The organism is Leptospira wolffii serovar Khorat str. Khorat-H2 (genome assembly GCF_000306115.2).
GTDB lineage: Bacteria > Spirochaetota > Leptospiria > Leptospirales > Leptospiraceae > Leptospira_B > Leptospira_B wolffii.
The window spans coordinates 1-115,343 of record NZ_AKWX02000004.1 but is presented as its reverse complement, the minus strand read 5'-3'; the positions used below and the strand labels follow the sequence as shown (position 1 = coordinate 115,343).

The 115,343-nt window shown below is 46.7% G+C and carries 99 protein-coding genes, 1 rRNA gene and 3 pseudogenes; 37 read left to right on the top strand and 66 right to left on the bottom strand.

What is annotated here, in order from left to right; all coding sequences use genetic code 11:
* Positions 1 to 210 precede the first annotated feature (210 nt).
* From LEP1GSC061_RS00565 to LEP1GSC061_RS00550, 4 genes are all read left to right on the top strand, one after another.
* Positions 211 to 891, top strand: coding sequence for a biliverdin-producing heme oxygenase (locus tag LEP1GSC061_RS00565; protein ID WP_016544153.1), 681 nt, complete (start codon positions 211 to 213; stop codon positions 889 to 891).
* 3 nt (positions 892 to 894) lie between these two features.
* Positions 895 to 2,142, top strand: coding sequence for an MFS transporter (locus LEP1GSC061_RS00560; protein WP_016543840.1), 1,248 nt, complete (start codon positions 895 to 897; stop codon positions 2,140 to 2,142).
* A 154-nt stretch (positions 2,143 to 2,296) separates the two neighbouring features.
* Positions 2,297 to 3,508: an EAL domain-containing protein gene (locus LEP1GSC061_RS00555; protein ID WP_016543900.1), complete on the top strand. Its 1,212-nt coding sequence runs from the start codon at positions 2,297 to 2,299 to the stop codon at positions 3,506 to 3,508.
* Positions 3,509 to 3,520: 12 nt separating this feature from the next.
* Positions 3,521 to 3,739: a hypothetical protein gene (locus LEP1GSC061_RS00550; protein ID WP_016543687.1), complete on the top strand. Its 219-nt coding sequence runs from the start codon at positions 3,521 to 3,523 to the stop codon at positions 3,737 to 3,739.
* On the opposite strand, the gene LEP1GSC061_RS00545 is transcribed toward LEP1GSC061_RS00550, so the two are convergent.
* From LEP1GSC061_RS00545 to LEP1GSC061_RS00510, 8 genes are all read right to left on the bottom strand, one after another.
* Positions 3,736 to 4,659, bottom strand: a complete 924-nt coding sequence (locus LEP1GSC061_RS00545) for a DMT family transporter (protein ID WP_084680445.1) — start codon at positions 4,657 to 4,659, stop codon at positions 3,736 to 3,738. The two genes, LEP1GSC061_RS00550 and LEP1GSC061_RS00545, sit on opposite strands and share 4 nt — an antisense overlap.
* A 203-nt stretch (positions 4,660 to 4,862) precedes the next feature.
* Entirely contained in the window at positions 4,863 to 5,075 is a 213-nt protein-coding gene (locus LEP1GSC061_RS00540) for a hypothetical protein (RefSeq protein WP_016543439.1), read from the bottom strand.
* Between the two features lie 113 nt (positions 5,076 to 5,188).
* A complete protein-coding gene (locus LEP1GSC061_RS00535; RefSeq protein WP_016543683.1) occupies positions 5,189 to 6,238 on the bottom strand; it encodes a bile acid:sodium symporter family protein in 1,050 nt (349 codons plus the stop codon).
* 39 nt (positions 6,239 to 6,277) lie between these two features.
* Positions 6,278 to 6,964: a hypothetical protein gene (locus tag LEP1GSC061_RS00530; protein WP_016544151.1), complete on the bottom strand. Its 687-nt coding sequence runs from the start codon at positions 6,962 to 6,964 to the stop codon at positions 6,278 to 6,280.
* Between the two features lie 102 nt (positions 6,965 to 7,066).
* Positions 7,067 to 7,696, bottom strand: a complete 630-nt coding sequence (gene plsY / locus LEP1GSC061_RS00525) for a glycerol-3-phosphate 1-O-acyltransferase PlsY (protein ID WP_016543311.1) — start codon at positions 7,694 to 7,696, stop codon at positions 7,067 to 7,069.
* Complete coding sequence (gene der, locus LEP1GSC061_RS00520; protein WP_016544124.1) at positions 7,693 to 9,066, bottom strand: ribosome biogenesis GTPase Der; 1,374 nt, start codon at positions 9,064 to 9,066, stop codon at positions 7,693 to 7,695. Before der ends, plsY begins: the two co-directional genes overlap by 4 nt.
* Entirely contained in the window at positions 9,066 to 9,551 is a 486-nt protein-coding gene (gene smpB, locus LEP1GSC061_RS00515; RefSeq protein WP_016544044.1) for an SsrA-binding protein, read from the bottom strand. Before smpB ends, der begins: the two co-directional genes overlap by 1 nt.
* A 35-nt stretch (positions 9,552 to 9,586) precedes the next feature.
* The gene (locus LEP1GSC061_RS00510) at positions 9,587 to 12,619 is read right to left on the bottom strand and encodes an AAA family ATPase (RefSeq protein ID WP_016543930.1); all 3,033 of its coding nucleotides are present in this window, start codon (positions 12,617 to 12,619) and stop codon (positions 9,587 to 9,589) included.
* A gap of 200 nt (positions 12,620 to 12,819) precedes the next feature.
* On the opposite strand from LEP1GSC061_RS00510, the gene LEP1GSC061_RS00505 reads away from it, so the two are divergent.
* Genes LEP1GSC061_RS00505 through pdxH form a run of 3 tightly spaced genes read left to right on the top strand, consistent with a single transcriptional unit; the run spans position 12,820 to position 15,439 of the window.
* On the top strand, positions 12,820 to 13,932 hold the full coding sequence (locus LEP1GSC061_RS00505; RefSeq protein ID WP_016543760.1) for a pyridoxal phosphate-dependent aminotransferase: 1,113 nt from the start codon (positions 12,820 to 12,822) through the stop codon (positions 13,930 to 13,932).
* 15 nt (positions 13,933 to 13,947) lie between these two features.
* Positions 13,948 to 14,793, top strand: a complete 846-nt coding sequence (locus LEP1GSC061_RS00500) for a prepilin peptidase (protein ID WP_016543789.1) — start codon at positions 13,948 to 13,950, stop codon at positions 14,791 to 14,793.
* A 4-nt stretch (positions 14,794 to 14,797) separates the two neighbouring features.
* Positions 14,798 to 15,439, top strand: coding sequence for a pyridoxamine 5'-phosphate oxidase (gene pdxH / locus LEP1GSC061_RS00495; protein ID WP_016543590.1), 642 nt, complete (start codon positions 14,798 to 14,800; stop codon positions 15,437 to 15,439).
* On the opposite strand, the gene LEP1GSC061_RS00490 is transcribed toward pdxH, so the two are convergent.
* From LEP1GSC061_RS00490 to LEP1GSC061_RS22190, 14 genes and pseudogenes are all read right to left on the bottom strand, one after another.
* Positions 15,436 to 16,641 carry a bifunctional 3,4-dihydroxy-2-butanone-4-phosphate synthase/GTP cyclohydrolase II gene (locus LEP1GSC061_RS00490; RefSeq protein WP_040507499.1) on the bottom strand — a complete coding sequence of 402 codons (1,206 nt, stop codon included), beginning with the start codon at positions 16,639 to 16,641 and terminating at the stop codon, positions 15,436 to 15,438. The two genes, pdxH and LEP1GSC061_RS00490, sit on opposite strands and share 4 nt — an antisense overlap.
* A 135-nt stretch (positions 16,642 to 16,776) precedes the next feature.
* Positions 16,777 to 17,382 (bottom strand): riboflavin synthase, encoded by a 606-nt coding sequence (locus LEP1GSC061_RS00485; protein ID WP_016543502.1) that lies wholly within the window; start codon positions 17,380 to 17,382, stop codon positions 16,777 to 16,779.
* Positions 17,364 to 18,626, bottom strand: coding sequence for a bifunctional diaminohydroxyphosphoribosylaminopyrimidine deaminase/5-amino-6-(5-phosphoribosylamino)uracil reductase RibD (locus tag LEP1GSC061_RS00480; protein ID WP_016543546.1), 1,263 nt, complete (start codon positions 18,624 to 18,626; stop codon positions 17,364 to 17,366). Before LEP1GSC061_RS00480 ends, LEP1GSC061_RS00485 begins: the two co-directional genes overlap by 19 nt.
* A complete protein-coding gene (gene secF / locus LEP1GSC061_RS00475; RefSeq protein WP_016543639.1) occupies positions 18,623 to 19,561 on the bottom strand; it encodes a protein translocase subunit SecF in 939 nt (312 codons plus the stop codon). Before secF ends, LEP1GSC061_RS00480 begins: the two co-directional genes overlap by 4 nt.
* Positions 19,554 to 21,500 carry a protein translocase subunit SecD gene (secD, locus tag LEP1GSC061_RS00470; RefSeq protein ID WP_016543430.1) on the bottom strand — a complete coding sequence of 649 codons (1,947 nt, stop codon included), beginning with the start codon at positions 21,498 to 21,500 and terminating at the stop codon, positions 19,554 to 19,556. Before secD ends, secF begins: the two co-directional genes overlap by 8 nt.
* Positions 21,501 to 21,510: 10 nt before the next feature.
* Positions 21,511 to 22,227 (bottom strand): SRP-less Sec system protein, encoded by a 717-nt coding sequence (locus LEP1GSC061_RS00465; protein ID WP_016543313.1) that lies wholly within the window; start codon positions 22,225 to 22,227, stop codon positions 21,511 to 21,513.
* A gap of 42 nt (positions 22,228 to 22,269) precedes the next feature.
* Complete coding sequence (yajC, locus tag LEP1GSC061_RS00460) at positions 22,270 to 22,608, bottom strand: preprotein translocase subunit YajC (protein WP_016543424.1); 339 nt, start codon at positions 22,606 to 22,608, stop codon at positions 22,270 to 22,272.
* A gap of 62 nt (positions 22,609 to 22,670) precedes the next feature.
* Positions 22,671 to 23,681, bottom strand: a complete 1,011-nt coding sequence (trpD, locus tag LEP1GSC061_RS00455) for an anthranilate phosphoribosyltransferase (RefSeq protein ID WP_016543955.1) — start codon at positions 23,679 to 23,681, stop codon at positions 22,671 to 22,673.
* The gene (gene pgsA / locus LEP1GSC061_RS00450; protein WP_016544065.1) at positions 23,671 to 24,405 is read right to left on the bottom strand and encodes a CDP-diacylglycerol--glycerol-3-phosphate 3-phosphatidyltransferase; all 735 of its coding nucleotides are present in this window, start codon (positions 24,403 to 24,405) and stop codon (positions 23,671 to 23,673) included. Before pgsA ends, trpD begins: the two co-directional genes overlap by 11 nt.
* Positions 24,402 to 25,727, bottom strand: a complete 1,326-nt coding sequence (gene rimO, locus LEP1GSC061_RS00445) for a 30S ribosomal protein S12 methylthiotransferase RimO (RefSeq protein ID WP_016543826.1) — start codon at positions 25,725 to 25,727, stop codon at positions 24,402 to 24,404. The genes pgsA and rimO overlap by 4 nt, the downstream gene beginning before the upstream one ends.
* Before the next feature lie 11 nt (positions 25,728 to 25,738).
* Positions 25,739 to 26,869, bottom strand: coding sequence for a helix-turn-helix domain-containing protein (locus LEP1GSC061_RS00440; protein WP_016543876.1), 1,131 nt, complete (start codon positions 26,867 to 26,869; stop codon positions 25,739 to 25,741).
* A gap of 29 nt (positions 26,870 to 26,898) precedes the next feature.
* Positions 26,899 to 27,636: a LolA family protein gene (locus LEP1GSC061_RS00435; protein ID WP_016543374.1), complete on the bottom strand. Its 738-nt coding sequence runs from the start codon at positions 27,634 to 27,636 to the stop codon at positions 26,899 to 26,901.
* 100 nt (positions 27,637 to 27,736) lie between these two features.
* Positions 27,737 to 29,650 (bottom strand): annotated as a pseudogene (locus LEP1GSC061_RS00430) (DNA translocase FtsK); the annotation flags it as partial.
* Between the two features lie 453 nt (positions 29,651 to 30,103).
* A pseudogene (locus tag LEP1GSC061_RS22190) lies at positions 30,104 to 30,556 on the bottom strand (DNA translocase FtsK 4TM domain-containing protein); the annotation flags it as partial.
* A gap of 199 nt (positions 30,557 to 30,755) precedes the next feature.
* Between LEP1GSC061_RS22190 and LEP1GSC061_RS00425 the strand changes: the two are divergent.
* Positions 30,756 to 31,007 (top strand): type II toxin-antitoxin system Phd/YefM family antitoxin, encoded by a 252-nt coding sequence (locus LEP1GSC061_RS00425; protein WP_016543473.1) that lies wholly within the window; start codon positions 30,756 to 30,758, stop codon positions 31,005 to 31,007.
* Positions 31,001 to 31,435, top strand: coding sequence for a type II toxin-antitoxin system VapC family toxin (locus LEP1GSC061_RS00420; protein ID WP_016543818.1), 435 nt, complete (start codon positions 31,001 to 31,003; stop codon positions 31,433 to 31,435). The genes LEP1GSC061_RS00425 and LEP1GSC061_RS00420 overlap by 7 nt, the downstream gene beginning before the upstream one ends.
* A 47-nt stretch (positions 31,436 to 31,482) precedes the next feature.
* Here the strand turns inward: LEP1GSC061_RS00420 and dut are convergent, their stop codons facing one another.
* The 9 genes from dut to rimP all read right to left on the bottom strand — a co-directional run bounded on the left by dut (position 31,483) and on the right by rimP (position 41,811).
* Positions 31,483 to 31,923 (bottom strand): dUTP diphosphatase, encoded by a 441-nt coding sequence (gene dut, locus LEP1GSC061_RS00415; RefSeq protein WP_016543902.1) that lies wholly within the window; start codon positions 31,921 to 31,923, stop codon positions 31,483 to 31,485.
* A 5-nt stretch (positions 31,924 to 31,928) separates the two neighbouring features.
* The gene (locus LEP1GSC061_RS00410; RefSeq protein WP_016543666.1) at positions 31,929 to 33,224 is read right to left on the bottom strand and encodes a M16 family metallopeptidase; all 1,296 of its coding nucleotides are present in this window, start codon (positions 33,222 to 33,224) and stop codon (positions 31,929 to 31,931) included.
* Positions 33,225 to 33,268: 44 nt separating this feature from the next.
* A complete protein-coding gene (pnp, locus tag LEP1GSC061_RS00405) occupies positions 33,269 to 35,356 on the bottom strand; it encodes a polyribonucleotide nucleotidyltransferase (protein WP_016543325.1) in 2,088 nt (695 codons plus the stop codon).
* 11 nt (positions 35,357 to 35,367) lie between these two features.
* Positions 35,368 to 35,634 carry a 30S ribosomal protein S15 gene (gene rpsO, locus LEP1GSC061_RS00400; protein ID WP_016543419.1) on the bottom strand — a complete coding sequence of 89 codons (267 nt, stop codon included), beginning with the start codon at positions 35,632 to 35,634 and terminating at the stop codon, positions 35,368 to 35,370.
* Positions 35,635 to 35,685: 51 nt separating this feature from the next.
* Positions 35,686 to 36,612 (bottom strand): tRNA pseudouridine(55) synthase TruB, encoded by a 927-nt coding sequence (gene truB / locus LEP1GSC061_RS00395; protein ID WP_040507490.1) that lies wholly within the window; start codon positions 36,610 to 36,612, stop codon positions 35,686 to 35,688.
* A complete protein-coding gene (rbfA, locus tag LEP1GSC061_RS00390) occupies positions 36,569 to 36,922 on the bottom strand; it encodes a 30S ribosome-binding factor RbfA (protein WP_016543979.1) in 354 nt (117 codons plus the stop codon). The genes truB and rbfA overlap by 44 nt, the downstream gene beginning before the upstream one ends.
* Positions 36,923 to 36,934: 12 nt before the next feature.
* On the bottom strand, positions 36,935 to 39,958 hold the full coding sequence (gene infB, locus LEP1GSC061_RS00385; RefSeq protein ID WP_040507488.1) for a translation initiation factor IF-2: 3,024 nt from the start codon (positions 39,956 to 39,958) through the stop codon (positions 36,935 to 36,937).
* Between the two features lie 63 nt (positions 39,959 to 40,021).
* Positions 40,022 to 41,383, bottom strand: coding sequence for a transcription termination factor NusA (nusA, locus tag LEP1GSC061_RS00380; RefSeq protein ID WP_016543392.1), 1,362 nt, complete (start codon positions 41,381 to 41,383; stop codon positions 40,022 to 40,024).
* A gap of 2 nt (positions 41,384 to 41,385) precedes the next feature.
* A complete protein-coding gene (gene rimP, locus LEP1GSC061_RS00375; RefSeq protein ID WP_232218355.1) occupies positions 41,386 to 41,811 on the bottom strand; it encodes a ribosome maturation factor RimP in 426 nt (141 codons plus the stop codon).
* A 357-nt stretch (positions 41,812 to 42,168) separates the two neighbouring features.
* Here rimP and LEP1GSC061_RS00370 point away from each other — a divergent pair, with 357 nt between their 5' ends.
* Positions 42,169 to 43,329 (top strand): LIC_12708 family protein, encoded by a 1,161-nt coding sequence (locus tag LEP1GSC061_RS00370; RefSeq protein WP_016544021.1) that lies wholly within the window; start codon positions 42,169 to 42,171, stop codon positions 43,327 to 43,329.
* A 10-nt stretch (positions 43,330 to 43,339) separates the two neighbouring features.
* Positions 43,340 to 44,791 (top strand): bifunctional ADP-dependent NAD(P)H-hydrate dehydratase/NAD(P)H-hydrate epimerase, encoded by a 1,452-nt coding sequence (locus LEP1GSC061_RS00365; RefSeq protein ID WP_016543600.1) that lies wholly within the window; start codon positions 43,340 to 43,342, stop codon positions 44,789 to 44,791.
* Between the two features lie 71 nt (positions 44,792 to 44,862).
* On the opposite strand, the gene LEP1GSC061_RS00360 is transcribed toward LEP1GSC061_RS00365, so the two are convergent.
* The gene (locus tag LEP1GSC061_RS00360) at positions 44,863 to 46,977 is read right to left on the bottom strand and encodes a sodium-translocating pyrophosphatase (RefSeq protein WP_016543771.1); all 2,115 of its coding nucleotides are present in this window, start codon (positions 46,975 to 46,977) and stop codon (positions 44,863 to 44,865) included.
* 146 nt (positions 46,978 to 47,123) lie between these two features.
* Here LEP1GSC061_RS00360 and LEP1GSC061_RS00355 point away from each other — a divergent pair, with 146 nt between their 5' ends.
* Positions 47,124 to 48,293 carry a tetratricopeptide repeat protein gene (locus LEP1GSC061_RS00355; RefSeq protein ID WP_016543714.1) on the top strand — a complete coding sequence of 390 codons (1,170 nt, stop codon included), beginning with the start codon at positions 47,124 to 47,126 and terminating at the stop codon, positions 48,291 to 48,293.
* Between the two features lie 2 nt (positions 48,294 to 48,295).
* Here the strand turns inward: LEP1GSC061_RS00355 and LEP1GSC061_RS00350 are convergent, their stop codons facing one another.
* From LEP1GSC061_RS00350 to LEP1GSC061_RS00335, 3 genes are all read right to left on the bottom strand, one after another.
* Positions 48,296 to 49,009, bottom strand: a complete 714-nt coding sequence (locus LEP1GSC061_RS00350; RefSeq protein WP_016543652.1) for a hypothetical protein — start codon at positions 49,007 to 49,009, stop codon at positions 48,296 to 48,298.
* Between the two features lie 80 nt (positions 49,010 to 49,089).
* Complete coding sequence (locus tag LEP1GSC061_RS00345) at positions 49,090 to 50,046, bottom strand: outer membrane protein assembly factor BamD (protein ID WP_052006463.1); 957 nt, start codon at positions 50,044 to 50,046, stop codon at positions 49,090 to 49,092.
* Between the two features lie 203 nt (positions 50,047 to 50,249).
* Positions 50,250 to 50,804, bottom strand: coding sequence for a hypothetical protein (locus LEP1GSC061_RS00335; protein ID WP_156844466.1), 555 nt, complete (start codon positions 50,802 to 50,804; stop codon positions 50,250 to 50,252).
* Between the two features lie 407 nt (positions 50,805 to 51,211).
* Here LEP1GSC061_RS00335 and LEP1GSC061_RS00330 point away from each other — a divergent pair, with 407 nt between their 5' ends.
* The 4 genes from LEP1GSC061_RS00330 (at position 51,212) to LEP1GSC061_RS00315 (ending at position 55,149) form a co-directional block, all read left to right on the top strand.
* Positions 51,212 to 51,703, top strand: coding sequence for a DUF3015 family protein (locus LEP1GSC061_RS00330; RefSeq protein WP_016544171.1), 492 nt, complete (start codon positions 51,212 to 51,214; stop codon positions 51,701 to 51,703).
* Positions 51,704 to 51,714: 11 nt separating this feature from the next.
* Entirely contained in the window at positions 51,715 to 52,191 is a 477-nt protein-coding gene (locus LEP1GSC061_RS00325; protein WP_016543799.1) for a DUF3015 family protein, read from the top strand.
* Between the two features lie 101 nt (positions 52,192 to 52,292).
* Positions 52,293 to 54,317: an Lnb N-terminal periplasmic domain-containing protein gene (locus LEP1GSC061_RS00320; RefSeq protein WP_016543851.1), complete on the top strand. Its 2,025-nt coding sequence runs from the start codon at positions 52,293 to 52,295 to the stop codon at positions 54,315 to 54,317.
* Positions 54,283 to 55,149 (top strand): alpha/beta hydrolase, encoded by an 867-nt coding sequence (locus LEP1GSC061_RS00315; protein WP_040507484.1) that lies wholly within the window; start codon positions 54,283 to 54,285, stop codon positions 55,147 to 55,149. Before LEP1GSC061_RS00320 ends, LEP1GSC061_RS00315 begins: the two co-directional genes overlap by 35 nt.
* Here the strand turns inward: LEP1GSC061_RS00315 and LEP1GSC061_RS00310 are convergent.
* Entirely contained in the window at positions 55,136 to 55,591 is a 456-nt protein-coding gene (locus LEP1GSC061_RS00310; protein ID WP_232218337.1) for a hypothetical protein, read from the bottom strand. The genes LEP1GSC061_RS00315 and LEP1GSC061_RS00310 overlap by 14 nt on opposite strands.
* 70 nt (positions 55,592 to 55,661) lie before the next feature.
* On the opposite strand from LEP1GSC061_RS00310, the gene LEP1GSC061_RS00305 reads away from it, so the two are divergent.
* The 6 genes from LEP1GSC061_RS00305 (at position 55,662) to LEP1GSC061_RS00280 (ending at position 62,995) form a co-directional block, all read left to right on the top strand.
* Positions 55,662 to 56,105: a hypothetical protein gene (locus LEP1GSC061_RS00305; protein ID WP_016543493.1), complete on the top strand. Its 444-nt coding sequence runs from the start codon at positions 55,662 to 55,664 to the stop codon at positions 56,103 to 56,105.
* Between the two features lie 14 nt (positions 56,106 to 56,119).
* Positions 56,120 to 57,460: a class I SAM-dependent RNA methyltransferase gene (locus LEP1GSC061_RS00300; RefSeq protein WP_016543503.1), complete on the top strand. Its 1,341-nt coding sequence runs from the start codon at positions 56,120 to 56,122 to the stop codon at positions 57,458 to 57,460.
* A gap of 59 nt (positions 57,461 to 57,519) precedes the next feature.
* Positions 57,520 to 58,641 (top strand): SpoIID/LytB domain-containing protein, encoded by a 1,122-nt coding sequence (locus LEP1GSC061_RS00295; protein ID WP_016543671.1) that lies wholly within the window; start codon positions 57,520 to 57,522, stop codon positions 58,639 to 58,641.
* 155 nt (positions 58,642 to 58,796) lie between these two features.
* Entirely contained in the window at positions 58,797 to 59,504 is a 708-nt protein-coding gene (locus tag LEP1GSC061_RS00290; RefSeq protein WP_016543762.1) for an ABC transporter ATP-binding protein, read from the top strand.
* Positions 59,501 to 62,005, top strand: coding sequence for an ABC transporter permease (locus tag LEP1GSC061_RS00285; protein ID WP_016543367.1), 2,505 nt, complete (start codon positions 59,501 to 59,503; stop codon positions 62,003 to 62,005). The genes LEP1GSC061_RS00290 and LEP1GSC061_RS00285 overlap by 4 nt, the downstream gene beginning before the upstream one ends.
* A gap of 48 nt (positions 62,006 to 62,053) precedes the next feature.
* Positions 62,054 to 62,995 (top strand): hypothetical protein, encoded by a 942-nt coding sequence (locus LEP1GSC061_RS00280; protein ID WP_016543394.1) that lies wholly within the window; start codon positions 62,054 to 62,056, stop codon positions 62,993 to 62,995.
* A gap of 2 nt (positions 62,996 to 62,997) precedes the next feature.
* Here LEP1GSC061_RS00280 and LEP1GSC061_RS00275 read toward each other — a convergent pair whose 3' ends face one another.
* Both LEP1GSC061_RS00275 and pyrE read right to left on the bottom strand, forming a co-directional pair.
* Complete coding sequence (locus LEP1GSC061_RS00275) at positions 62,998 to 63,708, bottom strand: hypothetical protein (RefSeq protein WP_016543433.1); 711 nt, start codon at positions 63,706 to 63,708, stop codon at positions 62,998 to 63,000.
* A gap of 4 nt (positions 63,709 to 63,712) precedes the next feature.
* Entirely contained in the window at positions 63,713 to 64,270 is a 558-nt protein-coding gene (gene pyrE, locus LEP1GSC061_RS00270) for an orotate phosphoribosyltransferase (protein ID WP_040507828.1), read from the bottom strand.
* Positions 64,271 to 64,411: 141 nt separating this feature from the next.
* On the opposite strand from pyrE, the gene LEP1GSC061_RS00265 reads away from it, so the two are divergent.
* Positions 64,412 to 65,497: an acyl-CoA desaturase gene (locus LEP1GSC061_RS00265; protein ID WP_016544073.1), complete on the top strand. Its 1,086-nt coding sequence runs from the start codon at positions 64,412 to 64,414 to the stop codon at positions 65,495 to 65,497.
* A gap of 90 nt (positions 65,498 to 65,587) precedes the next feature.
* On the opposite strand, the gene LEP1GSC061_RS00260 is transcribed toward LEP1GSC061_RS00265, so the two are convergent.
* The 11 genes from LEP1GSC061_RS00260 to LEP1GSC061_RS00210 form a co-directional block, all read right to left on the bottom strand.
* A complete protein-coding gene (locus LEP1GSC061_RS00260) occupies positions 65,588 to 66,496 on the bottom strand; it encodes a transglutaminase family protein (RefSeq protein WP_016543757.1) in 909 nt (302 codons plus the stop codon).
* Positions 66,489 to 69,002 (bottom strand): circularly permuted type 2 ATP-grasp protein, encoded by a 2,514-nt coding sequence (locus LEP1GSC061_RS00255; RefSeq protein ID WP_040507476.1) that lies wholly within the window; start codon positions 69,000 to 69,002, stop codon positions 66,489 to 66,491. The genes LEP1GSC061_RS00260 and LEP1GSC061_RS00255 overlap by 8 nt, the downstream gene beginning before the upstream one ends.
* Before the next feature lie 208 nt (positions 69,003 to 69,210).
* Positions 69,211 to 71,619 (bottom strand): TonB-dependent receptor family protein, encoded by a 2,409-nt coding sequence (locus tag LEP1GSC061_RS00250; RefSeq protein ID WP_016543523.1) that lies wholly within the window; start codon positions 71,617 to 71,619, stop codon positions 69,211 to 69,213.
* Positions 71,619 to 72,854 carry an imelysin family protein gene (locus LEP1GSC061_RS00245; protein ID WP_016543664.1) on the bottom strand — a complete coding sequence of 412 codons (1,236 nt, stop codon included), beginning with the start codon at positions 72,852 to 72,854 and terminating at the stop codon, positions 71,619 to 71,621. The genes LEP1GSC061_RS00250 and LEP1GSC061_RS00245 overlap by 1 nt, the downstream gene beginning before the upstream one ends.
* Positions 72,855 to 73,059: 205 nt before the next feature.
* Positions 73,060 to 76,350 (bottom strand): transglutaminase family protein, encoded by a 3,291-nt coding sequence (locus LEP1GSC061_RS00240; protein WP_016543481.1) that lies wholly within the window; start codon positions 76,348 to 76,350, stop codon positions 73,060 to 73,062.
* Positions 76,351 to 76,375: 25 nt separating this feature from the next.
* On the bottom strand, positions 76,376 to 77,320 hold the full coding sequence (locus tag LEP1GSC061_RS00235) for an alpha-E domain-containing protein (RefSeq protein WP_016543725.1): 945 nt from the start codon (positions 77,318 to 77,320) through the stop codon (positions 76,376 to 76,378).
* Between the two features lie 72 nt (positions 77,321 to 77,392).
* The gene (locus tag LEP1GSC061_RS00230) at positions 77,393 to 78,817 is read right to left on the bottom strand and encodes a circularly permuted type 2 ATP-grasp protein (protein ID WP_016543776.1); all 1,425 of its coding nucleotides are present in this window, start codon (positions 78,815 to 78,817) and stop codon (positions 77,393 to 77,395) included.
* A gap of 312 nt (positions 78,818 to 79,129) precedes the next feature.
* Positions 79,130 to 80,032 (bottom strand): hypothetical protein, encoded by a 903-nt coding sequence (locus LEP1GSC061_RS00225; RefSeq protein ID WP_016543404.1) that lies wholly within the window; start codon positions 80,030 to 80,032, stop codon positions 79,130 to 79,132.
* Positions 80,029 to 80,736, bottom strand: a complete 708-nt coding sequence (locus LEP1GSC061_RS00220; RefSeq protein WP_016543545.1) for a hypothetical protein — start codon at positions 80,734 to 80,736, stop codon at positions 80,029 to 80,031. Before LEP1GSC061_RS00220 ends, LEP1GSC061_RS00225 begins: the two co-directional genes overlap by 4 nt.
* A gap of 51 nt (positions 80,737 to 80,787) precedes the next feature.
* A complete protein-coding gene (locus LEP1GSC061_RS00215; protein WP_016543692.1) occupies positions 80,788 to 81,387 on the bottom strand; it encodes a hypothetical protein in 600 nt (199 codons plus the stop codon).
* Positions 81,388 to 81,438: 51 nt separating this feature from the next.
* Complete coding sequence (locus LEP1GSC061_RS00210) at positions 81,439 to 82,527, bottom strand: saccharopine dehydrogenase family protein (protein ID WP_040507820.1); 1,089 nt, start codon at positions 82,525 to 82,527, stop codon at positions 81,439 to 81,441.
* A 166-nt stretch (positions 82,528 to 82,693) separates the two neighbouring features.
* Here LEP1GSC061_RS00210 and LEP1GSC061_RS00205 point away from each other — a divergent pair, with 166 nt between their 5' ends.
* Both LEP1GSC061_RS00205 and LEP1GSC061_RS00200 read left to right on the top strand, forming a co-directional pair.
* Positions 82,694 to 84,028 (top strand): sterol desaturase family protein, encoded by a 1,335-nt coding sequence (locus LEP1GSC061_RS00205; protein ID WP_016543853.1) that lies wholly within the window; start codon positions 82,694 to 82,696, stop codon positions 84,026 to 84,028.
* Between the two features lie 116 nt (positions 84,029 to 84,144).
* A complete protein-coding gene (locus LEP1GSC061_RS00200) occupies positions 84,145 to 84,891 on the top strand; it encodes a phytanoyl-CoA dioxygenase family protein (protein WP_016544148.1) in 747 nt (248 codons plus the stop codon).
* Here the strand turns inward: LEP1GSC061_RS00200 and LEP1GSC061_RS00195 are convergent.
* From LEP1GSC061_RS00195 to LEP1GSC061_RS00180, 4 genes are all read right to left on the bottom strand, one after another.
* Entirely contained in the window at positions 84,888 to 85,382 is a 495-nt protein-coding gene (locus LEP1GSC061_RS00195; RefSeq protein ID WP_016543984.1) for an SRPBCC family protein, read from the bottom strand. The genes LEP1GSC061_RS00200 and LEP1GSC061_RS00195 overlap by 4 nt on opposite strands.
* On the bottom strand, positions 85,379 to 85,693 hold the full coding sequence (locus tag LEP1GSC061_RS00190) for an ArsR/SmtB family transcription factor (protein WP_016543650.1): 315 nt from the start codon (positions 85,691 to 85,693) through the stop codon (positions 85,379 to 85,381). The genes LEP1GSC061_RS00195 and LEP1GSC061_RS00190 overlap by 4 nt, the downstream gene beginning before the upstream one ends.
* Before the next feature lie 123 nt (positions 85,694 to 85,816).
* Positions 85,817 to 87,049, bottom strand: coding sequence for an LIC_12337 family protein (locus LEP1GSC061_RS00185; RefSeq protein WP_016543622.1), 1,233 nt, complete (start codon positions 87,047 to 87,049; stop codon positions 85,817 to 85,819).
* Positions 87,046 to 87,234 carry a hypothetical protein gene (locus LEP1GSC061_RS00180; protein WP_016543712.1) on the bottom strand — a complete coding sequence of 63 codons (189 nt, stop codon included), beginning with the start codon at positions 87,232 to 87,234 and terminating at the stop codon, positions 87,046 to 87,048. The genes LEP1GSC061_RS00185 and LEP1GSC061_RS00180 overlap by 4 nt, the downstream gene beginning before the upstream one ends.
* A 290-nt stretch (positions 87,235 to 87,524) precedes the next feature.
* On the opposite strand from LEP1GSC061_RS00180, the gene LEP1GSC061_RS00175 reads away from it, so the two are divergent.
* The 5 genes from LEP1GSC061_RS00175 (at position 87,525) to LEP1GSC061_RS00150 (ending at position 93,174) form a co-directional block, all read left to right on the top strand.
* Entirely contained in the window at positions 87,525 to 88,157 is a 633-nt protein-coding gene (locus tag LEP1GSC061_RS00175) for a TIGR04282 family arsenosugar biosynthesis glycosyltransferase (protein WP_016543768.1), read from the top strand.
* Between the two features lie 488 nt (positions 88,158 to 88,645).
* Positions 88,646 to 89,233, top strand: a complete 588-nt coding sequence (locus tag LEP1GSC061_RS00165) for an ABC transporter substrate-binding protein (RefSeq protein WP_016543377.1) — start codon at positions 88,646 to 88,648, stop codon at positions 89,231 to 89,233.
* Positions 89,233 to 92,154 carry an efflux RND transporter permease subunit gene (locus tag LEP1GSC061_RS00160; RefSeq protein ID WP_016543452.1) on the top strand — a complete coding sequence of 974 codons (2,922 nt, stop codon included), beginning with the start codon at positions 89,233 to 89,235 and terminating at the stop codon, positions 92,152 to 92,154. The genes LEP1GSC061_RS00165 and LEP1GSC061_RS00160 overlap by 1 nt, the downstream gene beginning before the upstream one ends.
* Complete coding sequence (locus LEP1GSC061_RS00155) at positions 92,151 to 92,789, top strand: MXAN_6521/LA_1396 family lipoprotein (protein WP_016544046.1); 639 nt, start codon at positions 92,151 to 92,153, stop codon at positions 92,787 to 92,789. Before LEP1GSC061_RS00160 ends, LEP1GSC061_RS00155 begins: the two co-directional genes overlap by 4 nt.
* Positions 92,790 to 92,901: 112 nt before the next feature.
* Entirely contained in the window at positions 92,902 to 93,174 is a 273-nt protein-coding gene (locus LEP1GSC061_RS00150) for a hypothetical protein (RefSeq protein WP_016543571.1), read from the top strand.
* 56 nt (positions 93,175 to 93,230) lie between these two features.
* Here LEP1GSC061_RS00150 and LEP1GSC061_RS00145 read toward each other — a convergent pair whose 3' ends face one another.
* Positions 93,231 to 94,151, bottom strand: coding sequence for an NAD(P)H-dependent flavin oxidoreductase (locus LEP1GSC061_RS00145; RefSeq protein ID WP_100758664.1), 921 nt, complete (start codon positions 94,149 to 94,151; stop codon positions 93,231 to 93,233).
* Between the two features lie 82 nt (positions 94,152 to 94,233).
* On the opposite strand from LEP1GSC061_RS00145, the gene LEP1GSC061_RS00140 reads away from it, so the two are divergent.
* Both LEP1GSC061_RS00140 and LEP1GSC061_RS00135 read left to right on the top strand, forming a co-directional pair.
* Positions 94,234 to 94,545, top strand: a complete 312-nt coding sequence (locus tag LEP1GSC061_RS00140) for a putative quinol monooxygenase (RefSeq protein WP_016543767.1) — start codon at positions 94,234 to 94,236, stop codon at positions 94,543 to 94,545.
* Between the two features lie 210 nt (positions 94,546 to 94,755).
* Positions 94,756 to 95,778 carry a S1C family serine protease gene (locus LEP1GSC061_RS00135; protein ID WP_016543996.1) on the top strand — a complete coding sequence of 341 codons (1,023 nt, stop codon included), beginning with the start codon at positions 94,756 to 94,758 and terminating at the stop codon, positions 95,776 to 95,778.
* Between the two features lie 71 nt (positions 95,779 to 95,849).
* Here LEP1GSC061_RS00135 and LEP1GSC061_RS00130 read toward each other — a convergent pair whose 3' ends face one another.
* The 9 genes from LEP1GSC061_RS00130 to LEP1GSC061_RS00095 form a co-directional block, all read right to left on the bottom strand.
* On the bottom strand, positions 95,850 to 96,563 hold the full coding sequence (locus tag LEP1GSC061_RS00130) for a pirin family protein (protein ID WP_016543618.1): 714 nt from the start codon (positions 96,561 to 96,563) through the stop codon (positions 95,850 to 95,852).
* A gap of 188 nt (positions 96,564 to 96,751) precedes the next feature.
* The gene (locus tag LEP1GSC061_RS00125; RefSeq protein ID WP_016543483.1) at positions 96,752 to 97,363 is read right to left on the bottom strand and encodes a response regulator; all 612 of its coding nucleotides are present in this window, start codon (positions 97,361 to 97,363) and stop codon (positions 96,752 to 96,754) included.
* Complete coding sequence (locus tag LEP1GSC061_RS00120) at positions 97,360 to 98,607, bottom strand: sensor histidine kinase (protein ID WP_016543405.1); 1,248 nt, start codon at positions 98,605 to 98,607, stop codon at positions 97,360 to 97,362. Before LEP1GSC061_RS00120 ends, LEP1GSC061_RS00125 begins: the two co-directional genes overlap by 4 nt.
* Before the next feature lie 235 nt (positions 98,608 to 98,842).
* Positions 98,843 to 99,187: a hypothetical protein gene (locus LEP1GSC061_RS00115; RefSeq protein WP_016543688.1), complete on the bottom strand. Its 345-nt coding sequence runs from the start codon at positions 99,185 to 99,187 to the stop codon at positions 98,843 to 98,845.
* Positions 99,184 to 99,465, bottom strand: coding sequence for a hypothetical protein (locus LEP1GSC061_RS00110; RefSeq protein ID WP_232218335.1), 282 nt, complete (start codon positions 99,463 to 99,465; stop codon positions 99,184 to 99,186). Before LEP1GSC061_RS00110 ends, LEP1GSC061_RS00115 begins: the two co-directional genes overlap by 4 nt.
* Before the next feature lie 75 nt (positions 99,466 to 99,540).
* Positions 99,541 to 100,674 carry a DUF445 domain-containing protein gene (locus LEP1GSC061_RS00105; RefSeq protein WP_016543338.1) on the bottom strand — a complete coding sequence of 378 codons (1,134 nt, stop codon included), beginning with the start codon at positions 100,672 to 100,674 and terminating at the stop codon, positions 99,541 to 99,543.
* Positions 100,671 to 103,193: a hypothetical protein gene (locus LEP1GSC061_RS00100; RefSeq protein ID WP_232218334.1), complete on the bottom strand. Its 2,523-nt coding sequence runs from the start codon at positions 103,191 to 103,193 to the stop codon at positions 100,671 to 100,673. The genes LEP1GSC061_RS00105 and LEP1GSC061_RS00100 overlap by 4 nt, the downstream gene beginning before the upstream one ends.
* A 55-nt stretch (positions 103,194 to 103,248) precedes the next feature.
* Positions 103,249 to 103,383 carry a hypothetical protein gene (locus tag LEP1GSC061_RS21990; protein ID WP_008589440.1) on the bottom strand — a complete coding sequence of 45 codons (135 nt, stop codon included), beginning with the start codon at positions 103,381 to 103,383 and terminating at the stop codon, positions 103,249 to 103,251.
* Positions 103,384 to 103,588: 205 nt separating this feature from the next.
* Positions 103,589 to 105,637 carry a PP2C family protein-serine/threonine phosphatase gene (locus tag LEP1GSC061_RS00095; RefSeq protein WP_052006478.1) on the bottom strand — a complete coding sequence of 683 codons (2,049 nt, stop codon included), beginning with the start codon at positions 105,635 to 105,637 and terminating at the stop codon, positions 103,589 to 103,591.
* Positions 105,638 to 105,933: 296 nt separating this feature from the next.
* Between LEP1GSC061_RS00095 and LEP1GSC061_RS00085 the strand changes: the two genes are divergently transcribed.
* From LEP1GSC061_RS00085 to LEP1GSC061_RS00065, 5 genes are all read left to right on the top strand, one after another.
* Entirely contained in the window at positions 105,934 to 106,983 is a 1,050-nt protein-coding gene (locus LEP1GSC061_RS00085; protein ID WP_040507456.1) for a sulfate ABC transporter substrate-binding protein, read from the top strand.
* A 111-nt stretch (positions 106,984 to 107,094) separates the two neighbouring features.
* A complete protein-coding gene (gene cysT, locus LEP1GSC061_RS00080; protein ID WP_040507809.1) occupies positions 107,095 to 107,922 on the top strand; it encodes a sulfate ABC transporter permease subunit CysT in 828 nt (275 codons plus the stop codon).
* Positions 107,919 to 108,821 (top strand): sulfate ABC transporter permease subunit CysW, encoded by a 903-nt coding sequence (gene cysW, locus LEP1GSC061_RS00075; protein WP_016543532.1) that lies wholly within the window; start codon positions 107,919 to 107,921, stop codon positions 108,819 to 108,821. The genes cysT and cysW overlap by 4 nt, the downstream gene beginning before the upstream one ends.
* A gap of 9 nt (positions 108,822 to 108,830) precedes the next feature.
* Positions 108,831 to 109,895, top strand: a complete 1,065-nt coding sequence (locus LEP1GSC061_RS00070; RefSeq protein ID WP_016544060.1) for a sulfate/molybdate ABC transporter ATP-binding protein — start codon at positions 108,831 to 108,833, stop codon at positions 109,893 to 109,895.
* Between the two features lie 301 nt (positions 109,896 to 110,196).
* Complete coding sequence (locus LEP1GSC061_RS00065) at positions 110,197 to 111,033, top strand: DUF4384 domain-containing protein (RefSeq protein WP_198014224.1); 837 nt, start codon at positions 110,197 to 110,199, stop codon at positions 111,031 to 111,033.
* Between the two features lie 101 nt (positions 111,034 to 111,134).
* Here LEP1GSC061_RS00065 and lfb1 read toward each other — a convergent pair whose 3' ends face one another.
* The 3 genes and pseudogenes from lfb1 to LEP1GSC061_RS00050 form a co-directional block, all read right to left on the bottom strand.
* Positions 111,135 to 111,494, bottom strand: coding sequence for an LIC10280 family protein (lfb1, locus tag LEP1GSC061_RS00060; RefSeq protein WP_016543448.1), 360 nt, complete (start codon positions 111,492 to 111,494; stop codon positions 111,135 to 111,137).
* Positions 111,495 to 111,608: 114 nt separating this feature from the next.
* Positions 111,609 to 114,865 (bottom strand): annotated as a pseudogene (locus LEP1GSC061_RS00055) (acetyl-CoA carboxylase family protein).
* A gap of 393 nt (positions 114,866 to 115,258) precedes the next feature.
* Positions 115,259 to 115,343 (bottom strand): 16S ribosomal RNA (locus tag LEP1GSC061_RS00050); the annotation flags it as partial.

Sequence of the window (115,343 nt, the reverse complement as noted above, 5' to 3'; positions counted from 1 at the left end):
ATTCTTCGCACGAAGATGCAGATAAAGTCTGCCGGACCATCAGTCAAACCCGTTTTACTCTCCTTAAGAAGCCTAGAAGGTACTACACGGAAACCAAAACAAAGCTCGATTCCAGAAAGATCGTTGCCGAATTCCGGCTTTTTTATTTTTTGAGATTGACTCTCAGTCCTAGAATACAAGATTTGTCACAGTATTGTCAGGAGAAACCAGATGAGCCTAGCCCAATTACTGAGAGACGGAACTTCCGGCTCCCATACCGCCGCAGAAAATTCCGCCTTCATTCGATGCTTCATGAAAGGGGTATTGGAACCCAAAAGTTACGCGAAGCATTTAGAGTCCTTTTATTTCGTATATTCCGCTTTGGAAGAAGAACTCGAGAAAAAGAAAAACGATGCCATCCTTGGAAAAATCTATTTCCCGGAACTGAATAGAAAGAAGCAGATCGAGAAGGATCTGGCGCATTTCTTTTCAGCAGGACATGTTCCAGTGCAAAGTCCCGCAGCTAAAGCGTATGCAGATCGAATCCGGAGTATTGCAAATTCGCAAGCTCCTCTTCTCGTCGCTCATAGTTACGTGCGATATCTGGGAGATCTTTCCGGAGGACAAATACTAAAGAGAGTGGCCGCAAAAGCTTTAGGGATAGAAGGCACTGTGGGTCTGGACTTTTACGAATTTCCTGAGATCACAAGCGCCAAGGACTTCAAAGACAAATATAGAAAAGCTCTAGACGAACTTCCTCTTTCCGATTCCGAAAGGAATGCAATCGTAGAAGAAGCCAATACAGTTTTCGAATTGAACCAAAAGGTCTTTGACGAACTGGAAGATGTACTGGTGTCCTCCATAGGAAAGGATAGATTTGACGAAGTATTAGCGAGCCCCGCTAGGAGCTAAGATTTGTCGAAAAGCTTAGAATTAAGTCGGGAGGTCGGCCCTAAGGATTCGACCTCTTTTCCCTGGATCACACTGACCCTGATTTTTTTGGCCATGCTGCCGGTCACAATGATCGTCCCAGTATATAAAGAAATCGTAAAGGATAGATTCGGCGGAAGCGGTTACGGAGTGGCTTGGTTCCAAAGTTCGGCAATGCTCGGATCCTTTTTATTTTCCCCTTTGGCGGGCTGGATCTCGGATAGACTCGGCGTTAGAAGGACATTGATCGCCGCCTTTTCCTTAGTCGATGCGATTCTTCTCGTATTGCTTCCCTTTATGCCCGACCAAGCCTCCCTTTTCTTCCTTCGATTCTTGGAAGGAGGCGCTCATATTTTCGTGATCGGACTCCTACTGGCATCTATCTCCGATCGAGAAAAGGATCCTGAAAATCGATTTTATAATAAGGGAATTCTCTTCGGGCTTGCCGGGACCTTACTCACATTAGGCGGAGGGATCGGTCAGAGTCTGGGATTTTTAGGGAATTCGAATCCTCTCCTTCCTTTTTTTGTCGGAGGGGGAATATTGGTATTACTCGGAATAGTCTCCTTTTTATTTTTGCGGGATTCTCGCATTTACAAGTCGGAAAAAATATACGCGGAGAATGCGAAGGCTCTTCTCAAATTCTCACCGCTACTTCTCGTTCCCATCCTATTCCATTTCGTAGACCGATTCACAGTGGGATATTTCTTAAGCTCCTTGAACCTTCATCTCAGAGAGGATCTGGGTTTTACTCCCGGAAAAGTAGGGAGTCTATTCGGGACAATGTTTCTACTCATGAGTCTGCTCTCCCTACCGGCAGCCGTACTTTCCAAGCGTTGGAATTCCATCGGTCTAGTTTGGATCGGCTCTTTCATTTACGGAATCGCTCAGGCAAGCACAGGTTTCTTGGAAAGCACGAGCGCACTCACTCTTTCCATGGTAGCCTGCGGAATCGGAGCGGGAATCATGTATGTCCCTGCAATGAGACTCGCTTCTTCCTTATCTCCTCCCAGAATGAATGCGACGACTATGACCGTATTTACCGGGCTCGGCTCCTTCGGATTTCTACTCGGCCCCATTCTATCTATCAGCCTGGAAAACGCTTTGGCAGAAAATATCGGTAAGCCTTACTCAATTGCTTGGACAGGGATTGTATTCGGGGGTCTGGAAATTTTACTCGTTCTACTTACCTTTCCGCTCTTTCGGAAGATCCGCTCTGCGGAAAATTCCTAATTTTGCTTTCTGCCTTTACCTTTTAAGGCAGCAAATCTTGAACTCGTTTAATATAATCAAACAAAGAAGAATAAAACCTGCATCCTTCGCGTAAAAACAAAGACCAAGAAGGATACCGCTTGCTATAGCGATACAATCATCCAATATAGCAGAAATGATCCTACAGGCTTCCTACACGGAAATCCAGCCATTCTTCCAACCGATTCTCTCGGTGGAAGACGGAGGCATATTCGCACACGAAGTATTGGCGAGAAAAAGAAACGGAGATGCTTGGGAATCTGCAGGCCATCTATTCTCCTCAGAATCCGGCCTGTCCGACTCCGAATTAGGCGACCTGGAGGAAAGACTTTGGACCATCGCATTAAAGAAACTGAAAGTTCATCCGGACCAATCCAAGATATTCCTAAACGTATCTCCGAATCGCCTTTACCGAGAGTTGGAGAACGAAAGAATCGATTCATTTCGATTACTCCGTTTAGCCAGAGAACATGGAGTGGATCCCGACAGAATCATATTGGAAGTCACCGAGGAGGAATTTTCGGGTAGTCTCGATTCTCTTCGAATCGCCGTGGATTTACTGAGAGCTTACGGATTTAGGATCGCGTTAGACGATTTAGGCTCGGAAGCTTCCGGTATAGAAAGAGTAGGACTGTTACGTCCCGACTTTCTGAAGATGGATCTACGTCTCATACGAGCCTCCGCCAAGTCTCCTTCCGTTCGAAAAGTGATGGAGCATATAAGAGATTTGGCTTTTTCCTTAGGAGCCTCCGTCCTGTACGAGGGTTTGGAAACACAGGAAGAACTCTATTTCGCCCTGGAAGGCGGAGCGAGATTCCTACAGGGCTTCCTTCTTCTTCGTCCCGGTCCGGAACTGGCAAACGGTAAGGAACCTTCTCTTTCCATTAAGAAAATGGTGAATTTCTTTCATGAGAAAAAGACGGAGCAGATGAGAAGGGAACTTTCCTTCGAGAGGAACATTCGACTCACTCTGAAGGAATTATTGGATCCTTTTCCCGTGCTGAGGATCGCGAATCGGTATCTGATAGATGCCTATACCGTATTTCGAACTTCTCCCGAAATCCATCGCGCTTATATTACCGATTCCAAAGGAACCCAACTTTCCCCTTATTATATGAGAACGGGAGAAGAATCCTTCCGAGAGACCAGTCATGGAATCGGAAAGAATTGGTCTTACCTCCCCTATTTCTATAAGCAATTGCAGGATTCTCTGAGAAGGCCGGAGGACTGGGGGATGAGCGACCGCTACTTCGATCGTGATGCGGTGAAAGACCTGATCGTATTCAGCAGGGAGGTGGAACCAGGCGCCTACGTTTTTTTAGACGTGACCGCACCGAGACTGTACTGAAACCTATAAAAGATGAATGTTTCGGATTCCATTCTCCAAGACATCTACCATGCCTGCCAAAAACAGGAATTCGTTACCATGCGCGATCTGGAATTTCGGACATCCTTCGGAGAGCGTAAACTTCGCCCTTATTTGGAGGACCTGAAGGAAGCGGGGATGGTCCTTGAACATCCGGAAGGATTCCAAATAGCGCCTAAGGGCGATATCTATTACAAATCAAACTGGGGTTAAACGGGAGAATCCGCTCCTTCTACTCCATTCTTCTTAGATCCTCCCCGATTCAGTAAAAATACGGAGAATACTGCAAGACTTCCTCCTATCCAAGTACTCGCTCCGGGAATCTCTCCTAAAAAGATCCAACTCCCGAAAAGAGCCGTTACCGGCACGAGAAAGATAAACGAGCTGGCCGTCCTGGAACCCAAACGGCTGGAAGCGTAAAAATAAACCGTAGTTCCGAAAGTAGTAGATATTACGGAAAGATAAAGTATCTGCAACCAGAAGTCGGTTCCGTTATCCAAGGCTCCCGTCACGTCGTATTGTAATGCGGCGACAAAATCGATCGCGGCTCCCACCGAGAACACGTAAAAACTGTAAACCATGGGAGAGATTTTTTGGCCGGTGCTATGACTATTCATGCTTAGAATAGCCCAGCTAAAGGCGCATAGTAGAAAGAATACGTTTCCGGATTGAAAAAGCTGGGACCAATCTCCTTCCCAAATTTTCAGAAGTACGAGTCCTCCTACGAGTCCGATTCCCAATCCCAGAAATTCCTTCAGAGTGGGAATTTTTCTCTGCAAGGAATGCACGAGTACATAAGTCAGAATCGGATTCATGGTGGTCACAAGAACTCCGCCTGCTCCCGCTAACCCTTGGGATAAACCCAAAAGGAAGAAATGATTGTAAATCGTGTAAAGAATTCCTCCCAAAATCACTTGGAAGTATGCCTTGCGATCCGGAAGTTTGAGAGAATCTTTTCTCCACCAGATAACGGGCAAAAGGGAAAGAGCGGTCGCCAAGAACCTCCAGAAAATGATAACGATGGGATGTTCCATACCTACGATGGACTTCGCGGAAGGCCAGGCAAATCCCCAGCTGATCATAGCGACTACAAGAAGAAGAACGAACTTTGCGGAAGAATCCAAGCTTTTCAGAATCGGGCCTCTAAAACCAGATTTTGCCCGGGCCGACCGGCAGCAAATCGAATTTGGATTTCGCTCGTTTTCCGTGCTTTTTCGTTTCTTCGACTCATATATTATGTTTTAATAATATTTAAGATCGGGGATAAAAAAAGCCCGACCTACTCGGTCGAGCTTTTGCTTTTGCCCTTTTTGGCAAGATTGAAAAAGATAAAAGATTAAACGTTTAGATCGATCAAATAACCTCTACGAGTCATTTGGTCGTCCGTATTTACTCCCACTTTCGCCAGATTTTTAGGTCCGGACACTACGGACTCCATATTGCTGAGAGGGTGTAGACGGTCCGGCATATTGCGGATCGTGAACTCGGATTGGGAAAACTGTCTGGCAGCTCGGTTATTGCTTCCTGCCGCGTTAATTTCTTGTAACATGCTGCGAATTTCCTCTTTTAACAAAATCCTATTCCCTAAGGGAGTTTTGTAAAGCTGGAAATTTCATGCTTTTTCAAGCTTTACTGGGGCTCGCATCGCCGAAATTCATCGCGTCATAATTCTTCTCTTCCAAAAGATAACTTTCGATCCACATATCCCGCCACCAAATGCTGGACCAAATTATAAAAGATAATCGGCAACATCACCGAAGGATGACCCGCCAAACTTAGGGAAGCAAGTACCAATCCGGTCCCGTTATTATTCATCCCTAAACCGAATACGATGGAGGACCGATCGGAATCGCGTGCTTTCACAAATTTGGAAATCGCAAAACCTACGAAGAAAGAAAAAGAACATAATGCTCCTGTAATCAGAAAAATAACGAAAAGAAAATCCCAGTCCGGATTTCGAAAAACCTGAGGCAATACCACGGACGCATTGGAATAATTGAGTACGAGTAAATTTACGAGGTTCGTTTCCTTAATCGGCTTTTTAACCGTTTCCAACGACTTTTCCGGTATTAGGAAATGCAATCCCAAGCCGAGAATCGTAGGCAATAGAACCGAAAGTAATAGGAAAAGACCCGCGCCCTTATCCGCAATCTCATGAAGATTCTCCGAATAATCTCCCGTGGTGATGAAGCCTACGGAGTGCAATCCGATCGGAGTAGTGATCGGACTTAAGATGGTGGAGAAGACCACGAGTCCCAAACTTAAAGCAAGATTTCCGTTGGATTTCTGAGACCATGCGGTAGAGGATGCAGCGATCGGCATGGATGCAATCAAAGCCAATCCTACGAGAATGTTCTGTACCTCGTCGGGATTATGCCAAAAGACCATTAAAATGGAAACCGCGTAGGTAAACAAGATCGGAATGGAAAGGTTTGCGAATAACCCTAAGAATAAGAGTCGCGGCTTTCTCAATAGCCCGATTAATTCGGAGGTTCTAGTTCCGAGTCCCGCATTCAGGAGTAACAGAGATAAAAGAACGAGGGACAGAGAGATCTTGATCCGCCCTCCCAAAAGCGAGAAGGTTCCGAAATCCATGTCTCGGATCCAAATTCCGAACTGAGGCAACACTCCGCCAAGTAGATAGGACAAAATTACAAAGTAAAAAAAGCGCTTATGCAAAAAAGAGAAAAGCGGTTCTAAGCGATCGAACATCTCCGTGGTTAGACCGAAGAAAACGGAAAGTGATCCGAATTAAAGTGCTTCTCCTTCCCATCTAGGATAAGCGATATCCTCTTCGTCTTCCGGTTCCTGGGAGACTACCACGTCCTCGAGTAGAGTGAAGCCTGTCGGCTCCTGTATGAATTCCGGAAAATATTCGAAGAATAATTTGGCGGCTACGATACGTTTAGCGGCAGGATAATGTTGTTTGAACGTATCCGAAAAATCCAACTCGGGGAGTTGGTGAAATTGGATGCGATCCTCGAAATTGATGAAATCCTGTTTGGTAATCCCCATGTCTCGGGAAACGATCTCGTCTTTCAGAAGAATCCAATCCAATTTGAAACGCATCCTATACCCTTGGAATGCGGAAGACCTTTGCATTAGATTTACGATCCGCATCAAAGGATACTCCAGATTGAAATAAGGAGTCAGATAAATCATCAAATAGCGTTGGCTAAATCCTTGCGCCTCCCAAACGATCCGACGGGTTCTGTCTTTTTCCGCATCCTGACGTAGGTCCTCCAACATGGAGTGGAGTTCCGGCGCATTCTTTCGCTCCGTATAGAATTCCTGGACGGTGATCTCGCCGAATTCTCCGTAATACAACCATTTATAAAGATCCTGGATTTCGACCAACGGATGGGCAGCGAGAAAACGATCCAGACTGGCGATCTTTTCTTCTCTAGTTCTATTCTCGTCGATTTCCTTATGGATCATGGTCGGGCCAACGAACAGATCTTAAGAAAAGTACACTTGGAATTCAACCTTAAAATGGACGGCGCTCAAGGGCTTCGACGAAACCTAGGAGAATGAACTGGGCTACTGATCTTTATATTTTTCCTTATCGGAGGCGAATTCTCGCCCTTGGAGAAGACGGATCAAGTTGGTTCTATGAAGAATAAGAATCGCAAAACTTATCCCGCAGATCGTCCAGAACGTGGGAGTATTGTAATCTTTGGACTGCCAGATCGCAAATAGAACATAAGAAATCGGTAAAGCAATCGCTCCTCCGATAGAACCTATGGACACGAAACCGAAAATTCTCTTTAAACTAAGGAATACGATCAGGGTGGCCAAAATAGGAATCGGCGCCAAAACGGAAAATACTCCGAAACTGGTGGCGACTCCCTTACCTCCCTTGAATTTTAAGAAGGGGGAAAACATATGCCCTAACACCGCGGCAACTCCGCAGAGTAAGGCCAAAATCTCCTGAGTATCCGAATAGAAGATACGAATCGCCAAAGGAGGGACTACGCCTTTTACGATATCGAGTAGCAGAACGGGCAGTCCTACCTTCCAGCCTAGGATTCGGCTCACATTGGTGGCGCCTATATTGCCGCTTCCTTTTTTACGGATATCCAGACCGTATTTCTTGGCGATCAAAAATCCGAAAGGCACGGATCCGACCAGAAAGGAAGCTCCAATATATGATAAAAACGTAAGGCTCATTTTCGATCCGATCTAAGTTCCAAACGGATGGGAATTCCCTGGAGATTGTATTTTTCCGTCAGCTTCTTCTTTAAGAAGCTCAATAGATTGGATTTAAAATAATCCACATGATTTACGAATAGAATCAAATGAAAGGGAGAGACCGATACTTGGGTGCAATATAGCATCTTAGGAGGTCGATTCGCGGAGAAGGACCGCCCCGCTTCCGTCATCCAGGTTCGAAGAGATTGATTCAATTCGGACGTGGAAATTTTCCGTTTGGCTCTTCCCGCCAGATCCAAGGTCATCTCCATGAGCTTGTGGATACGTTGCTTTTCTTTGGCGCTCAATGTGATGATCTGTATTTCTCTCAAAAGAGGAAAGCGAGAATACAATCTGTCCTTATATTCGTTGAAAGACTTGGAATCCTTGTCCTGGACGGTATCCCATTTATTGACGGCAAGTAGGAAAGGTTTTCCTTCTTCTTGTAAGAGGGAGACGATTTTCTTGTCGAATTCTCCGAAACCTTTGAGTGCATCCAATAGATGAATGACCACATCCGAGGATTCGATGGTCCTTTTCGTTCTTTGGTAAGAGTAAAACTCAAGTGCTTCCGCTTTATCGGATTTCTTGCGAATCCCGGCTGTATCGACGATGCGTATTTTTTTTCCTTCGAAAGTAACTGAAGCGTCCACGGAATCCCGGGTAGTCCCGGCCACATCGCTTACCACGGCTCTTTCGAATCCGCAAAGAGCGTTCAATAGACTGGATTTTCCGGAGTTAGGTTTACCTACGATCGCTAAATTAAAATCCTCTTCCGGAGTCGTTTCGGTCGTCTCCTCTTCGCTGATTCTTCTTTTTGCATTAGGTAAAAGGAATGCGATTTTTTCGAGAAGAAGAGGAAGATTTCTCCTACCCATAGCGGATATTGGAAGAATTTCGGAAAGGCCCATACGATAGAAGGAATCCAAATCCTCCTCATCTTCGGGATGATCCACTTTATTCACGCAGAAAAGCACAGGAATGGAATTCAACTCCGGATCTTTTCGGAATTGTTCTATGAGCTTGGAATCGTATGCGGTTACTTCTCTCAGATCCAAAAGGAAAACGACTAGGTCGGATTTTGATAATTGTCGAAACGCGTTTTCAAGTACGGCCTCTTCGAGAGCTTCGGGTCTTTCTATATCTAGACCGGGAGTATCGCATAGAAAGAAATCCAATCCTTTCTCGGGATGCAATACTCTTGCCTGGAGAACGTCTCGAGTGACTCCGGGATAATCTTCCGTGATCGCCAATTTCTTTTTTAAAAGGGCGTTGAATAGAGTGGATTTACCCACGTTTTGTCTACCGACGATACTTACGACGGGTGTATGTTTTTTCTTAGAGGACATTAGGAGAAATTTTTGGCCTTCATGGCTCTTGCGATTTCCATTTTTGCGTCGCTTTTCTTGAGATCTTCCCGCTTATCGTAAAGCTTTTTAGGCTTAGCGACCGCGAGTTCCACCTTGGCCCAGCGGTTGTCTTTGAAATAGACTTTCGTAGCGACGAGTACGAGTCCCTTCTCCTTAACCTGTTTTTCCAGCTTCTCGATCTCTTTTCTTTTTAGGAGAAGTTTGCGGGGGCGGATCTCCGGATGATTCGCATAACCGCCGTTCTTATAGGGAGTGATGGAAAAACCGTCCAGAAAGACTTCTCCATTCTTGATCTTAGCGAACGCGTCGGTAAGATTCGCTTTTTTTTCTCGGAGACTTTTGACTTCCGATCCGGTCAATACGATACCCGCTTCGATGAACTGAATCAGCTCGAAGTTGAATCTGGCTTTTTTGTTTACCAGAGGCTGGGGTAATCCCGAATCTTTTTCCTTCTTCTTTCCCATCTTTAAGTCGTAGACGGTCTCTCACCGTCCGCCGCTTAATTTCGGGAAGAATGGTGGGTCAAAATCAAACGTCCCAGTTCCGCTCCGATTAAGTTCGGCATATTGTAAAAATTTTCGGACGTGATCTGAATCGAATCCGGGAAAAGGTGCTCTGCTATATATCTGCGACCCAATCCCACGCCCAAAAACACGTAGTTCTTATTCGAATGCTTTAGAATTTCCGCCCTCAGGCGTCTGTTATCCCGGGACTGGATCTCCTGCTCGATCTCCGCCTTACCTCTCTGGCCCCGAAAATCGGAAATCATGACCAGTATTTTAGTCTGGGCATCCGGGGAAAAGTAGGATTCTATCTGTTCCAACAATTGGTATTCTTCTATGGAATCTCCCTGCCAATCGGAACGAAGCGAATCGAACATCTCTTCTTCTTTCTTCTCGTCGAAATATTCGTCCATTCTCTTAACCTGGACCAGATCTATCCTGTCCTTACGGTTCATTCTATCCGAATAAGCGGTAACGGAGAAGTTCACGTCGTGTTCGTCCAGAATATGGGCGGAGGATAGCATGGCGGAAAGTGTCGCCACGGAGTATTCGAAGTTGAAGATACGACGGGATTTGGAAACTAGGAAAGCGACCTCGACTCCCTTCAGCTTCTCCTCGTCCTTATCAATGATAGTCTTATCGAATACCTTGGAGTCCCCCTTTCCGGAGAGAAAGGAGATATACTTGCGAGTGTCGATCCGACTTCCCTCGCTTTTATAGATACGGTTGATGTCTATCTCCGGATCGAATAGTCTTTCCAGATTGAGTTGGACTTCCTCCAAACTTCTACCGAAGACTTCTTTGAATTCCTTGATACTCGTCTGGATGGTATATTCCCAAAGGATCCTACGTTTCGCAAGAAAGGCCTTGTATAATTCTTCCGTGCGGTAGCCCCAGGCTCCTCCTCCGCCCGCGGGTTCTCCTTGTCCCATATTGCCCCGGGTCTCCTGACCATACCATGCATCGGGACCTTCTTTCCTTTGGCCTCCCGTTTCCGGAGTATTGATCTCTAAACCTTCCCGGAGTTCTCTTCCCGAGTTTTTCAACTCCGCTTTTCCTGTGAGGGGTTCCCTTTTATGGAGTTCCGGATCCCACCAACGTTTCTTTTCGATTTCGGTGGAGGGAGTCAGAGTTTTTTTTTTCTTTTCCTCCAGCTCCTGGAAGAATTCCGAAACGATCTCGATTCCCGATAAAGAAAATTCTAATATTCTTTCCAGTTCCTTCCGTTCTCCCGGATCGGATACCTGGTTGGTGTATGCGATCTTACCGCCTCGGAAGGCGATCTCGCGGATCCCTTCCTTTCCGCTCTTCTCGTCGGCATACTTGACGATATGATCCTTCCATTGTAGAAGATTGGAGAGTCCGAAAGTATAAGGCATTAGGTTTGCGGATCCTATCGTTCTCTTCTTGGACAGGTCCTTGATCTTGGTATGAAACTCGGCCATTTTGGAGACGAGGTCCCCTTCCGGAAGATAGAAGTTTAGAATTTCCTTAAGAGTTTCCGAATCTTCCAATTCCGGAAATAATATGGAAGTGAAACGGTTCCTAAACGCTCTGGAAATCGTAGGAGTGGATTTAGTCTTACGGAAGAGTTTCAATGCGAAGATTCTGGATTCCTTCTGCAGTGCGAGAGGAGCATCTTCGGAACTTTCCGGAGGAAGCACAAGTGCACGGGCGTCGTCCGTAAGCATATTCATCTTTTCCACGAGTTCCGCACCTGCAGCCTCGAGATTTGCGATGAGAATATTCCCTCCCTCTCTGATCCCCTTAGTCAAGGGTCCGTCCACCCATCCCACTTTGGAACCGTCGATCGGCTTCAGGGCTCCAATGATATCAGCGGTATGGATCCCCTTACACAGGTTTACGGATTCCAAAGGCACTCCCGAAATTTCAGTAAAGAGGGGAAGCACGAATTGAGGATCCTGTTCCTCAGAATATTCGATTAGAATATTCTCCCGGAAAGCTACGGCGGTATATACTTTCTCCGCGAATTCACGTAGTTTTAAAGGTAAAGGCACGGATGAAAGGATTTGTTTGGCCTTGGACTCGTCCGAGACCGCGATTTCCTTATCGTTGCAGAATAAGGATCCTTTATGAATTTCGAATTTAGGCTCCGGAAGTTTGGGAGGAATCTTCAGCCCGGTTTCCTTCAGGATGGCGTCCGTCTGTATCCTACGATCTTCTTCCTTCCGGAATGGTTCCGCGTAAAAATTCCATAATTCCCGGTAAAGAAGTTCCGGAGTATCCGTCTTCAGGCTTAGGATACGATTGCAAAGTTTCTTTAAATTACGGATATTGAAATGGTATTTTTCCAGGTCGCCTTTTCCCAGAGCGCCCGCGACCACTTTGGATTCCGTATCCAGGGAAAGACGGATGCAGGATTTCAGAAGATCCTGGCCCATAGCAGGATACAATTTTCCTAAAATATAAAGTATTTCGTCCGGAGTATGCGGATCTATGAATACGGTTGCGTAATAGCGGGTGATGTCGAATGGAAGAGGCTTCCTTCCCTCGAAGCCTTCCGATGGATTTTGGGTTCCTATGAAACTGAAACCGTCGACGGCCTGGATCCTGGACCCGTCCCCTTCTATCAATTCCAGATAATTGGATTCGTAAACTGTGGAGAATCTTTTGATGATATGGGGGGGACAGAGGTTCATCTCGTCCGCCACAAAACTCGCGCCGCTCCTGACCGCGGAAGTCAGAGGTCCGTCGGCCCAGGCAAAACCCTTTCCGTCCAAAAGCAGTCTGTAGGAGCCGATCAAATCCTCAGGCAGAGTATCCTCATTGAAACTAAATCTGGCGGTGGGATGATTTCGTTTAAAGTTAATATAATAAATGAGAGCGTTTTTTCCCACGCCCGCGTCCCCCACGAGTAGAACAGGACGGTTTTCGAGGAGCGGATAGAGAATATTCTGCAGATTGCGAACGGTGGAGTCCGTCTCCACCAGATCGGAACCCAGGGATCCGGAGTTATTTCCTAGTTTGGATTTTGGGACTTTGATTCCGGCGATTTGTACGGTTTCCATGACCCCAAGATCCGAAATGGAGAAGCGGGAGGCAATCCCAATTCCTTCTCTTAGTTCGCCTATTGGTTGGGAGCTCCAACCGTTCCGGTGAGACAGAATTTTTTTAGTTCCTACAAAGAATAAAAAGACTCACCGGTTTTTTCCCGAGCTCGGAAAATTTCCGTTTGTTGTCCAAACCGCCTATCGGTTAGCGTACTTTTATGAGCCAGAGTACCCTCGACTACGTTCTCGCGCAAAGAATCCAAGGATTGGACTCCTCCGCGATCCGTAAAGCTTTCGAACTTGCGGGAACCTTAAAGGACCCCATCAATCTTTCCATAGGACAGCCTCACTTTCCCTGTCCCCAAAATATCATAGAGTCGGGAGTCAAGGCCCTAAAGGACGGTAAGACAGCCTACACTCTGACTGCGGGCATTCCGGAACTGAAAGAGGCTTTGGCTAGAAAATACAAGGACGAGAACGCGATTCCTTACGCGAATCCGGATAGAATACTAGTCACCTCGGGGATTAGCTCCGCTTTTTTACTTTTATTTAATGCACTTCTGGACCAAGGCGATGAGTGTCTTGTGGTCACTCCCCACTTTCTGATGTATCCGGCTTACATCAAGATCTACGGGGGAAAGATGCATACTGTCTCCGAAGATTTCCAACCGGAAGATCTGGCCGCCTTCCAAAACAAGAAACTGAAGATTATCATATTCTCCACTCCTTCCAATCCTACGGGAACGGTCTTAAACCGAAATCAATTGGCGGCTCTCGCGGATTTGGCGGAAAAAACGGGCGCCTATCTCATCTCCGACGAGATCTACGAAAAATTCGATTACGATAAGGAATTCCTATCCGTAGGATCCTTTTACGAGAGGGCGATCACTCTTTCCGGATTTTCCAAGACCTATAGTATGACCGGACTCCGACTGGCATCCATTTTGGCTCCGGCTCCCATCATCAAGGCTCTTACCACTCTGCAACAATACACTCTAGTTTGCGCTCCTTCCGTTACCCAATGGATGGGGATCGAGGCGCTCAAGACGGATATGCAGCCTTATATAGATGATTATAAGGAAAAACGGGACTATGTTTACGAAAATCTAAAGGACCATTACGGGATCAAGAAAAGCGGAGGAGCCTTCTATTTCTTCCTAAAGATCAAAGAGAAAGACGAGGACTTTATCGTTCGTGCGGTCAAAGAAAAAGGCCTGATTCTCGTTCCGGGTTATATATTCGTGGATTCCAAGGAATACATACGTATCAGCTTCGCATCCGAATGGGAGAATCTGAAACGGGGAATCCAAGCCTTGAAGGAACTCGCGTAAGAGCGGAAAATCGCTTTGACCGAATTTTACTCCGAGTTTCCCGGTCTGGTATTCGTTCTCTGGATCGGAGGTTTTTTCATAGCTTCCGCATTCGGTAGCTTCTACTCCACTATGGCGTATAGAATATTACGCTTCTATTATGGAAGAGAAAGAAAGATCGGATCCGGGCTATTTCGCTTCCGCAAAATCCTTTTGGAACCTTCTTCCTGCGAATCCTGCGGCAAAAAATTAAGTCCCTCGGAGCTGGTTCCCATATTCGGTTACTGGATTTCCGGAAAAAAATGCGAGAATTGCGGTTCCTCTATCAGTCCTTTATATTCTTTGACGGAAGCAGGATTCGGATTCTTGTTCGTAATCTCCTTTTATTTAAGCTCTAATTTCTACGCATCGCTCGTTTTCGTTATATTCTGCGGCCATCTACTTATAGCGGGAACGACCGATGCGCGTAAATTCTCATTGGATTACGAAAATCTACCCTTCATTCTATTCTTCGGAGGATTGCTGAATTATCTTCTATTCGGATCCCTTCCCGAAAAATCGGATTGGATCGTGTTCGCCTGTTTTCTTGCGATTTTCTTCATTGTTCATTTCGTTTTTCCTAGCGGCATGGGATTTGCCGACGCGATATTCGCGCCTTCCTTCGCGTTTCTTTGCGGTCACCCTTGGTGGATCTTTTTCATCAATGCGGCGTACGCGCTTGCAGTCTCCGTAACCGTCGTCACTCGAAAAAAAGGACAAAGCCTAAGAGGAGTTCCTATACCCATGGGAGTCTATTTCTCCATCGCACTCGCTTTGACATTTCTCGTAAAGATGGCTTCAAATTCGGGTTTACTTCCCTCCCTTTTTCCATCCATCCTCTAATCGTATGCAAAAATCCATCGCGGATATCAGAAACGATTATCATAAGGCCAGTCTAGACGAGAAAGAAATAGGAGCGTCCCCTCTCGATTTCTTCAAGACCTGGTTCGATCAAGCATTGCACTCCGAAGTCAAGGAACCGAACGCGATGACTCTCGCCACCGTCACCGAAGGCGGAGGTGCCGACGCAAGGATCGTACTCTTAAAAGGGATAGAGGACGGAGGCTTCCAATTCTATACCAATTATTCCAGCCGCAAAGGAAAGGAATTAGAAAAGAATCCGAACGCATGCCTCGTATTCTTCTGGCAGGAATTGGAAAGGCAGGTTCGAATCCGAGGCAAAGTGTCGTTTCTTTCCCGCGCACAATCCGAGTCGTATTTCCATTCTCGTCCTTTCGATAGCCAAATAGGAGCCTTGGCGTCCTCTCAAAGTGCGGAAGTAATCGATCGAGCATCCTTGGAAAAGATCTTCGAAGAATTGAAAGAAAAATATGCTGGTAAAACCGTTCCTATGCCGCCGACCTGGGGAGGATATGTATTGCATCCTTCCGAAATAGAATTTTGGCAGGGAAGATCGAGCCGCCTACACGATCGGATTCTTTTCCGATTAGAAGGCGACTCTTGGAAGAAAACTAGACTGCAGCCTTAGTTCAGACCGAGTAAATGTCCCATTCTCATCTTCTTAGTGAAGAGATAATGGTGGTTGTTTCCTGTGGGTTTGATTTCTATCGGAATACGATCCGTGACTTCTAAACCGTAACCTTCGAGTCCTACGATCTTGCGGGGATTATTCGTGAGAAGTCTCATCTTCTCCACTCCTATGTCCTTTAAGATCTGGGCGCCTACTCCGTATTCGCGTAGATCGGGAGCGAACCCTAATTTCTCGTTGGCCTCCACGGTGTCCATACCCTGGTCTTGCATATTATAAGCCTTGAGCTTGTTAATAAGACCGATGCCTCTTCCTTCCTGTCTCATATAGAGAAGGATTCCCTTCCCTTCCTGAGCGATCATGGAAAGAGCGGAATGGAGTTGCGGTCCGCAATCGCAACGACCGCTTCCGAAGATATCTCCCGTAAAACATTCGGAGTGTACTCGAACCATTACCGGTTCGTTCTTATCGATATCTCCCTTGATAAGGGCCACATGCACCTTATCATCGATGAGTGTGGAATACGCTCTTACGATAAAATCCCCGTATTCGGTAGGAAGTTTAGTTTCCACTTCCAGACGAATTAGATTCTCTTTCTTCCTTCTGTAACGGATCAGATCCTCTATCGTGTAGATATTCAGTCCGTGCTTTTGTGCGAATTTTTCCAAATCAGGAAGACGAGCCATACTACCGTCGTCGTTCATAATTTCGCAGATCACTGCGGCAGGATACAATCCCGCTAGTTTTGACAGATCCACGGAAGCTTCCGTGTGTCCCGCTCTGCGGAGTACTCCTCCGGAAACGGCTTGCAGAGGAAATAAATGCCCCGGCTTCATCAAATCCTGAGGAGTCGTATTGGGATCTATCAGTACCTGAATGGTCTTGGCTCTGTCCTGAGCCGAAATCCCCGTAGTAGTTCCTTCTTTCGCGTCCACCGAAACGGTGAATGCGGTTCCGTGTTTGTCTCCCAAACTTAAGTCATCCACCATACGATTCAGACCTAACTGGCGCAAACGGTCTCCTTCCATAGGAAAGCAGATCAAGCCTCTTCCGAAAGTGGCCATGAAATTCACTTTGTCTTTATCCGTGAATTGGGCCGCACATACGAGATCCCCTTCGTTTTCCCGGTCCTCCGAGTCCACGAGAATGATCATCTTCCCCGATTTTATGTCTTCGATTGCCTGTTCAATGGAGCCGATCATGATTCCACCTCATTTCTTGGACTGGTTTTTTGCCATTCATAAATCCGTAAAATCCGGAAAAGTATATCAATAGTTGGGTTTCCGAACCGAGGAAGGTTCGGTTCGTAGGAAGAAGTCCGTCGTATTCTTCTTACTTTAAGAGAATTTGGAGATCTGCTCCAGATACCTAGCGATCAGATCCACTTCCAAATTCACTTTGGCACCGACCGACCAAGCTTCCGCGGCATTTGTGACCTCTAGGGTCTCGGGGATAAGCACGAGTTCGAATTCTCCCGGCCTGGAATCCACGATCGTAAGAGAAATCCCGTCCACGGTAACGCTTCCTCTGACTGCGAAATATTTGGTAAAGGAAGGATCGTGAGATACTATAAACCTTCTTACCTTTCCCGCATCCTTATCTTCCACAAGCGAGATGGTTCCCGTCAGATCCACATGACCTGTAACGAAATGTCCCCCCATTCTGGTATGAGGTTGCACGGACCTTTCCAGATTGATCCTCACGCCTTCATGGAAATCTCCGAAGTTCGTTAGTTCTAGAGTTTTGTAGGAAGAATAGAATTCGAATCGGTTTCCTTTTTCGGAAAAGGAAGTCACCGTATGGCAAGCACCGTTCACCGAAATGGAGTCACCGTTTTTTAGATCCGGGTCCTTCCAAATCGTGGAGACTCGGAAAATTTTTCCGTCTCCCGTATCCTGTACGGATTCGATTTTACCGGTAGTCTCTATGAGTCCTGTGAACATGCTCTCCAAACCTCCCATTCGTCCGAACCTATCCTAGCCTTCCATTCCATGGAAAAATTCCCTTTCCATTCGGGCAAGATTCCTTTCGAAAAAGAGACGGATTCGGATCGAACCTTTAGGATCCCCTCTTCAGGAGAAAGTCGGGGCGAAAAATTTCGATAGAGAAAATTTCCTCCTTCTATCAGTGCAAGGTTCACTCCCCAGTCTCCCAGCCTTTTGGAAACCGAATCGAAAACCGAGGAACTCGAATACCTTTCCACTCTGGAATCGGAAAGCTCCGATAGAAGTCCCAGCATACGAGAAGAATACTCCGTATTCTCCTCTATAAAAAATGCGACTCGAGACAACGAATACTCTCGGTTGAGTCTCTTTTGCTTTTCTAGAAAATCCGAAGGAATTTTATCCTCGGTGGAAAGAAAGAATACGCGCAAAGGCTGGTAAGCGAATACGTTTTCCTCATGGATCCGAAGAATCTCGGAATCCTTTGCAAATTTCGGTAACAGGGAAACCAAGCCCGGAAAACCGGAAAGATTCCCTTCCATTAAGAATTCCGAATATTCTACCGGGACCGGTTTCTCTTTGGACGGCCTAAAATCCAAACCGGGCAGATCGATCTGGACCGTTTTGGGCCCGACCAAAATCGCGTCCACCTTGGCTCGAAGTAAGGAAAGATAAGAGTCCGATTCGGGAGAGGATATCTTCTCTCTCTCCCCTTCTCCTGAACTAAAAAAACCTTCCCGACTCAAGGAACCCTTTATCAGAAAAGCAGGACGTTCCTTTCCGATCCGACTCATAAATCCGAATAGAAAAACCGAGGCGATCTCTTCCAGCTCCGGAAGGGAAATCACTTGAATACCCGCGTCCGCTAGTTTCGCCAGACCCGAGTTGCTTTTTACCAGAGGATTCGGATCCTTCCATCCGTAATAAAGAGCCTCCGGCTTTTCCTCCAGAATCAGATCCACGCAAGGAGGAGTCTTACCGAAATGAGAACAGGGTTCGAGAGTCACATACACATAATGCGGGGGTAGATTTCCGTTCGGAATCCTCTCGCGGAGAATGCGGTACGCTTCTCTTTCCGCGTGATTTCCTCCCGTTTGTCTTGTGGATCCGGAGCTAAGAATCTCTCCCGTGCGAGCATCCTGTATGACGCAGGCGACGGGAGGATTTGGAGAAGAATATCCTAAGGAGATAAAGGAAAGACGATACAATTCCTCCCGAATAGATTTCGGGAGGAGAGGACTCAAGACTTACGAATCCTATGGGATATATGGTCGTAGATATCCACCAAAGGAGCAGCGATAAATACGGAGGAGAAGGTTCCGAGTATGATCCCGAAAGTGAGAACATATGCGAAATCGTATAATTCCACAGCACCGCCTATAATAATCGCCACCACGGAAATCAAAGTCGCAAGAGAAGTATTGAAGGTTCTCGTCAGGGTTTGGTTGATCGAGAGATTGATTACTTGCGAGAACGTATCCCTAAGATTTCCGGCATTTTCACGGATCCTATCGAAGACCACGATGGTATCGTTGATGGAATATCCGAGAAGAGTCAAGAGCGCAGCGATAATCGGAACGCTAGGCTTGATCTGAAAGAAACCGATGAAAGCGATCGTGACCACCAAGTCATGCATAAGAGCCAGGATAGCGCTTAATGCGAACTTGAATTGGAAACGGAAGCTTAAGTAAAGCATGATAAAAAAGAGAGTCATGGCGAGAAGACTCACTCCTGTGGAAGTCAACTCCGCTCCTACGACAGAACCCACTTGGTTCGCGGAAAGAACCGCCTTGGAATCCAGCTTGAAGTCCTCCTGTAAGAGTCCGATCAACGCGTCGATCGCAGAAGTCTGTTTAGCCGTTACGTTATCTTTACCTTTCCTTTCCAGGTATAGTTGCTTGATTCGGTCCACGGATCCCAGACCGATATCGATCTGAAAATGGTTCTTGTCCTTATCCATGAGAACTAAGACGGCTTCCAGATTCTTAGAGGAGAAATAGTCTTCTATATCCTTTCTTTCCACGGTTTTGGGAAATTCCACGACTGCTCTAAGCCCCCCATCGAAATCCAAGGATGTGGCGAACCCGCCGTATTTTCCGAAAGTGACACCGAACCCGATTAGGATGAGCAATGCGGAAAAACTGATGGAGATGTATTTATATTTTATAAAATCAAACATTCTTGGACTCCAATTTTTTGAATCCGATCTGGAGTTTGCGAACTCCGAATTTATTCACAAGAATATCCATGATCATACGGCTTAAGAATAGGGAGGTGAACAAAGAGGTCACGATACCCCAGCAAAGAGTGATCGCGAATCCCTTAATGGGTCCGTTTCCTAATTTGATCATTAAAATTCCGGAAATCAAAGTAGTGACGTTACTGTCCATAATCGTCCAGAAGGCATTTTCAAAACCTTGGGAGACTGCAGCGGCCACATGTTTACCGGCGGCTAATTCTTCTTTGATCCTTTCATAAATGATCACGTTGGCATCCACCGCCATACCGACGGTCAGAATGATCCCCGCAAATCCTGGAAGGGTAAGAGTGAAGCCCATGAAGGAGAGTAACGCCATTAGAACGATGATATTCACGAAGAGAGCGAGATCCGCCACGAGCCCCGCCAATCGGTAAACCATCAACATGAATACGATGACCAAAGCGAATCCTAAGAGAACCGCTTTCAATCCCACTTCAATGGATTCGATCCCCAGGGTAGGCCCGATAAATCTGGTCTCCAACTCCACGAGTGGAATCGGAAGGGCTCCTTCGCTGATCACATTGGCCAGATCCGTAGCGTCTTTTTGGGAGAATTCTCCGTCGATCTGAGCGTTACCGCCAGCGATAGGCGCACGAATCACCGGATCGGATATGACCTTGTCTCCCCAAACGATGGCGAGCTGTCTGCCCACGTTCTTGGAAGTGATATCGAAAAATTTCTCGGCCCCTTGGGAGGTTAAGGAGAAGGAAACGTAGTAGGAAAGACGATTTTGATCGTAATTTTCCCGAGCGTTTCTCATATCCTTTCCGTCCAGAGAGATGGCTCTCTCCAATACGACGAATTCTCTAGGAACCATAGGTGCCTTAGGATTCGCGGAGCGGGACCATCTTACGAAAAGTTTATATTTATCCGGGATATTATACTTTTTCTCCATAGACGCCAGAAATTTGTCCTGCTCGTCTTTGCCCAATTTCTGTTTTACTATGTTCTGGAATTTTACGATCTCGGTCTCGTCCCTCTTGTTCTCGGACATGAGTTTGGCCTCTTCCGTATCGATCGCAGATTGATACTGGCCTCTTAGATTCGGATTATTGGGATCGCGACCCGGCTCTCTCAATCTATACTCGACGGTTTCGGTATTACGAATGATGTCCAGAATCTGGGTGGTGTTGCTTACCCCGGGAAGGGAGACCTCGATGGAGTCTTGGTCCTTCTGAATTCTTACCTGAGGCTCGGTCAGGTTTTGGTTGGTAAGACGGTTATCGATGATGAGTTTTGCTTTTTCCAGCTCTGCCAATTTACGGCTAGGAGTCAGCTCGAAGTATCCTTCGATTTCCTTCAGCTTATCAGTGGCCTCTTTTCTTTCCTTTTCGGAAAGAGCGGGATCGTTCTTTCTCTTGGTCTGCTCTTCGATTTCTTTGGTATAGCTGTCCTTAAGCTTGGAGGTATAATCCTCGAAGTCCCCTTTTAGGACGACCCTCATACCACCCTGCAAGTCGAGTCCTAGTTTGATGGTAAGCTGGTGTCCTCCGAGTAGAGTATCCTCTACCCAAGTAAGGCGAAGCTTGTTTTTAGGTTCTAAGATCAGGTCCTCGTTTTCTTGGGAGATCTGGTTGATCTTGGCGGAAGTGATAAATCTTCCCTTAACCAGATAGAAGTCTCCTTCCGGCAAAGTATCCGGACTCGGCTCTATCGTCCAATCACCCTTAGGATTATAATCCTTCTTCCAACGTTCTGCGAAATTCTCCAGAGCCTTTTTACGGGCTTCCTCCGGAATTTCCTTAATTTCCTTTTTGACGGCAAGTTCCAGTTCCCGGACCGCAAAATTGGGGTAAAGCAGCGTTAATGAGGCCGCCACTACCGCTATGGGAACGATAATCCATTGGACCGATTTCAAATTTCAGCTCCTAGTCTCTTCTCACTTTATTGATTGTCACAGGAGAACGCTTGGTGGTTCTTCTGCCCGCGGTTCTAATTTGATACAACGCGAATGCGACAACTATAGTTAAGATAATTATACCTTTCTTATATTCCGAAAAGAACCCAAGTATGACACCCTGATCCTTCTGTTCCGCCGCTTTTCTTTTCTCTTCTTCCTTTTTTTTGTCCTGACCGATCTTCAGGATCTCTCCCAGTTTTTCCCGTATGGAATGGTCTTCCTGGGGAGCAGCGGTCGCGCTAGCGTCGTAACCCGGTAGATGATTAGGGGTCAGGCGAGTCTCTTCGTTCAACCAATACGGCTTCTGGGGCTCTCCCGTAGAATCGGTATTCGCAGAAAGGTCTCTGGCACTCGTCTTTTCTAAGGCCTTTTCCGAGCCGCTCGGGTCTCCGGAATTCTTGCCCTGATCGGGATCCTCGGGAGGAATATCGGTTTCGATCTTCTTCTTGGGTTCTCCGTCTTTGGGCGCGAGTTCCTCTTTCTTGGCTTCGATTCCTTTCTTCTTCTTAGCGCCTTTTTTCCCTTTTTTCTTTTTAACGGTCTTGGCGTTCGTCCCCTGCTTGGAGGCGGTGGAACTTTTTTTAGGTTCGGAAACCTTGTCTAAGAAGTCAATTTCTTCCCCGTCCTGACTGAAAAGCGAGAAGGTCAGGGCAAAGGATATGAGAAGGCATAGGATCTTTTTCATACGTACACCGGTTTACTATACCTATCGGAAGAAGCGGGAATTTTACCCCTCTTTCTCTTTGTCTTTCTTCTTTAAAATGGTACTAGTACTAAAGGATACATTGGTATCTTTTGCGATAGCCAAAACGACGGTCTCGTTATTGTCCTTAAATTCCACGACTTTGCCGTGGATTCCGGAAGAGGTGATCACCACGTCCCCTTTTTGTAGGGACTCGATCATTGCTTTTCTCTTCTTCTCTTCGTTTCTTTGAGGACGAATCACGATAAAATACATGATGATCAACATCACTGGGATCATCGTGTAAATGTTTAAGAATCCGTTTTGAGCGGGTGCCGCTTGGCCTGCTGCTTGAGCTATAAGTAAAAATGTATTCGAGAACATGATTGAAAACCGAGTCTGATTCCTTTGATTAGGTCTATTTTTGAGACCAGTATTTTAGCTTCCTATACTTTGGTAATTAAATTTTGGAAGAATGCTCCCGTTTTTCCGGAAGTCAATTGATCCAAAGCGGTTTTGTAACCTTCCGATATGGAGGAAGCCCTTCCCATGACGAATAGTCCGGCTCCCGCGTTCAAGGCGACCGCATGGGTTCCTGCGGTTTTTTCTCCCGCTAGAATGCGTCTAGCCAGAACTTCCGCCTGATCCGGTCCCGAAGTGAAGACTTCGGAAGGCTCCAATTTTTCCAATCCCAACTCTTTGGGATCGAAATCCTTCCTGGAGATTACTCCGTCTTCCAGAAAAGTATAATCCGTTTTATCGAAGACGGAGAATTCGTCGAAACCGTCCCGAGAATGGCAGACGAGAGCCCTTTTTAGCCCAAGTCCCTGTAAAACTCGGATAAACGTTTCCATCAACTCCGGTTCGTATACCCCGATGATTTGGTATTGAGGGGAGAAGGGATTACTCAAAGGTCCGATCATATTGAACAGAGTCCTAAAGCCCAATTCTTTACGAACCGGTCCCGCGAATCTCATGGAAGGATGCCACATGGGAGCAAACAAGAAGGTGAATCCGCTGGTGACCAGATGAGACTCCACTTCTTCCTGGGTCTTTTCGGTATTATAACCGAGTCTGCTAAGAATATCGCTCGATCCTGTATGAGAAGATACGGATCTGTTTCCGTGCTTAGCGACTTTCAGTCCTAGAGAAGCCAGAGTGAGAGCGGATAAGGTGGAGATATTTACTGTGCCCTTACCGTCCCCTCCCGTTCCGCAAGTGTCCAGCATATCGAAAGGAAAAACGGTTTTGGGTTTCAAAGCGTTCTTGCGAAGGGCCAGACAAAACCCCAGGAGTTCGTCCACGGTTTCTCCCTTCGCACGCATAGCGGTCAAAAAGGAAGAAAGTAGGATTTCCGACACCTCTCCTTTCATTACGGAATTCATGACGTTCTCCGCCTCATGAACGGTTAGAGGCTTCTTTTCCAAAACTTTAATGATCGCTTGTCTAATTTCCATTTTTCCCCAAGGCCCTCCGTATGGAGTCGATACGAATCACTTCCCGATTCGAAACAAGATAACGGATTCCGGAAACCACAGTAATGATCGTGGTGAGAAGCATTCCGAAATAAGGAACGAATCCCCCCAGCCCGAAAATCAAATCGTTCCAACCGGGAGCCCCGTTCTCTTTCCAAGCGCGGATAAAGCCCACAGCATTTTCCGAGGCGATCCCGAATACGGTCATTCCGGCGACTTTTCCCTGTTGGTAGACTTCGTTGATGAGTATACGTTTGCTGGAAGATACCAGAATAAAGAACACGAGGATCAGAATAATCGCACCCATCTGGAAGGCCGTTTTCACTTTGCCCAACATGGTAGTACGTATGGATTTGCCGGAACGGATCGCAAGATAGCGAAGAGTGGTAATGAGCATATCTCGACCGATGATCAAAAGCACCATCCATAGCTCGATTTGTTCATGCAAAAAAATGAATGTGGTAAAACAACCCACCACTATGATCTTATCCGCCAACGGATCCAGGAATTTTCCGAACTCGGTTTCCTGTTTCCATTTTCTGGCCAGATATCCGTCCACGAAATCGGTGAGCGAAGCGATGGAAAACAAAACCAAGGCAGCGATATGATAGGCCTGCTCTTTCTGGTAAAGAAACCAAATAAAGAAAGGGAGGGAAGCTACGCGTAAAACGGTAAGAGTATTCGGTACGTTAATATTCGGATTCAAGATGCCAACCAGGTTCCCATCATATCGTATTCGTAAAACGATTCCACTTTCACTTTTCCGATTGTACCGGGCTTCAGGGAAGGATCTTCCACATAGACCACTTCGTCGATTTCCGGAGCGTCCTGCAAACGTCGAACCACTGCGGTTCCATCCTCGATTCCGTCCACGATCGCGATGTATTCCTTACCGATACGGGATTCGTGGATTTCCTGAAGAATCTTAAGATGTGCCTCCCGGATCAGATTGATCCTTTTGGCCTTTTCTTTTTCCGAAACCGTTTGGGCGACTTCCGCACCTTTGGTTCCGTCTTGAGGAGAATACGCGAATAAATTCAATTTCTCGGGACGGGTCTCCTCCACGAATCTCAGGATCTCATCCACGTCTTCTCCTGTCTCTCCCGGAAAGCCCAGGATAAAGGAAGTGCGGATCTCCAGATCTGGCCGAACCTCTCTCGCTAAGGAATACAGATCCCGGAAAGAAGAATAGCCCCCGCTGCGATTCATAGATTTCAAGACACGTTCGGAAACATGCTGTAAAGGAGATTCCAGATAAGGAGCGATCTTCGGAATTTCTCCCATCAGTCTTAGGATTTTCTCCGCCTTCTTATCCGGATAAAGATAAAGTAAACGTAGGATCTCCAACCCTTCCACTTCCGAAACGGAGCGGATCATATCCAACAATTTGTCGCTATCCTTTCCGTAATAAACGGTGTCTTGGGAGACGAGGCAGATTTCCTTGGCACCCGCGGAAACGGCTCTCCTAGTATCTCTCAGAATTTCTTCCAGGGGAGAATCCACGAATTTTCCCCTAAGGGAAGGAATGATGCAAAAGGCGCAGCCTCGATTGCAACCGTCCGAAACTTTCACATAAGCGTAAGGTTTGGAATAATTTTCGATCCCGGGAGAAAGTTTCATTCTCTCGATCAGATCCGAATTGAATTCCGTTTTTTGGAGAGGAGAAAAGTCCCTTCGAAACGCTTCGCGAATGATCCTGCCCGCCTGGGAATATTTTCCCGTTCCGAAAACCAGATCCACTTCAGGAATTTCAGCGGAAATATCCTTGGGATAACGCTCCGCAAAACAACCGACTACCACCAATTTTTGACCCTCTTGCTTTTTGGCGTGAGCGGCTCCTAAAATCGTCTGTATGGTCTCCTCGGTTGCGGAACGGATAAAAGTACAGGTATTGATCAGATGAAAGTCAGATTCTTCCGGGGTTTGCGCCGGGCTGAACCCTTCCTCCAAAAGAGAATGGTGCATACTCATGGAGTCCACGGTATTTTTGGGGCACCCCAGAGTGGTTATGTAGAATTTCTTATCCAAAGAAGAAGCCTCTACTCGCCGAGCTCCTTGATGATGAACTGAGTGCTATCGTAAGGGTTCGGAGTCTTTACGTAGACCTTCTTCACCAACTTGCCGGGACGTCCCAGTACGACCTTTGGTTTTCCGTTTTGGATCATTTCCACCGCGGATCCGTCTCCGACTTTCAATTCAAGACGATCTTTCGCTTCCAAGGATTTGGTCTCTCCGCTTTGCACGAGACCCCTAAATCCCATCTGTCCGTCTATGATGAATTCGGCGTAACTGGGTTTAGAGAAGAATAAGGTGACCTGAATCGGAACGTCACCCAGAGTCTTGGTGGAATCCTCCCCTTGAGGATTATTCTGGATCGTAGCGCCCGGTTTTTGTTCCTCTTCGCTTAAGGAAACTAGGACTTTTGCTGAGCTACCGGTCACGCTCTGAGCGGTGATCCGGATACTCCTACGCAAAGAGGAAATTTCAGGAATGGAATAGCTAAGCACTTTTTCCTGACCTTCCGCCAAACGGAATTTATAAACCGTCAGTTCGGGATAAACGTTGAAGGCAAGAACCGCGGTGTTCACATCGGAACCTTGCTCCACGGATGAAATGAACAATTTGCATTGTTGGTTAGAAACGCTGAAGCTGACTCCCTGATTAGAGGTGAGAATAAAGCTCTCGGGTCTCGTTTCCGGAACGGAACGATTGATGAAATCGATGCTCTCCGGAATTTCCAGTTTACGACCGCTCTCTTCGGTCACCTCGTCGTCGGAAGAACCTCCGTCCACGAACGTATAAATTAGAATACTTGCAATCACGAGCATTGCCACCGAAACCGCGGTGATGATCTTATTCTTATCGAAATTGAAATCGTAATAGAAATTGGAAGTAGGACGAGTCAATTCCTCCAGAGGAGCCTGGGATTCTTCGATCTTCTCTCCTCTATACAGATTGATGAGCAGTCCGGTATCCAGTTTGAGATAGCTTCCGTAATTTTTTAGGAATCCTACGGTGAACGTTTCTCCGGGAAACTGTGCGTAATCCTCGGTTTCTAAGGCCAGGATATATTTAACGGAGATATTCGTGTCTTTGGACACGTCTTTCACAGTGAGCTTTTTTTCTTCCCTAGCCTCTCTAAGGATTTGCCCTACTCGCTTCTGGTTCAATTTCGCACTCCTATCCAAGAAAGCCCCTACTACTCTTCCGATACCAAGGGATTATTTACGATTTTCGAATTTCCATCCGGGCGGAAATTAAAAACTCCGTCCTCTATGTCCGCATTCTTATCTATACTGGAAAATTCGACGGTAGTGGTTTTTCCTCTGCCGTCGCTTGCGACCGCTTTCTTGATGAAGTAGGTCTCCTCGTCCACATAGAGAGTCATAGTCTCGTAGCCGCCTATTTTCTCCCTTTGTTCCAAGGCCAATACAAAATATTTTCGATTATCTTTGGGAGAAACCTGGGGTTGCTCGATGGAATCGAATTTATAATGGTATTTTCTAAAAATGCGCGATAGACCTTCTTCGGTCATTGCGGAGAATATCGGGCCGGATTTATTCGATTTATTTAATGTAAGATCCTGCTTTCCCGCAGCGTTCAAGCGCTTGATGAAAATCCAAAGAATCTTGCCGTCGGATACGATCTCGTCTCCGGAAGGATCCGAGAATTCGTATTTGATTTTTCCGCCCTTCTTATAGAAGCATACGCCTTTTTTAGTGGTGACTTTCTTATTGGCCTCGGTCTGGATTACGAAGTCGGCCTTATAGGAATTCAGTTCGGTAAAAGTCTTTCGGACTTTCTTTACCACCTCGGAGGGAGAATTCCAATTATGCTTTGCGGAAGATTGGGCCCCAAGGCTAGAAAAGGATAAGAATAAGATGAGCCCCAATATCAGCGTTGAAATTCGGGAAAAAGCGTTTTTGCGATCTTTCATTTAGAGAAAATGCCGGGATTTTTTTTCCAGGATGGAGAGTATCGGCCCCCCTGTCACTTGGTTTCTTTTCTAAGCAGGAAAATTCCCCCCATGAGGCCGTTTAGGCCGAGCGGAGAATTTCCCGACCCTTGGAGCCTAAAATGGGAGATACGTATCCCCTCTCTTCCATGAGTTCCATGATTCGGGCGGCGCGATTATAGCCGATCTTCAATCTTCTCTGCAGGTAACTTGCGCTCGCTTTCCGATCCGTTCTGACGATCTCCCAGGCCTTATCGAATAATTCTTCGTCCATTTCCTCGGCGGATTCAGATTCGGATTCTTCCTCGAAATCCAATTCAACGTAGGTAGGAGCCCCATATTTCTTGGCCTCCTCCACGATCTTCTCGATTTCTTCTTCGGAAATATAGGGAGCCTGGATCCTGGCCAAATCAGCGGAGGTGGGAGACTTGTATAGCATGTCTCCTTTTCCCAAAAGGGATTCGGCACCGTTCATATCCAAAATGATTTTGGAGTCCGTTTTTTGGGCCACATGGAAAGCGATTCTAGCGGGACAGTTCGCCTTGATGAGTCCGGTGATCACATCCACGGAAGGTCTCTGGGTCGCCATCACCAAATGGATCCCTACCGCCCTGGATTTCTGGCTGATACGAGTGATCGCATCCTCCAAATCCTTTCCGGAAACCATCATAAGATCGGCTAACTCGTCTATGAAAACCACCAAATAAGGCATCTTAGCGTAGCCTTCCTTATGGTAGTATTCCTCCACCTTCTCGTTATAAGAACGGAAATCCCTGCATTTGAGTTGGGAAACCGCTTCGTATCTGGCTTCCATTTCTTGGATCACCCAAGAAAGGGACTTAGTCGCTTTACGAGCGTCCTTGATCACCGGCATGAGAAGATGAGGAATATCCTCGAACAAGGAGAGTTCCACCATTTTCGGATCGATCATGATGAATCTCACTTCTTCGGGAGATAAATTCAGCACCAAGGAAGCGATCATTGCGTTCAAGCAAACCGATTTACCGGAACCGGTAGTACCTGCTACTAGTAAGTGGGGCAATTTGTTCAGATCGATGGAGACCAGTTTTCCGGAGATATCCTTACCGATGACGATATTCAGGTCTTTCTTATTTTTAGGAGCAAGAGAAGAACGTAATATATCCCCTAGGAAAACGTCTTCTCTGTGCTTGTTCGGTACTTCTATTCCGATCGTGGATTTACCGGGTATGGGAGCGACGATCCTAACGTTTTTAACGGCAAGGTACATTCTCAACTCGTCCGTAAGAGAGGTGATTCTACCCAATTTCACGCCGGGCGGAGGAGTGAGTTCGTAACGGGTGATGATAGGGCCTCTTTCCCAGGCGACTACCTTGGTCTCGTATCCGTAAACTTTCAGAGCGCTTTGGATCTCGAACGCGACTTTTTCAGACTCCACCTTAAATAGAGCGTCCTGCACTTTCGTAGGATTGGTCTGTAAACGGTTTAAAGGAATATGATATACGGATCTCTTGGAACGGAATGTAGGAACCATGGAGACCGGAGTAAATGGCAATTCTTCCTGTTTCGGCTTTTCAACCGCAATTTCCTTTTGGATCTTGGGAAGAACCGGCGCAACTGGGAGAATCACAGGAGTCTCCACCTCTTCTACCATCGCCTCTACTTCCGGGACGGCTTCTTCTTCCTCCGAATCCTCTTCCCAGGTTTCGGCCTCGTCGAATTCTTCCAATTCCTCATCGGATTCGACCTCATCCTCTACGACTTGCTCCCAAGACAAAGCGGAAGTCGATTCTTCTAGGATCTCTTCCTTATCTTCTATTTCGGGTTCTAAGTATTTCGGTTCTTCCTCGTTTCGTAACGGAACAGGAATCGGGGTCGGTTCGGTTCTGAGATCCAGAACTTTCCAGCCGGAAGAAGTTGTAGGAACTTCTTCCTCCATTTTGGGAGTTCCGTAAACTTTCTCCAAGAGCCGAGTGGAAACGCTTTGGAATTGGAATACCTTCCTATCCTCTTCGAAGAATCCGTGGAGTAACCCCGAATTTCTATACATAGGTTTCGGTTCCATGGGATTGTTTTCCGTTTTTGATTTTGCCTTTTGGATATAAGATTGCAGATCCTTAGGAGAAGAAGAGGCAAAACCTTCCACACGGGAATGCTCGAACTCTCTTTCTCCGTTCGCGGTTTCTCTCCGGAACCATGGAGGAATACTCTCTTCGGAAACTTCTCCTTTGGGAACCTTCCAAGCCTCTACTAAGGTCGCCAAATTCTTCGTCCAAGAAGGAGAAGAGGAAGGAAACACGCTCGTGTAATTCTCCAGATTGCCTGCTCTATCTTCCGGCCTGGCTCCTTCATAGCCTTTCACCCATTGCTTTTTCATGTCTTGGAAAGAAGTTCCGCTTTGAGCGACAAGGCGACCCAGAAAATGCACGGGAGACTCGTTCAAATAGACCAAGATCGCATAAAAATAAATTACGAAGTGAATGATCAATCTTCCGGTGGAGCCCAGAATATATTCCAAAGCCACGGCCAAGGCCTGACCTAAAACTCCTCCGTTCGCCGCAAAAGGAATCGGAGAAGGATTTCCGAAAACGTTCAGACTTACGGACACTGCGAGAAGGAAAAGAGGAATAGTGAGAAGCTTGCTAGTCGCATCCTGATCGGGTTTCGCAAGAAGAATGCCTCCCGTGAGAATCAAAAGAATTCCCGGAACAAAGGAAGCATTTCCAAAAAGGTATAGAAATCCCCAAGAAAGGTAATGGCCCAACCTCCCGAAAAGATTGGTCTGAACTCCGTTCTCCGCAAGAGAGAAAGATCCCAGGGATAAGGTTAAGAAAAAACCGGTAAACAAAAGAAGATAAGGTAAGGCCGCCCTTCCTCTCTCCCAAATAAGAATATTCTGCCCGACTCCGTCCTTTCTATCCATACTCCTAAAAGATCGGCAAAGCCCGGAAAAAGGAAAAGAGACTTAATTCCGCAAAAAAAAACGCAGATTCCGGAGAATTTCGCACGCAAGATCCCCTCTCTCTGAACCGGAAACGTTTATAGGAGAAAATTGATATGTCCCAAGAGATTTTACACTTGCAAAAAAAATCAAACCAGTTAACAAACTAGTAGGTTTATTTATGGCATTACGTATGGAAACCGTTTCCGCCTTCGAGGCGAAAACGCATTTATCGGAATTACTCAAGAAAGTTCAATCGGGAGAAATATTTATGATCACCCATAGAGGAAAACCCATAGCAAAACTGGTCCCCTATTCCGAAGCCTCGGATCTAGATACTGAGAACGCCGTCCAAAGTCTCCGGGAAATCCGAGCTAGCGTAAACGGATCCGTGGATATCGGCGAGTTCATCCGAGAAGGACGGAAATGGTAAGCCTTTGGGTCCTGGACTGTTCTCTGGCGGCGGCGTCCTTTCTACCGGATGAACAATCCGGTAAGGCGGATCGATTCCTGGGAACCCTGGGCAAAACGGCGCAAGCGATCGTGCCTTCCCTTTGGTGGTATGAGTTCAATAATGTGCTTTTGGTTTCCCGAAAAAGGAAAAGACTGAACGACTCACAGAGCAAGGAGATCGTTTCCATCTTCGAGTCCCTACCCCTGGAATTCGATAGCAACTTTTCTTTCGAGGTGCTAAGGCATATTCAGGATTTAGCATATAAAAACGACTTGTCCGCCTACGACGCATCTTATTTGGAATTATGCATCCGAAAAGGAGCGGGACTAGCCACGCTAGACGAAAAATTGGGAGAATGCGCTAAGAAACTAGAAATCTCCTTATATTCCTCCAAAAATCAAAACTAGAAACCTTGGAAAAGTCTCCGGACTTTTCCGGATCTTGACGGAAGCGATTAACTCTTGAAGCCTGTGCTTCCGAATCCGCCTTCTCCCCTTTCCGATTCGGGGAGTTCCTTCACAAGTTCCCAATCCGCATGCCAGGTTCTGCGAATCAAAAGCTGTGCAATCCTAGTTCCGTTTTCCAGAATATAAGGCTCTTTCCCTAGATTCAATAGAGGAACCATTAGTTCTCCTCTATAATCCGAATCGATCGTTCCCGGAGTATTCGGAATTAGTATGCGGAATTTTGTGGAAAAGCCGGAGCGAGGACGGATCTCGAAATGGAACCCTTCCGGAATAGCGAAAGAAAGCCCCGTAGGAACGAGTCTCACTTCACCCACCGGCAATTCCAAATTCTCATCCAAGCAGGCGGCTATATCGTAACCCGCGGAACCGGACGTCTTGATCTCAGGAAGGCTGGCATTCTCTTTCAGTTTCTTGACTGGAATTTTCATAAATATTAACGATAAGAATAGGATTCAAAGATCTTACGGATTTTTTCCTCTTCCTTAGCCTTCAATTTGGCAAGAAAGGATAAGTGCAGACTGGGAAGAGCGAAAATTCTTCGGATCGTGGAATTGATCTCTTCTCGGGTCACGGAGTGAATTTCCCTGATTCTCTCCGAGAGAGTATGATATTTACCGTAGTACAATTCCTGGAAAGCGATATTATTCATTCTACTTTCCGTATGCTCGTAACCTATGGAAAGACTTCCTTCATGATTGGTTTGAGCGTCCTTCAATTCCTTTTCGCCCACTCCTTCGTCCACAAAGAGTTTCAATTCGCTTAATATAACTTCGAGACTCTCTGCGAAACGATCCTTGGAAGAGGAACATACGATGGACGTGATTCCAGTGTCCTTGTAGGAAGAAGGGTAACTAGTGATGTGGTAACAGAGTCCTCTTTCTTCCCTGACCTTTTGAAAAAGACGGGAAGACATTCCCCCGCCTAAAATATGAGTCAGAAGCGAAAGACGGGTGGCATCCCGGAAATTACGAGGACTCCCCTCTCCGCCTAATATGAAATAGGCTTGTTCCGTCTCCTTATTACCCTTATGAAAATATCCGAAACGTTTTTCGGGAGTTTCGAATAACGCGATTTTTCCCGAACGAGAAGAAGCGGAGAAATATTTCGAGACAAGACTAAAGATCTCCTCCGGTTCGAAATTGCCGGAAAGAGAAAGAATCATATTGGCGGGATGATAATAGGTCTCGTAAAAATTTCTAAGAGATGCGGAAGTCACTCCGCGGATGGACGCTTCCGTTCCTATGATATCCCGGCCGAGAGCGTTTCCCGGAAATAAGTTCTGGTAATAAAAATCATGAACCCCGTCTTCCGGAGAGTCCTCATATCCTTTCATCTCTTCCAGAACGACTTCCGCTTCCGTGCGTAAATCCTGTTCCCGGAGTAAAGGAGAGAACATCATCTGAGAAAGAAGTTCTAATCCTAGTTCCAAATCCCTGGAAGCAAGCGTCGCGTGAAAATAGGTATATTCTCTGGAAGTGGCCGCATTGGAATAAGCGCCCACTCTTTCCCAATCCTCCGCCTGCTTTTTAGCGGTTCTTTGCTCCGTATCCTTAAAGAGCATATGCTCCAAGAAATGGCAGTATCCGGCGGTAATTTCGGATTCAGAACGGGATCCTAATTTTACATAGACTCCTACGGATACGCTGACGGTATACGGAGCCCTTTGGAAAAGAACGGTCAAACCGTTCGGCAATTGTAATTTATGGCTTTTTTCTTCTTGGAAAATCAATATCTTGGGCCCGGCGAGACACCGCTCGCCGGCCTTTTTGGAATTTAGACTTCGAGAGCGTCTCTTCTGGAAAGATCGATTTTTCCGGTCTTGTCCACGTTTAGGACTCTGACTCGAATGATCTCGCCTTCTTTCACGATGTCTTTTACGGAATTCACTCTTTTGGAATCCAGTTTGGAGATATGGCAAAGCCCTTCCTTACCGGGTAGAATTTCCACAAAAGCTCCGAAGTCGGTGATACGTTTCACCTTTCCTTCGTATATCTTTCCTACTTCCACTTCTGCGAAAAATCCTTCCACCATTCCTGCGGCTTTCTCCGCTTGTTCCTGGTTGGCTCCCGCGATCGTCACTCTTCCATCGTCGTCGATATTGATATCCGCTCCGGAAGCTTCGATGATTCCGCGGATATTTTTTCCGCCCGGTCCGATCAGTTCCCCGATCCGGTCTTTCGGAATATTCTTAACTATGATCCTAGGAGCGGTTCTGGAAACGGAATCCGCAGCTTTGGAGATATGTTTCTCCATCACGTCCAGGATGTGGAAACGCGCCTTCTCGGCTTGCGAGAATACGGCCTCAAGAACGTTAAACGCCACACCGGTGACCTTTAGGTCCATCTGAAATGCGGTGATTCCTTTTCTGGTTCCGGCGATCTTGCAATCCATATCTCCGAAATGATCCTCGAGTCCCGCGATATCGGAAAGGACTGCGAATCTACCGGTATCGTCGGAGAATAGCCCCATCGCGATTCCGGAAACTGCCGATTTTACGGGCACACCGGCGGCCATCAAGGCCAAGGATCCGGAACATACGGAAGCCATGGAAGAGGATCCGTTGGATTCCAAGATTTCCGATACCACTCGGATCACATAAGGAAAATCGTCCTGCTTAGGAAGAACCAATTTCAAGGCTCTTTCCGCAAGGTTTCCGTGACCGATCTCTCTACGTCCCGGACCGGATGATCTCCTCACTTCTCCCACGGAGAATGCGGGGAAATTATAATGGAGCATGAAGTTCTTTTCCTTCTGCCCTTCCAGAGTCTCATAACGTTGGTTGTCGGAAGCGGTTCCTAAGGTTACAGTTCCCAAGGATTGAGTCTGGCCCCTGGTAAATACAGCGGACCCGTGAACTCCGGGTAGAGGGCTCATCTCTACGGAAATATTTCGGATCTCGTCCAATTTTCTTCCGTCGAAACGAACTCCTTCCTTCAATACTTGCTCGCGTACGATTTCGTATTCGAGTTCGTGTAGGAAGTTTTTAATGTCTTTGATCTTATCAGCTTCCGGAACGGTTTGCTTGAAATACTCTACGACTTCCTTGTTTACGTTGGAAATTTCCTTAGAGCGAGTCGTTTTGTCCGAAGTCTTGTTAGCCGCGGAGAGTTTGTCGAAAGCGTATTTACGCGCCTCCGCTAGTAAGGTCTCGTCTTTTACTTTCAGTTTAACTTCTTTTTTGACGACACCTAATTCTTTGGCCCAGCTTTCCTGAAGTTCCACGAATTTGGCGATATGGCTTTGTGCGAATTTCAAAGCCTCCAACATCTCCGCATTGGCAAGTTCTTTGGCCTCGCCTTCGATCATTACGATATGGGTTTTGGTTCCTGCAACGATTAGATCCAGATCCGAATTCGGAATTTCCTTGTTTCCGGGATTCAGTACCAGCTCGCCGTTGATTCTTCCCACTCTGGCTCCGGCAATCGGACCGTTGAATGGAATATTAGAAATAGCTAACGCTGCAGAAGCTGCATTTAAAGCATGGCCGGCTGTCGAAACCTCCGTGTCCGCGGAAAGAACCTGCACCTGCAGTTGCACTTCGCAGAAATATCCTTCCGGAAAAAGAGGACGAATAGGACGGTCTATGATACGAGAGTTTAGAACTTCATGTTCGTAAGGCTTCGCTTCTCTCTTGAAATACCCTCCGGGAAATCTTCCTACGGAGTAAGCTTTTTCGGAATATTCACAAGTGAGAGGAAAAAAGTCCTGGCCTTCTTTCGGTTCGTCGGCGGCGCAAACGGTCGCAAGCAGAACCAAATTTCCGGTTTTATATACTACGGACCCGTGGGCCTGTTTCGCCCAGTCTCCCGTTTCGAGAGTAATAGAATCGCGGCCAAATTGGCCCGTTATAGATTTTGCCATGAGGGGACTCCTTACTTACGGAGTCCGAGGGTTTCGATCAGCTTTTTATAACGTTCTAGATCTTGGCGTTTTAGATATTCCAATAGTTTCTTACGCTTGCTAACTAGTTTAAGAAGACCGGTTTTGGAGTGAAAATCTTTATTATGGCTTTTAAAATGCTCGTTTAGGCCTTTAATACGAGCGTCTAGGAGGGCGACTTGGACTTCCGTGGAACCGGTATCTCCCTTTCCTTTTGCAAATGTGGATATAATTTGCTTCTTTAATTCCGTAGTTATCATAGTTTGATTGTACCTAGAGTCAACTTTCGTATGCGGTATCTAGGGTCCAAGCTAAATTTTGGAAAAGACCTTCAAATATTTATAGGAAACACTGCCAGGAAGTCCGTCTCTCTTGCAGTAGGCTAAAATCTCCCCCTCGGGCGAAGTCAAAAGGAATTCCTGAGCCGGAATCCAGTCCAACTTAATCTTTTTACCGTGGAATACGTCCTTTACTTCCGTACTCGGAATCTCTAGGCCTGGAATATCCAAAATTTCCTCGGGAGGATGTATGACAGCCTTGCCCAATAGAAGAGCCTCGTATGTATCCGCCTGCTCCAAACTCAAACGTCCCACCTTGGTCCGAACGAGAGACTTTAGACACATCGGAATTCCGGAAGCTTCTCCTATATCCATCACCAATTTTCTGATATAAGTGCCTCCCGAGACTCGGGTGCGTAGAATGAAACCTTGGGGACAGATTCCTTCCGCTTCGAATTCGAATATCTTCATTTTACGGATGGCGGGGGGAACGGATACTCCTTCTCGGAATAGCTTGGCCCTTCTCTGTCCCCCCACTTTCAATGCGGAAACTTCGGGAGCCACCTGCTCTTCCCAAAGAGGAACTTCCTGTAGTACCTTCTCGAATTTGGACTTGGACTCGGAATACCATCTCTCGATGCGAGCATTCTCCCAATCCTCGATAACGAGACCTTCTCTGTCTCCGGAATCGGTAGAGAAGCCGAATTGCACTTCTGCTTTGTATTCTTTCTCTCTTCCCAAGAAGAATTGGGAAAAACTAGTCGCAGTTCCTACGGGAAGTACCATAAGCCCGGATGCGGCCTTGTCCAAGGTTCCGGTATGACCTACTTTACGGAGCCCCAAGGTCTTTTTGGCCTTTAAAACCAAATCGGACGAAGTCATCCCAACCGGCTTATCCAGAAGTAGAAACCCGAATTCAGTCCGGATTCGTCGGTTTTCTTGTAAGTCGGAGGGATTCATCTAAACCTTGGATATATTCTTCGTCCCATACGAAATGGATCTTAGGAGTAATCCTTAAATTCAATTTCGTAGAGAGAGTCGCGGCGAATTTACCCGCAGCGCTATTCAGTCCTGCGAGTAATTTTTCCTTTTTCTTGTCCGTGCAGATGGCTGTTACGAAAACTTTGAGAAATTTGGAATCGTCCGAGATTTCCGATCTGTGTACGGAAACCATATGGACCCTAGGATCCTTTACTTTTCCGGTAAGAATCATCATGGCGACGGTCCGAACCGTCTCCGCTTCGATTTTCCTTTTACGGATCGGATTCAAGTAAGACGACCTCTACTCAAGCTTACGTTTGATAACGGTGACCGTATACGCTTCCACGGTATCTCCGACCTTAAAGTCGTTGAAATTATCCAACTGGATACCGCACTCGAAGTTGTTCACGACCTCGTTTACCTCGTCCTTGAATCTGCGGAGAGACTTGAGCTTTCCGTCGAATACTTGGACTCCGTCGCTGATTACGCGGATTCCGGAAGCCTTGGTGATTTTTCCGGAGGTAACCATACAACCTGCGATGTTTCCGATCTTGGATACCTTGAATACTTCCCGGATCTCGGCCGTACCGATGACTTCCTCGATTCTTTCCGGCTCCAGGAGGCCTTCCATCGCCATTTTGATCTCGTCGACCACTTGGTAAATGATGCTGTAATACTTGATCTGAACGCCTTCTTTCTCCGCGAGTGCGATCGTCTTAGGATTCGCACGAACATGGAATCCGATCACGATTGCGTTGGAAGCGGATGCAAGCATAACGTCCATATCGACGATGGCTCCCGCTCCGGATTGGATCACGTTCAGTTTCACATCCGCAGTGGAAAGTTTTTCCAAAGCTTCCTTGATTGCTTCCGCAGATCCTCGAACGTCCGCCTTGATGATTACCTTGAGTTCTTTCAAAGCTCCCTGTTTGATGAACTCGTTCATGTTCTCCAGGGTGACCTTGGAACCCGCAGCGCCTGCGTTTCCGATTCTCTCGAATTCAATACGGTGTTGGGAAATATTCCGTGCTTCCTTCTCGTCTTCGACCGCATCGAAAGGTGCGCCCGCATCGGGAACTCCGTCTAGACCCGTAACCTGAACCGGGAAAGCGGGGCCCGCTTCCTTGATTAGGTGTCCGTAATCGTCATACATCGCGCGGACTCTTCCGGAGAAGACACCCGCTACGAAAGGATCTCCCACTCTGAGAGTTCCGTTCTGGATTAGAACCGTAGCCACGGCACCGCGACCCGGATCCAATTTGGCTTCCACGATCGTTCCTTTGGCTCTGCGTTTCGGGTTAGCCTTCAGATCCAATACTTCCGCTTGTAGAAGTACCGCTTCTAAGAGTTTATCGATTCCGATATTCTCCTTGGCGGAAATCTTGCAATACATGGTATCTCCACCCCATTCCTCCGATTGGAGGCCATGGTTGGCCAATTCCTGCATGATCTTGTCCGGATTCGCGGTAGGCAAATCCACCTTGTTAATTGCTACGATAATAGGAACTTTTGCGTCCTTTGCATGGGATAATGCTTCCAAAGTCTGAGGCATGACCCCGTCGTCCGCCGCGACCACCAGAATGACGATATCCGTAACCTTCGCTCCTCGGGCACGCATGGAAGTGAAAGCCTCGTGACCGGGAGTATCCAGGAAAGTAATCTCTCCCTTGGAAGTCTTAACCTGATAAGCTCCGATATGTTGGGTGATTCCGCCCGACTCGGTATCTATAACCGAAGATTTGCGGATAGTATCCAAAAGTCTCGTTTTACCGTGGTCGACGTGACCCATGATTGTAACGACCGGAGGTCTGTGAATATAATCTTCGGGACTATCTTGTTCCTCGTCGATTAACGTTTCCTCATACAAGGAAACTACTTTGACCTTACATCCATATTCGTCGGCAAGAATGGATGCGGTTTCCGCATCGATGATATTATTGATCGTGACCATCATACCCATCTTCATGAGTTTTCCAATCACATCCCCCGGCTTAAGATTCATTTTCTTAGCCAGCTCGCCTACTTGAACGTTCTCTAATAGCGTAATTTCTTTAGGTACGGATACCCCTGTAGGTCCGCTTATCTTCTGCTTCTTGTAAGTTTGGCGGAAAAACTTAGAATTCTCGTCTCCGAAGGAACCGCCCTCAGGACGCCCACCTCTATCTTTATCATTACGTTTTTTACCGGAAGGTACGCCTCTTCCTTCTCCTCCAGGAGGAGCTCCTAAACCCGGTCCTCCTGGACCGCCAGTTCCAGGACCTGCAGGCCCACGGAATCCTCCGCCTGGACCTCCTTGGCCTCCACGGAACCCACCGCCTTGGCCACCCTGACCTCCGCGATATCCACCGCCGCCTTGACCGCCTTGGTATCCTCCGCCTTGACCACCACGATAACCGCCGCCGCTTGGACCACCCTGACCTCCGCGATATCCGCCACCGCCCTGGCCACCCTGACCTCCGCGATATCCACCACCGCCTTGACCGCCTTGGTATCCTCCGCCCTGGCCACCCTGACCTCCGCGATATCCACCACCGCCTTGACCGCCTTGGTATCCTCCGCCCTGGCCACCTTGACCTCCGCGATAACCGCCACCGCCTTGACCGCCTTGGTATCCTCCACCTTGGCCTCCACGATAACCGCCACCACCACCTTGGCCGCCTTGGTATCCTCCACCTTGACCACCACGATAACCGCCGCCACCTTGGCCGCCTTGGTATCCTCCACCTTGACCACCACGATAACCGCCACCACCTTGGCCGCCTTGGTATCCTCCGCCTTGACCACCACGATAACCGCCACCACCTTGGCCGCCTTGGTATCCTCCGCCGGATTGGTCGTCTCTCGGGCCTCTATTATAACCACCCTGACCGCCTCTATAGCCGCCTTGGTCGTCTCGATTGCCACGATATTCTCCGGAAGATCCGTCGCCCCGGTTCTGATTGGTATAAGTTTGTCTCTGATTCGGACGAGAAACGATAATATTATTGTCTTCTCTCTGAAAAGGAGAATTGCTATCTCCTAAAATCGGTTCCGGCGGAGCCGATCTTGGAACGGGAGGTTCCTGTCGAGCCTCTGGAAACAAGGGTTCTCTTTTCGGAGTTGGAGCGGGACCCGAAGTCGGTTTTGCAGTTGGAGCGGGATTAGAAGCGCTTGCACCGGACGGCTTGCCTGGAGTCGAATGCTCCGATGCCGAGGTTTCCTTTTTCGGAGATTCGGCGGAAGGCGTTTTTTCATCCGGCTTCTTCTTAATGATCAGCTTCTTCTTCTTACCTGCGTCGGCAGAACCCTGCAGCTTTTCCTTGATTGATTTGTTCTTATCTTCCATATAATATCCTGGTCTACTACAGGGCTTGTCCTGATACGATGCGACCCGCTACGATCGAGAGGACTAGCTCTCCTCCACCCATTCCACGGACTCGGCGAGAATTCGCATAATCTGCGCCGCCGTAGTCTGCCCGATTCCCGGGAGTTTTGCCAGATCGTCCTGGCTGATTTCGATCAATGTTTCCACGTCGTTGATACCCGCGCTTCTCAATAAGTCGATCAAACGAGCGGAAAGTCCAGGTAAGTCTTCGAGTGCGGTAGCTCCGTCGTCCTCTTCCTCGGTGGTTTCCGCAGGAGGACTGAAGAGCTTATCCAATCTCTCTCTCGCTTCCGGAGAGGAGAATTCCTCGTTGTACTGAGCTATGGTTTTGATATCGATTCTGAATCCGGTCAACTGAGACGCTAACTTTACATTAGATCCGTTGATTCCGATTGCAAGAGATAATTGCTCCTCGGGAACGATCACCATGGCTTCTCTTCCCACGGAATCCGCCTTAACATCGTAAGGCTTCGCGGGAGAAATCGCATTTGCGATGAATTCGGTCGGATCGGAAGAATATTGGACGATATCTATCCTTTCGTTTCCGAGTTCCCGAACGATGGATTGGATACGAACCCCTTTCATCCCCACGCATGCTCCGACAGGATCGATGTCCCCCCGGGTAGCATAGACCACTACTTTAGTACGAATGGAAGGCTGCCTAGCCACGTTTACGATTTCCACGAGTCCGTCATAGATTTCGGGAATTTCCATTTCGAAGAGTTTACGAACGAAATCCGCGGAAGCTCTAGAAAGAGTAATCACAGGGATCGGTTCCCTAGGACGCAACTCCACTTTTTGGATGATCGCCTTGAGTCGGTCTCCGCTATGATATTTCTCTCCGGGATTCTGCTCTCTCTTAGGCATGATCCCTTCTACCTTGCCAAGATCGATGGACATTGCGTCCTTTTTCCAACGTTGGAAATAACCGTGGGTAAGCTCCCCTTCCTTGGCTTTGTATTCCTGATACAAAAGCTCTTTTTCCATATCTCTCAAGCGCTGGAAAACCATCTGCTTGGCCTGGCTGGAAATAATACGGGAAAGCTCCATAGGCTTTTCTTTAAATTCTAATATATCACCCACCTGAGCGTCCGGATAGGACGCATTAGCTTCTTCTAAAGCGATTTCCGATCCGTCCTTAGGAGAATCTTGTACGACTTTTCGAGGAACGATGATGACTACGTTTTCGCCGGCGGATGCGAACTCAACCTTGATCGGATTTTCTGTATCGTCCAGATTTTCGAGCCCGGATTTCTTCTTATATGCCGTGATCAAGGAATCGCGTATGACTCCCATAACCGCTTCTCTATCCAGAGATTTATCGGCGCAGAACTGTTGGATCGCTTCCAACAGATTGACTTCGGCTTCTTTCTTCTTAACTGCCATAATCAAATACTTACGTACAAATTTCCTTTCAGTATATCCTTCAATTCCAGGATGGCTTCCTTTTTTTTACCGGTTCCGGCTTTCCTCTTCGAAAACGGTTCCAAGAAGACCTGATCTCCTTTCCTATCCAGAATCTTAAAGATTCCTTCTTTATCCTTCGACCCTTCCGCTCTGTAGACGAGTCGCACCGGTATCCCACGGAATCTATCCAGATCCTCGGGAATCACCAGCTTTCTTTCCGCACCTGCGGAAGAAACCTTAAGAGTATAGTTCAGATCCGGCGAGATCCGTTCCAACTCTTCATTCAGTTTTCTGGAAACATGCTCACATTCCAGAAGGCTGACGGAACCGTACGGGTGCTCGAGGTGATCCAACTCTACCTCGATCAGCGTATGGTTTGGCCTTTGGCTAACCATGAGTGCGTACAGCTTGACAGGGGCGAGAAGGATTCGATCTAAGATCGCTTCGATAACTTCTTTACTGACTGTCACGCCGGCCTTACAGAGAGTCTCTAAACCGCCCGTTTCGACCTACGAGAGACGAAACATACTTTAAACTGCGAAATCTATCCGAAAGTCTAAAGCAACTTATCAATTACGATGGGGTGGTTCCCGATATCCATTCAAAATATTTAGACCGGGCCCTAGTGTAAAGTAAAAAATACCTCCGATTCCGAGACCCGATTCCACCTGTAAACGAAATTGCTTGTTTTCTGATACCAAACCGAAGGATGGTAACGAAACGTCCCGTTTGCTTTAAAAAAGGGTACGGAGAAAAAAGATATTATGCAAATCCCATCAAATTCGGAAAGAAACAAGACCCGAGTATGGAAATTTATTACGGGAGCCGCCATTCTTGGGCTTCTCTCCTTTTCCTGTTCTAAGTTCCGAGTAGACGATTATAATCCTTACCTATTCGGAAGAGTGAAATTAGGTAAGGACCTGAAGGAACTCCAGGTAAACATAGTGAATCGGGTTCCCACCAATGTTCCCAACCAACTCGCGATCGTGTCCGGATTGCTTTACGTTCCGGATTTCGAGCAGTCCTTGATCAAAGCATTCAATCCCGACGGAGAATTGAAGTTCGTGATCGGATATCCGAAAGAAAAACAGAATGTAGATAAGATCAAAACCTATAATATCAAGTTGGGAAGAATCGGACTCGTTACCGTCTCCGACTCCGAAGATCTATTCGTTCAGTCCAGAGTTTCCAGAGAAGACGTGAAAACCGATAAGGCCCCGGAAAATATCTTCGCAAAGAAATCGGGAGAATTCAGGACCGAAGCGGAGGAAGCGATACCTTCCGTGATCCTAAAAATCAACGATTCCGGAAAATTAGTCCAGACAATATACGCGGACGGAAGCGGGGGCTCCTCTCCTTTCGGATACGTAGAGAGAATGGAGGCCGCTAATAACGACCAGCTATTCGTATTTCATAGGATTAACGGAGAAATGAGGCTGAGCATTTTCGACGAGGCGGGAAAGCTTAAGACCAAAATTGATTCCTCCGATTTCAAAGAGGCCTTTGGAACGGGAGCGGATATCACCTGGTATACCGATACCATTCTCTCACATACGGACGGAGATTATGCTCTAGGATCCTTCAGTTTCTACGATTCTAAATCCGGAAGATTCAAGAATCGTAGAATATTCCGATTCGACGTTAAGGACAAGAAGGTAACGCCGATCAAGGAAATCCAAGATCCCTCGGAAACGTTGTATTGGGTTTTGAGTAACGATAATTTCTTTATCTGGGAAACGGAAGTCGAAGAAGGAAATTCCATCCGTCTGCAAGTCCACGACGAAGACGGAAATCATGTGAATAATATCCGATTGAATTACCCTCCTCCCAGAGGGCTCTGGAGAGAAACCTGGATGGATACAAACGACGAGATCTATTCCATGAAGATCCGCTCCGGATATTTAGAAATTCATAAATGGAAATAGGCACATTCTAATGAATGTTAGCGCCCTCTTTAACGACTCCGAGAGTCGGGAATTGGATCGAATCACGATCCAGGAAAGAGGAATCTCCGGAATTACGCTCATGGGATTTGCGGCGTTATCCGTATTCAAAGGATGGGAAAAGCGTCTACTTAAATCGGAAAGAATTCTCGTATTATGCGGATCCGGAAATAACGGGGGAGATGGATACGCCCTCGCCCAATTTCTAAAAGCGGAAGGATGCAAAGTAGAGATCTTCTCCAAGGCGGGAAATCTTTCCGAAGAAACGTTATATTATAAAAAACTAACCGAGTCCTTAAGGATTCCCAACCGTAGACTCGCCGATTTCCGATCCGGATTCGTAAAGGAAGGAGATATCCTAATCGATGCGCTCCTAGGAACCGGTTTCCAAGGATCTCTCGAAGGAGAAATCGCTGCAGTCGTCCGGGAGATATCGGACGCGAAAGAAAGACTCCGAGACCTTTGTTTCGTTCTGAGTATAGATGCGGTTTCGGGATTTAATCCGGAATCCACGCTTCCCTTTCCCGTAGACGGCCTTGCGGAAATAGGCTCTCCCAAACTGAAGAATCTATTTTATCCTTTGGAAGAGGAAAATAAGACCTTCCATCCGATCGGATTTCTGAGGGAGGAATTCCCCACTTCCAAATTCGTATTCCGTAAATCTTCCGAAGAGGAATTGAGAGGACGACTGGTCCGGGAAAGAGATTCACACAAATACAAGAACGGCTCCGCGGTATTTTTAGGAGGATCCGAGGGAATGTCGGGGGCGATTCTTTCTTCCGCACTCGCTTTCCAGGAATTAGGAGGAGGGATCTCCCAAATAATGAGTCCTTCTCCTCATACATTGCAAAGGATACTTAAAAGAGATCCTTCCTTTATGGTAGGTCCCGTGGAATCCGGAAAAGATCCTTTATCCGGATCCTTTGCTAAGAAGGCAAGAGTCATCGCTCTCGGACCGGGTCTTTCTTCTACGGATGCGCCCAAATTGGCTTTCCCTAAGAATGCAAAAATCATTTTGGATGCGGGTGCGATCACGGCCTATTCTTCCGAAACTCTGGGTCCCAATACGATTCTCACTCCTCATCTGGGAGAATGGTCTTCCCTCCAAGGAAAGGATTATCCTAGTATTTACGGCTCTTTGGAAGACGCAAGTGCCTGGTCCAAAAACAAACAATGCTATCTTTTATTGAAAGGTTCCGTTTCGGTTTTATTCACCCCGGAAGGTAAATCCTATTTCTGGGACTTTCGCGAGCCCAAGCTCGCCGTCATGGGTACTGGAGATCTGCTTGTAGGAATCTTGGCATTCTTTCTTTCCAGAGGAGAAGAAATGACCGAAGCGGTTCGCCTTTCCCAAAGCGTGCTACTTTATTGCGCAAGGGCCTGCAAAGGATACCCCACTGCGGGAAGAATGAGAAAGAAGATCCGGGATTTGGTGGAAGTTTAAGAATATTCCGATCGAAGACATAAAAAAAGGCCCTTTCGGGCCTTTTTCTTCTTTTAGAATTCTCTAAAATCTTATTGGAAGATGCGAAGGATCAAGCCTCCGTGTTGTACGAAGAACTCCGCAAACACTAAGCTTGTGATCGCCATCAGCTTGATGAGAATATTGATGGAAGGACCGGAAGTATCTTTCAAAGGATCTCCCACGGTATCTCCCACAACCGCCGCTTTATGTTGGTCGGAACCTTTTCCGCCCGCGGCCTTCTCTATATATTTCTTAGCATTGTCCCAACCGCCACCGGAGTTTGCGGAAGAAATCGCGAGTACCACACCTGCAACCAAGGCACCTGCCAGAACTCCTGCCAAGGATTTGATTCCGAAAAGATATCCGACTACGATAGGAGTAGTCAGAACCAAAAGTCCGGGAAGAATCATCTCGCGAAGAGCGGCGGTTGTGGAAATATCCACGCATCTTTTATAATCCGGCTTGGCTTTTCCTTCCATGATTCCTGGAATTTCGCGGAACTGTTTTCTCACTTCCTCCACCATATCCACTGCTGCTTTACCCACTGATTTCATGGTAAGAGCGGTAAAGATGAAAGGAAGCATAGCTCCGAAAAGTAGTCCTCCGAACACTTCCGCATTCAGAATATCCAATCCGGTGGTTCCGGTTCTGGTAATAAAGGCAGCAAACAACGCCAAGGAAGTCAGAGCAGCGGATCCGATCGCAAAACCTTTTCCGATCGCCGCGGTGGTGTTTCCTGCAGCGTCCAGGGTATCCGTACGATTACGAACTTCTTTTCCGAGTTCCGCCATCTCCGCGATACCACCTGCGTTATCCGAAACTGGACCGTAAGCGTCGATGGTAAGTCCGATCGCGATCGTGGAGATCATTCCGAGAGCCGCAATCGCGATTCCGTACATTCCCGCCAGAATATTGGCGGTTACGATCGTTACTACTAAGAGTAAAACCGGAACCACGGAACTTTGGTATCCCAAAGCGAGTCCGTAGATGATATTCGTGGCGGCTCCGGTTTTGGAAGCGTCCACCACTTCTCTTACGGGCTTATAAGAATGAGAAGTATAGTATTCTGTCACGAGTCCGATGAACATACCCGAGAATAGTCCGACGATGAGGGAAATATATACGTTCCATTTTGTAATCGTCTTACCTGCGATCTCGAAGCTATCCACCATATAGTAGTCGGTGACGAAATACATGGCCGCGCCCACGAGAAGAGTGGAAACCCATAATTGGATTTTCAGAACCTTCTCTACATTTCCTCCCTCTTTCACCGCAGCGATAAAGGAAGTCAAAAGAGAAGCCGGGATTCCGAAAGCGGAGATCAAAAGAGGATATAATAAAGCGTCCGTATTTCCTGTAAGTGCAGTAGCCGTAGCTCCGATCACGAGAGCCGCGCAAGTCGCTTCCGCGCAGGAACCGAATAAGTCAGCTCCCATACCGGCCACGTCTCCTACGTTATCGCCCACGTTGTCGGCGATGGTTGCAGGGTTACGAGGATCATCCTCGGGGATTCCTTTTTCCACTTTTCCTACCAGGTCGGCACCCACGTCCGCAGCCTTGGTATAGATACCGCCGCCCACTCTACCGAAGAGAGCCACTGCGGAACCGCCCAAACCGAATCCGGCCAGGGCTTCCATTAAGAAAAGCTTATCCACGGTTTGGAATAGATTGGTATAAAGTAGGAAGAGTCCGATCATTCCCAATACAGCGAGTCCTACGAGACCGAATCCCATAACGGCTCCCGAATCGAAAGCGACTCTGAATGCCTTAGCCATAGACGTTTTTGCCGCCTGAGCGGTTCTAACGTTTCCTGCGGTAGCGATCTTCATTCCGATGAAACCGGACAGACACGAGATCAAGGCTCCCGCAATGAATGCGATGGCGGTAAACAACCCGTCGTTGAAATCCGGAGTCGCCGGATTGTCCAGAAGGAAGAAGATCAGAACTGCCATAAAGGCGATGAAAAGGGAAATCGTCTTATATTCCCTTACGAGAAAGGCCATTGCGCCTTCAGAGATAGCGGAAGAAATTTCGATTAATTTCTTGGATTCTTGGTCTTTTCCGCCCTCGGTTCCGATGGTAATCCTGGTGACCTTTAATGCGTAAACAACTGCGGTCAAAATAGCCAGGATGGCAAAGGACAGAATAATCGTTACCGAATTCATTCAGGGAAACCTCTTGTTTTTTTATAAAATTTCCGATGGTTTAAAAAGATGGGACCTGTGTTCGTCAAAGCCGCGGAGTATTCCGGATCTGTCTCCAGAGACCGGTCCGAGTTCCAAAAGCCCGATTTAAAAGGAAGGCTCTTGTAATGCGACTCACACTTTCCGTTTGGTTCTTTTTAGTTATTTGCACTATAAAATCCGTCCTGGCCTTGAGTTCAACCTTTTCTTGGGAAGAGCTAATCCAGCAGGCCGCCGAAGAGGCCGCAAGAGGTAGATACCAGCAAGCTTTAGAAAAGTTACAAATCGCGGATGAAACCGGAGAGCGTCGGGACTACCGTTACTACTGGATTCTGGGAAGAGCCCAGTTAGGTAAGGGAGAAGAACTCGAAGCTCTCAAAAGCTTCGAAACAAGCGTTCGTCTAGAGCCGGACCAACCCAAACTTCTTAGGGAGATGACCGACCTCTACGACTCTCTCCGCTTTCCGGACAAGGCTCTCGAGACGGCAAGAGTCGTTCTCGCCAAGGATCCTTCCGACAGAAACCTACGATACAGGGCCATGCTCTGGTCTTCACGTGTCGGTAATTTAGAATACTACCGTGCGGCATTGAGAGAATTGGAATCCGACAATCCTTATCTAGCGGAAGAACGGGCTTTATTGGAAGAAATCTCCGAGATGCAAAAATCCGGAAAGATCGACGAGTCCTTGGAAAGATGCAAAAGATTCCTCCCCTATTTTCCCAGAAACAGAAATCTACACCGCCTATGTATCCTTTCCTACAAAGCCAAAGGCGGAAGCCTTTACGAAGAAGGACTCATACAAAGGGCGACCATCTTTCGAGACGAACCTATCTACTATCATATTCTAAGTATGGAATATTTGGACCAAAGAAGATTTCCGGAATCTGCGGCTTTAGCAAGAAGAGCTCTTTTACTCGCGCTAAAAAAGACTCCCTTTCCGGATAAGGATTATCTTTTACCTCTGCGCAGATCCTACATCCAGAACGGTTCCGATTCGGGAATACAGGCGACCGAACTCTTGGAGGAAATCATACAAAAGAGAAAGACGCTCGGAATAGAAGAATGGGACGCTCTCCTCAAACATTCTTCCTTTAATTGGGAAGTACTAGCATTCGCTCTAAAAGCGATTTCCGAATCCGAAACGGAAGAAAATGCGGACGCAATCTCCCACGAATGGAAGGAAGCTTATAAAAACCAGAAAGGCCAGGAACTCGAAAGAGATCTCTCTCGGTTCGCCGGCCCATTCGTATTGGATCCCAGTTTCGATTATTATTTGGAGAATATTCGGTCTTACTGATCCTAACGCCCCGGAAGAGTATCCACGGTTCTATACAATAGATGTTTTTCGTTGGAAGAGAACATCGGCCCCCAAAGAGTGAAAATCCATCCGAACCAATGCTTGAGCTTAGGAGGAGAATGATCCGTCATTTTGGTTTCTTTTCCTTGGGGATCATAACGAGAGACCTCTATCTTGAAAGTTTCCTCTACATAACCGGGGACGATAAGTAGACTGAAATAAGGAAGATAGCTAGGCCAATCCGAAGTCTTTTCGAATTCCAATAGTCTTATCATTATCACATTCTTAAAGACTCCCTTAGGATACTCCTGAGAAAGCTGAGGAATGGATTCCACGGGTTTATACTCGAAAGGCTCCTCGGATCCGACATCATATTTACGCAATAGATTCGTCGGAAAATTCATGATGGCTTTCTTTTTCTTCCTAGGATAGAATTCTGAGAAATCGAAATATTTCTCGTCTCTTGCGAATTCCACCGGGTACCATCCCGGCGCCCAGGTTTTGCAAGTTTCCGGTCCGGGCTGACAGATTTCGGACTTATCTTTTTCGCCGCAGATCTGAACACAGGCTTTTCCTCGGATCAAAAATATGAGCCGTTCTTTAGGAGAATCCTTAGACAAGGGCTCCGGAAATTTTCCACCGCTGGTATATGAAAACAAACAGGCTTGGAAGAGCTGAGTAATCGTTAAAAGAAAGAATAATTTGGATCTTAACATTTAATTTGCCGGAAATAAAAAAGGCTTTAAGGGGATAAACCACCTTAAAGCCCTCAAGAAATTAGCCAAGGGCTAAATTCTTATTTCTTTCCTTTTCCTTTAGCGGGAGTCGCAGCGGGTGCTGCAGGAGCTTCGCTTAGAGTAGGATATTGTTTCTTATATTCCGCCAAAGAAACTTCGTCGAAATCTTTCAGAGTTTCGGTGAATGTCTTCAGGTTTTGCTTTTGAAGATCGGTATAGATCAATCTACGAGTAGTTGCATAGTCGTCGTTCATTGGATCGTAAAGAACCAAACCTGCGAGGAAGTCTACGATTTCCACGGGATGGTATTCTACTTCGGCTCCGACAAATACAAATCCGACTTTCGCACCGACTCCCCAATAATCTCTGTATTCTTGGTACAGGTTATGAGAAGGAGTATGGAACCAAAGAGCTCTGGTGGTATAATCCAAACCGCCGGTCCCGATTCTTGCTCCTGCAACCGCAGTCGCTCCGATCGGACCTATTGCTAGATCAAAGCTTGCTTCGGATTTCATACCGATATTTTTCTTTTGGAACCAGCCGAGTCCTCCCACGGTTCCGGTATAAATAACCGCCTGAACCGCGCGAGTTACCCAAACTCCCCCACCGATCTGAGGTCCGACGTTTAGGTCAACGGAAACCTGATCGATGATGTCGAAAATACGATCCGGAATGTACCAAGCGATTTTTTCTCCGGTAGAAGCTTCCACTTTCGCACGATTGGATTTATTGAATCCAAGTAATCCGTGAGCTTCGACAGCTTCTTTTTGTTCCGGGGAGAGGGCATTGTAGATAGCAAGTGCTTTCGTGTCAGTAGGGTGCAGTTGCAGAACGGTTGCCACTAATTTAGCGGCCTCCTCTCCTTTTCCTTCCTTCTGAAGAGCTTCCGCTTCAGCTAATAGATATTTCGCAGAGTTATTTAGTCCGCGGTAATCAGGGGTAGAGGAACAATTTGAGCCGAGGGCTGCAATTAAACCGACTACCACGAGAAATGACGTTAAACGTTTCAATTTCACAAGTCTCCTTTAAAAAATTCTTAGATACGTGCGAGCGTACCGAAGTCCATTCTTTTTTGGATATATTCTCGAAATCTCCTGATCCGGCCATTTTTTTGGGAACCAAATCTTTTTTTTCGGGTTGGAAAAAGAAAAAAACCGGACAAGAAAAGACGGATTTGTAACTTTCTCCCCTCCCTCACTTGGGATATGCGCTCTTTCCTTTAACGCAGACTGGCAGTCAGATTTTCCACGTGTTTTAGTTTAATATCGTTAAACAGCTTTCGATACTGCTCTTCCCCGAAATATTCGTAGGAAGTCCCGGATACTATGGATCTGATTTCCAGAGGAGGCTTTTTGGCGTCCGGATAACGTAGAGTTAGAATCGCCGTGGAATTGATCTCCACGGTAGTCGGAAAAAGAAAATATCCGACAATTGCGAGTAGTATGAAAGGAAGCTTAATGGCATGATTCGTGGCTCGAATTTCCGCCAACTCCAAGTCTCCGTAAATCACATTCGATTGCATCCCTCCGTAAGGAATCGATTCTTCCCAGATTACGGTCTTAAAGGAACCGGAATCGTTCAGTTCTTTAACCAGAGCCTTGAAGCGATTCGTAGTTTCCTTTCCGCGAAAAAAATCCTCCTCGAAGCTTACCGTTTGGGATTTGACCTGGTTCCCCATTCTTAAACTTACATGCGAATTGGTAAAATCGGCCGGAGGATCCAAGGGCTGAGGCTGGGTGATATTCTCGTTCATTTCCACTCCCGGACGAAACATTCGATTCGTTCCGAGGCTTCGGCAAGACGATAATGTAAGAATCAGAAAAGCAAGAATCCATAATATGATTTTCGAAAACACTTTGGTCATTCCATAAACCTTTGCAAATAAATCGTCGGAATCCCTTTTTAAGAAAGGGAGCAATATCGCTCTCCTCGATCTTCTAACCGTGATCGCGTGAATGAAAATTTCGCTCGTTTCTTAATCCGATAAAATCCGACAGAAGACGCCATTTTCACGTCATCTCTACAAGGAATTCCGCTAAAAGAAACTACCTATTTAGTGGTAGGAGTCGGTCAATTATTTACGAAATCGCAATTTTTCGCATCATTTCCCGCTCATATTTCTAGTTGACATGTGCCTCCTTTGGAATTTTATATTTTCCAACCAAAAGGAGAGGTTCGCCTATGAAAAAACAACTTCTAGCAATTTCGCTAGTTACGTTAATTGGCCTATCTGCGGGAACTTCCGTCTCTGCCGCCGACTACGGTGTCGCAGGTTGCGGATTAGGGTCCATACTGATCAAGGAAAACAAAGCAGGTCTGCAAATTCTAGCTTTGACTCTGAATGCAACCGGTATCCAAACCTTCGGAATTACCACGGGAACTTCCGGATGCACTACCGACGGGTTGGTACATAACCAAAAGGCTCAAGAAGTCTTCGTATCTCTGAACTTCGATTCTTTGGAGCAGGATATGGCTAAAGGCAAGGGAGAGAAATTAGACGCTCTTTCCGGTCTTCTGGGATGCTCCGCAGAGGGAACGACACAACTAGGTGCGTTGACTAAATCCAATTACGGAAATCTTTTCCGGGAAGAAACGACTCCTTCTTCGCTCTTAAGCGCGGTAAAAGACGGAATCAAGAACGATGCGACTTTAGCTCGCAGCTGTAAATTCTAAGGAGATACACAATGAAAAAAATATTCGCATTATCTCTATTCGTCACCCTGTTCTCGATTCCTACTTATGTTTCGGCTAAGTATGGAGCAGCCGGCTGCGGACTCGGATCCATCGTGATCTCCGAAAACAAAAAGGTCCACCAAGTCGTGGCCGTTACCGTAAACGCGACCGTCTACAACCAACTTTTCGGTATCACTACCGGAACCCTGGGTTGCGAGACTAGCGGTTTCGCTCAAAAAGAAGTGGAACAACAGATCTTCGTTCACCTGAACTACCAGTCTCTGGAGCAGGAGTTTGCTAAAGGATCCGGAGAAAAAATGGAGGCTTTCGCGTCTCTCATGGGTTGCTCCGACGCGGCTACTTTCGGCAAAGTCGGAAAAGAGAAGTTCGCTTCCCTATTCGACCAAAACGGTCCGGACGCATTCCTGGAAAAAATGAGATCCGAAGTTGCTTCCAACTCGGCTCTGGCTTCCAGCTGCAAAATCTAATAGAAGTTAGACGAGTATTGTCGGCTTTACCCTTCTTCCCTAAAGGGAAGGAGGGTCTTATTCTCCCCTTGAAATTTTCTTAAGAACCACCCCGCAATCATTTGAGAACGAGATTCTTACCGCTCTTTATTCTGCTCATTCTCCCTTTTTTCGATAATGAAATCCTAGGCTCCGAACCGGAAGCTCTCGCCGATTATAAAGCGAAGGCGGAATCCAAAAAGCTCTGGGAGGAAAGGTATTGGAATCTCTTAGGTCATTATACCAAATCTACCCTCGGAAATTGGGAAAGCGAAGCGGATTCCCCCAGCTTCTTTCTTTCTCCCGAAGGTAAGAAGAATCGAAAGGAAGAATTAATGGCGACCCTAGAAGGGATCCTTACGCCTAGTTCTCCTTCGAATCCGGAGGATAAGAATTGGATGCATCCGGTATGTAAATATCCGGAAAGAACCGAATGGTTGAAAAAGGAACTCTCCATTTCGGAATCCGACCTGGCTCCTGCGGATTGCACCCGCTTTCAAAATTGGTTTTCCGCTCTACGTCCCAAATCCGCCAAGATCATATTCGCTTCTTATTTTATGAACGCTCCGGCTTCCATCTTCGGACATACTTTGTTAAAGCTGGATTCCGACCATCCCGACCGAAAGGAAATCCTGGAATACGCGGTCAATTATGCGGCCAATGCGGATCCATCTTCTACGAACGCGATAACGTATTCCATCTTAGGACTATTGGGCGGATATCCGGGAACCTTTTCCATATTCCCCTATTACATCAAGATAGGAGAATACAACGACGTGGAAAGCAGGGATCTCTGGGAATACGAACTCAACCTGGAAAAACCGGAAGTGGAAAGAATGGTACGCCACTTATGGGAACTGGGCTCCGCGAGTTTCGACTATTATTTCTTAGACGAGAATTGTTCCTACCATCTGCTTTCTCTTTTGGAGGTTGCAAGACCTTCTCTTCATCTGAGAGACAAGGCGCCTTTCGTAATTCCTGGAGACACGGTAAAAAAATACGTGGAGGACGCGCATCTGGTCAAAGAAATCAATTATCGTCCTTCCATACGCAGCAAGATCCTGCAAAGGACTAGGATCATGAACGAAACGGAATTAGAACTTTATAAAAGCATGATTCAGAAGGGGGACGTTTCACCCCTTTTAGACAAGAAACCGGACCCCGAAATACGCTCCACTCTTCTCACGGATACGATGTTGGACACATTTCGTTTTCGAAAAGCGGAGGGAGAAGAATTCGAAAACCAATCCGCTTCGTATCGAAAATTACTACTGCTCAGAAGCGCCTTGGGTTCCGATTACTCCGAACCTACGGAAAGGACCACCCAGAGTCCTCATATAGGCCACGGTAGCTCGGCCGTTTACAACGAAGTGGGAACTTCCAGTTTAGGAAACTTTTTGGGTTTCGGATATAGGGCGGCCATCCACGATCTATTGAATACGGATGCGGGTTACGTTCCCAATTCTTCCGTGAATTATTTTTCCTTTAAGGCAAGATATTACCAAGACAATAAGAAATTACATTTGGAGGAATTCCATCTAATCCAGCTCTTGTCTCTGACTCCCTATAATTCCCTGGGAAAGTCCCTCTCTTATTTCGTGGATTCTGGTGCGGATTCCTCCGTCTACGAAAAGAATCGGGACAGGGAGAGGGACGCTCTCAGAAGCGCTGCGTTCCTGCAACCTGGGGATTGGTCCTATTCCCTTTTTCGTTTCGAGGAGAATGCCAGAAACGATCGCTTCGAAAGAATCACGAATGCGAATCTGGAAGCCACGGGAGGTTATAGTTTCCAGGACGAATTTACGGGAGGAGCTAAACGGTTTCTATTCTCCGCCCAGGCCGGCTTCAAGGCCAGATACAACGGCAAATACGACACTTTCGCGAACGTCGCTCCCCAAGCGGCGACATATTGGATAGCGAATTTCGATTCCTGGAAAGCGGTATTCTCATTACATTATTATGTTTTTTCAATATATGGCGTTCGGGACGATTATAAGGCTCAATTCGGGCTAAGATACGCGTTCGGACGGGACCATGAAATCAGATTCGAAGCAAAATCGCAAAGGAATTATAATGAGGCAACACTCTCTTACGTTCTTCAGTTTTAGCATACTCATATCGGTATTTCTGATAGGCTGTTCCAGCATGCTGTATCAGCCTAGCCCTCAGATTTTCTTTCCACCGGAAAAATTGGGTTATAATCCAGAAAAGATCCGACTCAAAATGAAGGACGGGGTCTCGGTGAACGTATGGATCTTCCGACCCAAATCCTCTCCACCTAAGGCGAGCATCCTGCAATTTCACGGAAACGGGGAGAATATGTCGAGCCATTACGTGAGCCTGGTTTGGCTGGTGGAAAAAGGATACGAACTGATCACCTGGGACTATAGAGGCTACGGAGAATCGGAAGGAGAACCGGACAAATTAGATATTCATAATGATTCCCTCGAGATATTGGAATTCGCAAAAAATAGGGCCTCTAAAAACAAAATCCCTTGGATCGTATACGGACAAAGCCTGGGGGGAGCGATATCAATCCGTGCCCTAGGAGACATGAAAGACAAGGAGGGATTATTACTCGTAGTAGGAGACGGGACCTTTGCATCCTACTCCGGCGTCGCGAAATCCATCGCAGATCGACTGTTTTTCTTTCCGATCGGTTATTTGGTTTGGGCGTTCTTTCCGAACGGCCTAAGTCCTCAGGAAACGGTATCGGAACTTCCTCCCATCCGTCTATTCCTGGTTCATGGAACGAACGATAAGGTGGTATCTTTTCCGAACGGAATGGAGTTGTTCGAGAAGGCTAAGGATCCCAAGATATTTTGGGAGATCAAAGGAGCCGGACATATGGATTGGCTGGGCCTAGGTCGTAGCGAAGGAGCCAAGAATTTTCTGAGATATCTGGACTCCCTAGTCGCCGCGAATCCTATTTCTCAGTGATACTATACATTCTACTTTCTGCGAGTAGAAATCTAAGAGCCGCTTCCGTATCCAACTCGCTTATGAATAATTCAGGGAGACTCAAAGGACCGTTATCGTAAAGTCTTATGCTCAAGAAACTCCTCTGGCCATCTTTGAGCAGGAAAATCTTATCCATATCCCTGCATTTCAAAGAATAGAATCCGGGAGTCAGTTCAAGCACACTGAATTCTCCGGAATCCAGGTCCCATTCTTTTAATCGGATTCTTTTTCCCTCCCGAAACGATCCTTCGAATTTATCCAGACTGACTCGGAAAGAGAATACGGACTGGGCGGGTTCGATGGGACGCAAAACGTATAGAAGGCTCCCCTTTTCCTTGGCTTCTCTCAATCGATCGAATTTCGAAGTGGTAGTGCAGAATGAAAAGGTCCCGAACAAAAAAAGAGCCAGGAACGCCCGCATGTATGGGACAAAAAATCTAGTAGCCCCTTGACGACTCCGGGTAAAATTGTCCTTAGATCGAGGATTTTCCATGAATATTGAGTTCACCCCCGAGCAGTACGAAACCTTGTTAAAATCCATCGCGATCTCCAGTTGGATGATCAACGCATTCAACGAGGGAGACGAGGAATTGAACAGCTATGCGGAACTCGAGCAATACATTCTTTCCTTCGCCAAGGATTTTGGGAAGCAGGAATTCGTGGACTACGATGCGGCCGACGATATCTTCTATCCGACTCGCAAATTCGAAGACCAGACGGATATATTCGATATTATCTCCGATTACGATAACGAACTTTTCTGGGACGAGCTAATACACCGCATGGCAAGACGGGATTTCCTACAGGAATACGGGGAAACAGGAGTGGCGGGCATGGCGATCGAGGAAAGAATCGAGAAAGAAGCCCCTTATATCAGTAAATACGAAGAAATCTTCACCAATCAGGGCCTGGAAAATATTGAGATCCGCTCCTAAGCAGATCCTTACCCATGTTCGATAGAGAGCCAGACGGTCGAGTAACCGTTGAGACCCTTCTTCCCAACCTGAGAGGGGTCGGAATATTAGGAAAAAAGAAATTAGAGATCCCTTATGCCTTGCCGGGAGACGTTTACGACGTCTATAAATTCGGAAAAAGAAAATTCTTCTATAAATGGAATCCCGTCGACCTTAAAGAAAGAAGCGCTATTCCTTCATGCCCCAAATTCGGAGAATGCGGAGGTTGTTCAGGGCAACACCTTCCCTATTCCGAACAATTCCGTTTAAAATCGGATCCGGTACTTAGCGAACTGAGTCTCTTAAGTAAAACGGGAGGATCCTCCCCCGCTTCCGGATCTTACGGCTATCGAAACAGAATGGATTTTGTGGTGTTTCCGAACCGAATCGTCGGATTGCGCATGGCCGGAAACTTCCGAAGGATCGTAGACCTGGAATCCTGCTCCATACAATCGGACTGGGCCAACGAGGAAATGCGAATTTTGCCATCGGTTCTAAAGACCTTTCCCGAATTGGAATACGATCGAAAGAAGGAAACTGGTTATCTCAAATACGTCACTCTCAGAAAATCCGTCTTTACGGAAGATTCCATGACGATCTTCACTTTTACCGAAGATTTTAGAAATAGCCCTGAACTTTCCAGATTCACGGAAGAAATTCCGAAAATATCTACCGCAAAAAATATCGTTCTTTGCTTCAACCGCAGAAAAGGGGAGATCTCCGCCTCCGGAGAAGCTTTCGCTGCCAAAGGAAATTTGTTTCTGGAAGAGAAAATAGAAACTAGGACTTTTAAGATTCCTTTCGACGGTTTCTTTCAACCCAATCCAAGGGAATTCTTAACGATACTGGACTTCATTCGAAAACGACTGGAGCCTTCGGAAACTTTGGTGGATCTTTTCTGCGGGAGCGGATTCTTCTCTTTGCTCTTCGGCAAGGACTTTCCTCATATTTTAGGAATCGATATCGTTCCCTCCTCCGTCTCTGCCGGAGAGGAAACATTGGCTCGCGAGTTTCCGGACAAGAAAATAGAATATTCCGCATTCGATCTATTTCATAAAAAAGGGATCCTTAAAATGGAATCCGCCTCTCTTCCTTGGAAGGATTCCGTATTGATCGCGGATCCGCCCAGAAGCGGCTTATCTCCGGAGCTATGCGAATTTCTGAATCGGAACCCTGTCCGGCAATTATTCTACGTATCTTGCAATCCGTATAATCTGATCCGAGATACCAAATTACTGGAAGAATCCTACGTTCTGGAGGACTTTCTTCTTTGCGATCCGTTTCCCCAGACCCCTCATATGGAAGCAGTGGCCTATTTTTCTCCCAAAAAACGCTGAAGCGAATTTTCGAAACCCTCGATACTAGTATCCAAAGGGGAAAACTCCGCGTAGGCGCCATGAAACGAACCAAACTATTACTCTTTTTCTTTCTGATTCTCGCAACCTGGGGTTGCAATACGGTCATCATCAAACCTTGGAATCCGGCTCATGCAGTAAAAGCTACCGAGAAAATCCGGGTATTTTTAGGAAAGGCGGAATCGGACCTCCTATTGAAAGCGGACGGAGTCATATACGTTTATGATGTGAACGATCTTCTGATCAAGAGAGCTTACGATTCCGTTTCCCTGGACGCAAAACGTCTGAAGGCTCCGATCCGTTTCGTTTCCGAAAACCCGGGCTTAGAGTATAAGGGAAGAAAAATGAGAGGAGAAATTCTACTCCAACCGGATAAAAACGGATCTGTTCTTATCATCAATCGAGTTCCTCTGGAAGAATATCTATTCGCCGTGGTACCTTCCGAAGTTCCTTCTTCTTGGCCGACGGAAGCCTTAAAAGCGCAATCCATCTGTTCCCGTACGTATGCGGTTCGTGAAATGTTGAATAAGAAAGACGCAGCCTACGACGTGGAAGCGACCGTGAATTCCCAAGCGTATGCAGGGATGGACAAGGAAAATCCGAGAACCACCGCAGCGGTTCGGGATACCGAAGGAGTACTCGCAGTTTACGACGAGGATCCCATCCATATGTTCTTTCATTCGAATAGCGGAGGAAGAACCGAAACTCCCGACCAAGTATGGGGAGGAAAGCGTCTACCTTATCTGGAATCCGTGCCTTCCAAGTTCGACGAAGCGGGAGACAATTTCGTTTGGAAAGAGAGTCTCACTCAGGATAGAATGGACTCCGTTCTCTCCTCTTTAGGAGTAGGCTCGGTGCAATCGGTTCAGGTTCTTTCCAGAACTCCTTCCGGTAGAGTGGATTTGTTGGAAGTGATCGGAAAACAAGGCACAAGCAAAATCAAAGGAAAAGAATTCAGAAGCCTATTCGGAGCCACGGTGAAATCCCTTCGCTTCGGAATCAAAAGAGACCAAGACGGATTCTTGATCAAGGGAATGGGTTCCGGACACGGAGTGGGCTTAAGCCAGTGGGGAAGTTTCGGAATGGCAAAACAGAATTATAACTACGCGGATATTATCCGTCACTATTACCAAGGAATCGAATTCGCAAGAATTACCAGATAGAAAATTCCAATCCCTAAGATCCTACCTAGATTTCTCTGATATCCTTTCCTCCTTGTAGGAGGAAAGGTTTTCCCACAAACTAAACGAAGCACTAAGGTCTAGGTGAGAATTCCTTCTTTTCCTTGCCATTCTCCCCTCATTTCGAAAATGGATGCATGTCGCATCCGGCCAGCAGAATCATTATCCGTAATTTGACAAAAACCTACAAAACCGGAAAACAATCCGTTTCCGTTTTGAAAGGAATCGATCTGGATGTGGCGGATACGTTTCTCACTCTAATGGGACCTTCCGGGTCCGGCAAATCCACCTTTCTGAATATTCTATCCGGAATCGACCAAGCGGACTCGGGAGAGGTCTGGGTGGGAGGCAGAAACATCGCGGAGTTCTCCGAAGAGGAACTTACCGAATACAGGAGAAGGGATACGGGAATCATATTCCAATTTTTTCATCTTCTTCCCTATCTCAGCGCGATGGAAAACGTGGCCCTCCCCCTTTATATTTCCGGGATGGGAAAAAAGGCGGCGAGGGAGCTAGCCCAAAACGCATTAGAAAAAGTGGATCTTTCTCATAGGCTCCGGCATAAACCCGACGAGTTGTCCGGAGGAGAACAGCAAAGGGTCGCAATCGCAAGAGCGATCGCTAAATCCCCTCGAATCATCCTAGCGGACGAGCCTACTGGAAATCTGGATACGTATCATGCGGCGAAAATTTTGGAACTCCTACTTAGCCTGCAGGAAAAGGAAAAATTCTCCCTATTCGTCGTGACCCACGACGGTGGAATCGGAGAAAAAGGAAAGATTCGTCTGAAAATGAAAGACGGTCTTATTCTTCCCGAAGGAAATCCGGCTTTCAGCGTATCATGAATCTGTACGTTCTTTTTCTTTACGAATATTTTAAGACCCATCTTCCCCGATTCGTATTCGCGCTCCTAGGAATCGCGCTGGGCGTCGGTTTATTCTTATCCACGACCACAAATGCGCATAAAGCGGAAAAATCACTCGTGGATTTCTCTATGGGATATCTGAAAGGGGATTTTAATCTGAAGATTTCCTCACCCCAACCGGGACAGGGCTTGGACTGGAATATTCTCTCCAAATTCTACTCGGAGCCTAAGTTCAGACATATTAAAATCGCTCGTCCCAGAATCCAAAGGGAGGGAATTTCCTCCGACAATCTAAGAGTTTTATACTTTGGATTGGATCTGACGAAAGACGGATTTGCATCCAAAGAAAAAGTTCCTACAGCGGACAAGCGCTCCCCTTTAGAGAAAACGTTCGTTTCTAAATCCCTGGCGGACAGATTCGGCGGAGCCTCCTTCACTCTTCTATTCGGAAAGAAAAGAATCGAATTCAGAGATTACGAGCCCGTGGATGTGGAAGGAGGATACCTCGTATTCGAGGATATCTCCCTTGCTAGCGAAAGAATCCCCGGGATTACCGGACCCGATTATTTTCTAATCCGAAGCGAGAAATCGGATCTAAAGGAAGTTAAGAACGAATTTGTTTCGGAATTCGGATCCAATCTTAAGATAGAAACCGCAGACGAGATCCGGGAAAGATCGGCGAACGCTCTTCGTTCTTTCCAGTTGAATCTTCTCATTATCTCTTTTATTTCCCTACTCATAGCGTTCTTCATGGTATCGAATACAATGTCCGGTTTGTTCCTAAGCAGAGAAAAAGAATTGGGGATCCTCAGAACTTTAGGTTTGAGCGTAAAAGGTTCCATTCTTCTTTTCTTAAGCCAATCCGTTGTATTGGGAATCTTAGGGACCGTTTTGGGTTTATTCCTAGGAGTGTATTTTTCCGGATTGGATTTCTTTCGCCCGGAATCGGGGCTCGTGGATAAGAATCTACTCTCCACCTATAATTCCATCTCTCCACTGGACCTGGGACTCGCCGCAGCATTGGGAATTTTAGGCTCTATTCTATCCGCGGTCTATCCGGCAGTAAGAGCAGGTAAAGTTCCCCCACTCTCCATTCTGAGAGAAATCCAAAAAGAGAAAAGTAAAACCTCGAACGGGAAAATGGCCGTCTGGGGATTCGTCTTATTTCTGGTCTCCTTGTGTATAGCGAACCTACCTTCTCCCTGGAAACTGCCTCTTTTCGGTTTGGCGGGAGTAGGAGGTATCGTAATCGGAATTACATTCGCTTTTCCTTATATTCTTTCCGTCTTAAGCGGGTTCATAGTCCGGATTCTGGACGGAACGGACAAGGGCCTTCCCTTCCTGAAGATAGGCATGGAGGAATTGAAGGAAAATCCGGGCAGAAACACTCTGACCGCTGCGACGGTAATGCTCGCGGTTTCTTTGGTGCTATGCCTGACCGTCCTAACGGATAGTTATAAGAAATCCCTGAACGATTGGGTGGATTCCGAATATCCTTCCGACTTTACGATCATAAACGATCGTTATTTTCATTCCGGTATCCATGGAGGAGTTCCTACCGATCTGCCGAATCGGATACGAAAATTAGGCATCAGTTCCTACCTGGACGGCTTTTTGGTAAATACCCAATTCGAGACGGACAGAGGCGAATTTACGGTACACGCCTACGATTTTTCCGTTTATGCAAATAAGCCGGAAAGAATCGAGAACTCCGTCCAAGGACCTACCGACATATTAATTTCTTCGAATATGGCCTATCTACAGAATCTGAAAGTCGGAGACTTGTTAGCCTCCCAAACTCCTAAGGGAAGAATCGAGTTCAGAATCCGCGGAATCAAGGAGCATTTTTTCTCGGAAAGGGGAACCGTAATGATGGATATTCGCTCTTACGGAAAATTTTTCGATATCGATACTTTGAACTCCATCAAACTCTTTCTAAATAAGGAATATTCGGGAAAGGAGGGAATTGCCAGGGCAAAGGAAATACTCGATTCCTTCTTGGGATCCGATCCGGAATTAGCCGACCTGAATCTTCTGGATTCCTACGAATTGAGACAGATCTATCTCTACGAGATCAATAAGGTTTTCCAAGTTTTGGATTCCCTAAAGGCCACTGCGATTTTTATCTCTCTCATTTCCCTTCTTTCCTCTCTCATTCACACCCTCTATGATAAGCGCAGGATCCTCGGCTTATTGAAATATTTAGGCGCATCGACTGGACAGTTAGGAACCATTCTGAAATCCGAAGCGATTTTTCTAACGAGCCTCGGCGCCTTATTAGGCATCGTATCCTCCCTGATACTATCTCCGATCATTTTATACGTGGTAAATAAGAACGCGTTCGGTTGGACCCTGACATTCTCCTTTCAACCGGAAATTCCAAGCCTCATCCTAGTCTCGGCGCCGATCATCGGTTGGATTTCCTCCGTCTATCCTCTGTTTATCTTGAGAAAAATGAGCTTTCAGCTCAGTCCCGAGTAAAGAAAACTATCTTGATTCCCAGTCGGGGGGAGCATAACCTATTCTTCGATGGCCACACCCCTTGAAATCGCCTTGGAACTCGCCGAGGAAATCAAGAAAATCAACCAACAGGAAGACAATCGGATCCCTTCTTCCGACACTTTTCTAAAGGATATGATGGCCTTCTACTCCAGGGAGGCCAGTGATATCCGTCAATCCCTAGAACTTCTACGTGAGGCGAGATATATTTTCATCATCAAAATCGTTTTGCCGGAATCGTCCAAAAATTCCAGGGACCAGGACCAAGGAGTGGACGCGTACGTTTACGCGGATCTGAAAATCGTGAACGATCTGAAAGGATTCGCGGAAAAGAAATTAGAAAAGGCCTACGAGGCCACCTATTACAAGAGAAAGTCCCCCTTTCAAATCACTAGAGAATTATTTCCTAAAATCAAAGAGCATAATAATACCCCTCTAGGTAGATTCATCAATATCGCGGTGATGCTCGAGGAATACCAAAGGGTTCTTACCGCGGCGCCCAACGAATATGAGGAAAACCGCAAGCGGAACCTTCTGTCCGAATTATTGGAGAAAGCTGGGACTCCCGTCGCAGTCGCAAGAGATATTCCCGATTATGAATTAGGTCCGCTAGGTGGGGGCAGCGCTTCTTCCATGAAAAGAGCCGCGGATGTGGTTTCTTCCAGCGAAGTCGCCTTAAATCCCAAAAGTCCCTGGTCTAGGCTCACGTCCAAATTCTCGGTGGAGTTCCTGGTGAGGATCCATCTTAGGAAATACGAATTCGATACGGTTCGAAAACTGATTCTGAGCGGGAAGCTTACCAACTTCGAAGATTTAAAATTCATACGTGATAGCATCCAGAAAATGGAATCCCATATTCATCTAGATCCGCTTCTCTCCGGCTACACTATGGATATGACGGAATTGCGAAGACTCGCTCAAAAGAAAATGAATATACTGAAAGGAATCACAAACTCCGGTTCTATCGGTTGATTCTAAATCCAACCCATATAGTGCACTACCAAAGCGACGAGAAGCACGACTAGGATAAAGATATATCTTTTTCTGGCGGAATAGCCGGTATCCATTCTGTCCTTTGGAAAATACAATAGAAAGAGCAAAGCGTTCGCGACAAATACAATAAATACCGCATCCTGCTTTTCCTTCCAAAAACCGGTGGTATAAGCGATGGCCGCACCGATGGAAGGAAGAAAGGCCAGAAGGGATTTCCAGGTAAGAATCCTAGTATCTTCCTGAAATACCTTCACTTGCTTTCCCGAATTTTTCTCCAATTGGGAAACGAATTCGTCCATATTCTCCAGATTCAAAAGTGGTATATAGGTTCCTTGCTTGGTAAGAAGAAGGATCCGATCGTATCCACGGAAACTATCCTTCTCGATCCCCTCCAGATCCTTCAGGTCCACTTCCATACATTGGCCCTTGGCGTTCCATTGTTTCAGTAGCCTTCCGTCTATCTCTACCTTGGCTCCGTCCAGGATCTTCAATTGTCTCGTATAATTTTTCACGAGAAGAAGTAGAAGAACCCCTCCTAAGAAAAGATAGGTGGTAAGAAAGGATTCTCTCTTATCCGCCTCGACCTGAACGAGACTCACTCCTATAAAAATGAGAAAAACGAGAACTACCAATCCTGTTCGGATCAATAGCTTTTTCTTAAAAACGGGGGAATCGTATTTGAATACGGACATGATCTTATTCCAAGTTGCCGAATTCGGATTTCTTGAAGATAGGGAAAACCCGAATCCCTTCGGCTTCTATGGCTTCCCTTCCTCCTTCCTCCCGATCCAGAATACAGACGCAGGCGTTCACTTCCAGTCCGGCGTCGCGTAAACTTTTAATCGCCTGAAGAGTGGAGGCACCTGTGGTAACCACGTCGTCCACAACCACACAGGATTTGACCGCGTTCACACCGCCTTCCACCAGGTTTTTGGTCCCGTGATCCTTTGCCTGTTTTCTCACGATCAAAGGAAACACGTTCTTATTTTGCCTTCTGGATTCCAAAGCCACTCCATAGCAAATCGGATCGGCTCCCATCGTAAGCCCTCCGAAAGCTTCGGCCCCTTCCAATCCGGCGGCAGGAAGATGCTTTTCTACGATATATTTGCAGAGTAATTCCAATCTCTCCGGATGCAGTGTGATTTCCTTACAATTGAAATAATGCCTGGATTTCTTACCGCTCGCGAGAGTAAACGGCTCTTCCCGATAACGATACGCGTGGTTTTGAACGAGTTTGAATAATTCGGTTCGCAAGATTATGGCTCCCAAAAACGAAACTTTTCGTCTTCCAATCCCATTTTCCCCGAAGAACCGAACGAGAAAACGGTTTTTTTTGCAACCAGAACTGCGGGTTTCGCTCTTATTCAGCAAAAGACCACCACCGGGATTACCGATATGGAACAAACGAAAAAGAAATTAGCATTGAAGACGACCATCTTCCTATTTGCCACTCCCATCATTGGAGTGATTGGCACGGGATGGCTCATCCTCACCCGAGGAATTCCTTTAAATACCTGGCTCGCCTACCTATTTATGACGGCGGCGACCGGATTAGCGATCACAGGGGGATACCACCGTTTATTCTCCCATAGAGCATACAAGGCCTCCTTTCCGGTCCGCCTTTTCTACGTTCTGTTCGGAGCGGCAGCTTTCCAACAATCCATCATCGAATGGAGTTCCGATCATAGAATCCACCACCGTTATGTGGATAAGGAAGAGGATCCCTATGCGATTACGAAAGGATTCTGGTATGCGCATATTCTTTGGCTCTTCGAAAACAGAGACCACAGGACTCCGGTCAACGTAAACGATCTTTACGAAGATAAACTGGTCAAATTCCAGGACGACTATTATTATCCGATTGCAATCTTCATGGGCTTTATTTTCCCGATTCTTCTTTGCTCCCTTTGGGGCGACGCTTTGGGAGGACTGCTGCTCGTGGGATCTCTAAGGATCGCAGTCAACCACCATATGACCTTTTTCATTAACTCCTTGGCTCATTACAAAGGAGCACAACCTTTCTCGGACAAACATACCGCGAAAGACAATTGGATTATCGCCCTTTTCACTTTCGGAGAAGGATACCATAATTTCCATCACGAGTTCCAAGCGGATTACAGAAACGGAATCCGTTGGTTCGATTACGATCCTACCAAATGGTTGATCAATACATTCGCCTTCTTAGGACTCGCAAGCGATCGTAAGACTATTTCCGAAGAGCAGATTCTTAGAAAGAAAATGGTCATGGATGAAAAGCGCCTTCGTGACAAATTGGAATCCAAATCCGCCGTCGTAAGCAAAGGATTCGAGGAAAGATTGGAATCGCTTCGTCAATCCGTCCAGGAAAGCCAACAAAGATTCCTCGATCTCAAGGCTTCACAAGAAGGAAAGAAAGCGGTGAAAGAAGCCGAGTCGGATTACAAGGTTGCGTTACGCACTTGGAAACGCTTCGTCTCCGGAGACCTGACTCAAGCGGCTTAACTCGCAGTCATAAAACCTGAACCCATTACTCGCCCTCCGAAAGGAGGGCTTTTTTATTTTAGGAAGGTAAGAATAAGAAATCGAAAAATTTTAAATATGACCCGCGATGGCGTGTGGATCGTCCCCCATCTGGGAAACATCCACTTCCACTTTCAGTTTATGCTTTCCTCCTCCGAAAAGAATTCCTTTCAAAGGGGAAACGTCGGAGAAATCCCTCCCCAGGGAGGTATTCACGTATTCTTCTGTGATCGCCTTTCCGTTCGTAGGATCGAAATCCAACCAACCAAGTCCAGGCGCATATACTGAAATCCAGGCATGGGTCGCATCGCTCCCCCTCAGTTTCGGCTTACCGGGAGGAGGATAGGTCTCGATATAACCCGAAACATATCTGCAAGGGAGTCCGAGAGAACGAAATGCGGCTATGGATAGATGGGTAAAGTCCTGGCAGACTCCCTCCTTCTTTTCCAAAACCTCGTCCAAGGGAGTGTATATATTCGTACTACCCGCCTTGAATTTGAAGTCCTCCCGGAATCGCCTCACGTATCGCAGAACTGCTTCCTCGTAAGGGATATCCATGGGTAGATATTGGATCAGGAAATTTCGGTAAACGCTGGAGCGCCCCACAAAGGGAGAATCCCCCACGAATTCCAACGCTTCCAGGGTTTCCTTTTCCGTAGGAGATTTCAATTTCTCTAATATTTGAGAAGCGGTTACCGATCTGTCTCCGGATTTTTTTTCCGGTTCGAAAGTGGTCACCTTGGCTTCCGCGGTCACGGAAAGCACGGTATGAGGCGTCTCGACCGCGAAAGAATAAACCGTATTTCCGAAATAATCCTTTCTAAATTCCGTAAGCTTCGGCTTAGGCAAAATACTGATCTTCAATTCTCTGCAGATCTGTCTATCGTTGGAATCCGGACAGAGATGAGCCAGATTCAGGCAATGCGAAACCTGCTTCTCGTAGGTATAATGAGTGAGATGTCGGATGGAATACTCAGCCATAAGGGCCTCCCAGGCGAACCTGATTTTCCACATAGCGGAAATATTTGCGTGCCACCGCGTCGGAAACTCCCTTCAGTCGATCCAGGATATCCGTAAGCCATCTGCGAAGTCCTCCCGCAGGATCCGCGTATTCAAAAATGCGTTTGGCGTCTTCTTCCCGGAATCGAACCAATAGATCCGAGAGAAGCGCGATCTCCTCAGAAATCTCTTCCTGGCCTGCGGAGGAGAATAACGTATTTTCGCTGAGTCTCTCCAACTGGAAGGCAAGAGAGCGAGGGTTACTCTCGTCAAAGAGTAGGATATCCAACACGGATTCCGCTTCGATTCTATATTTATATCGCCTACGGTAGGTTATGCGAATATCGTTCACGTTCAATAGACTTTCGAACATGCTCTTATTATAAAGTGTCGTTCTTTCCATCGCGGAAAGTATGAGGCGAGCCAAAAATTGCGCCCTCTCCAAACGTTTTCCCATATCCAAGAAGAAATAGCCGGTTTCACGGCTCATACTCTCGTTGGCAAGACCCGATAACGAAGCGAAGAGATTCACCAATTTTTGGAGATACTCCAGAACCTCGTCGTAGGTGGAATTCATAGGAGATTCCGATTCCAATCTGGAAATCAGATATCTTGTATCGTCCGAAATTCTATCCCTCACAGCCTTCGTGGATCCGGCAAAGAAATTCAGATCGTGGCGGATACTACCGGAAGCGTGAGGAGAAGTCGCCATCAAAAATACCTTCTCCCTTACTGAGTCCAGGCTCTCCTGGCCGTTTTGTTCCAAATAATTCAGGTTCAATCCGGAAAGCTGGTCCACTATGGAAAGTAGAGAAGAATATTGTTCCTTCTCGTAGGTTTCCTCCGCTTCCAGTATCTTATTCACCGTTTCGCGTAAGAGTCGTGCCATATTCTCCGCGCGTTCCGCATAACGTCCCATCCAGAACATATTGTCTGCGACGCGGCTCGGAATACCGGAGCCTTTCCGTTTGATCGGAATCCGACCGACCTGTCCGGGTAGGAGAGAGAATTCTTTCTTCTCCTCCGAAGCGAGAATCCAAAGATCCTTGGAGATGGCTCCCCTCTGGTTGGTAACGATGAGTTCGTCCGGCTTGGGAGAAACTCGAACGAGTCCTCCGGGCATAGTGGTATAACCGTTTTCGGAAAGACAAACGAAAGTACGAAGCACGGACTTACCGACCAGAAGTTCCTCGGAATCTCCGGAGAAAAGAGGACAAGTGGAGCCGGTTAGAATTTCTTGTGCCACATAACGCTCCGGTCTTGCCCGAACCTTGGCTCTCCATTCTTCCCTCTCCGATTGGCTCAACTGGGAAAGGAATACGGAAGGATCCATTGGAGAGCGAATCGCGGGTTTGAGAACGTACTTGTTCGGATTGGAAAACACTTCCTCCCTGGAAGCCTCGCTACCCAGCCAATGAGTGGGAACATTCGGAAGAATCAAATCCTCTCCCAAATAGAATTTGGACAAAGAAGGAAGAAACGCGTGTATGGCCCTGTTTTCCAGAAACCCCGATCCGATAGGATTCGCTACCGCCACGGTGCCCGCTCGGACCGCTCCTAAAATTCCGGGAACACCTAGAAGCGAATCTCCCTTTAATTCCAGGGGATCCATGTACCAATCGTCGACTCTTCGGAAGATCACATCCACTTGTTGCAGACCTTCCACTGTCTTGATAAAGACCTTATTGTCCCGTACGGTAAGATCCTCCGACTGCGCCAAAGTGAATCCAAGATACCCCGCTAAATACGCATGCTCGAAATAGGTCTCGTTACTAGGTCCGGGGGTAAGAAGAATGATGAGAGGTTCTCTGTCCCGATTCGAAGAGAACGAGTATAGAGTCTTACGAAGCGCCCTGAAATACAGTGCCACTCTATGAACTTGAGAATCTCGATAAAGAGAGGGAAAAATTCTAGAGAGAACGATCCGATTCTCCAACGCATATCCGGAACCGGAAGGAGCCTGAACCCGATCTCCGATCACATAAAAATTTCCGGACTGGTCCCGACTGATATCCGTGGCAAGGAACGCCAATCGAAAGCTTGTGAAATCGTAAACTGGAGCGCAGGCTCGTAAAAAACCTCCGGATTGGAATAGTATCTCGTGAGGAATTTTTCTCTCGTATAGGAGTCGACGCGCTCCGTACACATCCTTTAAGATTTCATTAAGTAGTTCCGCTCTTTGGGAGAGTCCCCTTTCTACCCCGTCCCATTCCTTACTATCCATGAGTAAGGGAAATAGATCCAATCCCCAGACACGTTCTCTCTCGTCTCCGTAAACGTTATAGGTTACACCGGTCTCTTGTAGAATGCGGAGACTATCTTCCTTTCTGCGTCTTAGTTCCGCGGAACCCAAATGATTCAAAGAGCGCAAAAGAAATTCGTATTTTTCACGAGCTTGGCCTTCGGGAAGGCAAACTTCATCGTAAATCCCGGTAGAAGGACGGTATCCGGAAAGTAAATTGGCGGTTTGGGAAGCTCTCTGGTTCATCTTCCGGGAGTCATTCTCTCTTGCGGGTGGATTTTTTCCATCCTTTCGAAAGATTCTACGGAGTTTTTGCTCAAAATTCAAACAAGAAAATCGCCCCTCGCTTAAACCTTGGGCTTTAAGCTCCCGGAAATTTTTTCCGAGAGCTTCGACATTTTGCCTAGAAACTAGAAATTTTTTAGAAAGGAGAAGCGTGCGATTCTCCCATGACTCAATCTATTTTTAGAGTCGCTCCGATATTGATCTGACGATACGGTCCTTGCTGGATTCCGACAGGTAATCTTCCCGAAATATAGACCCGATCTTCTAAGTTCTTTCCGTTCACGAAAATGGACCATTTTCCTCCAGGCAATTCGTACCCGAAGTCCGCGTTCCAAATTCCGTAAGCGGGAACCATCCCTTGGCTTCCATCGGTGCTTTGGTTTTTTGTGTTTTGCAAGTCGGAGTATTGTTTATCGAAGTATTGGTATTCTATTCTTGCGTAGAATCCTTGTGGACTCTTCACTCCGATCGCACCTATGAAAGTATGCATAGGAACATAGGGTAAATAATTTCCGTTCGTGTTCACTTTGATGAGATTCCCCGTGGAATTCACAGCAAACTGAGCCTGGTTTGTGACGGATACTGTACCATCCGGATTCTGCACGGTTCCCACGGGAACATAGGTAGTGGAGATCGCCTTTGTATAAGAATACGTCAGCTCCAAAGGAATTTCCCATCTGGATTCGGCGAATTTTCCGAAATCGAACACGAAGCTACTTTCCACTCCTCGGTTCACGGATCTTCCCGCGTTGATCGGAACCGCACCTATCCCCGAGCCGGCTTCGTTCGTATTCACGATTTGATTGGAGAAAAATAATGCATAAGTACTCACCTGGGTATAGAAATAACGGGTGATGTTTCCCCTGAATCCGGTCTCGTAATTATTGGATCTCTCCGCGCTTAATTTATATCCCAGTCCCAAAGCTGGATTCTGGACCGTGGAGAATGTAGGAGGAGAGAATGCGGTATGCGCCCCTGCGAACCACATGAATTTTTCGGTAATATCGAAGGTCATCCCTAATCCGGGAAGAAGCACCTTGGTATAGGATTCGCTCGCTTCGTTTACTAAAATGGAATCTCCTACTACGGATGCGTTTCCCTTCGCGACATCGCTTGCGGTCGCAAGCCTCCTATGAGTGTATACTCCCTGGAAGATATGCTCGTAACGCACTCCCGGAATCACCTTAAACTTTTCGGTGAGTTTGATTGCGTCCTGGATATAGGTGGCGTAGGCCCGAGCGTTACGATTCTGTTGTTGGGTGGTAAGCCCGTCGCTCATCGTAGGATAAGGAAATACGTTATTCGCCGCATTTACCGTTTCGTAATGCGCCCTCATACCCACCGCGATCTCATGCTCCAGACCGAAGGTATTGAACTTACCTTCCAGTTTGGTTTCCAAGCCCCCCGTTCTAAAGAAAGAATGCCGGTTCGGAGTGGAATTCAACATATAGATCACGTCTCCCGGCTGGTTCCCGAAGAGCTCGGGAGCATAGACTCCGAAAGCGTTTGCAGGAGGACGGGAAGCGAATCCGAACTCGGTGGCGTTATTATAAGAATAGGACTCTTGCTTAAACCGGAAGCCCACATTGGTCCAATAGGCCCGAGTGATCATTTTCCAATTATCGTTGAAGGTATGATCGTGTCCGATTACCGCTGCCTGTCTTTCTATGGATTTATGGTCGTAGCGTGCAGGATTGATTCTAGGATTCTTCCAATACAATCCTTGGGTTAATCCCAAATAAGTAGCCTGGGAATCCTGTTGGTAACTCTGGTATTTTAGAAAAACGGAATCTTTATCGCCGATCTTCTGCATTAATTTCAGATTCAGATCGTTCACTTGGAAACCTTGGTAATCCCTAAAACCGTTCCCTTGGTTGTGCAGGTAGGAGATATCGTAGGCGGTATTCGTGTTCTTAACGGTTCCTCCGTATTGGAGTAGACTGGACGCATAACCGTTCATCCCACCTATGACCTTCATATTCAGGGTGGGTTTTTCCGGAGGTTTACGAGTCACATAATTCACGATACCACCCAAAGTGGTGGGTCCGAAAAGAATGGAACCCGACCCCTTTACGACCTCCACTCTTTCCATTCGATCTATATGAGGGATAAAATAGGACTCCGGTTGTCCGTAAGCGCTTAAGGAAGTGAAGACCCCGTCCTCTAAGATGAGAGTTTTTCTGGATTCCTCGTTACTTACTCCTCGAAAGGCGATATTCGGAGTAAGTCCCACGGCATCCTGATAACGAATCGTCGCTCCGGGAACCCTACGCAAGGCCTCCATGGAATCTATGGGATTCGTTTCTTTCAGGATCTTTTTGCCGATCACATTCGCGGAGCCGGGAATCTTTTTTAGATCGTCTTCTTTGGCTCCGATCACGTTGATCTGACCGCTTTCCAGAAATCTCCTTCGCTTTTCCACCAAAGGATCCTCGGACTTCTCGCCCTCTTTTTTTTCGGAATCCGTTTTAGATGCGTCTTTCTCCTCTCCCCCGTTCGGTTGGGGAGATAGAAGGAAGATCGGAGTGAAGAGTAAGAATAAGAAGACTAGGAACCGGATATTTTTTCGCACGAACATCAGTCCCCGTCTCCTCCCGGGCCGCCGGAAACAGGACTCGTTCCGATCAATGCAGCCAATTCAACATTCAAAATATTTAATATTTCTCCGAGATCCGCCACGGTCGTTTTTAGATTCGGTACGTTCGTCCAGCCTGTGGAATTCAAAGCGGTTAAATCCGTTTCCACTGCGGTGATCTTTTGCAAAATCTCGGTATCCAAAGCGGGGCTATAGAATTTCACATAATCGGAAAGTCCGGCGCCGGTTCCGTTTCCGGTATAGACCGCCTTGAACGCGGACAAATTATCCGACAAATTCTGGAAGGAATTCGCGGAGAATCGAGACTCGGCTCGTTCCAAATCCTGCACGGATCCGTTTCCACCGGCAGCGAGCCCCGCAGGAATCTCCAGCCTTCCGTCCTTCATCGCGGTGAGTAACTGGATGGTCCCGCCATATATAGCATCCAAAGCCGCCGTGGAAGATGAGAATGCGGTTCCCGCAGCCAATTGGTCTCCGTAGGGAGAAGCGGCTCCGCTATCCCAAAGATCCGTCATGGCGTGCACATTCACTTTGTATTGGTTCACCATGGCGCGAAGTAGAAGAAGACGAGAGCTGGAATTTTGCTGCAAGGACGTGCAATCCGGATCGGTTCCTCGAGAAGGATCCGCTTGGCTGAAAGCGAGATATTCGATTCCTACGATTCCTTTGGAGTCCTTGGGTAGAGGACCCGAAACCGGATCCACATACAATGCCGCCTGCCCCGCATTTCCGACGAACTGATCGATCAGGTCCATATCGTCTGCCACGGGAGGAGTCTCGGAGATATAAGAGAATGGAAAAGAATCCACCTTAGCATACGGCCCCACAGCCGGTCCGAACTGAAACATCTCCACCTTTTTCAAGGCGGCGATATTCTGCTTCCAGGTGTTTTGGAATTGGGAGACAGTAACGGAGCCGCAGAGATTATCCGCATCCGATTTCAAGGAGTCCGCCTTCGTAGCCAGATCCTGGTACAGAGGAGGAATCACATTTTTTCCCATATTTTCCAAAAAACTGCGAGGATCGAAGGAGTTGAACATTCGATAGAGAAAGCCGTTGATCGCGGAAGACGAGGAGGCTTCGTTTTTAGGAGAACAGGATAGAAAAAGAACCGTCCCGAAGAACAGTAATAAGAATGAAAGAATGGAAACCAAAAATCGCTTCTTTAGGGAAGAAGAGTCGGCACTTCCCTGCCATTTTGGATGATTTTGTCGCATAATTGCCCCGAAAGAATTAGGCTCTGTAATTCAGAATCAGAATTATTTTCAGTGAGCCCATTGCAACTGTTTTTGAGAGAGCGTCTCATTCTTTATACTGAGAAAAGTCAAGGGATTCCGCAAATGCAATCGGAGCAATCGAATTGGAATGATTCTATTTCTAATCGAAATCGATTCGGGCAGGAAGTCCGAATCGATTCGGAACTTAGGCTTCTGCCCAGCGCAAATCCATAGTGTATCCGTCCGTATTTTCGATCCTTTTAGGAGCGGAGCCTGCATGGGGAGAATGTCCGTCCGCCAAAAATCGGGATATCCTTCGGCTTTCCGCCTCGAAAGAATTCACCGGATAAGTGTCGTAGGAACGCCCTCCCGGATGGGAAACGTAATAGCGACAGCCTCCCAAAGGACGAGAGGACCAAGTATCCCAAATATCGAATATTAGAGGATTATGAATCGGCAAATTGGGATGAAGAGTAAAAACCGGACTCCAGGCCTTGAATCTCACCCCTGCAACGGCCTCCCCTTTTCTGCCGGTGGATTTAAGAGGAATCTCATAACCATTGCAACCCAGTAGATACCGATCGCTCCAACCTTCCACTTTCACTTGCAATCTTTCTAATGCGGAATCCACGGAGCGAGACGTTCCAAAGGAGGAGGCTTCCTCTCCCAAAACGTTCCAGGGCTCCAACGCCATTCTCAATTCTAGAAAGACTTCTTCTCTTTGGGTCTTTCCGTAGACGGGAAAACGGAATTCGAAGAACGGTAGGAACTCCTCTTCCCTGAAATGAAAGCCGTGCTCGTTCAGATCCCGGAGCACGTCCTTAAAATCGGACCATACGTAATGTGGCAATAGGAATCGATCGTGGAGTTCGGTCCCCCAATGGACGGGAGGTTTGGAGTATGGTTTCTCCCAGAATCTGCCTAGTAAGGAAAGAACTAACAGTTGTTGGACCGTGCTCATCCTTGCCTGAGGAGGCATCTCGAATCCTCTTAGTTCTACGAGTCCGAGTCTAGGTCCGGAAGGAGGATACAACTTGTCTATGGATATCTCCGCTCTATGAGTATTTCCGGTAAGATCCACGAGTAAATTTCGGAAGAGACGATCCACGAGCCAAGGAGGATGGGGTTTGGAAAGATCCAATTGAGCCGCTGCCAGTTCGAACTCGTGTAGAATCTCGTCTCTACCTTCGTCCATACGAGGCGCCTGAGAAGTGGGCCCTATGAATAATCCGGAAAATAGATAAGATAAAGAAGGATGGTGCTGCCAATACGTTACGATACTACGAAGAAGGTCCGGTCTGCGCAAGAAAGGACTATCCTCCGGACTCATTGCTCCGACCGTGATATGATTTCCGCCCCCGGTTCCGGTATGGCGACCGTCGACCATGAATTTCTCGGCGCTCAATCCGATCTCTTTGGCCTCTTCGTAAAGAATACGGGTTTTTTCCTCCAATTCACGGAAATTCGCAGAAGGATGTAAATTCACTTCCAGAACCCCAGGATCAGGCGTTATGCGAAATAAGCTCAGTCTCGCATCCTGGGGAGGCTCGTAACCTTCCAGAACCACCGAGACTCCGGATTCTTCGCAAGCCGCTTCGAGTGCGGAAACCAAATCCAACCAAGGTTCTATCGCCTCCAAAGGAGGAAGAAAAATCCGAACTACGCCCTGCCTAGGCTCGATTACCAAGGTGGTCCGTATAGGAAGTCCCGATTTTTCGCCGAAGAATTTAGGCTCCGATTTTCTTCTCTTGAGTGTCCGAGAGATTAGATCCTTGCGGCTCGGAAAAGATTTACTACGGGAAATATCCGTAAGGGTCGCGGTAGGTCGGAACTCCTCCGAAATGGAGGAAAAAGGCAATCTAAATCCTGCGGGGCTATCCCCCGGAATCAGATAGAGTCTTTCTCTCTTAAATTTCCATTCGGAGCTTTCCCATCTCGAATGTATATAATCGTACTGTAATGGAAGAGCGAACGCTTTTTTAAGCTTAAAATCCCTGTCCAAAAGGGAGAGTAACCTTCTTCTTTCCAAAGCCTCGAAGGAGAAATCATCCGACGCGGGCTTCGCTTCTTTAGGATTCTTCCATTCGGGAAGTTGTCCCTCTTTCCAAAGATAATAGAATCCGTCCTCGTAGAGAGGGACTAAATGTTTGGGAGAAATTCCCAGATTCTTACTCAAGGATTCTCCCAGTTTTTCCGCGTCATGAAGCTCGGTTTCCGTATCCGAATTCTCCTTCGCTTCCGAGCTGGAAAGAAGTTCCTCTTTTTCCCAAAGATTCTCCCCGTCCCTTCTCCAGAACGTATTCAGAGACCAACGAGGCAGGGGTTCTCCGGGATACCACTTTCCTTGGGTAACCATCACTATGGAACCCGGAGAGAATCTTTTTCGTAGACGGGTTAATAGAGTCTCTCCGAATTGCAGTTTCTCTTTTCCTAGTGCGGAAATATTCCATTGAGGATCCTGCCTTTCCGTGTCCGAAATGAAGGTGGGCTCCCCTCCAATAGAAAGCCGTATATCATTTTTTTGGAATCTAGTGTCCAGGGACTTTCCCATCTGCAGAATGCGATCCCAGGTGGCGTCCGAATACGGCTTGGTCACTCTTGGGGATTCCTGGAAACGTCGGACCTCCATCCTAAAACCGAATTTAGTCTCCGCAGGGTCCGAATATCCGAACACAGGAGAAGCGCTTGCAGGTTCTGGAACGGCGGATAGAGGAATATGACCTTCTCCGGTAAGAAGTCCGGAAGTAGGATCTAGTCCTACCCAGCCCGCTCCCGGCAAGAAGACTTCTGCCCAAGCATGCAGGTCCGTAAAATCCTCGGTAGGCCCCAAGGGTCCTTTGATCGCAACTTCGTCCGGTTTTAATTGAATTAGATATCCGGAAACGAAACGAGCCGCGAGACCTATATGACGGAGAATTTGAACGAGAAGAAAAGCGGAGTCTCTGCAAGAACCAGATTTCCTTTCCAGAGTCTCGGTGCAGCTTTGGACTCCCGGTTCCATCCGAATCACATAAGAAACGTCCCTGTAAACTCTTTGGTTCAGACCCACGAGAAAGTCCACCGTGCGATTGGGCTTCAATACTCCGTCTTTACGAAGGGAAGAAATATAGTTTGCGAGAGCGTGACTACCGTCCGTAGCGCTCAAATACGGAAGCAGCTCCTTCCTAAGAGAATCGGAATAGATAAAGGGAGCCTCTTCCGCTTCCGGCTCCAAAAAGAAATCGAAAGGATTCAAAACCTGAATCTCGGCCACCAAATCCACAAGGATCTTTAGCTTATCCGTCTTTTTAGGAAATACCAACCTTGCCTGGTAGTTTCCGAAAGGATCCTGCTGCCAATTCAGGAATTGATCCTGAGGTTCGACCAGTAAAGAATAGGAAACGATCCTGGTCCTAGAATGAGGAGCCGGTCTCAAACGGATGATATGGGGAGATAGATTTACCTGCCTATCGTATTCGTAGGAAGTTTCATGCGTTAAGGAAACGAGTAAGGACATAGGCCGCGATTTCTAATCTTGAATATTAATTTCTAAAATAGGTCTCGTCCAACTGGGACGCGATTCCGTTCAAACGGACTTGCAACTGATCCAGATATTCGTGCATTCCGGAGGAGAATATCTCCTCTATGGAAGCGTAATTCATCTCGGAGAGAAGAACACCTACCCGTTTTTCCGTCTCGTCCGCATAGGAATCCCTATCGGTTCCGCTGATGCTCTTTAAGCTATCGAAAGACTTGGCTAAACAGAATCGGATCGCTCTAGGAAATATCTTATCCAGGATTAAAAACTCCGCTATATTCTTAGGGGTGATTCTGGTATAGAAGCGATTGAACATCTCGTGAGCGCTCGCTGATTTCAATAAGGAAAGCCATTGTATCAGATCCAATGTGGAACCCACTTCTTCTCTGGAAGGAAGAAGGATGAAATACTTCATGTCCAAGATCCGTGTGGTCTTATCGGCTCTTTCCAAAAGTCTACCGAGTAATGCGAAATGCCAGACCTCGTCGTGGGAAATCGTGGCCTCCTGACAACCGTAAAACAAAAGACATTGGTTACGGATCGCCTTGAAGAATTCCGCGATACCCGGCATATCCGATTCTTCGAATCTTTTCTTGGATTTGATCGTAAGATAGAACTCGTTGATCACTTCCCACATGGGAGTGGATATATTCTCCCTGATGGTTCTTGCGTTTTCCCTGGCTCGTATGAGACAGTTCATGATAGAATTCGGATTTTCAGTATCCAAACTCATGAAATGAATTACGTTTTCCTTACTAGGAGAATTATATTTCCTGGTGAATAATTCGTTATCCCCGGTAGTATATACCAAGGGCATCCATTGACGATTCGAATCCTCGTTCAAATCCAGGGACAATTGAAAATTCACGTCTAAGAAACGGGAATAATTCTCCGCTCTCTCCATATATCGGTTCATCCAATACACGGATTCGGCGACTCGGCTTAGCATGTGGAAACCTCTCTAGTCTTTAGTATGTTTCGGTTCCGCTTGGAGGTCTTCCCTCCGCCTCTTCTTCGATTATTAACCCATCACCCAAGTATCCTTGGATCCTCCACCTTGCGAGGAATTGACGACCAAGGATCCCCTACGAAGAGCCACTCTAGTCAGACCTCCGGGCATGACGTAGATTTCCTCTCCGTAAAGAATGAAAGGTCTAAGATCCACATGCCTTCCTTCCAGCTTATCCTCTATGAGAGTCGGAATCCTGGAAAGACTGAGCACAGGCTGAGCGATATAATTACGAGGATCGGCCTTGACCTTAGCCACGAATTCTTCCTTCTCTTTCTCGCTAGCTACGGGACCGATGATCATTCCGTAACCGCCTGCACCGTTTGCCGCCTTAACCACTAGGCTTCCTATATTCTCGCATACGTATTTCAGATCCTTTTCCCTAGAACAGAGATAGGTAGGCACGTTAGGAATGATAGGATCTTCTCCCAGATAGTATTTGATGAAATCGGGAACGTACGAATAGATCACTTTGTCGTCTGCGACTCCGGTTCCGGGAGCGTTCGCCAAGGCGACATTCCCTTTTCGGAATACTTCGAATAGACCCGGAACTCCCAAAAGAGAATCCTTGCGGAATACTTTGGGGTCCATAAAGATATCGTCTATTCTTCTGTAGAGAACGTCGACCTGCTTCAGGCCCCTGGTAGTTCTCATATAAAGTTTATCGTCGCGAACCGTTAAGTCGGTTCCTTCCACCAAGGGAACTCCCATACGGGAGGCAAGGAAACTATGCTCGTAATACGCCGAATTGTAAATACCGGGTGTGAGTACCGCTATATTCGGATTGGGCTTACCGGATACATGTTCGAGCATCCCCCTGAGTCGAATCGGGTAATCGTAAATGGGACGAACCGAAAGACTTGCGAATAATTCCGGGAAAGTCTTCTTCATGACTTCTCGATTTTCCAAAACGTAAGAAACCCCGGAAGGACAACGCAAATTGTCTTCCAGAACGAGCATTCTTCCGTCTCCGTCTCGGACCAAATCCGTTCCGGTGATATGGATCCAGATACCTTTAGGAGGAACGAGTCCTTTACATTCTTTTAAATAACCCGTGGAACTTTCCACGATCTCTCTGGGAATGATTCCGTCCTTGATGATCTTCTCGTCCCCGTATACGTCCTGGACGAATAGATTCAAGGCGCGAATTCTCTGCTTCAGCCCTTCTTCCATTCTCTTCCATTCGTAAGCGGTGACGATACGAGGAATGATGTCGAAAGGCATGATCCTTTCCTCTTCCTCTTCATCCCCGTACACGTTAAACGTGATTCCGAGAGAAAGAAGAGCCTTTTCCGCGGAGGCCTTTCGTTTTAAAAGTTCCTTATCGTCCATCCCTTCGATCCGGGATTTCAGGGTATGATAGCTTTGTCGGATTCCACCTTCTTCCGAGAACATTTCATCGTAGAAGGAATCTGTTTGGTAATTTGTCAGGAGCATGGCAATCTCCCCCCATCTATCTGAAGGAGACGATTTTTGCTCCCAAGAAACAAGCAGAAATTAGAATGTCCGCCTATTTTTTATACCATAATCGTATCATTGATTAATAATTAGGCAATTTATTAAAAAAACATTCTAAGTGTATCCAAAGAAATCCGGTTTTCCCTTGTTTTTGACCAATTTTGAAAAGAGAAAGATAGAGGAAAGGAAAGAAGAATGGACCGGGAATCCATCAAAAACGACGAAAAACCCGGATCTCAAAGTCAAAAAAATCGAGAAATAGAAGAAAGAATGAAGCTTCTTATCTATAAATTATTTCTTATTTTCGAGTTCATTAGCGATTTGGCATTCTTTAGGAATCCATTCTTGTTCCGCTCTACCTTCTCTTACATATCCGACTATATGACCGGAGCCTGCCGCTACGGCCAGTAAGGAAGTGCTGATGAGCAAACTATAAGGAGAGCTGGGAACCAAATCCGACAGACTTCCCGCCACATAGGAGCCGTAAGCGGGATACAAGGTTCGATACGCGGTCATCTCCTCGGCCTTATCGCAGCGGAAACGGAAATATCGGATCGCATCGTCGGAAGCTCTTGCCTCCGGATAAAAAGCACCCAAAACCGGAACGGAATATGCCAACGCATACCAGCTTCTGTATTCTCTTTGAGCAAAATCTTTCGCGTGTCCTCCCTCGTGAACTACGACAGCGGGAATATCCGAATACACATGAATGGTATTAGAATAGGGATTATAATGGTCTCCGCCGAAAATTCTTCCCACAAGGAGCACGTCATTTACCACGTAAGCGTATAGACCGATCGTCCATTTTAGGAACGGATTCACCGTCTTGGAAGCGAGCAATCTTTTGAAGTCGTCCAGAGGTGCGTATTGATTGAATCGCACTTTGACGTCTTTCAGGTTATTATCGCGGATGTATTCTTTCAGATATCTTTTGGTTTCGAAGGAGAAGGAATGGTTTTGCATCCTACGGTCCCAGATCATCAACTTGGAAAACGGACTCATAGGCCAAACCCAACTTCCGATGAAATCTAAAAAAGAATACGGCTCCCCTTCTTCGAATTGGGGATGCCAATCGTCGAAATAAATTTCCTCGTTCGGTTCGTAAGGTTGGGCGACAGTATATCTCTTTTCCGTAGAGTAATAGCAGGAAGAAAGGAAGAGTATCGATGTGAGAATTAGGATCGCTTTTCTCATTTTTTCTTTCCTTTCTGACTCTTGGCCTTGGTCCCTATCACCGGATGCTTCCTCCAGGCTTCCAGAAAATCCAGAAGCGCGACCCTTCCCATTTGGTTCAGTTGATCCTCTCTATTTCCTCGATGCCCCAGATATGGAAGGTAGATAATCCAGCCCGCCAAAAGGGGGAGAGTGGAAACAAATGCCATGCAATCGGTGGCACGAGATTCGATTCCGTCTCTAAATTTATATTCCCATAAATTTCCCTCAGAACGAACCTCCGCCTCGAACTCTACGATCACCTCGTTGTAGGCGCAATGGTCCAAGGACTCCAAACGAAACTTGCGTATCGTAACCTTGTGCTTTCCCGGATACTCGTCCGGGTAATCCCGAAATTCCTTTTGCAATAGCCTGGAGACCGGACCATAGAGATTGGAATAGTCTATTCCATATCCGGTCCAACTTGTAAATACATCGTCAAAACGCACGAATTTAGCCGGTTCCTCTCCCGGAAATTCCACTTCGATATCGGAAGTCAGAAAATAAGGTGAAGTGATCGCCAGTGATTTAAGTTCCCACCAATCCTCCTGGATCATATGCGGTTCTGGAACCGTTCTGGGAACGTGAACCTTGATAGACACGCATCCGAACGAAATAAAAAGGGAAAGGATTAAGATTCCATAATACGAAAAATGCCCGGAAAGGCGGATTATATCTTTATTCATTCTGTATTCTAACGATCCGATTAACTAAGTCGATCCGAAAAAGAGACTCTTTCAGGTCTTGTTCTCGAATTCGGAAAGTATATTAGGATTCAATAATTTCCGTATCACTACCACAAGTAACCAATCGCTACCTAGTATGACTACCACGTTCCAAAGATTACTCACGATAGAAATGTTCTGTATGAAAGTCAAAAAATCCTTAAAGAAGCCAGGATCTTTTGCAAGCGGTTCGTTTTCATAGAACGCTGTGTTTGCGCTGCCTAAGGAAAAGAGCAGGAAATACAGCCAAGCCCAAGAGAATACGATAAAATATCCGCAAAGAAAGACGAAAGGAATCCTAGCCCATTTCTTTTTTAAGTAGATCCCAATCGAAATCACGAAGGAGACGACTACGAATACAAGTCCAAGCCGGGACAGAAGCAACAAGCGATCTATCGTAAGACCTTCGGGTTGCTCCGTGCCGAATCCTTGAAAGAAAGCCTGTAAAGGATCCTCGCCCGATTTTTCCTGAGCCCAGGAAAGGAGAGTGAATATAAACGTCATCAGTCCTAAGATCAAGCCTGAGAAAATGGAAATGCAGAGGGATATTAGCCCTAGGTTTTTTAGAAAATCGCTAGGTGTCGCTTTTACGGGGGAGTTACTTTCTGTCATTTGATCAATCTATCGAAAATGGATAGAATCTGAGACAATAAACCTACGAAATCAATTTTTTTTTGCAAGTTCCGACGCGTCCGAAGAAATCGTAGTCCATTTGGATCCCGGAATTTCCAAAACGAATTCGGAACCAAAGGCAAGACTCGGCGTCTGGAATCCTTTTCCTCCTTTTCCGGAAAGCACCTTGGAGACCGCCGCCAAGGAGGACTCCACCGTAAATTCGTATCCTTCCTTGCATTCCAAGATACGGGTAACCGTCTTGCCTTGGGAGTTTTTCACTTCCCCCCAGACTTGGGTCTTGACGGAGTTTCTAACTCCCTCTCCCGGACCCTGGATCGTTTTTCCTACGAGCGCCTGCAATCCCTTCAAGATCCAGGAGAATTTCAGAAGGGAAAGAATCGGTTGCATATAACGTAACGCCCGGACTTGCCCCGCGGGTATATCCGTATACACGTCTATGTTTGGAATTCCAGTGGAAATATAGGCCGTAAATACGTCTCCCCAAGGGATTCCGTAAACTTGGTAGGATCTCCCTCCGATCTGTAAAACTCTGGAACGGCTCAGATGGGGTACCCCGATCATTTTACCATCCCTCCGAATCTCGGATCCGTAAGGCAATTGGGCCAGAGCGCTTTTCATGGTTCCGGGAGAGACCTCGGAAAGACCCACAAAGGCCAGTTCCAAAGACCGGGAGGTAGGAAGAGTTTTTTTGAGAGAAGAAGCGAGACAATCCGTAGGAACGATATCGAACCCCACACCCGGCAAAATGAGAACTCCCGCCTCCACCGCCTGAGAATCAAGGGAATACAGGGACTCGTAAACGGGGATCTCTCCCGTGATATCCAAATAATGCACTTTCTGGGAAATACAGGCTTTTGCCATGGGTAAGGAAGTGAGAACGAACGGTCCGGCACAATGCAATACCAATCGGAAGCCACGGATATTACGAGCTACTTCCTCCGGATGAGAAAGATCAAATACAAGATACTCTAGTCGTAATTCTTTTGCCAGTTCGGAAATCTTGTCTGCGTTCCTACCCGCTATTACCGGCTTGAGTCCTCGGGAAACCGCTCTTCTTGCGATCAATTCTCCCGTATAACCGTTTGCACCGTAGATCATCCATTTCGAATTTGCCATAGACCAGAAGATGACTCCCTCGCAGTAATCCGTCAACCGGCATACGCCCTTGGGTTTAGTTTTTTTATCACAATTGATAGGTAAAAAAACCCGGGAATTAGAGTCCGCTTTAGTTTTGGATTGACCGACCCGAATTCCCGGCGATATTAGAAGTACCGGCTTGTTTATGGAAAAAATAAATCTAATCACAATCGCAATCCCATTCTTCTTCCTATTGATAGGAATGGAGCTGGCTTTCTCCTGGTATCATAACCGGAAACTCTATCGTTTGAACGATTCGATCAACGACCTGAGCGCGGGGATTTACAGCCAGATCTTCGGCATTATATTTAAGACGATTACGTTTTTTGCATACCTTTGGGTGTACGAAAACTGGAGGATCTTCAACCTCCCCTCTTGGCCGAGCGAACCCGTCTCCTGGATGCCTAGTTCCGAAATGTTAGGACTTTCCGCAAACACCTGGTCCTGGATTATCATACTAGGTGTCTGGACTGCCTGCTTCATTCTCTACGATCTGGCCTATTATTGGAACCATAGACTCAGCCATGAGATCAATTTCCTCTGGGCGGGGCATGTGGTTCACCACCAGAGCGAAGAATACAATTTAACGGTGGCTCTACGCCAGGCAAGTTTCCACGGATTATTCTCCTGGGTATTTTATATTCCTTTGGCTCTTTTAGGTTTTCCTCCAATTGTAATGATTTTAAACGGGCAGCTAAATCTGATCTACCAGTTCTGGATCCATACAAGAGCGGTGGACAAGTTACCAAAATGGTTCGAAGCCGTGTTTAATACTCCTTCTCATCATAGAGTACATCACGGAATCAATCCGAAATACATCGATAAGAATCACGGTGGAACGCTGATCGTTTTCGATAAATGGTTTGGAACCTTCCAAAAAGAAGAAGAGGCTCCCGTATACGGAACCGTAAAACCTCTTAAAAGCTTTAACCCTCTATGGGCCAATGTGCATTATTGGGTGGAAATGTTCCAACAAGCCTGGCATTCGCCCAAGTTTTCGGATAAGATTAAGGTCTTTTTCGCAGGACCCGGCTGGAGACCCAAGGAATTGGGAGGACAATATCCTATTCCGGAAGTGAACGAGAAGACATTCCATAAATATGATGTGGTCCTACCTTCCGTATTGAAGGCCTACGGAGTGGTCTGGTTCATCCTTACCCTTATAGGAACATTCTCCATGTTGGTTAAAATCAATAGCATCCCGACCGATATGCAGTATCTGATCTTTTTCTTAAGCATCTTCTCTCTCATCACTGTGGGAGGAATTTTGGATCTGAAGCGTTGGACTCTCTATCTGGAACCGGTCCGCCTGGTCTCCTTGGTAGGAGCCGGATTCTATGTGGGATTCTCCGGCGCAATTCTCTTACTGATCGCAGGATTTGCTGCTCTTTCCCTAGCATGGTTTCTCTCCCAAAGACACGCCTTTGCGGAATGGAAGGACATAGATCCGGTCCAAGACATGGATCGTAGAGCCGCCTAATAGCGGAAAGCGATCTTCTTAGAATAAAAGGATCTTCCGAATCCGGAGGATCCTAAGCTTCTTCTTGCAAAATATCGAATCATTCCTTTTTTTCGGAGAAGCCGCCTCTTCTCTTTATGACCGATTTACTCACTTATCCTAGCCTAGGATTCCAGCTTTTTCCCGGTTTCTTTTCCGATTCGGAATTAAGGGAAGTGAGAGAAATTTTTCTGGAGGCGGACTCCCGGTTTCGAAAAGAATATCCTGACCCTCGTTCCGTGAACAGCGCCTATCTCACCAGCCCCAAATTCTGCCCGGAGGCTCAGAATAGACTCCGACTCTTTCAATTCGTCTCCCAGAAGAAATTGGTTAAACTTGCAGAAAACCTAATAGAAGAATCGGTTTATTTCCTGAACACCCAGCTTTTCTTCAATCCGGAGTCCGAAGAAAAGAAAAACTATTGGCATAGGGATATGCAATATCTGGGAGTTTCGGAAGAAGAACAGAAAATCATTTTAAAAAGGGATAAGGTACTGCATTTTAGAATTCCATTCTTCTCAGATCCGGGGATGGAATTCATTCCCCGTTCCCATTTGCGTTGGGACAGGGAAATAGAATCCGATACACGATTGGAGAGAAACGGCAGAAAGAATTCCGATCCGCTTCCGGAAACGGTCAGGATTCCCCAGGAGCCGGGAGACCTTCTCGTATTCTCCGCTCATCTTATTCATAGGGGAATCTACGGAGGAGAAAGAAGGTCCCTGGACCTACTCTATACGAATTTTAGGGACAAGAAATCCTCTTCGGAGACGTTTCGTCATTTTCCGAACGAAAATGAATTACTCGCTTTAGAAAATCCGAATCTATTCGAACAAGCCGATTAGAATTCGTATACCAAGGCCTTTCCTGTTTCCAAAAGACTCTTAAGGGAGGAAAGAATGGCCGGCCATCCGTTATTCAATCCCATAAATGTATCCGGATTATCTATGATATCATCGGGAAGAAGGTCCTCGTGGATCAGAGTCAATTTGGTCAGATCTTTCATCTTCTTCAGTAAGAAGGTGACTTTCGTCGGCGCTGAAGATTTTTCCATTCTTTCCTTGAAAGCCTCCATCATAGGATGATCCGCGGGAACGGCCCAGGTATAAGAAAGCAACCGAGGTTTTTCGCATTTCAGTATTTCTCCTTCCACCTCCGGCCTTCCCTCCGGATCCAGAAAACGGAATTTCCCCCCCTCTCTCCAATCCCCTTCGATTCCTCTTCCGAACCAATAGACCTTGGTAAATTCTCCGTTTGTCAGAGCCTCCCAGATCTTTTCCGGTTCGGCGGCTATATAATTACTGTAAACGAATTTGACTTCCGAAGTTCCGCTCATGATTTTTTGTCCTCCAACGATTCCTTAAATTTTTTCAACGCCTGCAATTTTCTAGTCTCGTATTTCCTAAGCCATCTCTCCGAAATCTCATGGATCGGAGCGGGATTCAGATAATGCATCTTTTCTCTCCCCTTCTTTAGGGTCAGAACCAGGTTCGCATCCTCCAATATCTCCAGATGCTGGGAAATCGATTGCCTACGTATTTTTAGGCCACGGCAAAGTTCGGCCAAGGGTTGCCCGTCCTTTTTGTAAAGCCTATCCAGAAGCTCCCGCCGCAGCGGATCCCCCAGGGCCTTGAATACGTCTTGCATGTCGTTTTTATTATGCAGGCAATTACCTGCATGTCAAGTAAAAGGACTCGCTAAAAAGAAAAACCCCCGGGGGAATCCGGGGGTTTCGAGAAAGGAAGAAATATGGGATTTTCTACTCTGAACTTAAATCGGAGGAGAAGTAGCGAACTGTATGTCGAGCGCGTCGATAGTAGCTTTCTTCAGGTTATCCCACTGAACCGGATCGTAATCAACTCCTGGAGTTCCCGTAGGCTGGCCGGATTTACCATAATCTCCAATTCTAAGATAAAGATTGTCCACTCTTGTTGCTTGCACATAATCAGCGGGAATATCGACCGCAGCCACATGATCGCTTACGAAACCGTTCACATTAAAAAGTCCGTAGTTCAAAGATATGGACCAAGGAGCACAAAGATTCCCATTGTTTGTAGTTAGATCCGAGCCGCCCGGTTCTTCCCATCCAGACTTAGCGGTTACTTCTAGATTTCCGGTCAGCTTTTGGCTATAAGCTAACTTATAATACTCATCTCCCGTTCCCGAGCAAAAGCCTTTGCTATCAAGTACCGTCCCGGGTAACAAATTCGCCGCACCTAAGATCCGAACAACTGTCTTGAAACAGAATACTGTCTTATTATCCATTTCTTCCAGGATAACTCGTCCTTTTGTAGCGTTCTTAGCAATCTCAGTATCATTCGCAAGTTTATTGTCCCAGGAATACACCTGGACCAACCCTTGGTTACTATATCCCTTGGATTCATAGTAACCTCCAGGAGTAACGTCCGGAGAATAAATATAACTCTCTATATCCGCAATTCCTGTCTCCACAGCCGGATTCAACATCTGCAAACGGTATTTCACCAACGCACCGTTTTGAGTGGAATCGCGAGGATTATCATCCCAGTAAAACTGCAAAGCGATATCGTTGGAATTGGTCCCGTCCGTTCCTTCGGTCCTCAACTCCAGATAGTTTTTGAACGTCTTGGTGCTGGGATAAACCGTCGAACTCGCGCTGAAGCTGTCATTCAATCTGAGAGTAATCGTAAAATTCGTTCCGGCCGTAGTGGAAAAATTATGTTGAGTAATTCCACCCGCTTGGCTGGCGAAAAATACAAGCGCAGGATTAGCCTGGATGGACCCGATTACATCGTCCATAAAGAGGGAATTTCCTCTCGCCCAGGTGGCCGATCCTCTTACGAATCCCCATTGATCGGCACTTGCATGCAAGGGTTGGAGATGCGAAACATTCAAACGGATCGGAAGAGGATTCGCACTATTCTTCTTTCCGAAATCCAATTTAAATCCCAGGGAAACTCCGAAGAATACGAAGAGAACTAAGACCGCTTTCTTAGCAAATCCTAAAGTAAAGATCTTTTTCATTGCGCGATTCCTTTGGGAACGATGATGAAAAATCCGGTTTTACTTTGTTCCAATGTATAGCCGCCGGAGAGTAGAAATGGAGGAATTCCTCCACCTCCGTCCGATTTACAGGCGGAGGACACTAATCCGGATAGGATCAGCCCTAAAGTGAAGAGCAAAAGCCCTCGTTTCAGGTTCAAAATCATACTATAACCTCTACGATTTTATTAACATCTATATGCATTTCGCTTCTCGATGGGGACGCCAATATTTCGTAACTCGTTCTAAATTAATTGCCCAGTCTATTCCTACCGAATTCCTTTTCGATCCAAAAACGGTCCAAAACCACCCTTTAATCCGTTTTCTTGGATAGAATCTGGAAAGATATTGTTATGCGACGAAATTTTATCTCCCTTTGGCCCGACTTGCGAGTGACTTTTCCCGCCTTCCCGGATTATAGTCTCTTCCAAGATTCTCCTACAAGGCTTCTCCCATTATGACCGGACCCAATTTACATGTCTTTTTAAAGAACCCGATTCCGGGAAATGTGAAGACACGTTTGGCCAAGGATATAGGAGAAGAAGCCGCCTTGGAGGTTTACCAGGCATTGGTAGATAAAACCCAAGCCGCCTGCAAGGGACTCGATCTTCCTAAGACGTTATGGTTCGATTCCTTCCTTCCGAATCCGTCCGAGTTGGGAAGTTGGGGGCATTCTCCTTTATTCATTCGTTTGCAACAAGGCAAGGATCTGGGAGAAAAAATGAGAAACTCTTTTCTATATTCCTTCCAGAGCGGTGCCAGTTCCGCAGTTCTAATAGGAAGCGATTGTCCGGAGTTGGATACTCTCCATCTTAAGGAAGCCTTTCGGATACTCGAGCACAAGGACGTAGTACTCGGCCCTGCCAAGGACGGAGGTTATTATCTAGTCGGACTTCGTTCGGATACTCCGGAACTTTTTCATGGGATAGAATGGAGTACGGACACCGTATTCTCCAGGAGTCTGGAAAAAATGCAATGGGCCCGCAAACAGGTGGGATTATTGCCGGTATTGTCGGATCTGGACGATTCCAAGGATTTGGAATATTTCGAATCCAACGGACTATTGGACTGGAGAAAGAACGGGACCTAAACCGACCCCCGTCCGCGACCGAGGTCGCCCAAAAAATTCAAATTTTATAATATTCTGGGATGCGTCGATCGCCCTCGCACCTTAAAGGACGAATCCTAAAGGGAACCTAGTTTCGCGACCGGACTCGGATCATTTCGCACCGTCTCTATCCACTCCTGCTTAAACATGGATTCGGGTGACAGTGTTCGCGGCAAAAAAATACTCACTCTTTTTAGATTAACTACCGCAAATAGGCCGCAAGACTTGCCAGGGCTTATACCACGAAAATTCTGATCGACCAATACAAGGCCAAACATCCCCCTATTCTCTCCTCACTAGTGCCCGCAATTCGATTGCGAAATCACAATATACGATATCGGCCGTCCGGATTGACCCTTATTTCCGTTGACTCCGGAATTCCTCGCACGCTACTGTAAATTTACACGGGTCGGTTTCGCATTCGTTTTCACACGATTGTAAATTTCCCCTTCGGCTCGTCTGATTTACTTGTGAAACGTTTTAACATTCTGCTTTTCTGTTTATTTCTTCTACTTTCCTTTCCGTTATTCTCCCAAGAAGAGACCAAGACTCCGGAGCCTACTGCGACCGAGACCGTTTCTCCCGAAGACCAAGCGTTAGCCGCAGTCAAAAAATTGGTGGGTTTTATTAGGTATAAAAAGAACGATAAGGCCCTGGCGCTCGTTCATGTTGGACGCTTCTCCGATAAACTCATCGGAGACTCCAAATTTACCGCCTCCGAAAGAAAGGAATTCGAGGAGGCGATTTCGGAATATATCGTAAACAAAGCCTTTCCGATCGCCCTGAAATATTTCGATAAAATCGATATCACCTATGACAAACCTTCCCTGAAAGGCGAGCAAGCCAGAATTGGATCCTCGATTCTCTACAAGGGCTCCGACCAGATCCGATTTGCTTGGATCCTGAGTTCCATAGACGGCGCCTGGTATATTACGGATTTTGAAACCGAGGGAAAGCTGGCCACAGAAATCAATAGAACCAAGAATATAGAGCCTTCCATAAAGAAAAACGGCGTCAAAGGGACGATCCAACTTGTCCAAAAAGTTGCTAAGAACTAATGAGAAAAATCCTATCCAAAGCGACCGAATTGGTGCTTACCAAGCCGGTCCCTTCTTCCCTATTACTCCTGATTATTTTGGGCCTTTCGGTCCTATTCGCCTCTCGATTATCCATTAATAGCGATAACCTTCAACTTCTCCCTTCCGATAATCCTTCCGTCATCCAAACAAAAAGGGTGATCGAGATGGTGGGAGGAAGCGGATTCTATACCGTTGCCCTCAAGTTCAAAGACGAGAAGGGAATGACGGAACATCTTGTCAAAGCCTTCCAAGCCAAGCGGGATGGAAACGCCGAGCTGCAAAAAAAAGAATTGGAACTGGCCGACCAGGAAAAGAAAAAGAACGCAGCATATTATAAATCCAAGGAAATTGCGCTTAAGAACGCTTCCGAAAGACTCGCCGAAGCTTTGAAAAAGGAAACGGATCTGATTCGCTTCGTTTCCTATAGATATAATGTAACCTTTTTGCAGGATAGACTTCCCTTGTTCCTAAAGACGGAAGACCTAGTGGAAGTCCGTAAGAGGGTCAAAAGGAAGATCGACGAGGAAATCGAAAAAGCGAATCCTTTCTTTATCAAATTGTCGGACGAGGAATACAATCCGGATTTCACGGATATAGTCTCCAAATACCAAAAATTGGCAAAACGGGATATATTCGACGAATATAATATATCTCCGGACAAAGGGATGCTCATTCTTCTCGCCAAGCCTACCGGTTCCTTCGTGGACATCCAATTTCTGGAGAAATTGGATAAGAGGGTCCAAGGGATCGTTGAATCTCTGGATTTAGGAAAGGACGGAGTCTACGCGGGTTACACCGGCGCATACAAACTCAACCAGGACGACTACGAGACCCTTCTACGAGCGTTAAAGCCGATCGGAATCGCCTCCTTGCTGGGAATCGCACTGCTCCTACTTCTATTCTTTAGAAATCCTTTATTTATCGTCATACTATTATTCTCCCTTGCAAGCGGGCTATTGATGACGTTCGGATTGACCGGTCTCGCGATCGGACAATTGAACAGTATCACGAGCATCATAGGCTCGATTCTAATGGGTCTCGGAATCGACTACGGAATCCAATTTTTGTATAGGTTCCGAGAAGAATTCACCAAGAAGCAGGATATCGTAAGAGCGATCAAGGATACGATCTATCATACAGGTATCGCGTCGTTCAGCTCGGCTCTGACCACCACTTCCGCTTTCGTCGTTCTTTCCTTTTCCGATTTCAGAGGTTTCAGCGAATTCGGAATCATCGCCACATACGGTACAATTATAATCGCCTTGGCGATGTACGGAGTGACCGCGCTACAGATCGCCCTGCTCTTGAAATGGTTCCCTGGGCTTTCCAAATACTTCCTATTGAACGAGGCCCAGCAGACCCCTTCCGGTTTATTAAGAAAATTTTATTCTCGTCCCGGAATCTTAGCGGTTACCGTCATGATTCTGGTCCTGGCTTTCGGGGTATTCGCTCCTAAGGCGCAGTTCGACGTAAACGGTCGAAATCTTCTCGTGGAAAATCTGGAATCAGTGAACCTATACGACGAGATCGCGGATCGTTTCGATATTTCCTCCGATCCACAAGCGATCGTAGTCAAGACTCTGGAGGAATCGGAAGCGGTTTTCGATTATTTGAGCCCTGTGCCGGAATCCATTGCAGGTTCCGTGGATCAGGTAGTCTCTCTTTGGAATTTCGTTCCTCCTTATACCCAGCAAATGGCGAATCGCAAGGTATTGGACCAGATTGCCAAAGACATGAAGCCTGTTAAGGCCGCCTTTCTAAAACCGGAGCAAAGAAAATACCTTCCTAAGGCAAAGCTTTATCTTTCGGTCCAACCCTACGATTACAAGGCCGTTCCGGATTACTTCACTAGTCAATTCACCGAAGTGGCAACCTCCAAGGAGAAAGGTCATCTTCTCTTCCTATATCCCAAGGTCGCGCTCTGGCACGGAGGAAAACTCCTGGAATTCTTCGCCGCAGTGGGAAGATTAGAAGTTCCTAAAATATCCCGTAGGACCCTGAATACGATCCTATATTCCACGGGAATAGCGGGTAAGGGATTCATAGATCCTGTCCGGGAAAAATATTCCGACTCGGAGACCAAGGTTCTCTTGGGCGCTCTCAATTCCTATTCCAAGGAGAAGTTACTCTCCCTAAAAATCCTACCGGGAACGGTGGATACGATCCTGGAACATAGGCCTTATAAGGATATCGCCCAGGCAAAATCCTATACCTTCCAAACGGATACAGCGGGAAGTTTGATGCTTTTCGCCAATCTCATACTGATCGTAAAACGGGAGGGATTTGCCGCTTTCTTCATCACCTTGGCCTTGGTGGTTCTCGTCCTTATCCTATTCTACCGCGCCTTCTTGCCGGCCGTTCTATCCTTAATTCCCTTGCTTTTAGGAATCGTTGTGACAATCGGTCTCATGGCTCTCATAGATCTTAAATTAAATTTTATGAATGTTTTGGTCTTCCCCGTCGTCATAGGCTACGGAATTCAAAACGGGATCTATATCTATTATAGATTCAGAGAAGATCACGATATCGTGAAAGCGATTGCGATGGTGGGTCCGGCCGTAATCGCCTCCACTTTAACCACCTTAGTAGGTTGGAGCGCATTATTACTGGCCGACCAAAGAGGGTTGCATTCCATTGGAAAAGTGGCGACCATAGGAATCGCCGCTTGCCTACTGATCGCTCTGACTCTACTCCCTGCGATCCTGGAATTAGCTTACCGAAACAGAAGAGAAGAAGAATCCGAAGTCATACCATTCGGGCTCGGCCCAGAGGAAGAGGATGACGAGATGCCCGGTACGGTCGCATTCTCCCAGCCGGAGCCTAAGACTTTGAAATCCACCAAAAAAGCGGCCCCTAAGAAGAAGTCCGCGGCCAAAAAGAAATCGGTGAAAAAGAAATGAGATCTTACTCGTTTATCTGTTTAGTCTGCGTACTTTTCCTGGCGAATTGCACGGTGAAATACGTGAAAAATTCTCCCCAGTTCGAATCCAGTCTGAAGAACTTCAAAAGGCTCACCGTTGCGATCGATCCTAGTTCCGGGACGGGTTCCACGGAAGCCGCGATGATCAAAAGCATGGCGGAGCAGGAACTTTCCCACCATAAGGAATTTATCGTTTATCCGGATCCGGAAAATAAGAACGTGAAATGCGAAGTTAAGATCGGCAAATCCCAGGGGGTACTCCGTTTGAAAGTGGAAGAATCCACCACGGGGACCGTACCTTATCTGTATTTTTGGATCGCTCCCGCCTTATTCGGTCCTCCCGAGAACGGAATCAAACTGAAAGTTCTTGCGAGTCTCCAAAAATGCGACACCAAGGAAACTCTTTGGGAAGGATCCGCATCCTCCTCTTACTCCTTGGACAACGACGAAGAACAATCCTTGAGTAAAGTATACGAATCCAAATTCGGAAAAGCCGCAGGCAAGAAGGCGATACCGTATTATCATATTCTAAAATCTCTTTTAGACAAGATCGATAGCCCTGTACTCACCGAAGCCGAACAGGACGAGAAAATCGAAGTGGAAGCCGGAGGCTGATTCCTCCGGTAACGAACATCGTTTCGATTATCGCGACGCCTAACTTCTTCTTGACCGATTCTATCTTTCCTATGTTCTACCCGAAACGGTTTAGAACCGAACGGGAGAATGTATGAATCTTATCAATACTGTGTCCAAAATCGTGACCGCTTCTTTTTGGATTCTTTGGTTGCTTGTGGTTACGGGACTTGTCCGTACGATCGAGGCATTGGATCCTTGGATCACCCTACTAGGTTGGATTATTTTGGGATTACATATCTTAGAAACGGGAATCTATTCCGTTCGGGCGAAAGACAGGGGCGGATTTAAGATCGCCGATGCGGCCCAGGTGTTTGTATTCGGAGTATTTCACCTGATCCCTGTCAGCTTTTCGGATAAGAAGTAAGGGTTTTCTTCGAGCCCGAAAATCGATTTCGGGCTCGAAGGATTGATATTCGCGTCTTAGGCCTGGGGTTTCGGTAATCGATTTATGATTTCCGAATATTCCTTGGCCATATTGCGGACGATATCCCCCGCAGGCAGTACGGAATCGATCTGAGCCACACCGTGACCGGCGGACCAGATATCCCTCCAGCGTTTGAATTCCTGGTCTATATCGCCCGTTCCTTCGGTGTGAAAATTATCCCCGGCTTTTTCTACCGATCTCTTCAACCAGTTGGCCGGAATCCCTGAAATTTTTTCCGTATAAACGATTTCTTCCGGAGCGGAAGCCACAACCATCTCCTTGTATTCCTTGGAAGCCGAAGCTTCCTGTGAAGCAATAAGTCTGGTTCCTATGTATACCGCATCCGCACCTAACGATAATGCCGCCGCCATTTGAGCCCCGCCGCTGATCGCTCCCGCCGCGATCACGGGAAGTCCGATCTCCTTTTTGAGATAGGGAAAAAGACTGAAAGGAGTAATGGCCCCCGCATGTCCCCCTGCCCCTTGGGCCACGGCGATCAATGCGTCGGCTCCGGATTTGGCGACGATATTGGCATGCTTTAACGTAGTCACATCGCAGAAGACTTTTGTTCCTACTGATTTCGCCTCGCCTATAATGGATCGTGGGCTACCCAAACTAGTTATGATCAACTCCACTTTGAACTCCAATAGGATTTCGAAGTGCTTGGCCCAGTTCGGGTTATGGGATTTATGCAGGATTAAGTTAACACCGATCGGTTTCTTGGTACGGGAACGTATTTCTTCCAATCCTCTGCGCAACTCCTCCAAACTGCGATAGTTTTGAGAAGGGAAGGTTCCGAGGCCTCCTGCTTCGGACACGGCGACGACTAGATCGGGATAAGAGACGAGAAACATAGGAGCCCCGATGATGGGCAGGTCGATTCCAAGCATCTCCGTAACGGGAGTTTGTATTTTCATAAAGGAAAAACTTTCACTAACTGTCCATTCTATCCATCTTTTTTTTCTGGCGAAAGAAAATCGGATCCGGAAACTGGGAAGCATGATCGTTACCGTTTCTTCCTACAAAATTCTCTCCGAAAAAATACGTGAGTTTCTGGAAATCAGTTCCGAACTATCCAGAGAATCCCTAAAGGAAAAAGGAGTCCTAAGATTCGATCTTTTACAAAACGACGGAGATGACGGAAGGTTTCTAATCATAGAGGCTTATGAAAGCGAAGCCATCCGAAAGGCACATTTGGATACGCCTCATTTCGTTAACTGGAGAAGGACGGTCCCGGAAATGTTTTCTCAAGGAACAACCACCGTTCATTATAAACCCGTATCCCCGAAACCGGAAGATTGGAAAAAATAAGCGGAATCTACGGGAAATATATATTATTTTTCTATAAAATACTTTCTCTTCCGGGACATTACCCCTTCCTTCCGATTCTAAAAGACCCCGTCGGATCCTTTTTATAGCCTAGAGGACCGACCGCAATACTTTCCGAACGCGATTTTTTCGTTTAATCCTTCTCCACATTTTTGGGACGTTTTAATCGGACCCTAGGTCCAAGGAAATACCATGGTCCTTATCTCTCACCCTCATACTGGATTCGTATCCGTTCCCGATCTCGGTCGGGAAGAATCTTCCAAGGAAAGTTCCGAATATTTTCCTCCGGAAGAAGAGGAGATTTTAGACGCATATTCCCGATCCGTAACCCATACGGTCGAATCCGTAGGACCGAGCGTAGTGCATCTACAGGTTTCTCAAAACGGAAAGGAAGCCGGTAGTGGATCCGGATTCTTTTTCACCCCGGACGGATATCTCGCGACCAATAGCCATGTGGTCAACGGCTCCACTAAAATCAAGGCCAAGCTTTCGGACGGAAGCACAAAAGAAGCGGAACTCATCGGAGACGATCCTCATACGGATCTGGCCGTTTTGAAAATTCACGGAGGGAATTTTTCCCATTCTAATTTTGCGGATTCCAAATATCTAAAGGTGGGGCAATTGGTGGTAGCCATAGGGAACCCTTACGGATTCGAATCCACCGTTACTGCGGGAGTCGTCAGCGCTCTGGGAAGAAGTTTACGTTCTCGTAATGGTCGACTGATAGATAACGTGATCCAGACGGATGCCGCCTTAAATCCGGGAAACTCGGGAGGTCCTTTGGCGGACTCCAAAGGAAGAATCGTGGGAATCAATACGGCCATCATTCTTCCGGCCCAAGGGATTTGTTTCGCGGTCGCCTCTAACACCGCGGAATACGTTATCACTAGGCTTATCACATCCGGCTTTGTGCGAAGAGGATATCTGGGAATCGCGGGACAAAATCAAAAGATCCCCTCCGTATCCAAACAATTCAATCGACTCCAACAAGATTCAGGAGTACTAGTGCTCTCGGTGGAAGCGGGTTCCCCTGCCGAGCTTTCCGGAATCCGAAACGGGGACCTGGTCCTGGAGCTCGGAGAAAAAACCGTCCAAAGTGTGGACGATCTACACAAGATTTTGGACGAGACATCCATCGGAAGAAAAATCGGAATCCGATTGCTAAGAGACGGATCGATCCGCACCTTTTTCGTGGAACCCGGAGAAATGAAATAGAAAGATTACAAAAGAAGACCGCCGGAGGATCCGGCGGCAATTCGCGAGAGATTCTATTATATTCTATTTTTTTAATTTAATTCGGGAACGTCCATGAGAAGAATTTCCGAATTTTCCAGGGCTTTTACTTTTAGGCTATCCACCTTGTAAAAACCGGCCCCGTCTCTTGCGTCCAATTCCTGACCTCCGACATTCACCTTTCCGGAGAGAAGGAACGCATACACTCCGCCTTCCTTATTTCGGGTGACGTATTCCAATTCGACTCCCGAATCCAGATCGGCCAGTGAGAACCAAGCGTTCTGGTTGATCCAGAGTCCTTCTTGAGAGCCTCTGGGAGAAACCACTACCTGGAACCGATTCTTCCTTTCTTCGATCGGATATTTTTTCTGATCGTATCTAGGTTTATGACCGTTCCGATCAGGGAAGACCCAAATTTGCAGGAACTTCACCGGTTCGGTTTCGGAATGATTGTATTCGGAGTGAACGATACCCGTTCCGGCCGACATGACCTGGACTTCTCCGGATCGAATCACACCCGAAGTACCAATACTGTCCTTATGCTCCAAGGCTCCTTCCATAGGGATGGAGATGATTTCCATATTTTGGTGCGGATGCGGATCGAACCCTCCACCGGGTGCCACCATATCGTCGTTCAGAACTCTTAAAGAGCCGAAACGTATGCGATCCGGATTCATATAGCTCCCGAAGGAAAAAGTATGATTGGATTTTAACCAACCGAAATCCACTTTTCCTCTCGTACTTGCCTTATGAACTACCGCTTCCATTTTTAATCTCCTTTCGGTCCTCTGGGGCCGATTATCTTTTAGACATTGAATCCCGTCAATAGTTCACGTTTAAAGTATATATAAAGGAGACAAGCGTTTCTTTTAGAACCGCTTCGGAAAGCGCTTCTTCGTCTATTTTTGGGATTCTTTTAACCGAAACGGAAGAATCGCCGTCTAAAGACGACTTTTTAAGAAAACCTACGGACAAGCTCAATACGGGAATTTACATGCAATTTTCTAAATATACTTTTAATCTGAAGGCGAACCGTACCTTCCTTGGTTCCGAAATGGGCCGCGATTTCCTTCGTTTTTCTCCCATCCACGATTAGATCCAAAATCTTCTTTTCTCGAAAGGAAAGTACTTCCAGATCCTCTTTGACAGGGCGACGAAAACTTGAAATCACTCTCGCAGCAAGTCCAGGCGATAGTATCCCCCCACCGTTCAATAGTATGGAAGCGGTCTCCTCTATATTCTTCACGTCCTTTTTAAGAATATACCCTAAAGCCCCGATCTTCAAGGCCTTGAATAAGGCCTCCTCCGACTCGAAGGCGGATAAAATCGCAAAGATAGTTTTGGTATTTGAGGCCTTCATTTCCTGTATAAAATCCAACCCGCTTTTTCCTGGAAGATGGATATCAACGAAGACCAGATCGTAGGGAAGAACGAGCTTTACCGGAAAATCCTCCGCCGCGGAATACACATCCACTTTGGTCACTCTTTGCATCTTCTTCAAGCCTTCCCAACAATGCGCGGCAAAGGTCGGGTCGTCCTCGATGACTGCGATCCGGAAGAGCTTCACGTAAATTCGATTCTCCTTAATCTCTCCACGGGAATTTCCAATTCTCCCTGGAAACGTCCTTGGATCAGATTCTCATTCCAGTCTCCGCCCAAAATGGATGCACGGTCCCGAATGGTTTTATGACCTAAGGATCCCAAACGAGACTCCGTGTATAGGGAACGGCTTCGAACTAGGATCTTTACACTTTCCTTGCCGGGTTTAAAACTCCAATGCGATATCCCGGAGCCGTATTTTAAATCGTTGGAACAAATCTCGGTCACTATTCCCAATAATTGGGCGGCTGGATCCGAATCCGAATAATAGTCCGCCTCCCCGATTCGGGAGAATTTTACCTTTCTTCCTCCGTCTCCGTATCTTCTCAATAGGAGTACCCTGATTCCACTCCATACGTCCTCCGAGATGAGTTTAGCGTCTTCCACATTAGCCGTTATCTCACGAACCCCTTGAAAGATTTCTTCGGAAAGCCTTCTTAACTTGATTACGGACTCCATATCGCCTAGATGACGGTTTTGGATGGATTTCACGAGTAGGCTCAGATCCGTGGCCTTGGCTCCCAGATAATCGTGCAGATTTCTGGAAATTGATTCCCTTTCCAAGCGGAGTTGCCTGGTCAATTTTTCAGTCTTGCGAATGGTTTCCGTACGGTATCCGAACCACCATACGTTCAAAAAACAGCAGAATAACTGAAGGGCAGCCATATCCGCTATGGATATCCAAGTCTCTCTGGTTTCGAAATACTGCATTCCCTCCCAAGACGTACGGAATACAAAATAGAAAAAAACTACGGAGGAAAAAACGAAATAGTATTTAGGTCTTCCGCTAAAGAAGAAAGCGATGAGTAATAAAAGGATCGGATTGATGATCCACATTTCTATCTCGAAGAACTTAGCGTTGTTATCGTAGAATTGTGTCTCCACTTCCAAGAGAACCATGGCCAAAAGTAAAAATGTAACCGTAATCCTTTTAAATATTCCCGTTCCGGAAAAGAAACGTAATACCGCCAGGGCGGAAACGCAAAATACCAGTGAAGCCAGATCTAGGTAGAATAGAACCCAATTGGAGCGAAGATACTCCATGTATAGCCCGGAAAGAAGTAGGAAGAATACGATCCCGAAAAAGTAGAAAGCGATCGTATGATTCTGTTGGTAGAATTCTTCGAACACGAGTCCGTCGGTCTCAAAGTTAGCCGTTTCTTTTCCGACTATGACCCGGCTTTCCTTTATCTTTTCGATTCTCTTACTCATAATTCGCCGTTTGAAAAATTAGTCCGGTACTCATCAGGATCCGAATAACGAGTCGATTAATTCCTCGAACCGGTTCCGTAGACCCATCCATTCTCCTAAACGAGTAGAAGAATTCATAATCTTATACCTTCAACCGAAGGTGTCGGTCAAAAAAAAATTTGAACAAAGCCCAGAAGGCAGATCGATAAGAATTTTATGAAATTTGAAATAAGAATGCCCTAATTTGTGGCAAGACTTAGTCCATGCTGGGAGTTCCCGTCACCACTATGCAACGGAAAAATACCAAAGGAGGTAGTATGAACCCGCGGGTAAACACCTCTCCGTCCGACAAGGACTGTGTTCCTGGCGGAGCCTTTTCCAGGGCGTTAGCATAGGCTCTTTCGATTTCAGGCACGAATCTACCGAACATAAAAGGGATGACTAAACCTACGCAATCCTCTCCTTCCACACGGTTAGAGGAAAATACAGGCCGATCTTTTGCTGGAACCACCCTTTCGACCTTGTACATCAGGGATTCTCCGCAGCTTACCAGAAGGCCGAAGAATATTAGGAAAACGGAAATCCTTCGAATGGATTTCATTGGGAAATCTCCAAGCCGTAATTCAAACGATAGCAACTACTAAAAAGACCGTCGTCTTTCTTATATATCTCCAGATCCCGGATATGGGTGGCGGAAGGATTTTTTTCGGGAATCGCGTTCAATACCTCCCTAATTTTTTTTCCGCATCCGATCTCGTCCTGCTTGTACAAGCCTTGCTTCACGGAAGGAGGCAGGGGTCTCATTCTAAGATTCTGAAAATAGAATACTGTACTAGAGTAACATCCTAAGTAAAAAGGAAGAATTAGAATGCAACCCATTAGGATCCGAAAATACATACGTAATTTTTTACTAAACCCGGAAATTCGCGCAAGTGAATAATTTCCGAGAAAGAATCAGAGTAAGGAGATCAGCACTCCGATCACTGTGCCCGCAAAAAAGCCCAAAAGGCTTCCATTGATCCGTATTTTCTCCAAGACATTACGGGTCTTCGTTTCCAAATTTTCTCTGAATTTCCTGGGCTCCAAAACCTTAAGCCCCTTGGCGACTTGTTCTCCCACGTATTGGGAGACCGACTCATTCGTCTTGGATCGTAGGAACTCCAACAATATGCGAATAGGCGCATATTCCCTGAGGTTTTCCATACGGCTTAAATCTTCCTTATGGGAAAGCACCAAGTCCGTAGCCAAACGATTCAGTTGTTCCTTACCGAAATCGGCAAGGGCTCTTACCGCTTCTTCTCTTGCCTCAGAAGGCAATTCGTTCCAAGAGCCCACGTATAATTCGGCGCAATCGGAGAATAGGGAAAAGACTTCGAATAGAACCCCTTCTTCTTCCGTTTGAAAATCCCGTCCTTCTTTTAGTCCCTCTCCGAATTCTCGGATTCTTTTTCTAGGATCGATGAGCCAAATGAGAGGTTTGGCTAAAAAGGAAAATCCTTTGGTGATTTTCTGGATTCTTTCCGAGAAATCCTCCTCGTTCGTCGCCTTGACCAAGGATTCTCCCACTAAGAAGCGCACCGTTCCTAGGATTTCCTTCCTCCGGTTCAATTCGTGTAGGATCTCCTTATCCGCACCGGAAAATTTGAAATTCGTGACGTAGCGGACGATATCCTCCTCCACCTTGCTCCAGACCAGATCCAAAATTTCCCTGATTTCTTTTTCTCCGGAGAGATGTTTTTCCAACAAAGAACGAAGAGTATCCATATTCTCCGGATCGTCCAAGATCTCGTCCAGATAGGATTTCAATTTATGTTCGCTGATTAAATCCGTGGAGACCCATTTTCCGATCTCTTCCGCGATTCCCTCGCTCTGCAATTCCACTGCTCTATAGGTTTTCCATACCGCAAACCAATCGCAAATCGCGCCTACGAGTCCGCCTTCCACTCCGTGTAAAAGAACGTTTCCCCAAAGGAATCTGTCCCATTTTCCGACAAGCCCCCATACGAGGAGGCCTCCGAATATTACGAAAAGAGAATTCGATACGAACTGTAATTTAGAGTACGGTTTGTTTCCGTACGGTAACTTCAACGGAAAAACCACCTTCCTTTCACTAGGGAAGAGAGTAGAAAGAATACCGGCAATAGGAACATGAATATAGTCAGATATACCGAATTTCCCTTGCCGAAATGCAGATTCAGAGCTTCCTTCTCGGAACAAACCAGTATTTCGTTTCTTTGGGTTTGGAAAAGGATTCCCCCGTTCTTATCCTCCCATTGAGGAAAGAAGGATCTACGTACGAGCTTACAGAAATTCGCGCCCTTCTCGGAGACAGAAGGCTTATCTTCCCCATCGGAAACGACCGCTTCGTCGGAAAGAATACGAGGTAGGATCGGTGTCTCCGCTAAGGAAAGGGGATCTTCTTCCGATCGGATCCGATCCTTCACAGGAAAAAATCGCCCTATGAATTCGTCCCTATCCAAAAAGTTGAAGTCTCCGTATTCCGCTTTCAATTCTTCCTTCCAGAATCCTCTAGTTGTGGGAACATTTAGCACCACGATTCCTTGGAACCAATCGGATAATTTGGTTCCCGCATCGGCGATTTCCCTTCTTCCCACTCTTGCGAGAACGATTCCGCTATCCAATCCTTCGTGTAGAATCGCTTCGTTGGTATTGTATAAAAAGCGTTTAGGCCTGAGAGTCTTTCCTCCGGTCAGTTCCCTATAATCGGCGACAGCCCAAGGTTTTTCCTTTAGGACGGAAAGATCGGAGCCCGCATTCTTCACTTTAAACAGAAAGATAAAAGCCTTATTCTCCAACTCCTTCTCATATTTTCTATTAGGAGCTTCGCCTTCTTCGGAGGCTTGCAGACTTTCGCGATTGACCCAACCTTTCAGAAGTTCGAAGCGATTCGGATCAGACTTTAAAATTCTATAAAATTTCTCCGTGGAACCTAGAATATAAGAAGTCCCCGTAGATTGGAGGAATCTATGTAGTCCTGCGCTAGTCTCCTCCAAAGAGAGTTCGTCCTCATAGGATATGTCTTTTTTCCAGGCAGTCCAAGGCAGATAACGGCCTAAATAAGGCTGCAAAGCGAGAGAACTCAGAGAAGCGTCCGCTTCCATTCCGAGTAGGTTCCTATGCCCTGCCCTGCGTATGAGTAGTCCGAGTGTAAACGGACTATCTCCCCATTTTCTGCGGGAATCTATCTCGGGGAATATCTTAGAATCCTTGGGTAGTTCGGAAAGAGTCGCCTCCACTTCCTGCATCTCCAGAGAGGAAAGACTATCCTTTAGAAAAGTCGAATGTTCCTTCCATTCCAATTCCGGATGCCATAAAAAGAATCTGACTAACGCGAAGAATAGAAGAGCTCCTACCGAATACTGAGTCACCCATGCGGAAGTCTCTTTCTTGAGTAGATGTACCGCCGTCTCGAGTCCGGACAGAGTGAGAAAAAGAAGGGAAAGATCCAATGCTCGGAACCAAGGGAACCCAATCCCCGGAAAGAATTTGGAGAGAGATGTATCGACGCCTATCCAATAGAAGATAAGGCTCGCAAAGAATACGAAGCGGGAAGCCGGAGGAAATATCTTTCGTTTCAGAATGGATCGGATCCCGAGCAGGAATAGAATCGGGAACACCGCCTGGACCCAATGCAATCCAATAAGGAAATTCCATAAAAAGGCGAAAAGCCCGCTCCCTTCCCAGATCGGCTTGAGAGCGCCTGAGCCCAGAATGGAAATGAGTCCCGGAGTGGACTCCATGGGAAAGGTTTCCGCACGATAGGAGGAATAATGTAGGAAATTCCACCAGATCGGAGCGGCGAGTATGAGAGGAATGAGAAAGACCAAGGAAAAGGCGCGCTTGCCCAATTCTTCTCCTAAGAATAGGAAATAGATGAACAAGGATACGATATAGAACATGGAAGAGGGAAAATCCGAATAATAAACGCAGGCGCTTACCACCAGATATTTCGCGAGGGAGGAAAGTTTCCCGGTCGTCCTATACTTTTCTAAATAATAAAAACCTAATAGACTCCAGCCCAGACCGAAGAATCCGGTTACGGAACCGCTGAATAGGCCCACGAGGGAAAGACCGAACGGTTCCTCTCCTGCGCAAAGAAAGAAAAAAACCAGGCCGGACATCGCGAGCATGACCGTATTCGCCCTGTGATTCGTTTCACTTAACAGTAGCAGACTGAATTTTACGAAGGCATAGGTGAATAATAGTATGGAAAGAAGGATGCCTATATTGAAAGAGAAAGAAAGAGGAAGCCAAAAGAAAATCGTGCGATGCAATATCGCGGTGGTGAAATAAAAGAAAGGAGGCTCGTAGTAGAAAACCGGCATCCCGGAAAACCAACGAGTGTCGTAGCCCAGGGATTGCCCTCCTCCCAACAGGAAGTCGTAGATCTCGGCCAAATGGGTCTGAGCATGCAAGCTCCAACCGGAGAGAGGCTCCGGAGTGAGCAAGAATCTGAATTTAATGATAAGAACTAAAAAAGAGGCGAGGAGTAGAAGGGGCCTGCGCCAGGCAGGAGCGAGTCTCCATTTCTTCTGAAAAAAAGGCATGCCGAGAGGGTAAGGAAAACCGCCCGAATTGACAAGCAAAAGAGAGCGGGCCCCCGTGGATTCGCCGAATCGAAGATCGGCAAGGAAGAAGCGACTATTCTTCCTTTACATTCTCTTGAACGTACTTTCTGAATTCAGCTTCGCTCATTTTGTCCGCATACAAGGGATAAAGAGCCGTAATGAGCTCTTCCAAAGTGGGGAATTTTGCCCCGTCGAGCTTGAATGCCATAGAGGGTCCTCTGTTGGTAACGATTTCAGGAATCCCATCCGGAAAGGCGGGCCCTGTTTACCATCTCTCTAACCATACTTTTGGAAGGTCGATACAATTAAACCAGAAAACGAACAGTGTTTCGATTTGCGGAGGAGACTCGATTCGATATAGAAAAAAAGAGGACGGAGTTCCTACTTAGGAGGATGTATTTTGCGAATGGGATTCATTTGTCTTCGATTCCCAAAAGAAGTATATCGTCCTTCGGTCCGGAGCTTCCTAAAAATTTCAGAAGGTCCGAATGAATTCCCTCCAGAAAATCTTTCATTTCTTCCTTTGCTCCGAGTCGCATGTATGCAAGAACTCTCTCTATCCCGTAAAAATCTCCGGGAAGTCTTGCGGACTCGGTCAAACCGTCCGTGAAACATAGGATCCGAAATCCGGGCTCAAGCGTGATCTCTCGGTCCGAGAATCTGAAATTTCCGATTAGGCCCGCAAGAGGATTCTCACATTCTATCACATGCTCTTCCCCCTTGTTTTGGATGAGGATGGGAGGGGAACCCGCCATGGAGAGCCCCAGCCTTTTACGGTCATGTGAAATTTCCAAAAGAGAAGCGGAGAAGAATGTGGCAACATTCCCGTATTTTCCGTGGAATTGATTGCTGATTTCGGATAATAATTCTCCCGGAGAATTCTCCCTGAATCTAAGATCCTCGAATACTTTCCGGATAAGAATCGTTATGAGAGCCGCCTGGATCCCGTGCCCCGTAGCGTCCGCGACGAAGATACGAATCCTACCGTCCGGCAATTCGGTGATATCGTAAAGATCCCCTCCCACTTCCGCGAGAGGTTTATGCAAAATCCGAATCCTAAGGTCCTGTATGATCTTCTCTCCCCTATCCTCCAAACCCAAAAGGCCTTTCTGGATTTCTCTCGCTACATTCAAATCGTTTTGGATGAGACGAAGCGCGTTTCTAAGTTGCTTCGTGCGCTCCTCCACTCTCTTTTCCAAATTCCGGGAAAGATCCAAGAGACGATCCAAACTGTCCGAACTACGAACGGAAAGAAAAACGGATTGGGCTACTAAGAATACGAAGGCCCCCACATTCGTAAAATAGCCCGTGTCCAGATAAAAATTCGCATATAGAATATCGTGAATGAGAGCGGCGTATATGAATATGAAACCGCCCAATATGATGAGCGCCCCTTTTCTTTTTCTGAGCGCTGCCTTAGTCAGGGAGAATAGACCGAGAGTTCCCGCGAGAAACGCCACCAGATAGTATACTGTGATCGTAAAAGTGAAGATACGGACCGGAAAGACCAGGACCACAAGACAGGCGCCGATTGCGATCCACCAGACGAGATCCACCAGTATTCTCTTCAGTTCCCTAGGAAACACGGAGAGGATATAGCTTAGGAAAATAGGGATCGCAAGATAGAATGTGATATATTCTATACGAACGAAATGATCGTATTTTAGAAATTCCAAATATTCGGAAACGACTCTGGTTCCGGAAAATGCTCCCCTCGAAGACATCACCAAACAATAAAGCCCGAAATAAAGGGAAGCGGGTTCTCCTCTTCTTACGAAGGCGTAAATCAGATGCAAAAGTCCGATACAGAAAAGACCTCCGGCAAAGAAGAAATCCATGAGCCGTTCCCCATTCCAAACCTTCTCCATGGAATTTGCGGTTCCTATACGAATGGGAGCCCAGAATCCCCCCAGCCTATGGTCTTTATTCGCAATTTGTAATTCTATTTTTACGTCTTCGCTTTCCGGGAAGAATTTCGCGAGACGATTGCACCAAGCGGGTTTGACTTCGAAGATCGTGATATCCGTCTTGGAAGGAAATTCCACCTCGCCGCAGGAAGTCAGAAGTTTTCCGTCCACATATAAAAAATAGGAGGAACTTTGCTCCGGGACTAGGACGGCCAATTCTCCGTAATCCCTTCCTAATTGAACGACAAGTTCATAAGTTCCGTATCCTTCTCCCAGTCGAGTCCCGTTCTTTCCGTTCCAAGAAGAAGGTACGCTCACCATCTCGTAGGATTCGGGATCCTGGGTCCCAAGACTCTTCCAATACAACCATCTGAATTTCCAGATCCCGGAAAGAAGAATGGGGCCCTTCTCCTTCAAATCGTAAGATTGCAAATCCATGATTCCCTGGACCGCGTAGGGATGTCGGCTATCCGGACTTTCTTCGGGACTATCGCAGGAAAAAATAGGGAAAAGTATGCAGAGTAGGAGGAAATAGATCGGAAATTTTCGCATCATTCTTCTTTTCTCTAAAACTGGAAAGGCCCCGAAGATTCGGGAGAATCCATTTCTTGCAATAACAGGTTCTTTTGGAAAAGAAAACGCAAAATACAATGTCTCTCCGGGGATTTTGGATTCTAAAATCGCTTTGCGAAACCTGCGACCAAAAACTGTTTAAAATAGGAAAAAAAACTTCTAAGATATAAAACCCTTCTTGACAGAAAAAGAGCAGTATCCAAATATAACAGAAAAATATCCAATAAATTGGATTTATCTTCCGAGTTATTGGCAGAAGGGACGTAAAAGTGAAACCTATGAAGACCCAATCTCAACCCCGGCCGTTCCGAAGCACCCTAAAGGCGCTTGGAATTCTATTTGTAATCAGCATGACTTCCTTCTCCCTTTTTGCGGAGGATGTACTTCTCAACGTATCCTTCGACCCTACCCGAGAACTTTACGAAGAGATCAATAAGAACTTCGCAAGCGTCTGGAAGCAGAAAAGCGGTAAGGATGTAAAGATCCAACAATCCCACGGCGGTTCCGGCAAGCAGGCCCGTGCGGTGATCGATGGACTGGAAGCGGACGTAGTGACCCTGGCTTTGGCTTACGATATCGATAGCATCGTTTCCAATTCCGGATCCATATCCAAAGATTGGGAAAAGGCTTTCCCGAACCATTCGGTGCCTTATTACTCCACCATCGTATTTTTGGTTCGTAAAGGAAATCCTAAGGCGATCAAAGATTGGGACGATGTCGTGAAGCCCGGAATCGGAGTCATCACGCCCAATCCTAAAACTTCCGGAGGAGCTCGTTGGAATTATCTAGCTGCTTGGGGATTTGCGAAAAAGAAATACGGAACCGAAGAGAAAGCGGTAGAATTCGTTAAGGCTCTTTATAAAAACACTTCCGTATTGGATACCGGTGCCAGAGGTTCCACTACCACCTTCGTCCAAAGAGGAATCGGCGACGTTCTTTTGGCTTGGGAAAACGAGGCGGAGCTCGCTCTTGACGAATCCAGAAAAGCCAACGGAGGAACCGCTCAATTCGAAGTGGTGTATCCTAGCGCAAGCATCCTCGCCGAAACTCCCGTCGCAATCGTGGAAAAAGTGGCCGAGAAAAAAGGAAACACTGCATTGGCAAAAGCTTATATAGACTTCCTGTATACCAAACAAGGACAAGAAATCATCGCTAAGCATTTCTTCCGTCCGAACGACGCAGCGGTATTGAAAGCGAACGCTTCCAAATTTCCTAAAGTGCAACTATTCGACGTGAGAACATTGGAAGGTTCTTGGGCGGCGGCTCATAAGAAGCATTTCGCCGACGGAGGACTTTTCGATAGTATCTATGGAGAGGCAAAGAAGTAGGATTCTTCTTTCCGACTCATTTTCCTACAAAATCGAGAGCTGGCCTTCGTCGGCTCTTGGTTTGACGAAATAGAGCCCGGTTTGAGAATCGACCTCAGGAAAGTTTTCGATTTGAAACTCGTCATCCGTCCCTATTCTAAAACAAGCTTCAGTCTTTCCTTAGGCTTAACCGTCTTTTACCTTAGCTGCTTCGTCATCATTCCTCTATCCACACTCGTCTTTAAGTCGGCGGGACTGGGATTTTCCGGCTTACTAGAAGTCTTCTCGGAAGACCGAATCCAAAAAGCTCTCATATTGAGCTTCAGCGCCGGCGGGGTGGCCGCCATCATCAATTTATTCGTCGGATTTCTATTCGCCTGGGTTCTTGTAAGATACGAATTTCCTGGAAAAAGAATCCTGGATTCTCTAGTAGACCTTCCCTTCACTCTTCCCACAGCGGTTGCAGGGATCGCTCTTACCGCAATCTATGCTCCTAACGGCTGGGTGGGCAAATACCTGGATCCTTTGGGAATCAAGATCGCGTATGCTCCCGCAGGGATCGTAGTGGCGCTCGTATTCATCGGATTTCCTTTCGTAGTTCGAACTGTGCAACCCATTCTGGAAGACCTGCCTAAGGAATTGGAAGAAGGCGCCTATTGCCTAGGGGCAACGCGATTCCAAACATTCACTCGGGTCATTCTTCCCGAACTAGTTCCCTCTTTGCTTGCGGGAACTAGCATGGCGTTTGCAAGAGGAATCGGAGAATACGGATCCGTAGTCTTTATCTCCGGAAACCTTCCGGGCAAGACGGAGATCCTTCCTCTTTTGATCGTGACTAAATTGGAGCAATACGAATACGCCAAAGCGACGGGGATAGCGATGCTTATGCTCGCGCTCTCATTCGCCATCATGTTCACCATCAATTATCTGCAAAATAGGGCTTCGAGGAAATTAGGATGAGACATTCGGAACCTGTCTGGATACGTATCGTTCTCATCGGGCTCGTGTTGTTTTTTGCCGGTCTAATTCTACTCCTACCCATTGCCACCGTATTCATGGAAGCGTTTGCCCAAGGCCTCGAAGGGTATTTCAAGGGCTTACAAGATCCGGATACGATATCCGCAGCAATCATGACCTTGCAGGTGGCCGCGATTGCCGTTCCTTTGAATGCAGGCTTCGGACTACTTGCGGCGTTCCTACTGACTCGTTTCGAATTTCCCGGCAAGAATGCGATTCTCACCGTCATAGATTCCCCATTCGCCGTATCTCCGGTGATTTCCGGTCTGATCTTCCTATTGCTTTTCGGAAGACAGGGTTGGCTTGGAGATACTTTAGAAGAATGGAATATTAAGATCGTATTTAATACTCCCGGATTAGTGCTCGCGACCATCTTCATCACCCTGCCTTTCGTAGCCCGGGAACTCATCCCGCTCATGCAAAGCCAAGGAAAGGAAGAAGAGGAAGCCGGAATTCTACTCGGGGCATCGCTTTACCAGACCTTCATAAAGATCATTCTACCGAATATCAAATGGGGATTACTCTACGGATTGATTCTTTCTAACGCAAGGGCAATGGGAGAATTCGGAGCGGTATCCGTATTGTCGGGCCATATCCGGGGAAAAACAAACACTCTTCCCCTGCAGATAGAAATGTTATACAACGAATACAATTCGGTAGGAGCCTTTTCAGCCGCTTCTATTCTGGTATTTCTTTCCTTACTCACTCTAATCGCGAAAAGTCTTTTGGAAAGGAACCTTCTCTCCAGAAAGAAGGAAGAAATTCCGGAAGAACCGAGTGCTACTTCCCCCGCAAAAGGATCCGCATCCCAGGGTTCGAACGTTCCCGATTTCCAAATTTAGGAGAATCAGATGTCCATAGAAATTCGTAATATCAGCAGAAGATTCGGCGAGTTCCAGGCCTTGGACCATGTGAATCTCACGATTCCCGAAGGGAATTTGGTGGCTCTCTTGGGTCCTTCGGGGAGCGGAAAAACCACGTTACTCCGTATCATCGCTGGACTAGACGTTCCCGACGAAGGAGAGATTCTATTCGACGGGGAGACTTCCCGGAAAAAATCCTCCAAGGATAGAGGAGTCGGATTCGTATTCCAACATTACGCTCTCTTCCGTCATATGACGATTTTCGAAAATATCGCCTTCGGACTCAAAGTCCGCCCTCGCGCCACACGCCCTTCCAAGGAGGAGATCAGGGAGAGAGTATTTAAATTATTGAAACTAGTACAACTGGAGAATTTTCACGATCGCTATCCTTTCGAACTTTCCGGAGGGCAAAGACAGCGCGTGGCTTTAGCAAGAGCGCTCGCTATCGAACCTAAGTTTCTTCTTTTGGACGAACCATTCGGAGCACTGGACGCTAAAGTAAGGAAAGAACTTCGTACCTGGCTAAGAAGACTACATGACGAGATTCATATCACGAGCGTATTTGTCACCCACGACCAAGAAGAAGCTCTGGAAGTGAGCGATTCCATCGTGATTCTTAGATCCGGCAAGATCGAACAGATAGGAACTCCTGACGAAGTGTATAATAAACCGAAGACTCCTTTCGTATTCCATTTCTTGGGAGATGTGAATCTATTTCACGGCAGGATCCACGAGGGTACCGCAAAAATCGGAGACATTGATGTGGAAACTCCGGAACACTCGGACGTGAAGGATACCAAAGCGGTTGCTTACGTTCGTCCTTACGACGTGGAAATCCTAAAAACGGAAGGCCAAGGAATTCCTGCGGAGGTGCAGTACATTCATTCCACCGGTAGGAACGTACGAGTGGAGTTAAAAAGATTGGATTCCGGTTCTCTCATCGAATCCCTACTCGACCAGACGACTTACAAGGAATTGAATCTTTTGCCGGGCGAAACCGTATATCTTAGGATTCGTAAGGCAAAAGTATATGTGGAGGATTTCTCCATCTAAGGCTTGCGGCCTGCGGCATTTTTTTCCCTTATAGGGATAAAATCTTCTTTCGAAAAGGTTCTAATCCAAGATAGGTTTCCTATCCAAATTCGTTCGGAGGATTAGAATGAAAGGAGTTTTCTCGAACTCGACCCAAGATGGAAAAAGTCCCGGGAAGGTGTTCCCACCGGACTCGAGATTTCTAAAGAAAATCGTCTTTTTTTCATACGCTTCGATTCTATTCTTTTGCGCATCGCCTCCTCCTGTTGCGGAAACTTCCTCGCCTAAAATCTCGAAAAGAAGCGAGATCTCCCTCAAATTTTTGGACAAGTTCAATATTGCTCTGATTTTCTCAGGCCAGAATTCTTCCGAATTGGAAGACGAACTGAAAACCGCTCTCCTAAAATCCGAAAGAGTCAACCTAATAGACAGACAAAAAACCGCGGACGCCTTAAACGAACTTTCCTTAAACCAAACCGGAATTACCGACCCTAAAAACGCGCCTAAATTGGGTAAAATCCTCTCGGCCCAGAAGCTCGTATACTTGAAGTCCTCGACTCCGGATCGCTGGAGTCTGGAACTCGCCGATGTGGAAACGTCCAAATTGGAATTCGTGCGTAATATCAAAAAAGGGAATTCCGAACGGACTTTTCAGGAATTGGCCGGATTTCTCACACAAAATCTCCTGGTAAGGAATCTGAGCATACTCAAACCCAAAAATCCGAATATTAAAGTTTCATTAAATTCTACAAAGAACGTATATAAGGAGAATGAATCGGTGGGTTTCACCGTTAGCGCTTCGGAGGATTGTTATATCTATCTTATTCTTCTCCAAAGCGACGGGGAAACTATTTTGCTTTTCCCGAATACGTTTACTCCGGAGAATTTCGTGCGCGGAAATAATCCGATCCAGATTCCGGATGGAAAATCCGGTTATATTCTCGCCGCGGGAGAGCCGTTCGGAACGGATACTTTGAAAGTGATCGCTTCCAAATCCCAGCTGGATCTGTTCCGCACGAAACCGTACGGAGATTCTCCTTTCGGAAGAATTCTTGAACCCGTGGAATCGGTAAACAGAGGAATTAAGATCATTCAGACGAGCGTCTCCGAAGGAGACTGGAACGTGGCGGAGATGAATATCACCACCAAAGAAAATTGAGAATTTAGATCGGAAAGTTTTTCCGATCTTGTCCGGAGACCACGGATAACACCCGTCGTCGAGAGGAAGGTGACTCCGGATCTCCGATCTATACGAGTAGTCTACTTAGAGAGAATCTCCGTGCCGGTGCCGTTTCCCCAAGTTCCTTCCAAACGATTTCCGCCGTTCTTAACGGTATAGATCACCGGATAAGTATCGCCCCAATCCACCGTCAAAGTGTTTCCACTTAAAGTTCCCGTTCCAGAGAAAGAATTTCCCACACTCCAATCAAAAGCGTAAGAGCCGTCATCGTTTAAAGTGATCGTAACGGATCCTTTGTATCTGGATCCGTCGGGGTTCGTTCCGGCTACCTTATAAGTTCCGTAAACGTTTAAAGACTGAGCCTCCAAATTGACAAAGGAAACGAGAAGGAATAGAACCGTAATGAGAGCAGTAAAACCCACCCTTGTATTTCTGATCATGAATACCTCCATTTGCAGGAAAAAATTTCTATCATAGAGGAAAACGGAATCAAGATATTTCCTAAAACATGGAAACGTTTCTTGCACGAATAGAATGCCTCTAAACGGGAGAATTTATCCTACACGATTCCGTTGGACCGAATCGAGACCTCTTAGGACCCATTTTCTGGATTCGGACGGATCAATCACCGCGTCTATTTCCAGATAGGAAGCCATATTGATGGCTTTACCCCTTTCGTAAGCCTCCTTCACAAGACTTTCGAAGAGCTTTTGCCTCTCGTTCCAATCCTTAATTTCCGAGAGTTCCTTTTGGTAACCTGTGCGTATTTCTCCTTCGATTCCCATGGCACCGAATTCTCCGCTGGGCCAAGACACCGTAAATACCGGCGCGTGAAAGCTACCCGCGGCCATTGCCATGGCTCCCAACCCGTATCCTTTTCTAAGTACGATCGTGAAAAACGGAACTTTTAGAGAGGCGCCCGCTTCGAAGAATTCCGCGGCTTTTCTTACGAGCCCCTTCTTCTCCGCTTCGGGCCCCACCATAAATCCGGGAGTATCACATAAAAATAATATAGGAAGGTCGAACGAATCGCATAATCTCAGGAATTTAGACGCTTTATCGGCGGCGTTCGCGTCGATGGCTCCGCCTAAATACCTGGAATCGTTCGCAATCAATCCTAAGGGACGTCCTTCTATCCTAACGAAGGCCGTAAGCATTCCTTTGGCGTATTCTTTCTGTAATTCCAAAACGGAATCCATATCCGAGAGAATATCGATCAAAGAACGGATATCGTAGGAACGTAAACGGTTCTCCGGAATCGATTTACGCAAAAGATTCTGATCCGAGGACAGGAATTCGGAGATTCTTCCCTGAAAATAAGAGAGAGACTTTTTGGCGAGATGAACCGCTTCCTCTCGTCCTTGGTTAGAATATCTATGACTCCGTTCTTTGCCTGATCGGAAGAAGGTCCGATCTCTTCGGCGGAGAAATTTCCGATCCCACCGCCTTTTACCATGACCGGACCGCCCATCCCGATATTGGAATCCAAGGTGGCGATGCGTATGTCGCTAGCACCGAAAAGTGCTGCGTTTCCGGCAAAACATCTACCGGAGGCGATGGCAATGCGGGGGGAACCTCCTTTCAATCCTGCATATTGTCGAAACGTATCCAGATCCAAACCCGCAACCGCAGGCACATCCACTTCCCCGGGTCTACCACCCCCACCCTCTGTAAAGAAAACGAGAGGAAGTTTTTCCTTTTCCACGACCCTAAGAAATCGATCCGTCTTCTTGTGATTCATGGCTCCTTGCGTCCCCATAAAAACGGTGTAATCGTAACCCAAGACGGCAGCACGGGAATATTGAGGAGGGAAGAAGCGTCCGTTGATCGTGCCTAGTCCGGCCACGAGACCGTCCGCAGGACTCATCTTAATGAGTTCCTCCAAGGAACGGCGTCTGCGTTGCGCGGCGATTGCAAGCGCTCCGTATTCCGTAAAACTGCCGGAATCGCAAAGATCCGATATATTTTCCCGGATCGTTCTCTGTCCCCTTTTATGGCGCTTCGCCCTTGCCTGGACCCGAGCCTCATCCTCGTTTAAGGAAAGGCGATGTAGTACCTCCGACAAATCGGATCGAATCGCATCCGAATCTGACTCCGCATTTTCGGTCTCTTCTTCTCCTACTCCTTCTTCGGGGTGAATAAGAAGAATAGGCTCTCCTTCTCCCAAATCCTGACCGGACGCGCTAAAGATTCTTTCAACATATCCCGAATATTCGGAATTCAAAATATGCTCCATTTTCATAGAGGAAAGAAGAGCCACTTTCTGGCCCTTACGGATAGGATCGCCGTCGGAAACGAAAAGATCCAAGAGCCTCCCCGCCATGGGAGAATGAAAAACTACGGCACCCTCGGGAACTTCTATCTTCGAAGCGTTTTTGGAAATATCCTTTTTTACTCCGGATAGATCCTGCCAAGGGATCCTGGATTTTGCCTGGGATTTTAGGAGTTCGGAAGAATGCTCGTCCACGAATCTGGTATAGACCGAGTAATCCTCCAGTTCCTTCCTTTGCAGGAGAGTTAATAGAAAGTCCTTGTTGGTAGGAACTCCCTCCACTCTAAATTCGTCCAATGCGCGAAAGGCAGAATGAAATAGGCTCTTCAGGCTTTCCGATTTGGACCTTACGATCAGTTTTGCAAGTAGCGAATCGAAATTAGGAGTCACGCTATATCCGGAATAAGCGGCGCTATCCACTCGGATTCCGGGTCCGGAAGACGACTCGAACACTGAAATCTCTCCGGAAGAGGCCTTCGGTTCCCCGTTTTCTCCTATAATCTCCGAATTCAATCGAACTTGAAGAGCGAACCCGTTAGGTAGGGAAATGCTGGATTGCGAAACCCCCAAATCCTTTAAGGAAGATCCCATCTCGATCTGCAATTGGAGTTGCACTAGATCCAGACCGGTAATCTCCTCCGTAACTGTGTGTTCCACTTGTAGACGCGGATTGCATTCCATGAAATAAAAGGAATCGAGTGAATCCGCATCCAATAGGAATTCGAAAGTTCCTAGATTCTTATAATTGCAGGCTTTGGCGATTTGGATTGCCGAATCCAGAATGCGATTTCGAATTTTATCCGGCAAGAAAGGAGAAGGAGCGATTTCCAGGATCTTTTGGTTTCTTCTTTGGAGAGTACAATCCCTTTCCCAAAGATGAACGACGTCTCCGGTGCCGTCCCCTAAAATCTGGATCTCGAGATGCCTGGCCTTAGAAAGGAATTTCTCCACGTATAAATTAGAATTTCCGAAAGAAGAAAGGGCCTCGTTCGAACATGAAGAATAAGCTCCATCGATCTCCTCGGACTTCAGGACTATTCGAATTCCCCTCCCGCCTCCGCCGGCCAAGGCCTTAATCATCATCGGCCCTTCGGATACGAAAAAACCCTTTGCATCATCCAGGGAAACAGACCTACGGATCCCGGGGAGTGTAGGAACTCCTATACTTTCGGCCATAGAAAGAGCCTTGGCCTTATCCCCTAGAATTTCCAGAGTTTCGGAACTCGGACCGACAAATCGGATTCCTGCATCCCGGCAAAGGGAGGAGAAGATAGAACTTTCGCTTAGAAAACCGTAACCGGGATGGATCAGGTCGCAGGCGTTTTCTACCGCGATCTTTACGATCTCTTCCGAATTTAAATAGGCCTTGGGTCCGGAACCGGAAAGCGAAAAGGCTTCGTCCGTAAAATATCTATGCTTGGAAGAAGAATCGTCTTGAGAAAAGACGGAAAGAGTTCGAATTCCTAAATCGGCTGCGGCTCTTGCGATTCGGATAGAAACTTCTCCCCGATTTGCTATTAATAATTTCAGGGGCTTCATGATTAGTTCGGCAGAAGTTTTATAGCAAACAAGCCGAAGTCGATCTATTTTCCGAAAATAGATCGGATGCAATCCCGCCCTTTGTTTGGAGAGAAAACAGTTAAAGAAGAATAAAATATAGTAATCGCATTGGGGTCCTTGAGATTACTCGATCCGGAAATCAACAGTTCCTACATGAAGAAAAACAGATCCGGTAAGCATAGTTACCAAATGATTCTTATGAGAACTTTGATTGTTTTTGAATGATTGGTAAGAGGAAAGAATCCTCGAAAACATATAGAGTAGCGTGACTCCCGATTTGTTACACCCTCGGGACTTTCTTTCGAAAGCCCCGAGTTTTTGTCGCTTCCCTCGATACGCGCTAAGCGCACTCGGGAATTTTGATCTCCTTAAAAAGGAGGTGATCCAGCCGCTACCTTCCGATACGGCTACCTTGTTACGACTTCACCCCCTTCACGAGTTTCACCTTAGTAGTCTG

Bases quoted from the DNA above. Each gene is read 5' to 3' on its own strand.
- LEP1GSC061_RS00565 (WP_016544153.1), top strand. From the start codon at position 211: ATGAGCCTAGCCCAATTACTGAGAGACGGAACTTCCGGCTCCCATACC.
- LEP1GSC061_RS00555 (WP_016543900.1), top strand. From the start codon at position 2,297: ATGATCCTACAGGCTTCCTACACGGAAATCCAGCCATTCTTCCAACCG.
- LEP1GSC061_RS00550 (WP_016543687.1), top strand. From the start codon at position 3,521: ATGAATGTTTCGGATTCCATTCTCCAAGACATCTACCATGCCTGCCAA.
- LEP1GSC061_RS00540 (WP_016543439.1), bottom strand. From the start codon at position 5,075: ATGTTACAAGAAATTAACGCGGCAGGAAGCAATAACCGAGCTGCCAGA.
- LEP1GSC061_RS00535 (WP_016543683.1), bottom strand. From the start codon at position 6,238: ATGTTCGATCGCTTAGAACCGCTTTTCTCTTTTTTGCATAAGCGCTTT.
- LEP1GSC061_RS00530 (WP_016544151.1), bottom strand. From the start codon at position 6,964: ATGATCCATAAGGAAATCGACGAGAATAGAACTAGAGAAGAAAAGATC.
- plsY (WP_016543311.1), bottom strand. From the start codon at position 7,696: ATGAGCCTTACGTTTTTATCATATATTGGAGCTTCCTTTCTGGTCGGA.
- der (WP_016544124.1), bottom strand. From the start codon at position 9,066: ATGTCCTCTAAGAAAAAACATACACCCGTCGTAAGTATCGTCGGTAGA.
- smpB (WP_016544044.1), bottom strand. From the start codon at position 9,551: ATGGGAAAGAAGAAGGAAAAAGATTCGGGATTACCCCAGCCTCTGGTA.
- LEP1GSC061_RS00510 (WP_016543930.1), bottom strand. From the start codon at position 12,619: ATGGAAACCGTACAAATCGCCGGAATCAAAGTCCCAAAATCCAAACTA.
- LEP1GSC061_RS00505 (WP_016543760.1), top strand. From the start codon at position 12,820: ATGAGCCAGAGTACCCTCGACTACGTTCTCGCGCAAAGAATCCAAGGA.
- pdxH (WP_016543590.1), top strand. From the start codon at position 14,798: ATGCAAAAATCCATCGCGGATATCAGAAACGATTATCATAAGGCCAGT.
- LEP1GSC061_RS00490 (WP_040507499.1), bottom strand. From the start codon at position 16,641: ATGATCGGCTCCATTGAACAGGCAATCGAAGACATAAAATCGGGGAAG.
- LEP1GSC061_RS00485 (WP_016543502.1), bottom strand. From the start codon at position 17,382: ATGTTCACAGGACTCATAGAGACTACCGGTAAAATCGAATCCGTACAG.
- secF (WP_016543639.1), bottom strand. From the start codon at position 19,561: ATGTTTGATTTTATAAAATATAAATACATCTCCATCAGTTTTTCCGCA.
- LEP1GSC061_RS00465 (WP_016543313.1), bottom strand. From the start codon at position 22,227: ATGAAAAAGATCCTATGCCTTCTCATATCCTTTGCCCTGACCTTCTCG.
- yajC (WP_016543424.1), bottom strand. From the start codon at position 22,608: ATGTTCTCGAATACATTTTTACTTATAGCTCAAGCAGCAGGCCAAGCG.
- trpD (WP_016543955.1), bottom strand. From the start codon at position 23,681: ATGGAAATTAGACAAGCGATCATTAAAGTTTTGGAAAAGAAGCCTCTA.
- LEP1GSC061_RS00435 (WP_016543374.1), bottom strand. From the start codon at position 27,636: ATGAAAGATCGCAAAAACGCTTTTTCCCGAATTTCAACGCTGATATTG.
- LEP1GSC061_RS00425 (WP_016543473.1), top strand. From the start codon at position 30,756: ATGGCATTACGTATGGAAACCGTTTCCGCCTTCGAGGCGAAAACGCAT.
- LEP1GSC061_RS00420 (WP_016543818.1), top strand. From the start codon at position 31,001: ATGGTAAGCCTTTGGGTCCTGGACTGTTCTCTGGCGGCGGCGTCCTTT.
- dut (WP_016543902.1), bottom strand. From the start codon at position 31,923: ATGAAAATTCCAGTCAAGAAACTGAAAGAGAATGCCAGCCTTCCTGAG.
- pnp (WP_016543325.1), bottom strand. From the start codon at position 35,356: ATGGCAAAATCTATAACGGGCCAATTTGGCCGCGATTCTATTACTCTC.
- rpsO (WP_016543419.1), bottom strand. From the start codon at position 35,634: ATGATAACTACGGAATTAAAGAAGCAAATTATATCCACATTTGCAAAA.
- truB (WP_040507490.1), bottom strand. From the start codon at position 36,612: ATGAATCCCTCCGACTTACAAGAAAACCGACGAATCCGGACTGAATTC.
- infB (WP_040507488.1), bottom strand. From the start codon at position 39,958: ATGGAAGATAAGAACAAATCAATCAAGGAAAAGCTGCAGGGTTCTGCC.
- nusA (WP_016543392.1), bottom strand. From the start codon at position 41,383: ATGGCAGTTAAGAAGAAAGAAGCCGAAGTCAATCTGTTGGAAGCGATC.
- LEP1GSC061_RS00370 (WP_016544021.1), top strand. From the start codon at position 42,169: ATGCAAATCCCATCAAATTCGGAAAGAAACAAGACCCGAGTATGGAAA.
- LEP1GSC061_RS00365 (WP_016543600.1), top strand. From the start codon at position 43,340: ATGAATGTTAGCGCCCTCTTTAACGACTCCGAGAGTCGGGAATTGGAT.
- LEP1GSC061_RS00360 (WP_016543771.1), bottom strand. From the start codon at position 46,977: ATGAATTCGGTAACGATTATTCTGTCCTTTGCCATCCTGGCTATTTTG.
- LEP1GSC061_RS00355 (WP_016543714.1), top strand. From the start codon at position 47,124: ATGCGACTCACACTTTCCGTTTGGTTCTTTTTAGTTATTTGCACTATA.
- LEP1GSC061_RS00350 (WP_016543652.1), bottom strand. From the start codon at position 49,009: ATGTTAAGATCCAAATTATTCTTTCTTTTAACGATTACTCAGCTCTTC.
- LEP1GSC061_RS00335 (WP_156844466.1), bottom strand. From the start codon at position 50,804: ATGTTTCGTCCGGGAGTGGAAATGAACGAGAATATCACCCAGCCTCAG.
- LEP1GSC061_RS00330 (WP_016544171.1), top strand. From the start codon at position 51,212: ATGAAAAAACAACTTCTAGCAATTTCGCTAGTTACGTTAATTGGCCTA.
- LEP1GSC061_RS00325 (WP_016543799.1), top strand. From the start codon at position 51,715: ATGAAAAAAATATTCGCATTATCTCTATTCGTCACCCTGTTCTCGATT.
- LEP1GSC061_RS00315 (WP_040507484.1), top strand. From the start codon at position 54,283: ATGAGGCAACACTCTCTTACGTTCTTCAGTTTTAGCATACTCATATCG.
- LEP1GSC061_RS00310 (WP_232218337.1), bottom strand. From the start codon at position 55,591: ATGCGGGCGTTCCTGGCTCTTTTTTTGTTCGGGACCTTTTCATTCTGC.
- LEP1GSC061_RS00305 (WP_016543493.1), top strand. From the start codon at position 55,662: ATGAATATTGAGTTCACCCCCGAGCAGTACGAAACCTTGTTAAAATCC.
- LEP1GSC061_RS00300 (WP_016543503.1), top strand. From the start codon at position 56,120: ATGTTCGATAGAGAGCCAGACGGTCGAGTAACCGTTGAGACCCTTCTT.
- LEP1GSC061_RS00295 (WP_016543671.1), top strand. From the start codon at position 57,520: ATGAAACGAACCAAACTATTACTCTTTTTCTTTCTGATTCTCGCAACC.
- LEP1GSC061_RS00290 (WP_016543762.1), top strand. From the start codon at position 58,797: ATGTCGCATCCGGCCAGCAGAATCATTATCCGTAATTTGACAAAAACC.
- LEP1GSC061_RS00285 (WP_016543367.1), top strand. From the start codon at position 59,501: ATGAATCTGTACGTTCTTTTTCTTTACGAATATTTTAAGACCCATCTT.
- LEP1GSC061_RS00280 (WP_016543394.1), top strand. From the start codon at position 62,054: ATGGCCACACCCCTTGAAATCGCCTTGGAACTCGCCGAGGAAATCAAG.
- LEP1GSC061_RS00275 (WP_016543433.1), bottom strand. From the start codon at position 63,708: ATGTCCGTATTCAAATACGATTCCCCCGTTTTTAAGAAAAAGCTATTG.
- LEP1GSC061_RS00265 (WP_016544073.1), top strand. From the start codon at position 64,412: ATGGAACAAACGAAAAAGAAATTAGCATTGAAGACGACCATCTTCCTA.
- LEP1GSC061_RS00260 (WP_016543757.1), bottom strand. From the start codon at position 66,496: ATGGCTGAGTATTCCATCCGACATCTCACTCATTATACCTACGAGAAG.
- LEP1GSC061_RS00255 (WP_040507476.1), bottom strand. From the start codon at position 69,002: ATGAACCAGAGAGCTTCCCAAACCGCCAATTTACTTTCCGGATACCGT.
- LEP1GSC061_RS00250 (WP_016543523.1), bottom strand. From the start codon at position 71,619: ATGTTCGTGCGAAAAAATATCCGGTTCCTAGTCTTCTTATTCTTACTC.
- LEP1GSC061_RS00245 (WP_016543664.1), bottom strand. From the start codon at position 72,854: ATGCGACAAAATCATCCAAAATGGCAGGGAAGTGCCGACTCTTCTTCC.
- LEP1GSC061_RS00240 (WP_016543481.1), bottom strand. From the start codon at position 76,350: ATGTCCTTACTCGTTTCCTTAACGCATGAAACTTCCTACGAATACGAT.
- LEP1GSC061_RS00235 (WP_016543725.1), bottom strand. From the start codon at position 77,320: ATGCTAAGCCGAGTCGCCGAATCCGTGTATTGGATGAACCGATATATG.
- LEP1GSC061_RS00230 (WP_016543776.1), bottom strand. From the start codon at position 78,817: ATGCTCCTGACAAATTACCAAACAGATTCCTTCTACGATGAAATGTTC.
- LEP1GSC061_RS00225 (WP_016543404.1), bottom strand. From the start codon at position 80,032: ATGAGAAAAGCGATCCTAATTCTCACATCGATACTCTTCCTTTCTTCC.
- LEP1GSC061_RS00220 (WP_016543545.1), bottom strand. From the start codon at position 80,736: ATGAATAAAGATATAATCCGCCTTTCCGGGCATTTTTCGTATTATGGA.
- LEP1GSC061_RS00215 (WP_016543692.1), bottom strand. From the start codon at position 81,387: ATGACAGAAAGTAACTCCCCCGTAAAAGCGACACCTAGCGATTTTCTA.
- LEP1GSC061_RS00210 (WP_040507820.1), bottom strand. From the start codon at position 82,527: ATGGCAAATTCGAAATGGATGATCTACGGTGCAAACGGTTATACGGGA.
- LEP1GSC061_RS00205 (WP_016543853.1), top strand. From the start codon at position 82,694: ATGGAAAAAATAAATCTAATCACAATCGCAATCCCATTCTTCTTCCTA.
- LEP1GSC061_RS00200 (WP_016544148.1), top strand. From the start codon at position 84,145: ATGACCGATTTACTCACTTATCCTAGCCTAGGATTCCAGCTTTTTCCC.
- LEP1GSC061_RS00195 (WP_016543984.1), bottom strand. From the start codon at position 85,382: ATGAGCGGAACTTCGGAAGTCAAATTCGTTTACAGTAATTATATAGCC.
- LEP1GSC061_RS00190 (WP_016543650.1), bottom strand. From the start codon at position 85,693: ATGCAAGACGTATTCAAGGCCCTGGGGGATCCGCTGCGGCGGGAGCTT.
- LEP1GSC061_RS00185 (WP_016543622.1), bottom strand. From the start codon at position 87,049: ATGAAAAAGATCTTTACTTTAGGATTTGCTAAGAAAGCGGTCTTAGTT.
- LEP1GSC061_RS00180 (WP_016543712.1), bottom strand. From the start codon at position 87,234: ATGATTTTGAACCTGAAACGAGGGCTTTTGCTCTTCACTTTAGGGCTG.
- LEP1GSC061_RS00175 (WP_016543768.1), top strand. From the start codon at position 87,525: ATGACCGGACCCAATTTACATGTCTTTTTAAAGAACCCGATTCCGGGA.
- LEP1GSC061_RS00160 (WP_016543452.1), top strand. From the start codon at position 89,233: ATGAGAAAAATCCTATCCAAAGCGACCGAATTGGTGCTTACCAAGCCG.
- LEP1GSC061_RS00155 (WP_016544046.1), top strand. From the start codon at position 92,151: ATGAGATCTTACTCGTTTATCTGTTTAGTCTGCGTACTTTTCCTGGCG.
- LEP1GSC061_RS00150 (WP_016543571.1), top strand. From the start codon at position 92,902: ATGAATCTTATCAATACTGTGTCCAAAATCGTGACCGCTTCTTTTTGG.
- LEP1GSC061_RS00145 (WP_100758664.1), bottom strand. From the start codon at position 94,151: ATGAAAATACAAACTCCCGTTACGGAGATGCTTGGAATCGACCTGCCC.
- LEP1GSC061_RS00140 (WP_016543767.1), top strand. From the start codon at position 94,234: ATGATCGTTACCGTTTCTTCCTACAAAATTCTCTCCGAAAAAATACGT.
- LEP1GSC061_RS00135 (WP_016543996.1), top strand. From the start codon at position 94,756: ATGGTCCTTATCTCTCACCCTCATACTGGATTCGTATCCGTTCCCGAT.
- LEP1GSC061_RS00130 (WP_016543618.1), bottom strand. From the start codon at position 96,563: ATGGAAGCGGTAGTTCATAAGGCAAGTACGAGAGGAAAAGTGGATTTC.
- LEP1GSC061_RS00120 (WP_016543405.1), bottom strand. From the start codon at position 98,607: ATGAGTAAGAGAATCGAAAAGATAAAGGAAAGCCGGGTCATAGTCGGA.
- LEP1GSC061_RS00115 (WP_016543688.1), bottom strand. From the start codon at position 99,187: ATGAAATCCATTCGAAGGATTTCCGTTTTCCTAATATTCTTCGGCCTT.
- LEP1GSC061_RS00110 (WP_232218335.1), bottom strand. From the start codon at position 99,465: ATGGGTTGCATTCTAATTCTTCCTTTTTACTTAGGATGTTACTCTAGT.
- LEP1GSC061_RS21990 (WP_008589440.1), bottom strand. From the start codon at position 103,383: ATGGCATTCAAGCTCGACGGGGCAAAATTCCCCACTTTGGAAGAGCTC.
- LEP1GSC061_RS00095 (WP_052006478.1), bottom strand. From the start codon at position 105,637: ATGATGCGAAAATTTCCGATCTATTTCCTCCTACTCTGCATACTTTTC.
- LEP1GSC061_RS00085 (WP_040507456.1), top strand. From the start codon at position 105,934: ATGAAGACCCAATCTCAACCCCGGCCGTTCCGAAGCACCCTAAAGGCG.
- cysW (WP_016543532.1), top strand. From the start codon at position 107,919: ATGAGACATTCGGAACCTGTCTGGATACGTATCGTTCTCATCGGGCTC.
- LEP1GSC061_RS00070 (WP_016544060.1), top strand. From the start codon at position 108,831: ATGTCCATAGAAATTCGTAATATCAGCAGAAGATTCGGCGAGTTCCAG.
- lfb1 (WP_016543448.1), bottom strand. From the start codon at position 111,494: ATGATCAGAAATACAAGGGTGGGTTTTACTGCTCTCATTACGGTTCTA.